Source organism: Hahella sp. HN01 (assembly GCF_018986435.1).
GTDB lineage: Bacteria > Pseudomonadota > Gammaproteobacteria > Pseudomonadales > Oleiphilaceae > Hahella.
Window position 1 is genome coordinate 345763 of record NZ_JAHMIN010000001.1, and the last position, 115343, is coordinate 461105.

Genomic DNA, 115343 nt, shown 5'->3' on the forward strand with positions numbered 1-115343 from the left:
TCAACTGCACCCATGTTGGCCGGCCGTGGTTACATTGCCCGCTACGCTCAGTATCTTCCATGTCCCGCAACAGCGCATTCATTTCTGCAATGGTCAGCTGTCGGTTGGCCCGAACCGCACCATGGCAAGCCATAGTCCCCAACAGCTCATTCATGGTTTCCTCCACTTTGCGTGTGGAGCCATGCTCCGCCAATTCCGCAATAACATCCCGCACCAGGGCTTCAACGTTTGCGTTCCGCAATAACGCCGGGACTTGCCGAACAATTATAGACTCTACGCCGGCGACTGTGATTTCCAAACCCAACTGACGCAATGTCTCTGCGTTTTCTTCTACCGCCAGAGACTCCCGGCGACTGACAGCCAGATTCATCGGCACCAGCATAGGCTGTGTGGTCACTCCGCTATTGTGCAGTGAGCGCTTCATACGCTCGTAGACAATACGCTCATGCGCCGCATGCATATCGACCAGAACCATACCTTGCGCATTTTGAGCCAATACAAACACCCCGTGTAATTGCGCAATCGCATACCCCAGGGGGGCCTCTGCGGCATTATCCATCGTAGGAGCAGTTCCAGCCTGGGCGGAACCAAACATATCGCCAAGTCCTGAATTATCATGCAATTGCCCGTAGGCGGAGATTTGCTCCCTCACAGCGCCTGCAGAGGGCGCTCCCGCCATCGAAAAACCAGACGCCGCCGGCTGCTGCCTTAGAGGCAATACATCCTGCGTTGGCCATTGCATTACGGGACGTTCCTGCTCCACTTCCGCGACCGGCATGGCCTCCGCCGCGGCAATCTGCGGCTTCACTTCGGCCAGCGCCCGATGCAAACTGCGAAACAGGAAATCATGGACCATGCGGCCTTCACGGAAACGCACTTCGTGTTTGGTGGGATGCACATTCACGTCAACCGTGGCGGGGTCCAACTCCAGATAGAGCACAAAGGCGGGGTGACGCCCATGATAAAGCACATCCTGATAAGCCTGCCTGACAGCATGCGCCACCAGCTTATCGCGAATCACCCGACCGTTGACGAAAAAGTACTGCAAATCGGCCTGACTGCGAGAAAACGTGGGCTTGGCCACCCATCCGCTCAATGACAGTCCCGATGCTGAAACATTGATAGGAATCGCGCTCTCAATAAAGTTTGCGCCGCAAAGCTGTCCGATGCGACGAACGTGATCCTCTTCCGAGCCAGCCGGACGCAACTGGTGCACGACCTTCTGATTATGCCGCAAGGTAAACGCGACGCTTAGCCGGCCCAATGCCTGCCGCTTGATAATTTCTTCAATATGCCCGAACTCTGTTTTTTCCGTGCGCATAAACTTACGGCGCGCCGGGGTATTGTAAAACAGGTCACGGACTTCCACTGTGGTGCCGGGAGTATGGGCCGCCGGTGAAATTTCCGGCTTCATGTCACGCCCTTCTACTTCCACCTTCCATGCCTCGCCCTGATTGTGCGGACGCGACGTCAGGGAGAGACGGGACACGGAGCAGATACTGGCGAGCGCTTCGCCTCGGAAGCCCAATGTCGCGACAGCTTCAAGGTCTTCCAGCGTTTCAATTTTGCTGGTGGCGTGACGAGACAGAGCCAGTGGCAGGTCTTCCCGCTGTATACCGCCACCATCATCGCGAATTCGAATCAATTTGACGCCGCCACTCTCAATATCGATTTCTATTTTGCGCGCGCCAGCGTCCAGCGCATTCTCCACCAACTCTTTCACCACTGAGGAGGGCCTCTCGACAACCTCACCCGCAGCAATCTGGTTAGCCAATCGAGGGGAAAGTAAATGAATCTTCGACATCGGGTATTTCGGCAAATTATCAGGAAGTGAGTCGCCTCTGCGCCAAATAAACTATATCGCGGCGTAGGCGAGCAATTGCCGCAGATGGTAACAGATGTGCAAGAACAACAGAACCGGCGCTCCAGGCGCCGGCTCATATGCGTGAGGCGTTATCAGGTAGCGGGTATCATCAGGACCTGACCAATCCGCAGGGACTCCGTGGTCAGCCCATTATGATTCATCAGATCGTTAAGACTGATGTTGTTTCTCTGGGCGATACTGCTAAGCGTATCGCCCTTCTCGATGACATAGGTCTGCCCCACCTTGCCTTGCCCGGACTGCTTTTGCCAAGCCAGCAGCGTGCCCGGAGGCGGCGCGTCAACGAAATACTTTTGCAGCCCACCATATATGGCTGTGGCGATTTTCTTCTGATACTTGCTGGTTTTCAGCCGCTGCGCTTCAGAGGGGTTAGAGATAAAGCCCGTCTCAACCAGAATGGAAGGGATATCCGGCGACTTCAATACCACGAAGCCTGCTTGCTCCACTCTTTTCTTATGCAGACGAGAAACGCCGCTGACGGACCTCAACACGCTGTCGCCCACGGTAAGACTGGCTTTCAGGCTGGCGGTCATGGACAAATCCAACAGCACGCCGGCCAACACCTGATCCTTATCTTCCAGGCTCACGCCGCCAACACCGCCAATCAAGTCAGACGTATTCTCCTTCTCCGCCAGCCAACGCGCCGTTTCACTGGTGGCGCCGCGTTTAGAAAGCGCATAGACGGAGGCGCCGCTGGCGTCCGGGCTCTTGAATGCGTCAGCATGCACTGAAACCAGCAAGTCGGCATTGTACTCACGAGCCAGGGCAGTACGATTGCGCAAAGGTATAAAGTAGTCGCCTTTACGGGTCAGCCGGCTGGAGAAGCCGCGCTCCTGATCCAGCAAAGCCTGCAGTTCACGGGAGATCGCCAACACCACATCCTTTTCGCGAATGCCTTTGGGTCCAAGGGCGCCAGGGTCTTCGCCGCCATGGCCGGCGTCGATTACAACCACGATATCGCGCTTCTGCGCATGATCGTCAGCCTGCTTTTTGACTTGCTGCGCTCCACCTGATCCGTACAGATCAATCACCAAACGATGCCCATACTGATCGTTCGGCTGCAACGCAAAGCTTTTCGGGTTTACACCTTCCCGAAGGTCCAGCACAACGCGCAGGTCCTTGGAACCGCGGCGGGCGCTACGAATGCGTTGAATCGGCGTACCTTCGTAACTGACGGCGGAAAAGTCAGTCTCCAAAGAAGCCTGTGAAATATCAATCACCAGTCGATCCGGCTTCGACAGAGCGAACACCTTGTGATCCACCGGTCCACTCATATCAAAAACCAAACGAGTATGGTCAGGGGCCGGCCATACACGGACATTACTGACCGTGGCCGCTCCCGCAACGGAAGAAATCAGTATCACACTGAGTAATATCAGTCTGAGCGCTACTGTCATCTTGTAAACCTCATTGCCCAGTATAATCGTTACTCCCGGGACTGCTTTGCGTCATACGCCTCCAGCCATTGACAGCCTCGCGTGGTGTGCGCCAGCAGTTTAATTCTGCGGCCTTTCATCAGCACTTGAATATCGACCGTCAAGTCAGGCTCCGGCAACAATGGAGCGCCTTTATCCGGCCACTCCACCAAACAAATCGAATTTTCATGGAAATAATCGCGGATACCGAGAAACTCCAGCTCCTCCGGGTCCGCCAATCGATACAGATCAAAATGAAAAACCAGCCTGTCTTCCAGCTGATAGGGTTCGACCAGAGTATAGGTGGGACTCTTAACCAAACCTGAATATCCCATGCCGCGCATCATGGCGCGCGTCAGCGTGGTTTTGCCAGCGCCTAACTGTCCCTGCAGATAAACTACTCCGGGCGCAGCGAAGCATTGCGATAACTCATCGCCCAATACCGCCATCGCCTCTTCATCAGGAGCTATTACCTGCCTGGATGAAAGCATCTGCGTCATACCGTCGCCTCACGCATTACCGACCCTAACTGCTTTAATAAGTCGCCGGCCATCAAAGAGGCCTGCGCTACACTTTCCGTCGCTGAGTCCGCCGCCGCGCCATGCCAGGCCGCCGCCAGTTCAGCCGCCGCCAACGGCGTCATGCCCTGCGCCAGTAATCCCGCCGCAAGACCGGTTAATACATCGCCCATACCACCGCACGCCATTCCCGGGTTGCCCGCCTGTACGACGACCTGCCCTTCCTGGTCTGGAGCCGCCAACACGGTACCGAGGCCCTTCAACAAGACATGACAATTATAGGTCTTCGCCAATTCTCGCGCCGCCGCGAAACGATCCCGCATTACATCCGCCACCGAAGACTCCAACAAACGCGCCGCCTCTCCTGGATGCGGCGTCATTAAGGAGTGAGGACTGAGCTGATGCTTGCGGACGGCAATCATGTTCAGGGCGTCAGCGTCGAGGACCATGGGTTTACCAGCATCAAGGCATGTTTGCAGACACATTTGCCCCCAGGGCTCCTTACCCAGCCCAGGGCCCAAAGCGATCACATCCGCCGACTCCAGCATGGCCAACAGCTCACCACGACTGTTGATTCCCCTAAACATGACCTCGGGCAGTCGAGATAGCCCAGCGCCGACATGTGCGGCGCGGGTGGCGCAGGACACCAGTCCACAACCAGCGCGATAAGCGGCTTCCGCCGCCATGATAGCAGCCCCGCCAAAACCATTATCGCCGCCAACCACCAGAACGCGGCCGAACATGCCTTTGTGCGACGATGGCTTTCTGAGTGGAGCCAATTTAACAGCCAGTGAAAAGTCAGAACGCCGGCAGGCCGCGGGGATTTTACTATAAATGTCAGCGGGAACGTCCAGTTCGTCAAATACAAGCTCGCCGGTATAGTCAGGCGCTTCGCCTGTCAGCAACCCTCGCTTCATACCAATAAAGGTCACCGTCATCGCCGCATTCACGGTCGCCCCCAGAGGCATACCCGTATCCGCGCACAAGCCGGAGGGAATATCCAGGGCGATGATCGGCTTAACAGCCGCATTGATAGCGGTAATCGCCGCAGCATAGTCATCACGCACCGCGCCGGACAGCCCCGTCCCCAGCATGGCGTCGACAATGATGTCGCCGCTTATAGAGGAATCAGGAGACCACATACTCACATCAACGCCGGCCGCGCGGCAACTCGCGAAGGCCTGAGCCGCCTCACCTTGCAATTTTTGGGGATCGCTCAACGCGAATACTTCGACCTGCAAATTATGACGGCGCGCGAGTTCAGCCACCACATAGCCGTCGCCGCCGTTATTGCCGCCACCGCATAGCACGGTCAACCTCGCCGTTTCAGGCCAACGACGCATCAGCGCGCGAAACGCTGAGCGCCCTGCCCGTTGCATAAGTTCATAGCCATTTTCAGCCGTCATGGACTGTATGGCCAACGCGTCGAGCTGACGCACTTGCGCCGCTGTGAATAGGTCCTTCGGCATAGGATGGGAGACCCGCACAGGTGACATTTCAAGAATCCACTTCAATTAATAGCGCTATACGTATGTAAATTTTAGCAAAATACGCGAAAAAGACCATTTCGTAAACAACCATGCGCCGATGTGTCACAATAGCCCCCTGGATTAAAGCGGTAACTTATGACGAACGAAACTTACAGCCAATCTCAACTTAACCAGTTGGCGGGCGACATCAAACAGTGGGCGCAAGAGCTGGGATTTCAGCAGTGCGGCGTCACCGATGTCGATCTCGGCCGCCACGAAGAGGCGCTCAAAGACTGGCTGAGTAAGGGCTATCATGGCGCCATGGGGTACATGGCCGACCATGGCGACAAACGCAGCCGCCCAGCTGAGTTGTTACCCGGGACACTGCGCGTCATCAGTGTACGCATGGATTATTGGCCGGAAAAAAAGGGAGAAGCGCAAGCGCGTCTGGAGCAAGATCAGAACGCCTATGTCTCCCGCTACGCCGTAGGCAGAGACTATCACAAGCTCATGCGCAAACGTCTCGCTCAGCTGGGCAAGCGCATACAGGAAGAAATTACGGAGTCCGCCTATCGTGTCTTCGTTGACAGCGCGCCGGTTCTGGAGCGGGCATTAGCGCAGAAGGCCGGCTTGGGGTGGATCGGCAAAAACACCATGCTGATCAACCCCAAAGCGGGATCTTACTTCTTCCTTGGCGAGCTGTTCACCGACCTGCCCCTGCCCATCGACCCGCCCTATCCCAAAAACCATTGTGGGAGTTGCAGCGCCTGCCTGGATTTATGCCCCACCAAAGCATTTGTAGCACCCAATGTTCTGGACGCCCGCCGCTGCATATCCTATTTAACGATAGAGCTAAAAGGCAAAATCCCCGAAGACCTTCGCCCGATGATGGGAAACCGCATCTTCGGCTGCGATGATTGTCAGATGGTTTGTCCCTGGAACAAGTTTTCCCGGCTGACCGATGAAAAGGACTTCTCGCCCCGCCATCGTCTCGACAGTGCGGAATTGCTGGAGTTATTTGCATGGACGGAGGAAGAGTTCCTCAGCAACACGGAAGGATCAGCGATACGCCGTACAGGGCATGAAAGCTGGCTGCGCAATATCGCCGTAGCGCTCGGCAATGCGCCAACATCGCCAGCAATCATTGCTGCATTGAAGGAGAAGCTATCGCACCCATCCGCCATTGTTCAGGAGCATGTCAGCTGGGCGCTGACGCAACATGGCGAGCCGCCCGCGGATATGGCCGAGCGGCAAGAAGCGGAAAAAACGTCAGTCCGTTAAACGCAGGAAGTGTTCGCGATAGTAGCGCAGCTCTTCGACTGATTCCCTGATGTCCTCCAACGCCTGGTGAGAGCCTTTTTTCTTGATTCCTGCGGCCACTTCCGGCCGCCAGCGACGGGCCAGCTCCTTAAGGGTGCTGACATCCAGGTTGCGGTAATGGAAGAACTTTTCCAGATCCTTCATATAGCGGGCGAGAAAGCGGCGATCCTGACCAATGGAATTGCCACACATAGGGGAGCAGCCTGCGTCTACATGCTGCGACAGAAAATCCAGCATCTGTTTTTCCGCCTCAGCTTCTCCGATTGTGCTGGCCTTGACCCGGTCCGTCAGTCCGCTGGTCCCATGTGTATTGCGATTCCAGTCATCCATGAGCGCCAATACGCTGTCTGGCTGATGCACTGCGATAACCGGCCCTTCGGCGACCAATTCCAGGTTGCTGGTGGTGACGACCACCGCCATTTCAATAATTCGGTCCGAGTCCGGATCGAGTCCGGTCATCTCCAAGTCGATCCAAATCAGGTTATCGCGACGTGACATAACTTCTCCATCGTTTTACAGTAGCACCGGCGTCAAACGGCGACATCAGAAAAATCAGGCAGTGTAGCGGCATCCATAACCGTTTGTTAAGCCTTACGTCGCCAGCCGCATGCATACTCAAGGCCATCAGGCTGTATATTAAACTAGTGTAGTTCATAGGATAGTTAAGCCCCCCGATTATGGCGAAGCGAAAACTCAGCAAACAGCAAAAATGGCGCATCCAGAAGATTCAGGACGAGCGCACCAAACGCGCCACCCGCAAGGAAACGCAGCTGGAAAGCCAACTGAGCGGAGGAGAACTGTCTGCAGAGCAAGAAGGGCTTATCATCGCCCATTACGGCCAGCAACTCGCAGTCGAAGCGCTGGAGCCGCCACACGCAGGCCAGATATTTCGCTGTTACGTCCGCGCCAATATTGACTCCCTGGTCACAGGCGACCAAGTAATCTGGCGCGCCGGCCCGGACAATTCCGGCGTCATTGTCGCCCGCCAACCCCGTGAGTCGGCTTTAAAGCGCCCAGACAAGTTCGGTCAGCTGAAGCCTATCGCCGCCAATATCGATCAGATTCTGATTGTCATAGCCGCGGAGCCTGAGCCTCACCACAATCTGGTTGATCGCTACCTGGTGGCGTCGGAAGCCGTTGGCATTCCCCCGCTGATCATCCTCAACAAGCAAGACCTGATCAACGACGCCAACCGCGACACGCTGCAACAGTTCAAAGATCAGTACCAGCAATTGGGCTACGAATGGATCGACGCATCCACCAACACTCAATCCGGCCTGGATGACCTCAAGCGGCACCTGGCGCATAAGACCAGCATCTTTGTGGGTCAATCAGGGGTTGGAAAGTCCTCATTGATCAAAATGCTGCTACCGGACGAGGACGTCAAAGTGGGCGATCTGTCGGAAAATGTTCGCAAAGGCACGCACACCACCACGACAGCCAAACTGTTTCACCTCCCCTCCGGCGGCGACTTGATCGACTCCCCCGGCATCCGGGAGTTCGGCTTGTGGCATATTGATGAGCGCACCCTGGAGGACGGCTTCGTCGAGTTTCGCCCTCATCTCGGCCATTGCCGTTTCCGTAACTGCCGGCATCTTCAGGAACCCGGTTGCGCCCTGCAGTCAGCGCAGGAAAGCGGTGAAATTCTTTCCAGCCGCATGGAGAGCTTTCTGCGCATCAGGGAATCGCTGCAGGAACAGGACATCCACGAGGAGAACCTTTAGGGCTGATTACCAGGTCAGCCCATCTGTGTTCGGCGCAGGCTTATCGTCTACAGGCAGATCTTTATCTGGATCGAATTCAGGTTTGCGGCCCTGACGGTCCAGAGTGCGATCCAGCTCTTCCAGTAAATCCGAAGTGGAGATGGCGCTGTCCGCTTGTTCCGCGCCCTCGATATCCTCTTGCGTCTTTTTGTTCAACACCAGGATAGAAATGCGACGGTTAACTGGGTTGTAGGGGTCTTTCTCGTCGTATAGCACGGAAGACGCCAGTCCAACTACTCGCGCCATACGCCCCTCCGGCAGCCCTCCTTCCACCAGCGCGCGACGCGCGGCGTTGGCGCGGTCCGCCGAAAGCTCCCAGTTGCTGTAGTTGTCCCGGCCCAGAAAGGGTTGGGCGTCGGTGTGGCCGGAAACGCTGATTTTATTCCTGACTTTGGCGATGCTTTTCGCCAGTTCAAATAAGATTTCTTCGAAATAAGGTCTGAGTTCCGAGCGGCCGCTGTCAAACATAGGGCGCTGCCGTTTATCGACAATCTGAATGCGCAAGCCTTCATCCGTGATATCCAGCAACAGCTGATCCTTAAATGCATTCAGCTTGGGGTTTTTCTCGATCTGCGTCATGATTTCCTGCATCAGCCGGGTCAGCTTCTGCTGCTCAAGTTGCGCTGCGAGGTCCTGAATGGTGTCCTCGCGCATGCGCACTTCCGGCTGATCCTGCGGCTTACCGGCAGTGTCCTGGGTCACCGTCACCGTAACGCTACCTTCCAGGTCTATGACGTACGGGCTGCCACCCTGCTCAAAACCAATCGGATCGGTGAAATAGCCAGAGATCGCCTCTTTCTGATCTTCAGTAGCGGCCTCACTCAGCCATAACACCAGAAAGAAAGCCATCATGGCGGTGGCGAAGTCCGCGAACGCCACCTTCCAGGCGCCGCCATGAGCGTGATGCCCCTTGCGGACGCGGCGAACGATAATCGGCGGGCGTTCCTCCATCATATCCCGCCTCCGTTGTATTCAAGCCAGCGCGTTTCAGACATGATCGCCGCCACCTATTTGGAGCGGACGTAATCATTAAGCTCCTGAAAACTGGGACGTACGTCCGAGTTCAGGGCCTTGCGCCCAAATTCGATGGCCAATTGCGGCGCCAGGCCGGTCATGGTTGCCAGTATGCTGACCTTGACGCACTCATAGGCTTTGATTTCTTGCGCCGCCAAATGGTGCATGGCGTGAGAGGTTGGACCAACAAAGCCATAGGCCGCCAGTATCCCCAGAAACGTCCCCACCAAAGCGGCGGCGACATGCACGCCCAGCTGGTCAGGCGGCCCTCCGAGTGATTTCATCGTGATAACAATCCCCAGTACCGCAGCGACGATCCCAAACCCCGGCAGAGCGTCCGCCACGCGATTCACCGCATCGGCGGGCTTTTCCAGCTCCTGCATTCGGGTTTCCAGCTCCAGATCCATCAAACCTTCCAGCTCATGAGGAGCCATGTTGCCGGTACTGACAATGCGTAGATAATCGGTAATGAAGTCTCGCAATTTATCCATCCGCACAATGGCGGGATAACGATTGAAGATCTCGCTGTTAAGGGGGTCGTCCACATCCGCTTCTATCGCCATGACGCCCGAGCGCCGCGCTTTATCGAACAAATCGTAGAGCAAGCTGAGCAGATCCATGTAGACCACCCGGTTAAAAGGCGACCCCATGATCATTTTCGGAACGGCTTGGAATATCTGCTTGATGACTTTGAACGGATTGGAGATCAGGAAGGCGCCCAGCGCCGCACCGCAGATGATGATTAGTTCGAAAGGCTGCCACAGGGCGGCCAGCTCCCCGTGCGACAACACATATCCGCCCAACACGCTGGCCAGAACGACGATCACTCCAAGAATTAAAAGCATACCAGGAACATTCTCTGCTTAAGTGACAAGGCAGCCACTATTAACTACTTTTATATTGTTAGTTAAGATCAAAACCGGCGATTTCACAAATACTTATGCAGGATACCGCACCGCCCCAACAATCCATGGCGTGGGTGGATCAGTTGGTTAAAAAACCGCTGCCTCCCGTTACCGCCACCAATAAAATTCTGTTGGGACTGCTCAGCAAATCGTCCTTGTCCTATCAGGGGATGAGCGACTTCATCAAAAATGACCCCGTGCTGGCGCTTACCGTGCTCGGAAAAGCCAATGTGGCGATTCGCAGCGACGAAAGCCTGGTAAAGACGCTGGCCCACGCCATCAGCCTGCTGGGAGTGGAATTTCTGGAAAAACTGCTACAGGAAACCCCTCCGCCGGAATCAGATAAAGAAGAGCCGGTGCGACGCTACCATCAGGCCATCGCCACCAGCTTTTTCGCCGGCCATCTCGCCTCATACATCGCCGCCCACAAACATAAAGGCAAAGAAGAGGAATATTTCTGGGGCGGTCTGTTCTGGGGCGCGCCAACCTGGTATTTATGGCGCTTCACGCCCAAGAAAATGCAGGCCTGGACACAGAGGCTCGAGCACTCTTCGACACATCGCCGCTCTGTTGAAGAAAAAGTATTTGGAGCCCCTTTTATTGAGGTCTGGAGCAAAATCCAGGAGGCGTTCGCCTTGCCGCAAACGGCCGTCGACGAACACTATCTGCATGACCTGCCGTTGATGAAACAGCTCGTGCGCATCTCCCGACGCTATAAAAGCACCGGTTCCGGCGATTTGTCAGAAGACCGCGACCTGCGCCTGTTTGTGAACAGGCCGGAATTCATTGTCGGCTTGAGTAATCTCATTGCCTTTCATGCCCAACTCGACTGGCGCAGCAGCATATTCAACCGCCTCAGCAAAGTGTTGGCGGTATATCTGAACAGCTCTCTCAGCGAAGTCATTCGGCAAACGCACCTGATCGCCGTTGAATCGGCGCGCCTGCACCCCTTAGCCTCAGGCAACCGACTGGCGGAGTCGCTCCTGTGGGATCCCAAGATTCTCGTTCGTCAGGAGGAGGAAGCCCCGGTTGTCATCCCCTCGCCCGCTCAGGAACCCAAGCCTGCCCTACGAAAAGAGCCGGTAATCGCCGCGCCGCCTCCGCCACTTGCCGAAGAGGAGGAGACAGAAGAACCCTTTGTCCGCGCGCAAGCCAAACCCAGAGAAAAAACCGTTCCGCCTCCTCGCCAGACCTCCCAGGCCGACGTCAGAAAGCTACGTCACGGCAATCGGGATCTTTACGCTGAGCTGACGAACATGATGCTGCAGTCGCCGCATCAGTTTAAGGACATCGCCTTTCTCATGAATAACGCCGCCCGTTGCGTGAAATACGGTGTGGGCCTGCATACCTGCGTCATCGCCCTGATCAACACCAAACGCACGCGTCTCAAGGGGTATTACGCCGTGGGCGCGGAAGACCGTCCCGACCTGCCCCGCATCGACCTGGACCTGACGGAAGTCAACCTGTTCAGCAAGCTGATGGAGAAGCCATCCAGCCTTTGGGTCAAACCCGGCAGTTCTCCCAAAGTAAAAGCCATGATTCCCGACAGCTTCAAGGCGCTCAACAAGATGGACGACTTCTTCCTCATGTCCTTGTTCGTGAAAACTCGTCCCGTCGCGCTGTTTTATGCAGACGCCGGCCTGGATAGCCTGCCGCTCAGCGAGTATGAGTACGAAAGCTTTAAGCACGTCTGTAGCTCGGCCTCTCATGTTCTGCACCATTTCGCCGTACGCAATCAACAGAATAAGAATCAGGAGAGCTAGCCTCTGAAAGCGCTATGCGCTCTTAGCCGCTTTTGCTAACATCCGAGGCTTTCAACGACCGCGCGACCTGCTACGCAACGGCGCTTCTTAATATCCAAACGCCCGACCAAGAGAGAGCATCCCGATGGCGAATACCCTGGACTCCCTGCCGCTAATTCTTGAACCCGAACAGCTGGAGCCGCTGCTTGGCTCGCCCGGCCTGACTCTCGTCGACCTATGCCGCACTGAGAACTATCAGGCTGCGCACCTGCCGGGAGCGATTCATATTCCACCGGGGGCGACGCAATATGGCCGCCCGCCCGCGCCAGGCCTGTTACCGGACAAGTCTCAGCTGCAAGCCATTGTTCAACACATCGGGTTACGCCATGACAGCCACGTAGTGGTGTATGACGATGAAGGCGGCGGCTGGGCCGGCCGGATGATCTGGCTGCTCGATAGCATCGGATTTCAGCGTTACAGCTATTTGAACGGCGGTCTGGTCGCCTGGCATGACGAAGGTCGCCCGCTCACTCGTGAGGAGCCCAGCGTCACTCCCAGCGACTACGATATTCAGTTGCGCTCAGAACCCACAGCGACTCTGGACCAGTTACAGGCTGAGCTGGGCGACTCCGCACTGGCGATATGGGACGCCCGATCGCCTCAGGAATACCAGGGAGTACGTCAAACCGCCATGCGCAATGGCCATATTCCCGGCGCCGTTAATTACGAGTGGACCAGGGCGATGGACCCGTCCGCAGGCTTGCGTCTGCGCGACCTGACGGTAATTAAAGAAGAACTGGAAGCGCTCGGCCTTAACGCCGACAAACACATCGTCACACACTGCCAATCCCATCACCGCTCTGGACTGACTTATTTGCTCGGGAAGGCGTTGGGCTTTAATATGCGCGCCTACGCTGGGTCTTGGGGCGAGTGGGGCAACCACCCCGATACGCCGATCGACCAGCCCTGACAGACCGCGTTTGCGGTGGTTTTACGCACGGAACACAACATGTCCTTATCTGACCGTCTTTTTATTCTGAGCCAGCATCTGACTCCACAGCACGCGCTATCGCGCGCCATTGGCAAGCTGGCGGATTCCAGGACGCCGTTTATAAAGAACACCTTCATCAAGTGGTTCATCAAGCGTTATAACGTGAACATGCAGGAAGCGTTACTTCCGTCTGCGGAAGATTATGCCTGCTTCAACGACTTTTTTACCCGGGCGTTAAAGGATGGCGCACGCCCCATCCATCCTGACGCCTCACGACTGGTGATGCCGGTGGATGGCGCTGTATCGCAGGCAGGCTCCATCGACTATGGCAAAATCTTCCAGGCCAAAGGCCATAGCTTCAGTCTCGTCGAGTTGTTGGGAGGCGACCTGCAAAGGGCGCAACCGTTTATTGGCGGCGAATTCGCGACCATCTATCTGTCCCCCAAAGACTATCACCGCATCCATATGCCGATAGACGGCGAACTGCGGGAGATGATCTATGTTCCCGGCAAACTCTACTCGGTCAACCCGCTGACCACCGAGAACGTGCCTGCGCTGTTCGCGCGTAATGAACGCGTCGTGTGCATTTTTGACACGCCACTGGGACCGATGTCCATGACGCTGGTCGGCGCCATGATCGTCGCCAGCGTAGAAACGGTGTGGGCCGGCCGCGTGGCGCCAATGGGCAAAACAGTGCGCAGCTATACCTACAAGCCAGGCGAAGTCACCATCAAGCGCGGCGAAGAAATGGGACGCTTCTGCCTGGGCTCAACTGTTGTGATGACCTTCCCTAAAGGCTCCATGCGCTGGCGCGAAGGCTTCAAAACAGAGACGCCAGTGCGCCTGGGCGAAGACCTGGGTGAGATTTTGCAGACCGTTACGGCCGTTGACGAACAAATAACGGACTAATATGACGACGGGCGACAGGCCGCTCCGGTCTGTCGCCGCGACGCTTCAGCTAGATTCTGTCCGCCGGAAATCCCAGCACATCCTCTAACCGGCATTTCCCTTCGAGCACCATAAACAGCCGATCCACGCCCAACGCAATGCCAGAGGACTCCGGCATATCAGGCAGCGCCGCCAGTAAACGCTCGTCCACCGGAATAACCGGTTTCTTCGCCGCTGACCTGGCGAGATTGTCTTCTTCAAAGCGCCGTCTTTGCTCAACCGGGTCTATCAACTCGTCATAGGCGTTGGCGATTTCGACTCCATTGATGTACAGCTCAAAGCGGAAAGCCACCGCGTCGCCTTCGGCGTCTTCACCGACTCTAGCCAGGGCCGCCTGACTCGGCGGATAGTCACGGATAAACACCGCACCCAAGGGTTTCAACGCAGGCTCAACGCGGTGAGTCATCAGCACATCCAACGCCTCCTCCCGGCTCAGTTCTGACGCCGCCATGCCGCTGGCTTGCGCCGCTACCTCCTGCAGCGCCGAGGTTTCCGCCCGATACGGGTCCAGATCGACAAAGCGCTGGAACGCCTGCCGATAACTCATGCATTCCGCTTTTTCTTCGTAGCCCAGACTGGCCAGAAGCTCCTCCACCTCACGCTGCAGATCCTGGAGCGAAAACCCGGGACGGTACCACTCCAACATGGCGAATTCCGGATTATGACGAGTCCCGAACTCGCCGCGCCGAAACGCCCGGGTAATCTGGTAGATGGGCCCTGAACCCGCGGCGAGCAGGCGCTTCATCGCATGCTCCGGTGAGGTGAGCAGATAGCGAGGTTCAGGGTCCGCACTGATGACGTCAAAACTGTCCAGATTGAGGTCGGTCGCAGTAACGCTGCTCAGCAAAGGCGTATCTACTTCCAAGACTTTCCGGCTATCGAAAAAAGCGCGTATGCGCTTAATAAAATCAGCTCTTTTGCGAAGGGTGTCGATTGTGGCGCTTGGACGCCAGACGGGCTGTTGCATAGTCGAATAAGAAAAAATCAGTCTGAAACAATAAAAAAGGCGGATTCCAACGAATCCGCCTTTCCATGACTCAACGCGCAGCCTTACAAAGGCCTATGCGGCGTTATCAGCTCTTAACGCGGCTCACGTATTCGCCGGAGCGAGTGTCGACTTTGATCATTTCGCCCTGGTTAATGAACAGAGGTACAGCCACCACCGCGCCTGTGGTCAACTTGGCGGGCTTGCTGCCGCCCTGAGCGGTGTCGCCACGTACGCCGGGATCAGTTTCAACAATTTCCAGCTCAACAAAGTTGGGCGGAGATACAGACAGCGGCGCGCCGTTGTATAAAGTCACAGTGTAGACGTCCTGCTCTTTCAGCCACTTAGTGGTGTCGCCAACAGCGGAAACGTCCGCCGCGTGTTGTTCGAAAGAGCCGTCAGTCAGCATGAAATGGTAGAATTCGCCGTCGGTGTACAGGTATTCCATATCCAGATCCACAACGTCCGCGCCTTCTACAGAATCACCGGACTTGAACGTACGCTCACCGACGCGGCCAGACTTCAGGTTACGGAACTTGACCCGGTTGAACGCCTGCCCTTTTCCGGGTTTGACAAACTCGTTCTCAATAATGGAACAAGGGTCTCCGTCCAGCATAATCTTGAGACCTGATTTGAATTCGTTGGTAGAATAGTTGGCCATACTTCCTCTTGAAACAGAATGATCGCCAGACGGCGACGCATGTTAAAATTCGGTCAGAACCTGACTTGTGGTGCAAATTTGTAAATGATAGCCCGAAATCCGGTTGCAGTAGAAGTCTGCGACGCGAAACTTGACGCCCAATCCGCCCCCTCACTCTCCTGGAGCCAGCAAATCGTCGACATGATCAAGTCGCCGCAGGAACTGCTGTCGCTTTTGGAGTTGCCGCACGCGCTATTGCAGGACGCGCTTCCCGGGCATGCGCAGTTTCCGGTGCGGGCGACTCGCGATTACGTGCGCCGCATGAAGAAAGGCGACCCGAACGACCCTCTATTACTTCAGGTGCTGCCACTGCATCTGGAGCAGCAGGAAATGGCCGGCTATAGCGCCGACCCGCTGAGCGAAGCGGATTACACCGCCTCCAAAGGCATCTTGCAGAAGTATCACGGCCGCGCCCTGCTCATTACCACCAGCGCCTGCGCCATCCACTGCCGTTACTGCTTCCGACGCCATTTCCCCTACAGCGAACATCGCCAAAGCCGCGCGCAATGGAAGGAAGCCCTGGCGACCTTGCCGGGCGACGACAGCGTCAGTGAAATCATTCTCAGCGGCGGTGATCCGCTCATGCTGAATAACTCAGTTCTTGATGAGTTACTCACTCTCATCGCAGAGCTGCCGCAGATCAGCAAGGTAAGGCTCCATACGCGTCTGCCAATCATGCTGCCTGATCGCATTGATCAAGGACTACTGGACCTGTTTTCGGACCGTCCATTCAAAACCATCATGGTTATCCACGCTAACCACAGCGCAGAGCTGGATGGCTCCGTGGAACAAGCTTTGGCGCGACTGCGCCCGGCAGTCCATATGTTGCTGAACCAAACCGTTCTGCTTAAGGGCGTTAATGACGACGCCCCCACCCTGGCCGCTCTTAGCGAGAGATTATTTGAATGCGGCGTTACGCCCTATTACCTGCATCAGCTCGATAAAGTTCAGGGCGCCGCTCATTTTGACTGTGGCGACGAACGTCTTTCTTCTTTAATGCAAGCGTTAAGAGCCAAACTACCCGGTTACCTGGTTCCGCGCCTGGTCAGAGAAATCCCCGGAGCCCCCTCCAAAACGCCCATCTTCGCCTGATTAAGGACAAAGGCGCGGCGCAAAAAAGTTTTGACAGGGATGACTGGTTATGTAACTTTTTGTCGCTTTGTGTTACACCCATGTTAATCGTAAAAGTTTGCAAAAGAAGGGATTTTGGAGGCCCCTCCACTCCCTTTGAAGAATCTTTGCTATTCTAAAAGCAAGAATTTTCATTTATTTTGAAAAAACGCGCGTATCCCGCTGGATTCATTGAGTTATCGGCAGGCATGCGTTCAGGTCACCACGAAAACTATAATGGTTGTCATGCATGGACGGTCAAAGTACTGCGCCGAAAATAACTGTTCCTGAGCTCAAGCTCACCTCGCTGTCCTTCTGCGAACCTAACGTTAAGCAGTTGGAGCATTGGGTGAGCCAGCTGCCCATCGCCAACATTGGTGAAACCGCCAAACGGCTATACCATGCGATTATTGAACTCAACCAACTGATTACCGCACCCGCTAACCGCTACCAGTTAATGGAAGTCATCCGTGGACCTATCTATTACGTCTGCACGGAATTATCAAAACACTTTCTTAACCACTCAATAGTTCTGCCCGAAAAACAGCGCAAAATCGCCAACCTCGCCCAGGCCCTGCAACTACATCTAGCTAATGGCTATAAGCTGGTGATTCACGATCAGCTCAGCGCCTCCATGTCGGACCGCGCCAAAAAGTCTCTGGCGACTGCCTGCCATCGCGCCATCAGTGACCTTTCCCGTTGCGTATTACGCGCCTGCCAGCTGTATTGCCAAAGCCCAACCAATGTCTGGCTGGAAATTCATCAGCTTTATAAGTTTGCGCACACCTTTAAGTTCGCCAACGCCAAAGTGCGTGACGAGCAGTCAAAGTTATTTGAAGAAACCACGCTGGAGCATATCTACAAGCGTGTGCTGCTGCTTGGCTGCTGCAAGCCCAATCAGATGCGCCAAAATGATATCGCCGCCGCTTTCGAGGCCTTCGAATCCTGGGCGCAATTTACGGATGTTCTGGACGACGCGGAGACAACCGCACTGTTTATCGTCAATCCCGGCGCAGATGCGGCGCCTCACTATCGCAGCTTGCAAAGCGCAGCGCCCAGCCTGGACTCTTTCGGTTTCGACACCGCCCGTCTGGTGGACAGACTGACGGACTACATCGCCTATGTGAACACGCACAAGAAGGCGCCGGAAGGCGTATTGGACATGCCGGTGCGGATGACCGACAACGTATTGTCATCGCTAAGTCAGGCGTTGGGCATTCTGACAAAACGCACCTTTAAACGTATGTCCAGCACCGGCCGCGTATTCCTGAGCGTCGGACTCTCCGCCACGCACTTTTTCTGCGCCAACGGCGTCGAGTTCAATACCCTGCTGATGTCGAAAAATGACGATGACAATGACGTCAACTATTTCATGCAGCGCGCGCGTAAAACCGATGTCTGGAATTCCTCTTTCGACGCGGGTCCCACTCGTGACGATCGCGGCCGCGCCGCTGAAATGTCGCCGATAAATTATCCCGGCATCAATCGCATTAAACAGACGGAAACCAAATCCAACTACATGCAGCATATCGTACCCCTGGTGAACACCAGTCCAGGCGGCTACTGCATTCAATGGGTGGGCGACGTGCCCGGCAATGTCCAGGCTGGAGAGTTGCTTGGCGTGCGGGAAGATGAGTCTCACCCCTGGAGCATTTCCGTCATCCGCTGGATTCGCCAGATTAAACAACATGGCACCCAGTTCGGCGTCGAGTTGCTGGCGCCCAGCGCCAAGCCTTGCGGCGTACAGCTCACGCAGAAAACCGGCGAAGGCAGCGAGTTTTTGCGCGGGCTGCTGTTGCCGGAACTTCCCTCCATCGGACAACCTGCGACGCTCATCACTCCTCGCCTGCCGTTCCAGGTGGGTCACAAAGTCATCATCAACAAACAGGGACGCGAAACCAAAGTGCAGCTTTGTCGTCGGGTGTCCGCTACCGGCAGTTTCAGTCAGTTTGAGATTAAGTTTTTAAATCAATCGCTTAATCAAGCCCAGGAAGAAGTGAAAACTACGGGCGCAAGCGAAGATGATTTTGATTCACTATGGCCGTCCTTATAGGAACGAACGTCAAATTACTTAACATATTTCCTTGTCGCATAATAAAGAGCGACCTAGAATAACTTACATATATAAAACTTTGTAAAATCTGGGCTGTAGAGCGCTCTTGAGGTGCGTTCGGCGCCAAGGTTTACGCCAATTGACTGGAGTTTGATCAATTCACGTTCATGCAAAAAAAAAATCCAACGGTACATTTGCTGATCCTGGACGCCTCGCAAAATGATGCCGAAAAAGTAGTCAGCCTACTTCGGAATGCAGGGAGAGCCACGCGCGCTCACCGAGTCACCAGTCTGGAGGATTTGGAAGAGTCGCTAAACTCTCAGGTGTGGGATCTGTTCATCGCCAAAGAAGTCGACGGGGAAGTCACCTATAAGCACTGCCTCGAACAAATCAAAAGACTGGAAAAAGACCTTCCTTTTATCCTTCTGACACAGACCTTCGATGAGGACTCAGCCCTGGAAGGACTGAAGCTGGGCGCACGCGAAGTGCTGCCGGTGGATGCACTTCCGCGAATGGTGTTTTCCGTCAAGCGCGAGCTGAGCGACCTGGAAGAACGTCGTCGTCGCCGCAACATCGAAGTGCATCTGCGGGAAGCGGAAAAACGCTGCAACCTGTTGCTCGAAAGCTCCATGGACGCCATCGCCTACATCAACGAAGGCATGCACGTTTTCGCTAACAAAGCTTACCTGGAGCTGTTCGGTTACGAAGACATCGACGAATTGATGTGTATTCCCGTCATGGACGTTCTGTCCAGCGGCAGCCAGGAACCTTTCAAAGATTTCCTCAAAGCGTTCAATGACGCCCAGCAAAATCAGCAACATAAAGAGCTGACCTGCACCATTCGCAAGAGCGACGACTCCGAAGTAGAGGTCGTCCTCAGCTGCTCTCAGGCGACGTATGACGGCGAAGCCTGTACTCAGATTATCGTGCGCCCGGAAGTCGATCCTGAACTGGAAGAGAAGCTGCGTAAGTTCAGCAGCGAAGACTTGCTGACCGGTCTCTACAATAAGGTGCACTTCATGGAGCACCTGGAAGGAGCGATCGACAAAGCGCTCAACAATGATCTGCAAGGCAGCCTGCTGTATCTGGAGCTGGACGACTTCTCCGTCGCCCGTAACGAATACGGCATCCCAGGCTCAGACAGCATCCTTGGCGATTTCGCCAACATGTTGAAGTCCATTTGCCCTGACAACTACTCCCTGGCCCGTCTTGGCGATGACACCTTCGCTATATTGGCGTCCCAGGTCGACGATAAGGGCTCTGAGCAACTGGCGGAAAATATTCGCAAGCAGACGGAAGAACATTTATTCGAAGTTGGCGACCGCACCGCGCAGGTCACTGTCAGCATAGGCATCGCCCGCATCAACGAAAATGCGCCGAAAGCAGAAGAGCTGATGAGCCGCGCTCACAAAGCCTGTTCACATGTTCACAATCTGGAAGGCAAGAAGAAAGGCAATGGCGTTTACTTATATAACGCCGTGGACTTCGACGCAGCGCAGCCTCTGGATGAAGACATGGTCGCCGTGCTGCAGCGCAGCCTGGACAACGGCCGCTTCCGCCTGTTGTTCCAACCGATCATTGGTTTACGCGGCGAAGGCGAAGAGCATTACGAAGCCTTCCTGCGCATGTTGAACGACAAGGACGAGGAAATCAGCCCATCTGAGTTTTTGCCCATCGACAGCAACGCCGAACTTGCGATCAAACTGGATCGCTGGGTGATCCTGCAGAACATCAAGAGCCTCAGCGCGCATCGCGCCAAAGGACACGACACCAAGCTGTTCTTGAACATCACTCCCTACACGGTGCTGGATAAAACCTTCGTACAGTGGCTGGGCCTGGCGTTGAAGGCAGCCAAACTGCCCGGCGGCGCCTTGATATTCCAGATCGCCGAAGAGAACGCTATCGAGTATCTGAAACAGGCCAAAGAGTTCGCTGCGGGCATTAAACGCTTAGGCGGCAAGATTTCCATTGGACGTTTCGGTTGCGCCTTGAACCCATTCAACACCATCAAACACGTTGAATGCGATTACATCAAGATGGATGGCTCATTCACCGAAGAGATTCAGAAAGACGAGCGCTCCAGAGAGAAGCTAAAGGAAATGATCACTCAGCTACAGGAGTTGAAGAAACTAACGGTAGTGCCTTTCGTGGAAAACGCTTCCGTACTGTCCACACTGTGGCAGGCGGGCGTCAACTACATTCAGGGCTACTATCTGCAGGAGCCCTCACCGGAAATGAATTACGACTTCAGCGAGGGCGAGTAGCCTCGCAGACGTCGACATTCGTTCCTTTTGCTGTGTTCACGGCGGGCCTGAGGCCCGCCTTTTTTGTTTTGGATGACCCATCCTGAATAGAGTTGGCGCCTATTCAGGACTAGACAGGAGAGCAGCTTACTCGCCGCCCACCAACAAAGCAGTGTCGCTTTCCCGCAGCCCCAGCAAGTAGAGAATGCTGTCGAGCCCCAGATTGGAAATCGCGTGCTTGGCGGATTCTTTCACCAGAGGTTTAGCGCGGAAGGCGATACCCAGTCCAGCCACGCTCAGCATCGGCAGATCGTTGGCGCCGTCGCCCACTGCAATCACCTGCTCCAGACGCAAGCCTTCTTTTTCCGCAATCTCCCGCAACAGCTCCGCTTTGCGCGCACCGTCAACAATCCTGCCGGTCACTTCACCCGTGACTGCGCCGTCTTTAATATCCAGCTCGTTGGCGTACACATAGTCTATGCCCAACTTGGCCTGGAGTCCCTTCGCAAAATAAGTGAAGCCGCCCGAGAGAATCGCAGTCTTGTAACCCAGCATACGCAGATGGGAAATCAGCTTTTCCGCGCCTTCCGTCATCACCAGTCGCGCCTGCACTCTTTCCAGAACGCTCTCAGAGAGACCTTTCAATAGCCCCACTCGCTTGCGGAAGCTTTGCGAGAAATCCAGTTCGCCGCGCATGGCCATTTCAGTGATTTCAGAGACCTGCTCGCCAACACCCGCTTCTTTGGCCAGCTCATCGATGACTTCCGCTTCGATCAGCGTGGAGTCCATATCAAATACCACCAGACGACGATTGCGGCGATAGATATCGTCTTTCTGAAACGCGATATCCAGGTTCAGGTCATTCGACACATGCAGGAATTCCGCTTTTAACGCATCCAGATTCTGCGGCGTCCCGCGCACGGCGAACTCGATACAGGCCTGGGCGTTTGTGCGGTCTTCGTAGAGTGACAGACGGCTCGACAAGCGGCTGATGTTGTCGATATTCAGATGATGGTCAGCCGTAATGCCGGACACCCGTGCAATCTGCTCTGCGGTGATCTCGCGCGCCAACAGCGTAACAATATAGCGCTCTTTGCCCTTGCCTTTCGCCCACTCGGAGTATTCCTGCTCTGATACCGGCTTGAACTGCACCTGCAAGTTCAAGGCGTGAATGCAAAACAGCAGCTCCTTCAAAACATTCGCGGATTCCTCGCTGTCAGGAATCTGCACCAATATGCCCCAGGTTAGATAATCGTGTATAACAGCCTGACCGATATCCAAAATAATCAGCCCGTGCTCAGCCATGATCCGGGTGATCGAGGAAGTCAGTCCTGGTTTGTCATATCCAGAGACATTAATCAGTAGTATTTCGCTCACGGCGTCTTCCACCTCAATCTAACTGCTTAGCTATGAATAATTGCGGACATCGCGCGCCCGGACGAACGCGCACAGATGTGATTTACTCGCCTTCCGGGGATACCGGTTCGGCGCTTTCATCAACGATGATTTCCACTCGGTCGACGCGTTGCAGGCCACGGGGCAGCTTGTGCCCACGGCGACCGCGCTCACCCAGATAATGGCTCAAGTCATCGAAAGTCAGTTTGAGGAAACGTTTACCCGCGTGCAGCACCAAGGTGTCTTTCTCACCCACCACCGCCAGATTGCTCATGACTTCTTCACGAGCTTGCGCACGAGCGCTGGGGATGCCGATGATCTTGTTGCCCTTGCCTTTGGCCAGCTCTGGAAGTTCGCTCACGGGAAACACCAGCATTCGCCCTTCATTACTGATCGCCACCAAGTGAGGGTTGTTTTGCCGCTCCAACAGAATCGGCGGCGATACGCACGCGCCTTTCGGCAAGGAAATCAAGGCTTTGCCAGCACGGTTTTTCGATTGCAAATCTTCCAGTTTGGCCACAAAGCCATAACCCGCGTCTGACGCCAGCACCACCTTCATGGAGTCCGGCCCCATCAGCACATGGGTAAAGCCCGCGCCGGAAGGCGGATTGACTCGCCCGGTAAGCGGCTCGCCCTGGCCCCTGGCGGAAGGCAATGAATGCGCCGCCACGCAATAGGAACGTCCAGTATCGTCAAGGAAGATGGCATTCTGGTGACTGCGCCCCTTGGCCGCGGCGAGGAACTTGTCGCCCGCTTTGTAACTGAGGCCTTCGGCGTCGATATCATGACCTTTGGCGGCCCGCACCCAGCCCTTCTCTGACAACACCACAGTCACTGGCTCAGAGGCGATCAAGTCAGTTTCACTGAACGCCTGCGCTTCTTTACGCTCAACAATGGGAGAGCGGCGCTCGTCGCCAAACGTCTCCATATCCTGCTTCAGTTCGGTCTTAACCAGCTTACGCAGTTTTGCTTCAGAACCCAGGATGTCTTCGAGTTTCTTACGCTCTTTTTCCAGCTCATCCTGCTCCGCCCTGATTTTCATTTCTTCCAGGCGGGCCAGTTGCCGTAATTTGGTGTCCAGAACGTACTCGGCCTGCACATCGCTCAAGCCAAAACGCTCCATCAGGACGGGTTTGGGCTTGTCTTCACTGCGGATAATCGCGATGACTTCATCAATATTCAGGAACGCAACCAACAAGCCTTCCAAAATATGCAGGCGCGCCATTACCTTCTGTAAGCGATGCTCCAGTCTGCGTCTGACCGTCTGCGTCCGGAACGTCAGCCATTCCTGCAGCAGCACGCGCAGGTCTTTCACCGCAGGACGTCCATCCAGGCCCACTACGTTGAGGTTGACCCGATAGTTCTTTTCCAGATCTGTGGTGGCGAACAAGTGCGCCATCAGAGGCTCTGCGTCAATGCGATTGGAGCGAGGAATAATGACCAGTCGAGTCGGATTCTCATGATCGGACTCATCCCGCAGATCCGCCACCATGGGCAGTTTTTTGGCCTGCATTTGCTGGGCGATCTGCTCCATGATGCGGGCGCCGGACACTTGGTGCGGAAGCTCAGTGACAACGATGTCCTGACCTTCTTTGGTGTATTTCGCACGCATTTTGACGGAACCGCGTCCCGTCTCGTAAATCTGACGCAGATCGCTGCGAGAGGTGACAATTTCACCGCCGGACGGGAAGTCCGGTCCTTCTATATATTCACACAGGTCTTCCACCGTGGCTTTCGGGTGATCCAGCATGTGAATACAGGCTTGCGTCACTTCCCTCAGATTATGGGGAGGAATGTCCGTCGCCATGCCGACAGCGATGCCTGTGGTGCCGTTTAGCAGAAGATTGGGCAAACGCGCAGGCAGTAAAGCCGGCTCATCCAGGCTGCCGTCAAAGTTGGGAACCCAGTCCACCGTGCCCAGACCGATTTCGCTTAACAACACTTCCGCGTACTTCGCCAGACGAGCTTCGGTGTAACGCATGGCGGCGAATGATTTGGGGTCATCCGCAGAACCCCAGTTGCCCTGTCCATCAATCAATGGATAACGATAGGAAAAAGGCTGCGCCATCAACACCATGGCTTCATAACAGGCGGAGTCGCCATGAGGATGGAATTTACCCAACACATCCCCGACGGTACGGGCGGATTTTTTGTGCTTGGAGGCGGCGCTCAGGCCAAGTTCGGACATGGCGTAAACAATGCGCCGTTGCACCGGCTTCAGGCCATCGCCGATATGGGGAAGCGCCCGATCCAGAATGACGTACATGGAATAATCAAGGTAGGCTTTTTCCGTATATTCCTTTAGCGGACGACGCTCAATCCCCTCTTCAAACATCATGCTCATAGATTCTTAAATGCTCGCTCAGCTCGTCATTCGAATTTGTCAAAACCCGTACTCTACGCAAGGTCTGGCCCAAGATAAAGTCAAATTCGCATTGCTACGTAGCGGCTTGTACGCATTTTGAGCAAGGTCTGCAATCACTAAGATCGCCTCACTCCATTTAACAAAGGAGGCTAACTTGTTATTCAAAATTTTCGTTCAGCAGAAAGAGCAGTTGGCCGCAGCCAAGCCTTCCGCTCCGCAGCTTCCAGCAAAATTTCCAGTGCTCGGAGCCAAACTGGCCCCGTTCCTGTTTCCATTTTGCATGAGCGCGTTCCTGGTGATGATGGCGATGGATTATCTCATTTCAGGACATTGGCAGGCGGCGCCTTACTACTTAAGCGCCAGTATTGTTTTGGCGAGCATTATCGCCGCAGTAAGAACCATCAAGAAAAAGCAGTAGCCGGATTTATCCGCCCTCTCATTCATAATAAGAGCTTATTCGCTCATCCCTAACGCTACTTTCCACAGGCTGGAAACCCGAGTCACCGCAGGCGACTAAAAACAATAAGCCTACGCGGGCCGACCGGAAAGCTTGGCGAACTCATCCATATAACGCATCACTTTTCTGACGTACTGGTATGTCTCCGTGGGCGCGTCCTGCTGCAGCGCTTTTAACACTTGCTCACGAGTTTGTACTGGGAATTTTCCGACGATTTTCCGTCGTACATTGCTTGGCCCCCAGTTGTAGGCCGCCAGCACCAGCATGGTCTGCACCGTCCGATCTTCGACCTGACCAAAGTAGCGGTGTCTCAGAATTTTCAGATAAGCGCCGCCCAGCTTGAGATTGGTATAAGGGTCAGCCAGTTCCTTTTCCGTAGGGTTTCGCGACTTTTTGTACAGACGCTTGTAGGCTTCACGGCCACCCGCTCCCGCCACCACCTGCATCAGGCCCATAGCGCCCCTGTCGCTACGCACGTCTGACCGCAAACTGGATTCCGTTCTGGCGACGGCGTATAGCAGACGCTCTTCCATATCCAGCTCTACCGCCACCTTGCGCACTTCTTTGGCGTAAGCGTATTGAGGCACATGACCCGGAAAACGATCCGCATCGTGAATCGGATCAGCATTGGAGTAGTAAGCGGCGTGTAAGGCATCAGCGTCTGGCAGTAACTGCCCGTGACTAGTTTGAGCATTAAACAGGCTCTGCATCCCTCCGAAACGCCAGGCGCTGACGGCCAGGCCAAGCATGCAGGCGGCGATAAATGCGATAAACAGTGGCGTGATATATTGTTCAATTAAAGGATGAGCGGCGACCACTTTCTGCTTCATTCCCACTTTCTCCATCACATCTGTATGGAGCCATTCTAATTTTCGAGGGAATTTAAGCTGTTTAAGCCGCGTTGGTATTTTGTTATTGAAAATTAAGCAAAAGCAAAATAATTAAAAAACCTCGCCGGCGCGATGGCGTCGGGCCGGCGGACTCGTCAGACATTTAGTTTAATACCAGTCTGTGAGCAACACCCCAAAGCCAATCCTTTGCGTGCGGTGGTTATAGTCGATCAGACTCTCGCCATAGCCATCGTAATACTCAATATATCCCTTCAAACGCCCCTGCAAGGGGAAGCTGTAGGACAGTTGCACCGTGGTGTGGTTGTCATTGCGGCGGAAGTTGTTGAACAGGCGCATACTGGCCACGTTCTCATTATGCTTATAGGTCGCTCCAAACTCTGCGTACCCCATATAGTTGTGAATATCGGGGTTGTCGTCGTCATCCCCGCTTTCCGGCAGACGCCACCAGGGTTTAACGCTGAAAGTCATACTTCCCTGATTGAACAGGAACGCCGTATAGATGCGGTTCCAGCTTCGCGACGTCGGCTCGGTGCGCCCATTCGACTGATGACTCAATCCCAGCACATAGTGCTCAGAGGTGTAGCCAAACAGGCTCAGGTTATTACGGAACAAAAAAATCAGCTCGGGCTCGTAATTGGTTTCCCGAAAGGGCGCGGACAGTGACTGGTTATACAACTGCCAGAAAGAGACCTGAGTATAAGCAAACCAGAGGCTCATGGGCTCGGGGATAAAGTTACGCGCCAATTGCACTTTGAAACTAATCTGGAACTTGGTCTCCGAGTGCTTTTGACTCTCCAGGTCCATACTAGGCTCTCTGGTCGGGCTGTATGGCATCTCGTTGGGGTCGTCCACATAGGAATACAACAGCAGATAGTTGGGCTTGTGAGGGATAATGAGGAATCGGTTGTCGGAGAAAGTCGTTTCAAACTCCAGGCGCTTATCGATATCGCTGGGTTGCCGGATATCGCCTAGGGGGTCATCATTCTGCTCCTCTACCGCGCCCGTTTGGGGATCGTCTTCCTTACCCAGGGATTTGGCTACGCTGTCATAACAAATCAGGCGTTGCTGTACATCCTCCAGCTCATAGCACGCCAATATAGGCGTCTCGTTTTCTTCGGCGAAAACCGTCGTCGCCCCGAGTAACAAAAGACACAATCCCCAACGCATTAAATCACCATTTATTCCTAACCTACTGAAGCAAAAGCGTATTTAACATCATACGCGAAAGCTTACAATCATTTATGTTTGAGCCCGAAATTACGATCCGAACATACCGCAGAAAATTCCTGTTGCCGTCTCCAAACAAAACACTGTATATTTAAACAGTATTTTGGAGGCAGGTTATGCAATACGGCGAAGCAAGCAAAGGGCGTGGAACCGGGACCAATCCACACAATCGTTTTCACCCGCAACGCAGCGAGAGCGATCCCGCTGAAATCGCCGCGTGGAGCGAAGTCCACGACGAAGCTTATCAGAAGCACCCGCAAACGGAATATATCCAGCAAAGCTGTCAGTCCATTGTCAGCAAGAATAATTCCCCCGATATTCCCTTCACTTACTCCATCAATCCCTATCAGGGATGTGAACATGGATGCGTCTACTGCTACGCCCGCCCCAGTCATGAGTACCTGGACCTGTCGCTGGGCCTCGACTTTGAAACCAAGATCTACTGCAAAACCAATGCAGCGGAAAAGCTGCGCGTCTTTCTGGATCAGCGCAATTACCGCTGCGAAACCATTGCTATCGGCGGCAACACCGACCCATATCAGCCCTCCGAACGGCAACTGAAAATCACCCGCAGCCTGCTCAATGTCATGGTGGATACCAAGCACCCGGTTACACTGATCACCAAGAGCAACCTCATACTGCGCGATATAGACCTGTTGCGGGAGCTGGCGTTTCAGAATCTGGTCAAAGTCATGATCAGCGTCACCACCATGGACGTGAAACTGAAAAATATCCTGGAACCCCGCGCGGCGAGTCCCAAAGCGCGTCTCAAAGCGATAGAGACCTTGCGCCGGGAAGGCATCCCCGTTGGCGTCATGGTGGCTCCGGTGATCCCCGGCATCAACGATCCGGAAATTGAAGATATCGTTACCCAATGCGCCAACGCCGGCGCACTCAATGCCGGCTATATCCTGTTGCGATTGCCTCATCAGTTAAAGGAGCTTTACGAAAACTGGCTGCAGCAGCACTATCCGCTGCGCAAGGAGAAGGCGCTCAACTTGCTGAGAGAGTGCAGAAATGGCGAGCTGTATCAGTCTGATTTCCGCACTCGCCAAAGCGGCGTGGGACACTTCGCCCGTCTGATCGAGCAACGCTTTAGTATCGCCGCCAAGCGCAATGGACTTAATCTACGACGGGACTCTCCACTGCGCACAGACCTGTTCACCCCGCCAGGGGCATCCGGGCAGATTGATCTGTTTTCCTTGTAGAGCGAGCCCTATGGCTCGCTCTGTATGGCTTAGCCGAATACCGTTACGGTCTGCTGGCTGAGCGCCACCAACTCGCCTTTGGCGTTCCACAACTTGGAGCGGGTATAAGCATACCCTTCCGAAGCGTGCTCAACGTATGCCTTATACAGACACAGCTCATCCGGCTGAATTGATGGCGTTGGCTGCGGGAACTGAATAGACCAGGTCAGCGTGCTGGCGGGAGCCGGCGCTTTCACCCAAGGTAAGGTCGCTGGCGGCCAGGCGTCCACCAATCCAAGAATGTGCCCCAGCGTAATCGCTGGTTCCGGCTGGCGGAAGCGCACCCAGCCACCCATTTCTCTCGACTGCACGCCGGAGAACGGCAGGTTGCCATAAGCGTAGTAGTAGTTGAAATGCTGGGTAAACTCGGGCGTGACGCCTTTAATGTAGGGCATTTCAATACACTGATCAGGGGCCTTCGCTTCTGGCGTCGCTTCCCCGGATGCATTGATGATGGTGTCCCGCGCCTTGCCGAAACTGGCGAAAGCCGTGGCTTTCACTTCCCCTTGTTGAATAGCGCGGCCCAACACCTGGCTGACTGAACCGCCTTCGCGCAATAACTCGCTGGCGACGGTCAATTTAGTAGGGGCGACGGGGGAGACGAACGAGATATTAAATTCACGCAGTGGGCGATCCTCGGAGAGCGACTGGCGCATGGCTTCGTAGATAAACGCCGCTACCAGCCCTCCAAAGGTCGAGCGACCTTGGGACCAGTCCTCGGCGATTTCTACATCGCATACTGAGTCGCTAACTTCTCCCAGGAGCTTGGAAAAAAGCATTGGAATTCACCTTTATTGCTTACATTGCTTCATGACGAAAAATGTCCTGGCCTCCTGACGTCATACTGCTACACGCCATCAGGCGCACACAGGATCGAGCGTTATTCGCCGGTCGCCGTCACTTGCGACCGAACGATGTTTACAGCATTAACTTTAAATTGCAAGGCTCCACCATCCCCCTTCCAGCCGGTTTCAATTCCACCGACTCAAAGCTGCAAACTGAAGCCTGCACGGGCGGGATATCGCCTTTCCCGCCCGCTAGGACAAAAAGCCTGTTACAGGGAACCCTGTGCGGCCATGTCCATATATTTACTGGTAAAGCGCAGCTTGACGTTCTTCTCGTCACCCAGCACTTTGCCGTTATCGAACTGAATGCCGACAAAGTCAGCCGACTGCGCGGTAGCGCCAAACAAACCTTTGTCGAAGCTGAACTGACGCACGTACTCCATGGTCTTCTCAATCGCGTCGGACTTGGTGTAGTCGCGGGCTTCGGCGGGCGTGTAGAACATCGCGGTGGTGCGCAGCTGAGCTTTAAACTCAGGCACCGTGGCGCCAGTGGCTTCCGCCATATACTCGATCGCTTCTTTGCTGCCCGCGCCGCCGCTTATGGTCGCCATGGTTTCATACCATGCGCCGGTAAGGGCTTTTTTGAAACGCTCATCCGCGTCTGTCTTCACAAATGTGATATCCAGAATTTCACCTGGAATCATGGACGAGTCAAAAATCATCTGCGCGCCCTTGGCGTTACGCGCCTGCTGCAAAGGCGGATTCCAGGTCACCACCGCGCCTTTGGAGCTGGATATAAAGGCGCTGGCGATGTCCGCATCAGAGGTATTCACTACCGTGACGTCTCTTTCAGACATGCCGTTTTTATCCAGTGCACGCGCCAACATGTAATGGGATACGGAAAACTCCACCAAGTTGATTTCCCGTCCTTTCAACTCCGCCACGCTGTGCGCGCCTTTCACGACAATACCGTCATTGCCGTTGGAGTAGTCGCCGACGATAATCGCCTGCGTGTCCACGCCGCTGACGGAAGGAATCGTCAACGCGTCCATATTAGTCGCGGTGACCGCGTCAAAGTCGCTGGCGGTGTATAGGTTGATAGACTCAACGTAGTCATTGATCAACTGCACTTCAATTTCAATGCCGTATTTGTCCGCCCACTTCTTGACGATGCCCTGATCCGCTGCGTAGCCCCAGGGCTCCCAGCCAGTGTAATGGGACCAGGCTAGTTTGAACTTATCCGCCGCTGAAGCGGAGGCGGAAACCGCCAGGCACATCATGATGGAGGTTATGCTTCGTACCATAAATCTTTTTCCTTGTTGCAAAGTATTGCGTCCGTCGTCAGTAACGGACAGCCGGTTATTCTTTATTGATATCAATAATTTCAATGGCGTCTTCCAGAGAAACGCGAGCTTCTTCCGCCCCTTCCATTTTCTGGATGGATTTCTCCATTTTGCCGCTCAGGTCATCCATATCCACAATAGACTGCGCCATCTTGGGCAGGGCGTTGCGACGGAAGCTGCTGAGTTCTTCCAAAGCGGCCTGCACATCGGTAAAGGCTTTCTTCAACGTATTGATGTCCAGCTGCGCCTGGGAAGCCTGCTTTTGAATCTCCACGCCCTGAGTGCGCAATGTGCTGGCGGTTTCGGCAATCAAATCGTTGGTGGTTTGAGTCACTGCCTGCACGCCTTTCAGCACTTTCTTCTGCGCCTGTAACGCCAGCGCCAATGTGGAAGCCGTGGACAACGCAGTCACAGTCACGTTGCAGGCGCGATCAACGCCGCGCACCAATTCCTGGTTATTGCGGATGATCACTTCTGTAGACAACACGCCTTGCTGGTTCACCGCCAGCATCTGCTGCAGGTCGATAATGCGCTGGCGTAACGGGAACAGCACTTCCTCTTCCAGAAACTTACGCTTCTCCTCATCTTCCTGGCGCTCCACCTGAGAAGTCAGCTGTCTGTCCAGCAACTGTCCCAGCTTGATGTAGTCCTGCAGCAGGAAGGTCAGTTCACGCATACGCTTCTGATCGTTGCGCAAGGTGACGTTATCCCGCTCCAGTTGCGACTTGCCGTCTTTCAGCGTCGCCACGATGTCCTGAATCACACCTTCAACGCTTTGATAACGCGCGAACCAGCGCGCCAGAGGCGTGCCCACACCTGGGATCATCGACAGCAGTCGACGAAAGCCGCCCATGTTGAAATCAACCCGGTTCGGATTGATGTCGGTCACCTGCTCCTGTAACGTCAGCAGGCCTTGCGCCACCGGGCCGCCGTCCTGAGCGTCACGCAGCAGATTGGCCATGGGCTGTTTCAGCATTGCGCTTTGCTGCGCCATATTACGCGTCACAGTTTCACCCAGATTGGCCACGGCGCGGGCCTGAGCGTCGCGCTGGTCCAGATTGCGAAGATCGATGCCGACCAATTTATCCACCAGCTCGTCAGCCTGCGCTTGCAGCTTGGGATCAACCTCTTCAGATTTGGAGGTTTCCGCAATGACCTGCTTCTCTATTTTCTCTTTCTCGGTCAGGATTAAATTGCTCACTGGTTATTCCTCATCACTTTTTTTGCGCATATTGCTGCGAGTTTTCAATTAGTGTGGTCAGTTCCTTGATCGCTTGCTCCATATCCATGGCGGCGCGACCGCTACTGAAATCCGTATTGGCGAGACGGGCGCTGACCTGATCCAGTTTGGTCAACGCTTCCTCGTTTTCTGCATAAAGGGAGCGCACACGCTGCATTTGCTCATCGAACAAATGCAAACGACCGCGGAGCTGCTCGCGGGTTCTTTCCGCTTCCGCTGAGTCAACGTCATCCATGCGCTGCAGCTTGCTCTCGATAGCGACCCGGTCAATCGCGCTGACTGACTGCAGGGACAGAGAGACGCCTTCCAGGTTATCCAGGCCATTCAGATACACCTGCTCCGCCATCGCCAGATAGCGGTTATAGGTCAGTTCCGTGGACTGCAGTTTGCGATTGAGCACCTGATTGAAGATCTCAAACTTCTTCTGAAATAACTGCAGCTGCTGGATGGCGTCATCCGCATTCAGTTTAGACAACTCCGTATTAAGGTGAGCGATGGCCTGTTTGCGCTGCGCTTCCAGCGCTTTGCGGTACCGCTCAATGTAGCGATTGGCGTGAGCTCCGCCTTTGGCGAAATACTCCCAGGACCAGCCGCCCAGCGCCAATACGGCGCCGCCTACCAAGGCGCCCAGCGTTGCGCCGCCCACACCAAAAAGCATGGTCGCGGCGCCGCCCAGAAAGCCGACCAAAGCGGGATATAGCGTCACCGGCTGAGTCAGCGAGGTTTTCAGCGTCTCCGCTTTGATTTTGGCGGGTTTGATCGCTTTGGTGTCAAAGGTCATACCTAGATTTCCCCACTCACCAAAACGATTTCCACCCGCGGCAGGCGGTAGTTGTAGGCGCGCAACGATTCGTTCGGCAGTTGCGGCAGTGGTTTTTCACCGCCAAAACCAACAAAGCGGAACCGGTTCGGATCGATTTCATAGGTGACTTCGATATAGCGATACACCGCTTCGGCGCGGTCCAGGGAAAGCCGTTTGTTCGCTTCCGCGTCGCCCCTGACGCCAGTATGTCCGCGAATTTCCACACGGAAGTTCGGGTAGTGCTGCAGGTTTTCCATCAACAGATCCACTTCGCGCTTGCCTTCCAGCGTCAGCTCCGACGTTCCGCTGGCGAAGATAATCGGACGCACTTTCAGCGCGCCGAACTCACGCAGGCGTTCCCACTCGGACGCGGCCAGCGCGCGAAAACGCGCTTTCTCCGCAGAGCTGCTTTCGCCGGCGAACTCACCCGTGGCCAGGGTGTCGTAAAGCTCTTTGATGGGGGCGCTGGTGAGCAGTCGATAAGGATCGTTGTTCGGTATGGGATTACGGCTGAACACTTTGTCGTCGAGCAAAATGCCCACCGCGGACTCAATGGTGTCCACCAGATACTCACGACCGGCGTTGCGGCGTCCAACGCCAAACCAGTCTTCCGCATTTTCAGTGAGACTCTTCCACTCTACGCCGCTCAGCAGTTCTTTGGACTGTTTGACGTCGAGGTCGTATTCGTCACGCAGCGCTTTCACCAGCTCATCCTGGTTGCGACGATAGTGCTGCAGCGTCTGGTAATACGCTTTCAGGAACACTGACACCATTTCCGGGTCCTTGCGCAGCACCGTGGCGTTGGCCACCAGCACATCCACAATCAGCTTCTGGGTGTCCTCGGTGCCCAGCAGACGCACAATGCCGTCGTTGGACAAGGCCCGGGTCACTTCCGGCTCCCACACCACCGCCACGTCCGCCTGTCCTTTAAGCAGCGCGTCCAGCGCCTCGCCGGAGCCGTTGGTCGGCATTTTCCATGAGGTCGACTGATTTAGCGCGGTCAGATCAAAATGGCTGCGGATCGCCCTTAACAGATGCTCGCTGGGCGAGTTGGGCGTAAACGCCACTTTGACGCCGTTTGCGGCTCGTAAATCCTCAATGCCCGCTACTTTGGACTGACGCGCCACAATGGCGTCGCCGCCCTTGCTTTCGTCGATCACCGAGATGATGGGACCGGGATAATTCACGGCCGCTCCGTTCTGGACATAACTGTCCACCGTGGCGACGATAAAGGTGTACTCGCCTTTGCTCAGACGCTTGAAGCGGTCCTGATAGTCGGCCTGATCATCCACGCATTCGAGCAGATAGCCCTGGCGGCGCAGGCGCGCATTCATTTCCGGCGAACACAAGGGGAAGTAGCCCACCCAGCTGTCCCTGGCCAGGCGAATGGCTCCCTTGGTGTTCTTGGCGTCTGTGGTCTGCAGTTGGCGGTCCTCCTGGGATTGCAGCAGGAATATTTTGACTCCCGCCATCACCAGCAGCCCGCCCAACAGCAGGATGATTACGATCTTAACGTGCGCTTTCATGCATCCAGTCTCTACTGCCTGAGGTCGCCTTGCGTTCTATTGTTGAAATTCCAGGAGCGTGAAGTCCGGCGCTTCGGCCAATACTTCATTCAGCCCCGCCATCAGACTGTCCGGGTCGCTCGCAGAACGGTAAAAGGTCAACCCAGGCTGATGTAAGGAGTGATCGTCGCCGATACAGAAGCCAATGGTATGAATGTTGATCGGCGTGTTCTGCAGAATGGACTGCACCGCCCCATCGGTTTCATAACCACGGCTGGCCAATCCGTCCGTGATGATCACCAGGTGATATTCGCCATAGCCCAGTTGCTTGCCCGCCTGTGTAGTCAACGCGGCTTGGCCGTCCTCCAGGCCCGCGGACAGCGGCGTACCGCCGCCGGCGACCAACTGGTCGATCATCTGTTTTACGACCGGACGATTCTGCGTGGCGAGATGGGTGCGCTCGCCAACACCCTGGCCGTCAAAGGCGTAAACCCCAACATTCGCGTCAGCCGGCAACTGCTCAACGAACTTTTTCACCGCGGTTTTAGCCACATCCAGCTTGCGCTTGCCGTCGCCGCAATCGGTATTGTCCATGCTGCCGGAGCCGTCGAACACAATGTAGTAGTTCTTCGCCAGCAGATTGTCGCTCAATTCGCTTTGCTCACGCGTCGCCGGCCAAAGATTATCCGCCGGGCGCATGGCGTAAAGCGCAGTAGGTTTAGCCGCCTGCGCAGACTTCGTCTCTGCGGTCGCCGCCGGGGCGGAGGACGAGGCTGGCGAGGAGGAGCTATCGCACCCCGCCAGCGCCGTCAGGGCGATACAGACTGAAAGTTTCTTCAACATCGCATATCCCCTTACAACGGCATGAATACGTCGGATTCAGCTTCAACCTGAATAATGCGGAATTCCACCCGCATGTTCGAACGCCATTCCTGCTGGTTTTTCGGCGCACAGGGCTCCGAACCGCAAATACCGGTTTTCGGGTTGGCGATACCGTTGCCCACCACCGCGAACTGGGATGGGTCCAGACTGATGTTCTTGCCCGCCGCATATTGAATGATGTTGTCGCGGACTTCCTGCGCACGGGCCAGGCTCAGGTTGCGGGCGGACTGTTTGATGCGTCCCAGCACAACCGCCTGCTCGCCTTTCTTCTTGGCGCGCAGGTATTCCATCGGGTCGGAGTTGCCTTCTACGGTGATAATAGCGCCGCCGTAAGTGCTGGCCAGCTCGACCACTTTGTCGAAAGAGTCCTGATACAGGTCGATAGAGAAAGACTTCTGATTAGGCTGGAAGAACACTTCGAAAGAGAACAGCTCACCTTCAGCCAGACTCTGTTGCTGCTGACGCTGATTCACCAGCTGCGCCACCTTCTCTTCGTCGAAGCGGGGCTTGGCCGCTTCCGCTTTAACATTGACCGCCGCGCCCAGGAAACCATAGTCGAACGCCGCTTTCCCCAGCGTCGCTGGCTTGCTCAGAATGCCCGCCTGTTGCAGACCGGTTTGTACTTCGCTGCTCAGGGCGTCGAAGCGACGGGGATAGTTGCTGTCGGTAAAGAATTGCTTGTTGCCTTGCAGACCGACGAAGGTCGCGTCCGCGAACAGGCCTTCCACGTCAGCGGTAGCTTCTTCGCTGTCCAGCAGCAGTTTGCCCGCCGCCGCCAGCATAGTCCGGTAAGGTTTGACGTCCTTGGTTTTATTCTGGAACAGCTTGCCCAACGCCTCTTCGCCCTCAAGGAGCCCAGCGACAAAGGCTTCCACTTCGCTGCGATGGGCGTCGAAATAGTCCTTTCTTACCGCGTAGACGTCGGCGATAACTTTGTCCGCAGTACGGGTGGACAACAGAATGCGCGCGCCTTTTACCGAATCTTCAGAGCCAGAGCCTACATTGCCGCCAGAGGTCAGCGCCAATGCGTCAGGGATGATGACGAACGCTGCGTCCACGTCCTGCTCGTAAAATGCCGCCATGGGCGCATTATTGGTGCCAGTAAGATCCGGCAACCAGCGAACCGTGACGTCTTTGAAGCTCAAGCCTGCGTCTTTCAGAATCCGGGCGGCGTAATCAACATGCGGGCCGTATGCCTGAATTGCGATAGTTTTGCCTTTCAGGTCCTTGGCGTTACGAATATTGGACTTCACCACCAATGCATCGCCGCCGGAAGACCAGGTCAGTTGATAAATGACCACTGGCTGCGTGCGCGGGTCTTTATTCAACAGTTCCGCCGCCGCGCTGATCATGCCTACCGTGCCGCGCAAAAACGGTGTTTCGCCGGCCACATAGCTTTTGACCTGATTGACGAAGGCGTCTTCCCGGTACAGTTTCAGTTGCAGGCCTTTCTTGTCGAAGATGGAGCCTTTCGCGGTTTGCGTCTGATTGCCATTAGCCAGCAGCGTGGCGATATCGCCACCCCAGGTTATGACCGGCGCACTGAGGCTGCGGGTGTTCACTTCGCCGACATTGAGCTTGACCACTTCGCTGATCGGCTTGTAGTCAACATAGGCGGGCTTGGCGTGGGAAAGCACGCTGAAGGCGGTGGCCAGCAGCGCCAGTACCGAAATAAGAGAGCGTTTAACCATAATGGATTCCTTATAACTTACCGTCGATATTCCGCATCCAGCAAGGTTTGGAATGAGTCCGGATGTTTGAGGTTGAAATCTTTGACGTGTTGCAGATATTCAGGGTCAAACCCTTCCTGCTTCACTTGTTCTATTAATTCTTTGAAGGCGTCCGTGTGCATGACCTCACGGCTGGTGGCCACCTTCGGCAGCGGGTGATCCGCGACAATTTTGCCGCCCCGGCCGGCGAAGTGACGGTCGCCCCGGTCATCGGAATAATACTGGGACAACACCAGCAGTCGCGTCCCCAGCAAACAGGCCTCATGCATGTCGTGGGTCACGAAGAACACCGTCAGTTGTTCCTTTTCCCACAGTTCCAACAGGTGCACCTGCAGGTCCGCGCGGGTGTCCGGGTCCAGAGCGCCGAAGGGTTCGTCCATCAGCAGAATGGGTGGCTTCATGATCAGCGCCTGGGCGATAGCCACCCGCTGCTGCATGCCGCCGGACAGTTCATGAGGATACTTGCGCGCAGCATCCGTCAGTCGCACCTGGGCCAGCATCGCCATGGCCTCTTCTTCGTGGGCCTTGTTGCGATACCAGGGATTCCACCATTGCCCCTGCGTCAACGTCTTGCCCAGCATGACGTTTTCCAGCACGGTGCGATTGGGAAACAGGGAGTAACGTTGATACACAATGCCGCGACTGAGGTCCGGCAACAGCGCCGGCTCCCCGGCGATCTCCACTTTGCCGGCAGTCGGCTGCTCCTGTCCGAGGATGAGTCGCAACAGTGTGGACTTGCCACAACCGCTGGGGCCGACCACGGTACAGAACTCGCCTTTGCGCACCGACAAATCAATATTGTCGAGCACCTGTTTGTCACCGTACTGCTTGTATACGTCTTCTATATGAAGCAATGGCTGCATCGTTTCCAATCCTAAGATTCAAGCGTCGCCGGTCTGCGCCGGTCCGTTCCGCTATGTCCGCATTCAATCAGGGTAGTCCGCAAACGCGGGTCCCGCTCGATTCCCGCTATTGTTCGTACCACTTGTAACGCCACTTCAATATCAAGCGCAGCGCCCAGTCCATCAAAAAGCCCAGCAAAGTGATCCAAATAACATAGGGAATGATCACATCCATGCTCAGGTAGCGCCGCACCAGGAAGATGCGGTATCCCAGCCCTTCCGTCGCCGCAATGGCTTCAGAGGCGATGAGAAACAGCCATGCGGAGCCGATGCTCAGACGTAACGCCGTGATCAGGCGCGGCATCATTTGTGGCAGCAGTATTTTATAAACCACCGCCAGATCGGAAGCGCCCAGAGTTTTGGCTTTCACCACCTGTTCGCGAGGAAAGCTGCGCACGGACAGCGCCATGTCCCGGGTCATAATGGGAAAGACCCCGATAAAAATAAGCGCGACCTTACCCAGCTCGCCAATGCCCAGGGATATGAACAATATCGGCAACAGCGCCAATGGAGGAATCATCGCAATAAAGGTAAGAATGGGGTTACCCAGGGAATAGAGGCCATTGAACGCCCCCATATTGAGGCCAATGATCAACGCCACCAGGGTGGAGAGCGCCAGCCCTATCGCCAGACGTTGCAGACTGGCCAGCGTATCGGCCCAGAACACGTAATCGCCACTGCGCCGGTCCGGCTCAAAAGCGAGTCGGTGAATAGCGTCCCCCATCTGTTGCAGGCTGGGCAGCAGTTTGTCGCTGGGGTTATCAGCCAGGCGGATATCGGAAGCAATGAGATAGGTCGCGATCAATATCACAAATGGCGCCAGCGCCAGAACCACGTTCAACAGTCGCGGCGGCTGGGCGAACAGGCCCAGCATGGCGGGTCTTTTCATCTAAATCCCYTATTAATATTTATTGAATGGTGGCTGTCGGCGTCCGCCGTTTACAAGTTCCGCTGCGACTCCCGGCTGTCGGGATAACGCTTTTTCTCGATGGCGTAGTACGCCTTCAGCAGGTCGACCTCCAGGCCAATCGCCTCGCGGGCTTCTTTCAAGGTGTAACTTGAATATTGTTCGAAATCCACTGTGTCCAGAGGCGTACAGTCAGAGACGTAGCCCAGTCGCACGGCGTCTTTGTATACCTGCAGGTCTTCGTCATTCATCTGATAGACCTTGGGGTACAGATACTTGGCGAAGAAGCTGTATAAACGTTCTTCCGTCGTCGTCACCCGGTTGGTGCTGCCCATGGTGAAGCCAAGCACAAAGGCTTCATCTTTTGGCGCCACGCCCCGTCCCAGCAGTACGTGGATATAATCATGCGCTTTCAGGCCGGTGGCGCCGTTGAACAGATTGACGCCGGGGATGTCAAATTTGGGGTTCTCCACCAACTGAATAATCAGCGGAATGTCTTCCTGTTTCAGAGCAATGCTCTGAATGCTGGCGAATGCTTCCGCCACAGTCATTTGGTCATCGTCCAGCTTGATGTGCCATTTTGCCACACGTTCGGGTAATGCCATGGTTGTCTCCATGAGTTTGAGCGAGCTAGCGAATGTTTATACGTCAGTTACACAGTATAGGCCGGGCGTCTGGAGAAGAGACGACGAACGGGTATAAAGCGCCGTTTCTCATGACTTTCCGTCATTTAATTATAAATTTCAATCGCATATGCGCTTATAACGCATCTGCACCAGCCCGCTGGAGAAGGTTTCCGCCAACTGAAAGTCCAGGCGCGCGCAGGCGTCTACGGGGGGAAACAGCGGAATACCCTGGCCCAGTAAAACGGGCACATAGGAAATAATGTACTCGTCCACCAGGTCTTCTTCCTGGAAGGAAGCCAGCAGCTCGCCGCCGCCCACCAGCCAGATTCGTTTGTAATCCAGCGCCCGAAAATGCGCCACTAAGGTGGAGGGATCGCCGGCGCAACGCTCCACTCCCGGGGCGAGCTTTAAATCCTCCTGCCGGGAGAACACCCATACCGGTTTCCCCTGGTAGGGCCAGGCGCCCAGCTCCAGCACTTTGAGATAGGTCTTGCTCCCCATGACCAACGCATCGACGCCGTTGTAAAACGTCTCGTAGCCATAGTCTTCATTTTCATCCGCCACAGACGCCAGCCAGTCCACCTTTCCTTGTAGATCGGCGATGTAGCCGTCAAGACTGGCGGCCACGTAATACACTATTTCCATACACGAAAGACCTTAACAGTTTTCAATGGTTATCGGTTGTCGCCAAATAAAACCGCGCTGATTACACGCTCTCCGGGAATACAGCTAGAATTAAATGCAAGACAACGTCACATGCTTAAGTCCGGAAATAATAAGCTCCCAAGAGCGCTCTGTTTTTCTGGGCAAGTAATGCCTGTTTTTTAGCGCATGACGAAGGGGCGATGATAGAACAATGAACTTTATTAATCATCCGTGGCGCCGCGCCGTATTGCTGGCCGTCATCGCGCTATGGTTTATTATACCCCCGACCGTTCATGCCCAGGACGCCCAGACTAGCGCACCGGAAAGCAGGCTGATCAGATTCAATATGAGCGATGGCGGCGGCTTTCCGCCGTTCACCTACTACGACGAACATAACCAGCCGCAAGGCATCATGTATGAAGTGCTGGCTACCGTGGCGAACCGGCGCAATTACCAACTCAAATTAATGGCCCTGCCCCGCAAGCGACTCGACAGCATGCTCGCAACCGGCGATGTGGATGTGGTGACCCTGGCGCGGGAATGGACGGATGCGCCAACGCAGTTTCTATGGTCGAAACCGGTGATTCCCCATCGCGATGTGATTTTTTCCCTGCGCGATCGCAATCTGCAATTTAAGAAAGTCGAAGAATTGGTAGGCATGACCCTGGTGGTGCGTTTCGGCTACCACTATCCGTTGCTGGACCCTTATTTTGAGGATGGCCTGATCAAGCGTCAGGAAGATTACAGTGAAAGCATCATGCTGTCGCATCTGCTAAAAACGCCGGACCGGGTCGACGGCGCCGTTATCAATGAGATGGTTGGTCTGTGGTTGATCAAGGAGAAACGTCTGGGCAATCAATTCGTCCTCTCCGACCAGGATGTCAGCACCGTGTGGTTTCGCTTCGCCGTGACGCCGCAGCGCAAACAATTACTGGCCGATATCGACGCCGTGCTGCAGGATCTGAAAGATTCCGGCGATCTACAGGAAATTATCGCCCGCTATCAACCCTGACAGCGCTGCGGACTACGCCGCGAATTCCGACACCCGATACTCCGCTTTGATGACGACCTCCAGATAATCCAAGTGATTCATCGCCAGTTCAAAGCCTTCACTGTCATCGCATCCGCCGGGTCCTCGCGCTTTCATCAGACTGCGGCTGCGGGTCAGCCCCGCCATCGCCTGACGGTTAGGCTCGTCCCATTTTGGATAGAGACTGTGTACGGCGATCAGGCGCACACCCAGGGCGTCCGCCAGCTCCAAGGCCTGCTTTTTGTTTTCCCTGGCGGCGGACTTCATGATCTCCAGCTTCCTGGTCTCCAGATAGGAATACTCCCACTGGATATCTTCCAGAGAGATGTTTTTCGTGGTCGCCGCCAGGGCCAGAGTTTGCGGCACATCGGCAATCGCCAGCGATTGCAGCTTGAGCGTGAACGTCACCGAGGAAGCGCCGGCGAACATGCCGGATTTAGAGGTCACGCGGATATTCTCAAGGGATAGCTTGCTTTCATCCACCCCCAGCCGCTTCAAGCCATCGATAAGGCTTTTGACATCCTTCAACTTCTTCAACGCTTCGGTGGTGAACACCGAAGACTCCCCCGATACCTTGAGCGCCAGCGTCGCCGCGTCGGGAGACACTTTCACCTTCTCCACGGTTTCCATGGTGATTCTATCGGGATATTTTTCGCTCATGCTCAAGCTCTCCTGTTATTGCAGCATGTCCCGCAATGGAATCAGGCTGCGCTCGCCCTCGGACGATACAATCGCCACAGATTGGGCCGGTATGGCTGACTGACCCGCTTTACGCTCCTGAGAGGAAAAGTTCGCGGTAATCGTCGTGCCGTCCGCGAAGCGGGTGGATTGCAGCAGACGATCCTGCGACAGGAACTCAAACCCCGTCATGCGCGTACTGTAAAGTTTTTCATGCCAGGGACGGAACACTTTATCGTAGGTGGCGATAACAGGCAGGTCGCGCTTCTGATTCGCCGCGTTCAGATGGTACATCGGCGGAATCATGTACAACAACTGCAGCAGCCCCACGTCCACGCGGGTTTCTTTGAACTTCAGCGAGGGGTATTCCCAGTGCAGGGTCGCCACAACGCTATCGTGCAACGCCAGCTGATACAGCGGCAAGCGATAGGCGGGGTTGTAGTAAATATTGCGCAGCGCCGGCTTGATCGGTTTGGTGGCGAAGAACAGCGAGGGAGCCTCAGGCGGCCAGTAGTTGCCGCGATAATAGGTGGATTGGCGGTTCTTGCCAGTGTCAGGGTCCGTCCAGCTGAACGGCGTGATGGTCATGCCATGAGCAAATTCAATGGCGTTCGCAAACAACGCGGAGCCGCCTTCGCTCCCCGTGACCAGCGCCAGTTCTTCCCGTGGGAAATTCAATCGTTGCGTACGCGCCGCCACATCCTGCGCTTCACTGGTTTTGCGCCCTTCCGTGTAGTCCTCATAGATCATGCCAGTGGCGTCCACATCCAGGAACAAACTGTTGAGTTTGGCCTCACGCGTCACCGCCGTCATGCGCTGCTCCGCATAGTCTTCAATCGCCACTGGGTTAGCGTAGGCGCCCACACTGGAGAAACCGGAGACGACACTACCGTCTTCCCGTCGGTAGGGCGCCTTTTCCCAGTTTTCGCGGCCGACCTGGGCGGTCAGCCAAGTGCGCGGCTCATCCGGCGCGTGAATGCTGCCGTAGCTGTCATAGACTCCCACCAGATAGCCCGCCGCCTTCGCAGCTTTCACCGATTGCGGATGCCATAAGGTATCCAGCCAGTCGTTGGCTCCCAGCCAGGCGCTGGTCAGCCCGGCCTTGCGCAGCGCGGCGATGGTGTCCGTGGAGAAACCGCCGCCCCAGGACTCCGGCTCGGCCATCATGGAGCCGAACGCCTGCTGCATGGCCGTGCGCATCGCGTCTCCCCGCAGCACTTCCATCGCGGGATCATGTCCGCCCGGTAAGGGATGCTGCGCCGGCGCATCGATGGCTTTGATCAACGCCCCATTCACCGCCCTGACGATAGCCTCGCGAGAGTATTTCGAGACAAATCCCGCATCCCCCTGCGCCTCCTTGAAGGCCTGGGTAAACATCTTGCGCGCCTCTTTATCACACTGCGCCCAAAGTTTTTGCGCGAGATGACCCGGCGTCTGGTACTTGGCGGCGAATTCACGCACGAAGGGACGCCAGCTCTTAATATCCTCCGGCTTGATCAGACCGCTGCTCCACAGGTAAATATGCGGCGCGCCAGCCAGCTTGGCTACATTGGGGTTTTGCGCGAGTTTATCGTCCAGCGTCAGCAACCCCTGACGCTCCAACAGCTCGCGATAAGCCAAGGCGCCGGCGACAGGCGTAGCCGCGCCCTTCTGTAAACGCACCAGATAAGGCCGATCCGGCATCAGCGGCGAGAATTCATGACTCACGCCCAGACGCAATGCGCCCTCATCCCGATTGAAAGTCATGGCGGTATTGAAGGGGTTTTCCAATGTCCAGGTCAGAGAGTAGCCGGCTTGTCCGTCGCCGCCAGCGCGCACTTCCGTCCAAAACGGCATGGACAGCAGTTCCGTCACCGCGGACTCGTCGTACTTTTCCTGTAACCAATCCGCCCACGCCGCATCATCGGCCGGGATATAAAAACCCTCGCCCAATGGCAGGCCGTAAGCGGACACCTGGCGCGCCGCCGACGTCGGCCAGTCAATATGCGTCTTGGGCTTATCGGCGCTGATGGCGAAAGTCAGAGCGCCATGATCAACAGCGACTTTCACGTCAAACGCGTTTTCCTGCAGGGCAATACGCCAATGGCGCTGGTCTCCCTCCACAAACACCACATTTTTGACGTCTTCGACAGCAAACGCCGCCGCTGAGGCGGGAGATTGAGTCTGATTCATCTGTACAGTCACCGCCAACGTGGCGGGATCGATCAGATACAGGTCGTCGCCAACGGCGACTTGCAACGGTTGAGCATTCCCGGACGCCGCCCAGGTTGGTTGCAACGCCATGGATAATAGCGCCGCCAATACGGAGATTCGTTTCATAATTACGTATAACTTGAATAGAAGTTGGATCGAGGTATCGCTTTAACTCACTCAGGTTCCCGAATGAAAGCAACAGGAGCATTTGGGCGCGGACTTATGGATAAGTGATTGGTCTTATAGGTAAGTCATTGATAATAGAAGCCGCCATGCTCCGGGAACTTAAACGTGTAAGCCCAATGCACTATAAAATAAAAGTATCCCGGTTTCTGCATGGCGAAGGAGCCCTCTTTCCGTCGAATGACTTGAAAGCCTTGGCGGCGTAGGACTGGCAAAGTTATGAAATTTTATTCATGAGAGTGGGATGGCTAAAGCCCATATCTCAACGCTACGTAGAGATTGCTGTTGTCCTTGAGCTGGCCAAAAAAGGTTTCCACTTTCTCTCCGTAGAAAACATTAGCGCCACTCTCCACGCGCCAGTGATCGTCTACCTTGTAGTTAGCCTTTAAACGCAAGTAGCCGTCGTCTTCGCTGGGGCTCCAGAAATTGAACAATGACAGCGTCAGATTCTGGTTCATCAAAAGCTGGGTCAAACGCAGCGTCACCACCTCCCGGCGCTTGTCCTTCAGATATGCGCCAGAGGGCTGCGAGGCCTTGAAGGCGTCATAATCCTGCATGGACTCAACATAGAACTGCACCGCGCCAGTCAGCTCCGGCAGCAGCTCGCGTTCATAGCCAACCAAAGCGCGCCACTCACTGTTGCGCACCCAGGGGTCGTCACCGCGCTCATCCTCCAGGCTGTCATAGTAGCCCAGCTCCGCATTGGCTACGCCGCCGGCGACAGGACCACGCACGCTCGCGCCCCACACCTGCAGCTCAGGAAACCTATACAGGCCGCTGTCAGGATTAACGCCCGCCGGGCTTTTCCAGAAGCCGCGATAATAATAGGCGGCCAGTTCATAAGGACCCAATAGACGATAAGCCCGCAACGCCAGTTCATCATCCTGCAACGCGTTTTGACGCCCTTCCACCCGCACGGGCTGATTACGCCCCACCACTTCACCGTCGCCAGCGCTGTAGTATGAAATCCGCTCGCCATCAATGTAACGGTCCGCGTCGAATTGCGGCGTGTACACCCAGTCCAGATTCACTACATCACTGAAGAAGGATATCTTGGCGGCGTCCGAAGGCGCTTTCAGGTACTCCTCGTCACGGCCAATCATCAGCGCGTTCCAGTCCTTGGGAAAGAGGTCGTTGATGAACAACAGATCGCCGGTTCCCCAAGTGAGAATCTGACGTCCCAGCTTGATATCCATCGCATCCGCCGGACGCACCAAAAAGTTGGCTTCGCGCAAGTCCAGCCAGCCTTCTCCGCGCTCAAGATCGATACGATGATGATCCAATACCGGGTCGTACAGGACATCCGCCACGCCCTTAAACGTGACCGACTCCAGAAACGCCTCCGCCTGCCATTGGGCGCGCGCTTCGCCTATGGACGCCCGTTTTTGCGTCGGATCATCCTGCAATCGGGCGCCGAGTCGGGTTTCCGCAAAGCCGGACATTTGCCACGGAACCGCAGTCAGCCCTGCCTCTGTTCCTTGGTCCCTACCATTCGACTCGGGCTCCGCCAGATCCAGGCCGACAGGCAGGTCCGGCTCATTGGCGGATGGTTTAGCAGGCTCTTCCAACCCTGTCGGCAGTTGTGGTTCTTCCGCTCCCAGCCCCATAGGCAACGCGGGCTCTTCACCCCAGGCGCGAGCGCTTATAAGCAGGATCGCGGCGATTCGAAGCGGTGTTTTCATCAGTGCTCCCGCCCTCTCTCAGCGTAGATACTGACGCGGCGCGCTACGCAAATAACGTTCGCTGAAAATATCTTCTGGAATATCCACATCGTAATCGACTTTGCTGTAGCGCATCTGAGTGTAGCCGCCGATTCGCGAGTCGCTCATTTTGGATTCCGTCACTGTCTGATAGCCGTCCACCATTTCCACCCGCGTCGCCTGATAGGTGCGATAAGCCCGATCCGATGCATCGTAAAACTCTGTTTTCACTGGAATAAAGGTGGTCTTGTGAATCCAGTTTTTGTAGTAGGCGAACTCCACATTGCCGGTGTTTTTTGGCGTGCTTTTCAGCACGTAGTAGTTGTCCGTCTCTTCGAGCAACACATGATTGTCTTCATCCGGGGTGCGCCCGGACACATCTTCATAGAAAAAATGTGAGCCCATGAAGCTGGTGCGTTCATCACTGGCGGAAATGCGTTTCACCAGATCCAGCGCCGGCAGATAGAGCCAACGGTCGTCATCTCCCTTCACATGCTTCCATACCAGGAAGGCGCTTTTGCTCACATCCGCCGGGCTGTGAAAGTACACATAAAACTTCTGATCGCCGTCGCCTGCGTCGTCAATGTCTTTCCGCAGAATGGTGAATTCCCGCGAGCGCTCCCGGTTCTGCGCGTCGAAGATGCGCATATCCACCCTCGCCTTGCCGTCCACGCCCTGATAATAAGCCGCGTGGCTGGCCTTGCGTACGATGTCATCCACCTGCGCCTGATCCACAGCGCCCGCCGGCGTCGCCGAAATTCCCGTCATGACGAATACCCAGGTCGTCGCCCATCGTTTTAATGAAAGACTCATGCCTCAGCCTCCCTTGTTGGTTGCAGATTTTTAAACAGAAAGAGATCAAACGCCGTCAGCAGCGCAGGCAGGATCAGCAAGGTCGCCACGCCGGCGAACAGCAAAATGGAAGAGATAAACACCCCGACAGTCTGATAGGGAATCAACGGCGCCGCCAACAACGGCAGGAACCCCACGCCGATAACAATCACATTGCGGGTAATCGCCCGCGCCGGCTCGCCAAACACCGCGTCCACCGTCTCACGCCAGGAGCCGGTCTGCCGATACAGAAAGCGGCTGCGAGCCAGAAAGTGGATGGCGTAATCCACCGCCAGCCCTAAACTCAACGCTGACAGCACCGCCACCGGCATATCGTAATCTTTGCCAATCCAACCGATGACGCCGTAGATCGCGCCAATTGTGACCGTCAACGGCAGCATACTGAGCAGCCCCCACCACAGGGACCGGAATAAAAACGCCATCATCGCCAGCACAATCAGGAAGCTGCCGAGAAACGCCTCCAACATCCCGCTCACCATTTTTTCCTGCCACACCACATTGATATAGGTCAGCCCAAACCATTCATGCTTGAGGGCCGTCGGGGCCGGATGCTGCGCGAAAAAGCGATCCACCGCGGCGACCACCGCCGCCATGTCCTTGTTGTCTCCGCTTTTCAGCTGTATCCACAAATTGGTGTTGCGATAGTCCGGCGTTACGAAGCGCCACAAGTCCTGAGGACGATGACTGCTCTGGTAGGTAATCAGCGTCTGCCCCACCGCCGGAGCGCTGGCGGGGATGCGAAACGCCTCCGCTTCTCCCTGCATCAGTTCTCTGTGCACGGTTTTGACAATGTCCGGCAGCGCATTGCTCTTACCCACCAGACCGGTTTCCTGCAGGTACTTTTGCAGGGTTTCGATATAAACCAGGGACTCAGGCTGTTTAAAGGTTTCAGCGCTTTGTCTCACCGCGTCCAGCCCCTGCCCCAACGCATCCCACGCGTCCCATAGCGCATCTGTGTCCGTCTGTTCGCGGGCGCCCGCCACGGAGTCCTGCACCTCACGCAACCATTCATCTCGGGTTTGCGCAGTCGCTACGCTGATAAGGGCGCGAGCGGGCTCTTGAATGGCCGCATCCGTCTCGTTCAATAACGCGGCGACCCGGTTGCGGGCATCCTCCAATGTAGCCGGCGCCGCTGGCTGCAGCGCCAGATAGGCCATATAGGTTCCCGCAAAACGCGCATTCAGCGCTTGATCCGCAACCCGAATCGGATGACTTTCCGCAAACCATTTCACCGGGTTGTCATTAATCTGGATTTTGCTAATGCCATAGCCTGCGCCAACCGCCACCAACAAAGTCGCCACCAGCACCAGTTTGGCGTGGCGATAGGTGAAACGCCCCAGCGCATGAAGAAACCGCGCCAGCGCCGTATGCTCCTCTCCATCTTTGTCCGTGTTCATACCAAATCCCTGCAAGGAGTTTTCCGGCATCAACATGATGTAGGCGGGGACCAGCGTCACCGTCAACAACCAGGCCAGCCCCACGCCAATGGAAACGAATACGCCAAATACCTGCACAGGAGGAATCGGGGTGAACGCCAATGAGGCGAAGCCCGCACAGGTAGTGATCGAGGTGTACAGCATCGGCGCCGACAGCTCTTCCATCACTTCGCAAATCGTTTTGTTGCGGTCGCGTATCCGGGGATAGCGATCAAAGAAGTCCGACAGGATATGCACCGCGTCCAGCACCGCGATAGGCATGACAAAAATGGGGATCATCGAACTCATGATATGCACGGTATTGCCGGTGACCACCAGCAACCCCATGGTCAGGATCACGGAAATCATGGCCACTGCCAGCGGCGCCAGCACCAAACGCAGATGGCGGAAAAACCACCACATCAGCAGGAAAATCAGCAGCATCGCCAGCGGCGCGGAAATCGCCATCTGCTTGAACATCTCCACGCCAAACTGATCCTGCGCCACCGGCAGCCCGGTAATGTGGTACTCATCATTTGAGTCGAACTCAGCGACCTTGGCGCGCAACTTCTCCGCGATCTGGTAACTGATGTCTTTTGACGTTATAGGAACGTAAAGCGCCAGCGCTTTCTGGTCCGATGACACCAGAGTGTCGCGCAGCATGGGAATACGCATGGCTTTTTCCGCGACCTGCAAAGCCGCGGCGTCGTTAACGGGAGGCGACGGCATCAGCCATTCAAAACGCACCGTTCCCAGTCCGGCCTGCTCAATATTATCCACTGTGGACGGAGCCATCAGATCCACGCCCACCACGCCCTGCTCACGGCCGTTCTCCTCCCAGCGCAAACCTTGTGCGAAAGCGGCCAGGTCATACACGTTCTTAAGTGAGCGCGCATTGAATACGCCCTGAGGATGATCGCGGTTGATCACCCCAACCACGACAACATCGTACAGGCTGAATTCCTGTTTCAGATGGTTGTGAGTCACCCTGACAGGTTCATCCTCCCGCAGCATGTTTTCCGGGTCGGTATCAATGTGTAGAGGGTTCAGGAAGGAAAACGTCGCGGGGCTCAGTGTTGGAGCCGCCGCCAGAAGAATCAGCAGCAGGCAAAGAGCCCCGCTCAGGCGGAACCAAAACTTGGGGTGTCGGGAGGCATGTTCTGATAAAGTCAGCATAGCAGGGCCTCAGTGAAAGGCGCTTCCGGGATGGAACCCCAGTTTTTTCAACACCATGGCTAACGGACAAAAGCCGGTGAACGCCGCCTGAAACATATTCAGGCCGACAAAGGCGGAAAGCAGGAACCAATAGGGACTCACCCAGTAACCCAGAATCAAACCGAGAGAAACCATGAAACCTGCGAATGCGAAGACCAGTCGATCAATGTTCATAGCGACCTACTCCTGTTCGGATGGCTGAAAGCTTAGCTGCCGATTGTTTGTTTAGAATAATCTAAATGATTTTTTTCTAATTTAGATTATTCTAAAATATTAGTCAATTCATTAGATGTGTGACTTCAAATTATGCTGGATAACGAATTTGACCCCGAAGGTTTTGAAAAGGCTTTGTCGTTAATCAAGTCCATGGACAATCGCAATCGATTGTTCATTCTCTGCCTGCTGTGCGACGGTGAGCGTACGGTGACGGAAATGGCGGAAGCGACGGAACTGAGTCTGTCCGCCATGTCCCAGCATCTAAGCGTGCTGCGTCAGGCGGATTTGGTAGAGACGGAGAAGTATCAGCAGAGCGTGACGTATCGTCTTAAAGGCAATGAAGTCAAACAAATGATTGCGCTGCTGAAAAAGCTGTACTGCGATAGCGCCGCCAAATAGCGGCGCCTTCACTGACAACAATGGCAACGCGTTAGTGAGCGCCTTGAGGCGCGCCGACGCCGCTGCGGGGTAATGGCTTCAGCTTCCACACCAGAGGAATCAGCAGCGCAAACAGGATCGCCAGCATCTTGAAGCTGTCCATGAATGCGATAAACCGGGCCTGCTCGGCCACCTGCTGATTAGCCATCATCAATGCGCGAGTGGCGTCGCCAGTGATCTGCTGCAACTGCATATAATGCTGGCTCCAGACCTCGCTGACCGGGCTGGTGTTAGCCACCAGATGACCGCGATTCACGGTCGCGACGCGATCCAGGAATGTCATCAATAAGGCGATGCCGACGCCGCCCCCCAGATTACGCATGAACGACAGCATGGCCGCCGCCTGATTGTTCGCCGACGTAGGCAACCCGACATAAGCGCTGGATGTCGTGGGAATGAACAGGAACGCCAGACCCAGCGTCTGCCACACTCGGGCCAACGCCAGTTGATCCCGACTCACCGACAACGTCAGGTCCCCCAGATTCCAGAGCGCCAGACTGCTCACGCTCAGCCCCAGCATCAACAGAATACGGGAATCCACGGCGCCAACCAGACGCCCCACGATAGGCATCATAAACATGATCGCGAACCCGCCCGGCGACAACACCAGACCGGCATCGAAAGCCGAATACCCCATCAGCGTCTGCATCAGCAGCGGTAACAACGCCGTGGAGCCGAACAGCACAAAGCCCATCATAAACATGATGACATTCGCCATCGCGAAGTTGGGATAACGGTACAACGTCAGGTCGACGATGGGATTCTTCTGATCGAAAGAACGCACGATATAGGTCAACAGCGCCACCACCACAATCACCGCCAAGGCGACTATCTGCGGCGACTCAAACCAGTCTTCGCGCTGTCCGGTGTCGAGCATCCATTGCAGACAGCCCAGGCCGATGGCGATCAGAGCAAAGCCAAAATAATCCACCTTGGAGCCATCATGGTTGGCGGGCTCGTCCGGCAGAAAGCGTTTAACCAGCATGATCAAGACAATGCCAACGGGCACGTTGATCAGAAAGATCCAGCGCCAGCTGAACTCATCCGTAATCCAGCCGCCCAGGGTAGGACCAATCGCCGGCGCCGCCACCACGGCGATGCCGTACATGGCGAACGCCATGCCGCGCTTTTCCAAGGGAAAACTATCCGCCAGTATCGCTTGAGATACTGGCTGCAACGCGCCGCCAGCCAGACCTTGCACGGCGCGAAAGATAATCAGCATTTCCAGTCCTGGCGCCATGCCGCAGGCCAGAGACGCCAGCGTAAAACCGATAATGCTGCCGATAAAAAAGCGCGTACGCCCAAAATAGTCGGACAGCCAGCCGGCGATGGGCAGCGCGATAGCGTTGGTGACAAGGTAGGACGTCAGTATCCAGGTAGTCTCTTCCGGTCCCGCCCCCAGGCTGCCGGCAATATGCTGCAGCGAGACGTTGGCGATGGAGATGTCCAGCACCTCCATAAAAGCGGCGAGCGCCACCAATGGCGCAATCAGCCAGGGATTAACGGTTTTCTGCATGGATACCCCAGACGCTTGGCGATTCCGATTGGCGGCGCATGGCGCTTACTCCTGTCTTTGTCGGCATCAGGAGCCGCTGACGTAGACGGTGGGAATGACCGACATGCCCGGCCACAACTGCACCCCGTCGGGGACTTCATCAAAAATGATTTTTACCGGCACGCGCTGCACTACTTTCACGTAGTTGCCGGAGGCGTTTTCCGGCGGCAACAGACTGAAACGGGAACCCGTGCCAGGCTGGAAAGACTCCACCTTGGCGCTGAAAGTCACACCAGGATATGCGTCGACTTCAACGCTGACTTTATCGCCAATACGTACGTCGCCGATCTGAGTCTCTTTAAAGTTGGCTTTCACCCAGGCGGCGCCAGTGACTTCAATGGCGAAGTTGGTCTGCGGGCTGACGAAGCTGCCAGGGTGCTTATCCACTCGGCTGATCCAGCCATTGGAGGAGGCGCGGATTTCCGTCCATTGCAAAGCCAGACTGGCGCGTTCTTCATCCGCCTGCGCCTGTTTGAGCGCCGCTTCACTCTGCCCGATCGCCGCTTTCAGCACTTCGATATTGCGCTCATCGGAGGCGACGGTTTTCTGTTGAGAATGGGCCGCCGCCACCTTGCTGGAGGCGACGTCGATGGAGGCTTTTACAGTCTCCCGCTCCGCACGCAAAGTAGCCAGATTGGTTTTCGCATCTTCCAGCGCTTGCTCGGAGACCTGCTTGCGCCCGGCCAGGCGCTCATAGCGATCCACATCCCTCTGCGCCTGCGCAATCTGCGCATCCAGACGCGCCAAGTTGCTTTCATGGTGCTGTTTCTCCGCTTTGGCGACGTCCACCTGAGCCAAAGCATCCTGTTTACGCGCATCCAAACGCGCTGTAAAAGCGTCCAGATCCGCCTGCGCCTTCACCATCGCCGCCTGCTGCATGGCGACTCGGGCGGATGCGCTTTGCAATTCAGCTTCGTAGGGTTTGGGATCAATGCGGGCGAGCAGGTCTCCCGCCGCCACCTTCTGGTTATCGCTCACCAACACCTCCACCAACGTGCCGGAAACCCGGGGCGTCAGGAAGATAACGTCGCGCTCGACAAACGCATCGTCGGTTGAGACCTTGCCGGCATGCCACAGGTAATAGCCGCAACCGGCAATGCCAGCGAGGCTGAAAAACAACATCAAACGGATCATTTTCTTTGACATGGCGCAGTCCCACGTTCGCTATACAGGTTCAGGATAAAGACGGGCCCCGGGCGGGATTTCTGAGCAAAGAGTCGGACTTTGGCCCCAACTTCTGATTTTCAGCCGCCGCCGGGTTAAAATTATGTCGATTGCAATTCACAAAACTGAACCGTACAGTTCAGTTTTTGCATTCTACTCTGATTTGACGGATAAGCACAAAGGCAATTTAACGACCACCATGGCACTAAACCCACAACGCACCGAACAGATACTTGAAGCCGCCAAGAACGTTTTTCATCAAAGCGGATACGCCCGCGCCTCCATGGACCGGGTGGCGAAAGAAGCCGGCGTGTCCAAGGCGACGCTGTACAATCACTTCAAGAGCAAAACGGTGTTATTTCAGGCCGTGGTGTCCAGCGCCAGCGCCAGATTCATTCAGCAGTTGAGCGACCTGCAGATGGATGGGCGCCGCCTGGAGCCCGCTCTGCGCATCGTTGCGGAGCGTTTTCTCACCTTCCTGCTCTGCCCGCATAATCTGGCGGCCATCCGCATGATCCTTGCGGAGATTCAAGCGGACCCGGAACTGGGTGAGGCCTTCTACAGGTCCGGTCCCGCCGTTGGGGAAAGCGCTGTCGCCCGTTTTCTCGAAAAGCGCATGCAGAAAGGGGAAATCCCTCAGACGGACCCCGTTCGCGCCGGCCGTCACTTCATGGCGTTACTGCGGGGAGATTTGTTCTGGCGCGCGCTGCTCGGCGTCGCATTGCCCCAGGAAGAGATCAACGCGCACCTGGACAGCGTCGTCAAACAGTTCATGCAAGGGGTCGCCGGGATGTCCGCCAGTCACGGCGGTGCTGATACTCGTAACAGTCCAGCGTCCGGTTCTTGAGAGTCGCCGCTTCCGGAATCAGGCCAGCCTGCCGGAAGCCGCACTTTTCCAATACCCGGCTCGACGAGGGGTTGGCGGTAGAAACAGCGGCGTGCAGACGACGCAGCCCCAGCCGCTCATAGGCTTCGCCCATCAGATGCCTTACCGCATCAGTGGCCAGTCCACGTCCGCAATAGTCCTCCGCCACACGATAACCGATCCAGGCGTCGCCGCTGTCATGGCAAATTCCCCGCAGATTGGCGCGCCCCACCACAATTTGATTTGCAGAGCCGGACGCCTCGTCTCCCCACAGCAAAAATGGAAGCTGACGCCCTTGCGCCCATGCCTGGAGATAGTGTTCGATATGTCCTTCTACGCCCTGGCGAGTGTAGAAGCCGTCGGGACGCGGCTCAATATGGGCTTCAAACCAGGTCCGGTTAGTCAGTTCAAATGCAAACAAGGCGTCCAGGTCATCCCGAGTCAGTAATCTGCAATCCATGAAATATCCTTACTATTAATCAGGCCCTGTCTCCCACGGTCAGCCGCGGCGCTATGCGCGGAGAAGGCGCAGCCGGTTCTCTCCCGGCCTGTTTCTCTCATATACTGTGCGCGCTCAAGCATACACAGGACCCGATACGCCATGAAAGTCATCCGTAGCAAAGAGTTCACAGCGGACCGCGCCTGGGGCGCGCTCGACATCGCCAACATGAGCGGCGTCACCTGCCGCCTGCACTGGACGGATCAGCCGTACAAGTGGCATGTTAATGATGGCGAAGAAGTTTTCGCCGTAATGGACGGCAAAGTGGACATGCATTACAAAGACCAGGGAGAGGTTAAAATCGCCACGCTACAATGCGGCGACATATTCTACGCCGCCGTCGGAACGGAACATGTCGCACATCCCATCGGAGCCGCCAGAATTCTGGTCATAGAAAAAGAGGGCTCCGTGTAAGCGCCCTCCCTTCCCACGGATAAAACCATACAGAGCTAGAGGAATACATGACGGACATAACCATCAGGACCGCCACCGCGGACGACGCCGCACTCATTCTGCAATTCATCACAGAGCTGGCGATCTATGAAAAAGCGGAGCACGAAGTAAAGACCAATGTGGAGGAGATTCAACGCTCTCTGTTCGGTCCCGACACCACCACCCACGCCCTGATTTGCTCAGTAGACGGCAAGCCCGTGGGCTATGCGGTTTACTTCTTTAACTATTCCACCTGGCTGGGTAAACACGGCATCTATCTGGAAGACCTGTACATATCGCCTGAATGTCGGGGTGGCGGCGCAGGCAAAGCGCTGCTCCGTCATATCGCCAAAATCGCCGTCGCCAAAGGATGCGGCCGCTTCGAATGGAGCGTACTGGACTGGAATGAGCCCGCCATCAATTTCTACAAATCCATCGGCGCCAAGCCCATGGACGAGTGGGTGATCTACCGTCTGACAGGCGACGCGTTGACAGACTTCGCCAAAGGTTAACCTGAGACGACGCCCATGCAACTCGACGCCGCCGCAATCCGCGCCCGCCTGCAACGTCTCGGCAATGAAACAATTGCCGCGCACTCCCTGCGCTTTTTCAAAACCGGGCCGGGAGAATATGGCGCTGGCGACCAGTTTCTGGGCATCAGAATGCCGACCTTACGCAAGCTGGCGTCCGAATTGCGCGGCGTCAGTTTGACGGAAACATTGCATACACTGCAGTCCCCTTATCATGAAGAGCGTATGCTCGCCCTACTGCTACTGGTAGCGCAGTTTCAGAAAGGCGGGCCTGAACAGAAGCAGGCGGTGTACGAGGCTTATTTGGCCCAAACCCGATTCATCAACAACTGGGATCTGGTAGATTGCTCCGCCCGCTTTATCGTCGGGCCTTACCTTGAAGATAAAGATCGCCGCCAGCTCTATACGCTGGCTGCGTCATCCGATTTGTGGGAACGACGCATCGCCGTGCTGGCCACTTACCACTACATCACCCGCCATGATTTCACGGACATTCTGCAACTCGCGGAAATCCTGCTACAGGACAGCGAAGACCTGATCCAGAAAGCCGTCGGCTGGATGCTGCGGGAAGTGGGCAACCGGGATAAAGCATCGGAGGAAACCTTCCTGCTCAAACACTATCGCAATATGCCTCGCACCATGTTGCGCTACGCCATTGAGAAATTTTCAACGGAGGAGAGAAAGCAATATCTCCAGGGGTTGCGCTAACCCTCGGACGTTAAGCCCACTGGGTGAACCAGGCAACTCCGCGAAGCCCGGCGCGATATGCCCGTAAGCCGCAAGTTGCGACCAGCAGTAACTACTAAGGAACAGTATGTACACACGATATTCCAAAATCGCCCTAGTGTGGGCCGCCGCCTTATTCGCCACTCTGGTGGCCTTCAACAACCTGACGGATTACGGCTCTAACTTCGCCTTCGTCTCCCACGTATTAAGCATGGACACCACCTTCCCAGACAATCAGGGCATGTGGCGCGCGCTGACGTCTCCCGTGATTCACCACGGCGCATACGCCCTGATCATCGCGACGGAATCGTTGGTTGCGATTCTGTGCTGGATAGGTGGCTATCGTCTGCTGCGAAACGTCAGGGACGTCGAGCAGTTCACTCAGGCAAAAGGGCTGGCCATTATGGGGCTGACCCTGGGCGTGATCCTCTGGTTCACGGGTTTTATCGCCGTTGGCGGGGAATGGTTTTTGATGTGGCAGTCCAAGATCTGGAATGGACAACAAGGCGCGTTCCGCTTCACGGTCATTCTTGGCGTCACTATGATCTACCTCAATATGCCGGACACAAACGCACAGTCTTGAGTCTGCGGATTTTGCAGCGCTCCCCTTTCTTTGCTATACCTTGAGCAGGGTTTCGGCGAGCGCTGACTACACACTTTTTTTTGGGACCCAAGCATGTCACCACCCAAGCAACGCCCGCGTTTTCTGACGCTGCTCCTGCTTTTGCTACTGAGTTTTTCCGCAATGGCGGATCACGATGTCGTCTTCTATCTGGAGGATGAGCCCATCTATACCAGCAAATCAGTGCAATCTCCCGGCTTTCTAATGGAAGTAGTGGGAGAAATGAACAAGACGATGAAATTGAAGGTGAGCGCTAACTTCCTGCCATGGAACCGGGCTCAGTATATGGCGATTAAAACCCCCAACGCCGTTATTTTTCCACTCAGCCGCACCCAGGAAAGAGAGCCCAAGTACACCTGGATCTGCAAAGTGTTCGATGTCCCCGTCATGTTCATCACCAAGGAAGGACGTCCGCCCATCAACGACTTCCATACCGCCCGCGAAATGCGGGGAATCGGCGTCATCATCGGCACGCCACAGGAAGAGATGCTCAAACAAGAGGATGTGCCTTACATCGCGCTTACCGGCAAGCAGTTGTATGAGGCTTTGGCCGAAGATCAGGTCAAAGCCATCTACACCGCCAAACCTGAGGCCATTCTGGGCTGGAAACAGGGAGAGTATTCGCAGAGCCTGCAATATGGGCGACCGCTGCAGACGCTGCCCCTATGGATAGCCGCCAGCAAGTCGTCGCCGAATGTTAAAGTACAGGAATGGAACGATGCGCTTGAGCAGCTTAAAACCTCGGGCATATTCGACAAGCTGCGAAAGAAGTACTTCGGCGACGACCCGAAACTGTTCAATGCGGCTCAGGGCGCGGGGGCGTCATCGCCACCCAGCAACTGAGGATACTTGCGCAACGCGGCGCGCAGTTGATGATAAGTCAGCCCCAGCGCGTCCGCGGCCCGCTTCTGGTGAAACTGATTGGCGGCGAGCGCTTCGGCGATCAGGCGCTGCTCGAACTGCGCCATACGACTGCGCAAATCCAGGTCCTCAGCCTCTTCTGTTGTTTCCCGCTCAGTCTGCACGGCGGCTATTGGCTCAGCCGCTTGCGGGACGTCTTCGATAGACGCAGTGGCTGACGGTCGCCAAGGACTCCCAAAGGGATCGATAACCACTTCCGTTAACATTTGTTCCTGGGCGCCATGTCGATAGACACTGCGCTCGACAACGTTTTTCAGCTCACGCACATTGCCCGGCCAGTGGTAATTCATCAATTGAGTCATGGCTTGGGGAGCGAAACCCGCGAACCAGTCATACCCCAGCTCAATACTCATTTTCAGCGCGAAGTGCTCAGCCAGCTCACGAATATCGTCTTTGCGAAAACGGAGCGGCGGCAGGCTGATGACATCGAAGGCGAGCCGGTCCAATAAGTCGCCACGGAAGCGACCGTCCTGCGCCATAGTGGGCAAGTCCGCATTGGTCGCGGCGATGACTCTGACATCCACCTGCAGCGTCTTGTTACCGCCAAGGCGCTCAAAGCGGCCATATTCAATCACCCGCAACAGCTTTTCCTGCACCTGCATGGAGGCGGTCGCCAGCTCGTCCAAAAACAGCGTGCCGCCATCCGCCCTTTCGAACAGCCCCGCCCTGCCCCGCGTAGCTCCTGTAAAGGCGCCCGCTTCATGACCAAACAGTTCAGACTCCAACAGCGACTCGCTCATCGCGGCGCAATTCACTTGCAGATAAGGCTGCTCCCAACGGGAAGAGAGGTAATGCAGACGCTCCGCAATCAATTCCTTCCCCGTTCCTCGTTCACCGATCACCAACACAGGCCGGTTCAGCGGCGCCACCTGAGACACCTGCTGCAGCACGCGATGCAACTCTTCCGAGCCGCCAATCAATGTTTGTCGCCGACCATCCATAAAAAACCATTTATTAGCTAATTAAGCTAAAAATAAGTCACTCAAGCCATTAAAGACAACTCACAAATACGAAAATATCGCCACGAAACCAAATAAAACAAGTATTTTCAGCGACTTACAGAAATTGGCACAAGACTCGCTATGGCTTAAGCAACGTTACAACCGGCCTCAAAAGCCAAGACGCGCTTATAGAGAGTGCGCAGGCGACACAGCAAAGGAGATTGATTTATGGGTATTTTCTCTCGTTTCGGCGACATCATTAATGCAAACCTGACCGCTCTGCTCGATCGCGCGGAAGATCCCGCCAAGATGATTCGCATGATGATTCAGGAAATGGAGGAAACGCTGATCGAAGTCCGCACTACCTCCGCCCGGGTCATTGCCGACCGTAAAGAACTGGAGCGGCGCATGGACTACCTGCGTCAGGAATCCGAAAACTGGGAAGGCAAAGCCCGCCTGGCCCTGAGTAAAAACCGCGAAGATCTTGCCCGCGCCGCCCTGGCGGAAAAAAGCGCCATTGAAGAAAACCTGCAGATCGCCGGCAAAGAATTGAAAGCGATCGAGGAACAACTCGAAGTGCTGCACGAAGAAATCGCCCAACTGCAGCAGAAACTGGACGACGCTAAAGCCAAGCAGAAATCTCTGGTGGTGCGCGAACAAACCGCCCGCTCCCGCATGGATATCCGTCGCTCCAGCAATCGGGATAAACTAGAAGAGGCCTTCAACAAATTTGAGGCCTACGAGCGCAAAATGGATGACCTGGAAGCCCAGGTGGAATCCTATGATCTCGGCCGCACCGGCTCTCTGATGGATGAGTTTTCCGAGCTGGAGCGCAACGATAAGGTTGAGCAGGCGCTTGCCGAATTGAAGGCGCGCATGGATGCCGATAACGGGAGTAAAAACTAATGTCGTCCATCATGGTTTTCTTTTTCGTGCCGACGGTGATCTTCCTCAGTCTGGTCGCCCCGATCTGGCTGATCCTGCATTACCGCACCAAGAGCAAGATTCGCCGCAGCCTGTCCGAGGATGAGCGCGACTTGCTGGAAAGCGCGTTAAAAACGGCGGAGCGCCTGGAGCAGCGCATCAACGCGCTGGAAACGATTTTAGATGCGGATCATGGCGGCTGGCGCACCTACGACAACCGTCATGATCGTCCGCAGCACCATTAAGGAGTCCACCATGAGCGAAGCCAACAAGCAAAACGGCTATAACCGCAATCTGTATCGCGACCCTGACGCAGGCTGGATCGCCGGCGTCTGCGCCGGTCTGGCGGAGAGCTACGGACAGCCGGTATGGCTGGCGCGCATCGTGATGCTGTCGGTGTTTATTTTCAGCGGCAGCCTCGGCGTGCTGCTCTACATCGCCGGCGTCATCCTGCTGGCCAAACGCCCGCGCGACAGCTACACGCCAAGCCAGGGACGTCCGTTATTTGATTATGGCGAAAGCGCCTCAGATCGCGCCCGGCAGCTCAAAGAGCGTATGCGCGCACTGGAAATGCGTTTGCAGTCCATGGAGCGTTATGTCACGTCCAACCGCTTTAACGTTAACAAGGAGTTCAAAAACCTTTAGCGCGGCGGCGATAGTACGGAAGGTTAAGAAGGACTCATGAGGTCCGGAGAGAATCAACGGGGCGCAGCGGACGCCCCGTTTTCATAGGCGTCGGCTTATTTGGATTTCTTGACGTATTTGGTAAGAATCACGATCTGCTGGCCGTTGACCCGGCCTTCGATATGCTCAGGATTGTCCGCCACCAGTGAGATGCCGCGTACGGCAGTACCGCGCTTGGCGGTGAAGTTGGCGCCTTTCACGTCCAGATCTTTGATCAATGTGACCGTATCTCCCGCTTCCAGCACAGCGCCATTGCTGTCCAAGTGACGCACAGCCTCTTCCTTTGCTTCGCCCTCACCCGTCGCCTTCGCCCACGTCAGCGTGTCGTCATCCAGATACAGCATGTCGCTCAAATCCTGAGCCCAAGGCTCCGCGCTCAAACGCTTTAGCATGCGCCAGGCCATTACCTGCACAGCGGGGATCTGGCTCCACATGCTGTCGTTCAGGCAACGCCAGTAATTAACTTCCAGCGTGTCCGGGTCATCCATCTGCCCCTGACAAACCGCACAAGCCAGAATGCATTGGTCGGCGGAACCGTCAGAAGTCGGCGGCACCGCATAGACTCCGAGATTATCCGCCGCGCCGCAAAGTTCGCATTTTGATTCGCTGCGCGCATGCAATGTCTGTTCTGTACTCATACCTTATCACTCACATCTGAATTTAAATCCGGGACCAGCGCCAAGCGCCGACAAGGGGCGCAAAGATAGCAGATTGAAAGCGCATTTTGACACCGATTTAATAAGGATAAACGCAATCCAGATCAATAAACGCAGCCAAAATCGGTCAAAAAGCTTTCCTGCATCCGAAGCCTCCCTATAATGCCCACTCAAACAAGGCCGACCAAGGATCTGGCCCGCGATCAGAGGATATTACATGCGCCCACAATACAAAGCCGCCGCCACATTTCTCACCACTTTGCTACTGACGGGCTGCGACAGCCTGATCGGTTTGGCTGGAGAAAAGCTGCAGAAAACACACCTTATAGATACCTGCGGCGAAGACGACCCCGCCTGCATCTCCGCCGTGGAAGCTCAGTTCGACGCCTGTCATACCAAACATAAAGAACACTGGAACGCTTTCATGAAAGCAACAAACGAAAAAGAAGAAGACCTCCACCTGGAGCGCTACTCGCAAGGCTTATACGATTGCATCGTTGACGAAAACGGCGATCCTTATTTTTATTATGATCCTGATGCTTGATAGATCCGCGTCACTCTTCATCACGGTAGTTATTTCTAACTTCATCGAAATGAATTTTGTCTAGACTTTCAAGCAAGCTTAGCCATAGATTCTTATCGCTATCACGATTCCACCAGCCTGTTTGTGTATCTGCGCTCTTTCTCTTTTTGTATAGGGCGTACATCCCTAAAAGCTCGATTGGAGTATTTCCTTCAAGTCTGAATTCAGAATTACTTCCTTTCCAGGCAAGAGAATCATAGAACCCTCCATTATTAGGCCGCCCCTCCAAGCTTAAATCCCAGCCTTCTTCCTCCAGAATATTAAGAGCTGCATTATATAAATTCCTGTAGCTGAACAAGCGCCCTTTTCTTCGTTCATAACTGACTTCATCCCTCGCATTGACGCCAACTAATTCCACTTTTTTACAGTCGCCTTTCATATGACGGCCATCAGATATAAACAGGAAGTCTGTACGCTCCTCATTTCTCGAAAAGCTGAAGTTTCCCTTCCCTTTCCCGTATAAATTATCAAACTCCAGTTTACCTATACCCCATAAACATAGCGTAATTGTGGTTTCGCTACAGGCTACGCCATATTTCTTATTGTAAGCATCAGGAGGAACTCCCAGAGTCCCGGTTATTTCCAGATAAGGCGCAGATTGAACGAAATCAATACGGGAAACATCAAAAGGAGATAACAAACTCAAGTTAGAGTAATAGTTTTTCAAAGACCCTGCTTTATCAATTACTATGCCGTCAAAACTCATAACATAATCCCTAAAAATCCAATACCCCCAAACATTAAAGCACTGGTCGGTTTATTCCCGCCTTTTATCTCCCATCTCAACCACCTCCCGATAGGCATTCATAAAAGTAAAACAGACAAACATAAAAATCCCTACATAGACTTCAACACTTCCATCTATATATGCGCGATAAAGCATAGCGCCGACAAATACGTACATCACAACCAGCATAAGACGCCCAAACGCCAAGTAGGCGGCGTAGGCCTTAAATGGTAAGCGTTGTTTCAGGAACTGATCCGCTTTGTTGAGGCATACTCCTACTAGATACAGTGCGGCAAGCGCGCCAACAATGATTAAGATGACTTTCCAAAAACTCCAGGAGACTAGCCAGGAGAATGACGAAAGCTTCAGTTCGAGTAAAAGCGGAATGATGAAGCCAAAGAACAGGATCAGGGAAAACACGCTGATGAATACCATCACGGGTATTTTCAGCGCGGAGACTACTTGTCTTCTTGTATATTTGTCGCTCATAAAATCCTATTAAAGGCGGACCGAATTCAAACCAGGTAATGTATAGCGACTTCGTGATTTAGAGGCGCATTCCCATCCAGATTACGGCTTCCGTGCATTGGCTGATCATGTTGTAGTAGGGTCGATAGAAGATGCATTCCTGCCTGGCTTCCATTCCAGCCTGTTGGTGTTCTTCTTCATCTTTTACGATCTTGGCTACGGCGTCATAGGCGGCCTGGTCGCCCAGTTTTTCCAGCGCCTGAAGTTGCTCGCGTAAGTGTTTCAGTACAACGGTTTCCACTGCGGCGGTGCAGGCCAGCACTGAATTTTTGCCCAACAGGCCGGAGATCAGTCCCAGCACAAAACCGCCTACGCCACATAGCCAAAGGCTGGGACAGCGACGAATGCCCCTGCGTTTGAGCTCTGCCCCAAAGATGCGGTGATGTTCTTTTTCGTGGACTAAAAATTCTTCCAGAAGCCCCAAATGCTTGGCGCCGGTGAGGCGTGCGACGGCAATCTGCGCACGATAGATGTTGATGGCTCCGAATTCGCCGGCATGATTAACCTGAAGAATTTTACCCGGCGTATTTCTAGACCCGTCTGCGACGGAGGTGAGCTCCATGATTGACTGCTACTTCTGATTACGACCATTGACCCGCACACAATATCCGCAGCCTGGATATTAAACAAGCAAAGGCGCCGTTTAGGCGCCTTCTGAGTCACACTGATCTATTCAGACTGACGGTTACAGTCCAAACTGCTCGAAGTACGCCTTATGGCTCTTGGAGAATTCGTAGTCGTTGAACTTGTCCCAGTTAATAGACCAGGTCATCAGCCCTCGCATATTGGGGTAAACGCCTTTGGGTTGGTATGTTCCGCAGTTCTCTTTCTTCATCAAGCAGTCCAACGCGGTTTGCACGTCTTGCACGGAAGTGAAGCCGCCGCCAGCGTTAACGCTGGATGGGAGGCCAATCGCGATTTGGCTCTGCTTGAGCGCTGGGAACATCATGTTGGAGTCTTTCTGCACCGGGAAGCCCGCCAACAACATATCCGTCATCGCCACGTGGAAGTCCGCCGTGCCCATGGTGTGGTACTGATCGTCCAGTCCAACGATAGGTCCTGAGTTGTAATCCTGCACATGCAGCAACGTCAGATCGTTACGCATCGCGTAGATCACCGGCAGATACGCGCCACACCGAGGATCTGCGCCGCCCCACTTACCGCTGCCGTAAAAGCTATAGCCGTTCTGCACGAAGAAGGTCTCCGGCGCCATGGTCAGCACGAAGCCTGCACCATACTTGGCCTTAAGCTCTTTCAGCGCGGCGATCAAGTTGACGATAACCGGCGTGGTCGGATTACGGAAATCATTGTCGCCGGAGTCCAAATACAACGAGTGTCCTTCGAAGTCGATGTCCAGACCGTCCAGACCGTATTTATCGATAATCGCCGACACGGAACGCACGAAGGCATCTTTCGCTTCTGAGCTGGTCAATTGCACCTGCCCGTTGGCGCCGCCGATGGAAATCAGCACTTTTTTGCCCTTGGCCTGCTTGGCGCGAATCGCGGCTTTAAACTCCGCTTCGGATTCCACATTGGCGCACTCGGATACCGGGCATAAATGGAACTCCACCTCACCAGAGGTTGGGGACGTCGGTTCTGCGAATGACAGGTTAATCACATCCCAGTCATTGGAAACGTCGGCCATGCGCACATAGCCTGAGCCATTGGCGAAGCTCGCATGCAGATAACCGATCAGGGCGTGTTTGGGCAACCCGCTGACAGGACCAGGGCCGCCATCGTCTGGATTGTCTCCATCTCCATCGCCTGGGTTATCACCATCGCCATCGCCTGGGTTATCGCCATCTCCGTCCCCGGGAGTATCGCCATCTCCGTCGCCGGGATTATCCCCGTCGCCGTCTCCAGGATCGTTTCCCCCATCATCGCACTCGCCTTTTTGCTCCCATAAGGTTGGCGTAGAGGCAGGGTTCCAATTGGCGCCCACATGCGCCGTGTGCGTCACCAGCGCGGTGTATACGGACCCACTGTACGACACCACATCGCCAGCCTGATACGTCACGCCCTCCCGCCATACTGCGCAGCTGGATGGGTCTGTTGGATCAGTCGGGTCGGTCGGACCGCCCGGGTCGGTGGGGTCCGTTGGATCAGTTGGGTCTGTAGGACCGCCAGGGTCCGTCGGGTCGGTGGGATCGGTCGGCGCGCCGCCGTCATCATCGCAGGCGCCCACTTCTTTCCAGACGCCCCATTGGCCGGACTGAGAAGGCGTCTCGCCCTGAGTCCACCATTTCGCCTCGTAAATCTTGCCCTCATAACTCACTTTCATGCCCTGGGTGTAAACCGCAGAAGCGCTCCAGACGACCACATCGCAGGCGCCCGGGTCAGTCGGGTCAGTCGGGTCAGTCGGGTCAGTCGGGTCAGTCGGATCGGTTGGATCGGTTGGATCGGTAGAACCGCTTACCACATCCCATATGGTTTTCATCAAGGACGTGTCGTCATGAGTATCCTGGGAAATTTCCCAGAACATGACGCCCCCGGCCTCCGCCAGAGCCAGCTCCGCTTTGGCGCGAATGGTAGGCTGGCCGTTGTAATCCAGGCCGCCGGCGTCATCGCGTTGTGCTGCGGAAGCGCCGTAGCGGGCGATCACGTCCTTGTAGGCAACCCAGTCTTTATGGGAATAGAAAGGCACGCCCAGGACGGCTTTCTCCTGGGGCAGACCTTCATTGAATTTCCAGTGACTTAACGCACTCTGAGCATGCTCATAAGTGGAGTGAGGATAGCCCAGGTCGTACACCATCAAATTCAGAAAATCGACGCTGCTGATTACGTCAGCGTCTACGCTGCCGGGAAAGTCTGTGGCGGTGACGGCGGCGGTCAGAATTTTGCCTTTCGCGTGCAGGGCCTCGCCAAGCTCTCGCATCAGCACCTTGAAATTATTCGCTTCCGCGCCCGCTTCGGGGTATTCCCAGTCCAGATCCACACCGTCCAGACTGTATTGATCCACCATGCTCATGAGATTCTGAATAAAGGTCGCGCGGGCGCTGCTGTTCGCTGACAGCGCGGCGAAGGCGGAGTCGTCGCCGTCGTTCCAGCCGCCCACAGCGATCTGCACTTTGACCCCAGCGGCGTGCGCCTGCTGCACCAGGGCGCTCAAACGTTGCGTACCGCCTTCAAGCGGTTGTAATCCGCCGCTGGCGGTAGGAAGCGCAAAGGAATAATTGATATGAGTGACTTTATCGTAAGGAATGCTGTTCACATCCCCTTGCCAGGTGGGAAAGTACCCCACCACCTTAAACTCCGCCAACGCCTGACCGGCCATCAACCCGGTCGTCAGCGCCAGCGAGAGCATACCTGTTCTCTTAAGTGGATTCATCGCATCACCCTTCCATTGTCTATTTTCGCCTTATTGGTACTTCAATGGTTATACAATAGCCAGCCAATTGGTATCATCCGGAGATATGATTTTTTCTATGCTATTTGGGTGATGGCTTATATGCGTCTTTCAAGCCGCGAGGCGCGCCGCAGAGCCATTGGGTATGAACTACACTTGTTTGATATTTTTCGCGTATATATTAATTAGGCAGACAGTCATAACGTAAAGGAATTCCGGCGACGCCTGCATGCGCAAAACTTCCAACCGAATACTCTCCGCGCTGTTGCTGATCACAATCGTCGCGCTGGCGGCCACGCTGTTCCAGCACTGGCAGTTGCATTTCGTCAGCGATATGTCGAGAAAAATCATCGATCAGGACCGCCTTCTGTTCAAGCATCTCGATCAGGTGGGACTGGGTTTTGCGCGCATTTACGCCATGCTGGAGCGCATTCCCATGGAGGCGGATCAGGACGCCCGCGATGCGGCGCAACAACAGTTTCTGGAAAGCTATCGCGCTCTGTCCGAACTGATAAACCGCTCCCCTTCCCAGACCATTATGGAAAACACGTCTGCAATTGAAGATGAGCTGAAGGGTCATTTACAAGAAATCTCTCTGCTTGGCGAACAAATGTTTCAGGCTATGGAAACATCGACGCCGGGAGCCGCCATGGCCATCCTGCACGAAAAAATATCCCCTCTGCGCGATGAAGCGGTTAATTTGCTGTACCGGCAACAAGAGATTTCCGATCAGTACGTGCACCGCTCCTCTCTCAATATTGAGGAAAGACTGCATTTTATCGAAGGCATCACCTTCATTAGCGTCGCCATCTTGCTCGTCACCTGTCTGGGCGCTGGTTTCCGCCTGACTCACACCATTATTCGTCCTTTCAGACGGGTCACCCGTCATCTGCGCGCCATGCAGGATCAGCCGCAATTCATAAACCTGCCGGAAAAGGATCGCGATGACGACCTTGGCCTGTTCATACGCACGCTGCATAACCTGCTGCAGCGCCTGCAGCAGGCCAACCAATTGTTGGCTGGCGCAAAGAATGTGGCGGAAAGCGAAGCGGAGAATCGACGCGAGGCGGAGCGACAGACGCGAGTACAGAAAGACATGCTGGCCAGCATTATCGACCACATCCCTGTCGCCGTATTCGCCAAGGACGTAAAAAACAACTACCGCTTTTTGATATGGAACAGTCAGGCGGAAAAGCTGTTCGAAGCGAACCGCGCCGATATTATCGGCAAGACTGACTACGACATTTTCCCCAACAAGGAAGAGGTGGATTTTTTCCGCAGCATCGACGAACAGGTCATGCAGTCCGGCGAAGTAGCGAATGTGGAGGTGGAACCGATTACAACCTCTCGCGGCACCTGGCTGGCGCATACCACCAAGGTGCCCATCTTCGATGACAAGGGCGAGCCGGAAACGCTCCTTGGCATACTGGAAGACATCACTGAAAAGAAGCGCGCAGACGAACAGTTGCGAGAATATGCGCAACAGCTGGAGCGACAAACCCGTGAGCTGACCACCGCGAAGGAAAAAGCGGAGCGCGCCAACCGGGTGAAGTCACAGTTTCTGGCCAACATGTCCCACGAGCTGCGCACCCCGGTCCACGCCATTCTGGGCTTCACCAGCCTGTGCCTGAAGCGGGTGAAAAATTCGGATGAGCTGGTTTACGAACATCTCAGCGAAGTCAAAACCAGCGCCGAGGGTCTGCTGGAATTGCTGAATAACCTGCTGGATCTCGCCAAGCTGGAATCCGGTCGCATGACTTACACGTTCAACCTGGTGGATATCCTCGCTATACGGGACAAACTTCTGAAGGAGCTGCGGCCGCTATGGGGCAAAAAGGAACTGCAGATTCATACTGAAGACTTAATGGACTCCCCCTTTGTCGTGTGCGACGGCCCCAAAATGACTCAGGTCTTGCGCAACCTGCTCAGCAATGCGATCAAGTTCTCTCCGCAACAAGGCCACATCAGGCTGCGCATCGCCCATCGCACGCCAGACATGTATGAGTTGCTCGCTCTGCACGGATTGACGCTGGAGCGATTGAACGAGAAGACCGCGCTGCTTTTACAGCAACCAGACAAGCTTATAGAGCTCTTCACCTCCCCCGCCCCCTGCCCGAGCGAGTCCAACGCCTCCGCGGAGTTCCCCTACTGGCCCTTTCAGGAAGAGAACTGCCTGACCGAAACCCTGAGAAGGTTGAACAGAGAATTGCCCTGGGATGAAAGCCACTCCGCTATCTATCTGATTCAGGAAGGCGACGTCATCGCTCCCACTCATCTGGAAGGAGCCCGCCCGCCTCCCGACGCCGCCCAAACCATCGCTTACGCCAGCAACTGGCGCCGCGTCGGCGGACTCAGCGAACGCAAGGCGGAGAAGCTGGCGAAGCTGGCGCAAGAGGCCGGGGACCTGAAGCATCCATGCTGGAGACTGGCGGATGTGGGCGAACTGCAGAGGAAAATTGTGGGATTGGCGCCGCTTCCTCATGGATCGCAAAACAACATATTGCTGCTAGAGTTATCCTTAATGGATACGGATGAGCCCGTGTTCGCCTTCAGCGTTTCCGACCAAGGCGACGGCATTCCAGACGCGGAGCTGGAAAGCATCTTCGACAAATTCGTCCAGAGCAGCAGTACAGACACCGGCGCAGGCGGAACCGGGCTCGGTCTGGCGATATGCCGCGAAATCATCAAAGCTCATCGCGGGGTCATATACGCCCGCAACCATGAACAGGGCGGCGCCGACTTCATTGCGCTGATTCCGGAAGCGGAGCCCTCGCCCACCTGACAGCAAGGACAAGAGCGCTCAGCATGCATGAACAAATACTTGCGATAGACGACGATGAACGCAACTTACGCCTGATCCGCGCCTATCTGGCCGATACCGGCTACGAGCTTATCACCGCCGCGGACGGCGCCGAAGGCTGGTCGACCCTGGAGCGGCATCTTTTCAAAGTGGACCTGATCCTGCTTGACCGCATGATGCCGAAAATGGACGGCATCGCCTTTCTGCAGCAACTCAAAGAACACCCCAGAGCAAAAGAGATCCCGGTAATCATGCAGACCGCAGCGGCGGAGTCGGGACAAATCCGCGAGGGCATCGACGCCGGCGCCTACTACTACCTCACCAAGCCTTATGAAGAAGAAGTGCTGATTTCCATCATCAAGGCCGCGCTGGAATTCGGCAAAGAGTCCCACAAGCTCATGACCGAGCTAGGGAAAAATGAGTCTCTGCGACATATGGCGCGCCAACTGACATTGAGTTTCGCCACCGTGGAGGAAGCCGAGCAGGCGTCGATTCTGCTGGCGGACCTGTTTCCCTTTCCTCCCAAGGTCGTCACCGGTCTGGCGGAGCTGCTGGTGAACGCGGTGGAGCATGGCAACCTGGGCATCACCTATGACGAAAAAACCGACCTCAACCTGCGCGGAGAATGGATGAACGAGGTGCAACGGCGCCAGAAACTTCCAGAAAACCAAAACAAACGCGTGCAGGTGGAGTTCACTAGAACCGACGACGCCATCACCGTCGCCATCACCGATCAAGGGCCGGGGTTCAACTGGCGCGAGTACCTGCAGATCAGCGTGGAGCGGGCCACGGATAACCATGGCAGAGGCATCGCTATGGCCAATCTGCTCAGCTTTGACGACCTGACCTATGAGGGAGACGGCAATCGGGTTATTTGCAAAGTGCTCGTTTAAAAACCGCCTATATAGGCCCAAAAACCTTAAGGTGATCATTAGAGAGAAAAAACATCCGCGTCTCCGTGAATAATACCATTCACATAAACGCAAATAAGAATCATTATTGACAGAGATTCATTTTTATTAAATGATAATCATTATCATTTAACTGTCGATAGTGGTTGTTCGTGTCGCATACATCTCACCCTTTTCTACTTGTCACACTCACCGTTCCTCTCACTCTCGCGCTGCCGCAGCAGGCGCTGGGGGATTCGACTGCGCCGGAAACAGTGCTCAATACCGTCGTCGTCACCGGCACCCGCAGCGAAAAACTGCTGATGGAGACGCCGGTGCGCACCGAGGTGGTGACGCGGGAGGAAATCGAGCGCAAACACGCGCGGGACGTCAAGGAAGCGCTTGAAGACGTTCCGGGTCTGCTGCTGAAAAGAATCCACGGCAAGAGCGGCTATGAAGTCTGGCTGCAGGGATTGGACAGCAACCGCGTCAAAGTGCTGATTGACGGCGAACCGGTCGCCGCCAGCACCGGCTCCAGCGTCGACGTCACCCAGATCGGCAGTCTCAATATCGAACGCATAGAGGTCGTCAAAGGCGCTACGTCCGCGCTCTATGGCAGCGCCGCCATGGGCGGAGTCATCAACATCATCACCCGGGATATCGAGCCGGGCCTGCACTACGAAGCGCTGGCGGAAGCCGCCAGTTTCGGCAAAGACAACATCGGCGGCAAGACGGCGGATATCGGCGCGCGCCGCGCCTCCGCGAGATTAACCGGCCGCGACGGCGCCTGGTATGGCGCGCTCAGCATGGACTATCGCGACAGCGACGGCTTCGACGCCACGCCGGAAAACTGGACCACGCAAGGCGCAGAAGGCGAACGCGGCGACTGGTCGGCCCGCCTGGGATGGAAACCCGATCAGAACCAGTCCTATGAGCTGCTGGGCGGTTACTATCGTGAAGACCTCAATAACCGCATCTCCGCTGACGCCGCCGGTAAGGAAATCCGTAAGGTCAAAGAGGAGGAAGCGGAGCGCACCCGACTGGGCGCGTCCGCCGCCTGGCGCACCGCGGTGGGAGATTTCCAGGCCCGACTGCTGCAGGAGCAATTCGACGACGTCACTTATCAGGACGCCATCGCCACCGCCGTTAAGGAAGACCGTCGCAGCGCCAGCATGGAGACTCGCAGGGCGACCCTGGACTGGACTTACGCCTTGACTGACGACCATCTGCTTTCCGCTGGCCTGGAAGGGTTCGAAGAGACGCTTGAACAGCGTCACGACGACGCCATCGAGGTACCCGCCGGCACGGACCGCCACAGCATCGAGGTCTATCTTCAGGACGACTATTTCGTTAATGATCGCCTGGAAATCACCCCCGGCATACGCTTGCAGCGGGACAGCGATTTCGGCTCTTACGCCGCGCCCAAAATCAATGCGCGCTATGAGCTCATGCACGAAGACAGCCTGACCCTGTTTCTGCGCGGCGGCGTGGGCCGTGGATATCGCGTGCCCAACCTGAAAGAACGTTATTACGTGTTCGATCACAGCCACCTGGGTTACATGGTGCTGGGCAATCCGGACCTGCAGCCGGAAAAATCCATCAGTTACCAGTTAGGCGTCGGCGCTTACGGCGACCAGGGCGCCTACGTGGACCTTAATCTGTTCTACAACGACATCACCGATCTGATCGAAACCGCTTTCGATCCAGGAGCCACAGCGGATCGCGGCGACGGCGTCGCCATTCACCGCTACACCAACATCGCCGAAGCCAGCACCCGGGGCGCGGAAATCAGCGCCGCCTACCCGCTGTCATCACAATGGAACATTCACGGCGGCTATACCTGGATGGACAGCGAAGACAAACGCACCGGCCTGGAGCTGCCGAAACGCCCGCGCCATCAGGTAAAACTGGGCGCGGATTACACCCTGTCTTCCTGGGGAACGCAGCTGTCTCTGGACGGCGTATTTCAATCCAGTGAGTTCATCGACATCGCCGGCTCCATGGAGTCGCCGTCCTGGAGCACGTTCGATTTCAAAGTAAATCAACCTCTGCCCTGGGGCGTCACTCTGTTCGGCGGCATCGACAATCTGACGGATACGCAGCGGGATTTCAGTGACGCCAGCGATTTCCGCCCGGACGAAGGACGATTTTTCTACCTGGGCGTGCGCATCAAAGGCTGACGCCAGCGCCCGGACATCACTCAGCACTATCACGCAGCACTATGGCAATAACCCACTCACACACCCAAAAAACACATAAAGGCAACGCTATGAAACCAGTCTCCCCCACCCTTGCAGTCAAATCCGGCGCCATCGCCGCCGCTCTGATATTACTCAGCGCCTGCTCCGGCGGAGGAGGCTCCGGCGATCCCGATAACAATGCGAACAATACGCCAACCAATGGCGGCGACAGCAGCACCACTCCTGATAACGGCTCGGGCGCGGCTTACACTTCTCTGATCGTCGACGCCAGCAGTCGCGACGCTTACACCTACGTCAACCTCGCCACCGGTCAAACCCTGTCGCTGACGGCAGCGGAAGCGGCTTCTTCTACGGACTGGCATATCGGTTTCCGCCGCACTGGCGTCGTACTCAACGGCGGCGCCTCCGGCCCCGGTCAGGTGCGCGGCGCGCTCGCGGTGGCGCAGCAGGATTTCTACACAGATAGCGGCGATCCCAACGCCAACGTATTTCTCAACGCCACGCCAGACTCGGAAGAAGAGCATCTGCTCGCAGCAGTGAACACAACAGGTCTGACCTTCACCAGCGACAGCGTGCTGAGCGCCATCACCGCTTCCGGGGACAGAACCGGCAACGTCATGGACCTGGGCTGGTACAACTACGATATCTCCACTCACACGGTATCGCTGAACGACGCCAACGGCTGGTTGCTGCGCTCTAATTCCGGCGCCAGCTACGCCCGCTTCCACGCTACCTCGTTGACCTATAACCCCAGCGCCAATATTGACGTCACCTTCAGCTTCGACGTGCAACCCTCCGATGCAGCAGGCTTCACCGGCAACGCCACCTTCGCCGCCTCCGTTCCCTTCAGCGGCGGCAGCCAGTGCTTTGATTTCGATGCTGACGCCACCGTCGACTGCGCCAACGCGGCCTGGGATCTAAAACTGGAGATCAAGGGCTTCAACTGGACGCTCTGGACCAACAGCGGCCCTTCCGGCAGCGGCGCTGGCGGCGCTTTCGGCCCGCTACCTGTGGCGGACCTGAACAACTATGTCTCCGGCACACAGTCCGACACTGGCGCGGACATCAGCATGCACTATGTGGCCGACGCCACCGCGGGCATTTTCGAAGGCTCGCCTTGGTACGCCTATAACCTGCAAGGTCAGCACAAAATTTGGTCCAACTACCGCGTCTACGTGATCGAAACCCAAAGCGGCGGCGATGACGCCACTAAGTACAAGCTACAGATCACCAACTATTACTCCGACGCAGGCGCAAGCGGACATCCCAATATCCGTTTCATGCCGGTCGCCAACTGATCAGCGCTCTCCACAGGAACCATTGCACATATATCGCATATATAACGAGGTGAACACATGACGGCTCAAGCGGTTCTCAACAGAGACGAGGCGATCAAACAACCTGCTGACGGGTTAAAAGAATCCTGGACGCAAATGCGACGGGAGCAACCCCGTCTGCGTATCCGCACTGCGGCGGAACAATTGGGAGTGAGCGAGCTGGCGCTGTTGCTGACGCAAATGGAACAGCGCGTCCAGCCCCTTGGCGGCGACTTCGCGGAGATGTTGACGTCCATCGAGTCCGTAGGACGGGTGATGGCGCTGACCCGCAACGATCAGGCCGTGCACGAACGTCACGGCGTCTACCATGACTTCAAAGCCAACGCGGCTGGCGTCATGGGCTTATGTCTGGGCGAGATCGATCTGCGCGTCTTCTTCAAGCACTGGCGTCACGCTTACGCCGTCACCGAAGGCGCCGACGAACAGCCTCGTCGCAGCATTCAGTTTTTCGACGCCTCCGGGACGGCGACGCACAAAATCTACGCCACCGAACATACGGATATGGCGGCTTGGGACCAGTGGATTAACGCTCACCTCGCTGTCGACGCCGAGCTGTTTTTCATGCCCGAAGCGAAGACGCCGCCGCTTTATCCCAATACGGGCAACGTGACGGAAGACGATGTGCGTCAGCCCTGGTCGGAGTTGAAAGACGTCCACCACTTTAACGCCATGCTGAGCAAACTGGGCATTGATCGTCTGGAAGCACTGCAGCTGGCGGGTCAGGAATACGCCCATCGTCTGCCGACGGACGCCATGGAACAGGCGTTGCGATTCGCCGCCAATTGCCAATTGGAGATCATGGCGTTTGTGGGCAACGACGGCGTCGTGCAGATCCACACCGGGACCGTCAACAAACTGTTGCGCACCGGCCCCTGGTTCAATGTGCTGGACCCGAACTTCAACCTGCACCTGAATACAGAGCAAATGGCGAGCTGCTGGGCGGTGCGTCGTCCCACCAGCGATGGTGTGGTGACCTCCCTGGAATGCTTCAACCATGAACGCAAGCTAGTGCTCACCCTGTTCGGCGCCCGCAAGCCCGGCAAGCTGGAACTGACCGAGTGGCGTGAACTGGTGGCGTCGGTGGAGAATCTGTCATGAGCTTAGCCGGCTTCTCAGTGCGTGACTGGAGCGCGCGCCTGGCCGGCGTTGCATTGCTATGGGTCGCCAGCATGGCGGCCCAGGCTGCAACGCCGACGCCGCCTCCCGAACGCATGCAACGCATCCTCTCCATTGGCGGCGCCGTGACGGAAATTGTCTATGCGCTGGAACAGGAACAGCGTCTGATCGGCTCCGACATCACCAGTTATTACCCGCCCGATGCGGAGAATATGCCGAAAATCGGGTACGAACGCTCCCTTTCCGCCGAGGGTATTCTCGCGTTGCGTCCGGATGCGGTGCTGGCCAGTGAGGATGCAGGCCCCCCCGCTGTGCTGCGACAACTGAAAAGCGCCGGCGCCACCTGGTTGACCGTCCCTACCGCACAGGATCTGGACGGGGTTTACGCCAATATTCGTCAAATCGGCTACCTGCTTGGCGCAGAGATTCAAGCGGATAAGCTGGTGACGGACATGCAGGCGCAACAACAGCAACTGGAGCAGGAGAAGGCTCAAAATCAACGCAGCGCACGGGTGATTTTCATCCTTCAGCACGGCGGCGGCGCGCCCATGGTGGCAGGCTCCAACACAGCGGCGGACCGCATTATCCGTCTGTCTGGAGCCGTGAACGCGCTGGAAGGTGTGGAAGGCTACAAACCCATGACGCCGGAGTCCCTGGCGCAGGCGCAACCGGATCTGATCCTGACCACTACCCTAGGGATGGAACAGGCCGGAGGCATCGACGCTATGCGCAGCATTCCCGGGGTCAGGCTCACGCCAGCGGGACGCAATGACAAAATCGCCGCCATGGATGGATTGTTGCTGCTCGGTTTCGGCCCCCGCACGGTGGTCGCCGCCAGACAGCTCCGTCAAACCTGGATGGAGTAAACGCCTGTGCAGACCCTCTCCGCCATGCCGCATAAATCCACCCGCATCTGGCTATTGCTGGGCGCCAGCCTGACCGCCGCCACTCTCGGCGCGGTGATGCTGGGCGCTTACTCTCTGACCTGGCGCTCCGTGATTAACTTTGACTTGAGCAGTCAGGACTGGATGATTCTCTGGCATATCCGCCTGCCCCGAGTGCTTCTGGCCGGTGTGGTGGGCGCCGCGTTGGCGGTCAGCGGCGCAGCATTGCAGGGATTGTTCCGCAACCCGCTGGCGGACCCGGGACTGATCGGCATCTCCGGCGGCTCAGCGCTGGCGGCGGCGTTAGTCATCGTATTGTTCCCTTTCAGCACCGGCTGGATGGGGCTGTATGGACTCAGCGTCGCCGCCTTTCTTGGCGGCGCGGCCACCTGCTGGCTGATCTTCAAGGTCGGTCAGCTTGGCGCCGCCTCCAGCGTGGCGCACCTGATTCTGGCCGGCATCGCCGTCAACGCTATGTGCGCCGCGGCGGTGGGCTTTCTGACTTATCTCAGTACATATGAGCAATTGCGCACACTGACGTTCTGGACAATGGGCAGCTTTGGCGGAGCGCTGTGGCCGTCAGTGGGCGTGTCGTTCACCATCACGCTGCCAGTGATAGTCATGCTGATGCGTCAATCCGGCGATTTGAACCGGCTGCTGCTGGGCGAGCAGGAAGCCCGCTATCTGGGCACGGACACAGAGAAGCTGAAAACTCGCGTCATCGCGCTTTCCGCTGTCGCCGTGGGCGCCGCCGTGGCGGTGTCCGGCATCGTCGGCTTCGTCGGTCTGGTGGCGCCGCATTTAGTGCGCCTGCTATGGAAAGCGGATCATCGCGTGTTGATTCCCGCTTCCGCCGTCCTGGGCGCCGCGCTGACGATCTCCGCCGACACTCTGGCGCGCACCCTGTTTGCGCCGGCGGAAATGCCCGTGGGCATACTGACCAGTCTGATCGGCGGTCCCTTCTTCTTGTGGTTGTTGCTTAGCCGAAAGTCCGGGGTGCGCTCATGATGCATTGCATGTTCCTGGATAACCGAAAAAGCCCTCAAGATAACCGTAAAGAACAGAGAGTCCCGCAATGATTCACGCCTTCGCCGTGTCCGTGATACGTCATGACAAAACCTTGCTGGAGCAGATCAATTTCAGCCTCAGCCCTGGGGAACTGGTAGTGACGCTGGGTCCCAACGGAGCAGGCAAGTCCACCCTGCTAAAGACCCTGGCGGGGGAACTGTCGCCCTCCCGCGGACACGTATTGCTGGACGATGAGCCCATCAGCCAATTCAGCCTGCCTCAGCTAAGCCGTCGACGCGCAGTCTTGTCCCAGTCCGTGCATCTCGATTTTCCCTTCAGCGCCATGGAAGTCGTGCTGATGGGCGTGCAACGCACAGTATCTGGAGGCGATCCATTTCGTCTGAGCCAGGAAGCGCTGAAAGAAGTGGACGCGGGCCATCTGGCGCAGCGAAATTACCAGGACCTCTCCGGCGGCGAACGTCAGCGCGTACAGATCGCCCGCGCCCTCACGCAGCTCTGGACGGGAGTCGGCGCCGGTCCTCAGTACCTGATGCTGGATGAGCCCACTTCAGCGCTGGACCTGAAACACCAGTGCGCATTATTGAAACTCGCGCGCAGGCTGGCGGCCAAAGGCGTAGGCGTATTCTGCGTGCTGCACGATCTGCATCTGGCGGCCCAATACGCCGACCGTCTGGTGTTGATGAATCACGGACGCATCGTGGCGGAAGGCGCGCCGGAGACGTTGATTACGTCGCAGAACGTCAGGGAGGTTTATCAGGTGGAGAGTCGCATCATGCCGCATCCCATTACGCAGCGGCCTATGGCGATGATTGACTGAGGCCGCCGCGCAAAGCGCGGCGGTTGAAGGAGATACGACTTACTTTTTGTATTCGCCGCGGCGGGAAGCTTCAATCATTTTGTCGTACTCGCCGCTGTCTTTCAGCTTCTGCAAACCGCGGTTAAAGGCTTCCATCAGCTTTTTGTTTTCCGGTTGCGTCTTATTCAAAATCAAGTGGTAAGACTTCTCCTTGATCGGCTTGGGATGCACTTCAACTTGATCCATCACGCCCATGCTGTTCATCAGCTCGCTGCCTACATCAAGGTCTTCCATATAGGCGTCCAAACGTCCCGCCAGCAGCTTTTTCACGTTGGCGTCCGCGCTGGACACCCGCTCAATGCTGACCATCCCTGATTTTTCCTCTTCATCGAAACCGTAGCTATAGCCGGTGACACCGCCCAGTTTTTTGCCTTTCATAGACGCTGCGTCACTCCAGTCGAAGCCGCTGCCCTTTTTGAAAAACGCAACGGTCTTCAGGTCGATAACTGTGTCGCTGTAGTCGAAATCCTTCTCCCGGTCTTCAGTGCGACTCCAGATCAACGAGCCGTTCAGCTTGCCGCTCTTGGCGTCTTCATAGCCCCGCTTCCAGGGCAGGAAGACATATTCAACTTCAATATTTTCATTGGCGAAGGCTTTCTTCACCACATCGGAAATCACGCCATATTCTTTCAGGTTTTCAGATAGATACGGCGCCCATTCACCATTGGCCAGGGTCACTTTTTCTGCAGCGCAGGTCCCGGAAAAGACCACGGCGGCGGATAAAACAAGCATATTCATCAGGCGGTTAAATAACGTCTTTTTCATTTGTTTACCTTTCATTTTTAACTGCGGAGAAGCTCCGCAACCTATTATTGGCTATCGCAGGTAAGGCTAGCAGAAGACGTTAAAGCCGCCAGTGAGGACGGACGCGTCAATGGGCGAGTTCACAATCTGTGAAATTCGGGCGAGAATCTGAATAAGCGCTATAATATCGCGTATCTGTATGAGTTCGGGCGCAAAACGCCCTTAACCGAGATTGGAAAAATAGGAAATTGTAGTGCAAGGGTTTGACAATTTTTTACAAAAACACGGCTTAAAGGAGTCCCACATCTACCTGCTTGAGCTGATTCCCCTGATTGAAATGATCTGGGCGGATGGCCGTTGTCAGGACGCCGAAGTGAAAATTCTCTACCGCTACACCATCGAACATCTAAGCCGGGTCAGTCGCGAATCTCCGGATATCGAATTCATTTCCGACGATGACATCAACGAGTTTCTCGACCGCTTCACACAAACCCGTCCTGATCGGGAAATGCTGCGCGAACTTAGAGAACTGTGCCTGGATCGAATCGAGAGCAAATCCAACTACCAGGACCAGATGGAAAGCAAACAGGCCATGATGAATTATTGCCTGGATATCGCCGCCGCCAGCGTTAATAGCTATCCCTACAAGTTCAACGAACGCATCATTGCTGAAGAGAAGGACCTGCTGAAGGAATTGTTTCACGCCCTGTCCTCACGCTGATTTTTCATCATGAGTCGTAGTAAGCCGTCGCTGGCGAAAAGCATACATCCGTCGTGGTTCAACGCGTTGTCGCGCCGGGTCAGGTTTTGCAACAAGGTGAAAGCCGCAGCAGCCTGCCTCTGGTTCGCTGCGGCATTGTCCGCATACGGCGGCTCCTATGAAGCCATGGATCAATCCCCCTCTCTATGGCCGGTCGGCCTTTTCGGAGCGGCGTTGCTATTGCAAATAGTCGGTCTGTTTTTTTTCAATGCTAAACATAGTGTGTCGGAATAATGCAGGACGCCGTGGAAACCTATCAGGTCGTCACGCGCGGCAAGCTCGCCAGCTGCCAGGAGCTTGTTCAGGTTCAGCGTAATTTGAAAGCGCAGTTGCGTCTGAACGACGCCATGACCGCCAAGGTATTCGCCGGCGCGCCGGTGAAACTGAAAAGTAATCTGACCTGGAAACAGGCTCAGGGCTGGCAGAAAAAACTGCATCAGCTTGGTTTGCTGACGGAACTGGCGCTGCAATTAAACCCCGCCTGCCTGCAAGCAGGCCTACTGGCCGCCCCGCAGGAGCCTGACCAAGAAGAGCCGGATGATCAAATACTGTTGTTCGAAGCGGGCAAGCTGACGCCTCATCTGGTTCATTTCTCTGAGTCTCTTACGGTGTCCACTGAGTCCGACGCGCCCGTCGCCCGAATCGTCAATCACAACGCGTATTGGAGCCCGCTGGCGTTAGTGCTGGCTTCAACCGGACTGGCTCTGACGTTGCAGAATCACCTGCTGCGGGTGATGACGCACTATCTGCAATGGGGCGCTCTCGCCAGCGTCCTTAGCATTATTTTTCTGCTGCTGGCTATCATCTGCCTTCCTCGGCTCCTGCAACCGCGCATGCTGCAGTCCATTGCCGACGCCCGTGGCGCACACCGCATTTACCAACAGGAACTTCCCATCTTTTGGGTCGGCGCGAAAAAGCATCGACTGATCGATGCAGAGCAACAAGACCTCGGCGTCATTGAGCGCAAACAACAAAGCGCGACCTTGAAGGATGCGCAAGGCGCCCTCGTCTATGAATGGCGGCAGGCCGTACGCGTTCACGAAAGCAGCAAAGACGCTCTGGGCAAAATTCAGGAGAAGCTGGTGGAAGACACCGCTTTGGGCCCCGTCGCCGAGTATCTTGGGCATGCGAAGAAAGTTCTGGATTTCCTCAAGCGTAAACGCGCCAAGTCTGCGGCCTCCCCTTCCTGGGACCCGCAGAACGCCATGGCGGTGCTGGACCAGGAAGGTAATTTAGCGGCGTTGGTGTACGCCACGCCGGAGCCAGCAGCGCAAATTCGCAAAGCCGATCTCTCGCCACAGGAGAAACTGCGGCTGCTGGCCTTCTGCGCCTGTTTGCTCAGGAGTCCCCTGGTATGAAACAGTTATGAAGTAGTTATGAAGCAGTTATGAAGCAGTATTCCTTCGAATTCAGAGGCCAACTTTCCCCTGGCGCGGACCAGGGTAAGACCCAAGCCGGACTGGCCAAGCTGTTCCAGACCGACGCCGCCGAGCTGGCGCCCCTGTTCAGCGGCGAAGCCATATTTCGTCGCGAAGGATTAAACGAATTCACCGCTAAGTCCTATCAGCAGCAGTTCGCCCGCGTCGGCGCCGTCGGAGCGGTGAAAGAGCAGACGAAGAACACCGCCACTTCCTCCGTCGCAACGAATACAACACCGCATCAAAACAAAACATCAGGCTCACCGACAGCGTCACCACAGACTGCGGAAGTACCGCCAAAGACAGATGACCGCTCCCGTTGCCCGAAGTGTCAGTCACAGAATATCGACGCCACTCAGTGTCTCGATTGCGGCGTCATTCTGGAAAAGTATCGCCAGATGCAGGAACGGCTGCAAAACCCGCCGCCGCAGCCAGCCCCTGTGCAGGCGGAGCCGTTTCGACTGGAAGAGGCGAACTCTGAGCAAAAGCGGGCGGCGAAATGGCTGTCCTGGGCCGGCCTGATCCTGACCATTGTGTTTGTCTCCGACAGCTACCTGCTGAAGATCAACTTTCTCTACTCCGCCGGCATTGACCTGGGCTATATCCCCTTCTTCGTGGGTCATCTGGTCTTGCTGCGCGGCTGCATTCTTTATGCGGAAAGCAAAGGCTACAGCATGCTGGTGGGGCTGTTGGGCTTATTCAGCCTGGCGGGGCTTTCCATTCTGATGCTGCTGCCGGATCATCGGCGGGATAAGTCCGGCGTCACCGGCAAACACCTGGCCACCGCCGGCGTCTGCATTCTGGTCTGCGTGGTGTGGGCGGTTGGGTTCTTCAACAAGCTGCACGATATGAGTGAAATCGCCAACGAGGGCCGTCAACTCATCGCAGGCCGCCATGAATACCCCGCCCCGGAACTGGACGGCGCAGCGGAAATCTACGAACGCGAGCAGAAGGAAATGCAGGCCTATCTGGAAAAGTCGCTGAAAACCATCAAGGACGGCTCATTCCGCCCCAGCGAAATCACCACGCTGGCGGATGTTATGTTCGGCGCGCTGGCGCGTTATGAGGCGTGGCGCAACTATCAGCGCTACCGCCATGTGGTCGAACAACAGCCTTTGCCGACGCCCCTGGAGTCGGACTGGACCAAACAAAACCAGAAGCTGTTCGCGACCTTGCTGTATAAAAGTATTGATCGCGAAAAGCAGAGACGTCTGTATACCGAAAAGCAAAACTGGCTGGTGGGCGTTCACCCGGATCAGGTCGGCCCGTTTTGGGATAAATTCAGCCGCTATCTGTTCGATGTCCTGAGCGCCTATATGACTGCTTACCAGAATGAGCTGTATCGCCAGCCATTCAACAAAGACAAAAACGCGCCGCCTCCCGTTACCACCCTCGACCTGCGCGAGATTAACCTCCCCGACTACGCCAAACTGCGCAAAGACGTCACCGTGGACACCGTCACCTACAGCGCCACACTGGGCCAACTGTCCCACACGCCGCTGACCGTCGCCTTCTACCTGGAGCCCTACACCAAACGTTTCGGCAAGCAGGGCATACTCGCCAAAGGCGTCGTCATCTCCCCTGACTTTCCCAATAAATATCTATATGGACACTTTAATCTGTTTAGCCGCTATCCGGCGGAACAGGAATTGAGGGAGCAGTAAGGCAGTGATTCAATCAGCGCCGACCACGCACTACGAAAATGCGACCAATCACGACGGCGACGCCCTCGCTGAGATCAGGGCCCAAGCGATGCAGCCCAGTCTGGAAGCTGTGGGGCGGTTTGATGCAAACAGAGTGAGAAGCCGTTTCCTGGACACATTCGTCCCGGAGGATACTTTCAAGATCATGGAGAACGGAGAGCTGGCCGGTTTCTTCGTCCTGCGCAACAAGCACGACCACCTGTACCTCGACCACCTCTATCTTCATCCCGATTATCAAAACCGATCGATCGGCGGAAAAGTGCTTGCGAAAGTGAAGTCGGAAGCCGCCAATAAAGGCCTACCAATAAGACTCGGCGCGCTCCGCAACAGCAAAGCCAACGACTTCTACCAGAAACACGGCTTCGTCAAAACGCACGAGGGCGAGTTTGATATTTATTATGAATACAGCCAGCGCTGAAGCCTGCTCATACTGCTATACGCGCTGACTCAACAGCACCCCGCCGCCCATGGTGATAAACAATCCGCCCGAGACTTTTGATATCTTCCGTTCAATATCCTGTGCGAGAAACCGTTGCCCAACTCGACTGATTAACATGGCGTAGCCCAGGTGAATACCGGTGACAATGACGCATATAGAAACATACATAACGCCAAACTGCTCCAGGTGCGACTGCTCCGCATTGATGAATTGAGGCAGAAAGGCGGATAAGAATATCAATGTCTTAGGATTGCTTGCGGAAACAAGAAAAGCTTCAGTGTAGAGCTTGCGTGAGCTGAATTGCGACGCCCGTTGCGTATTATCCGGTAAAGACAGGTTTGACTTGCCGCCAGCCCTCAAGCTTTTGCAACCGAGATAGATAAGATACGCCCCACCCAATACTTTCATCAGAGTGAACCATATCGGAAGCTGCTCAAGAAGCTCCCCCACGCCAATGGCGACAAGGCATACGATCACAAACTGGCAGGACAGATTTCCCAGCACCGTCACAAACGCAGACTTCCATCCATACTGGAAACTGTTCTTAACCACCAACAGAACATTCGGCCCTGGTGATAAAGTAGTGACCAAATAGGCCAGCGAAAACATAAACCAGACATCCCACCCCATCACCCACTCCTTTACCACGCAAACATAGACGCACAGCCTCAAAACAGCGCGAGCCCTCGCCGCTGAACGATCAAGATAGTAGTTAATTCAATTAGTTGAATCCAATTGAGTTTTTAGGCTGTTTAATTGAAAAAGGTGGGGCTCAAACTATGAATTTGAGAAAACAAGACGCACCAGCCCTTCAAAGGAAACGTTAACGTGCTTGATCCGTATTTGGTGAAGTATGAGTTAGCTGAATAGCGCCTTCTAGATAATTTTCTTTCAGGCTGCATCTCTGAATATTCGCTTGCGTTGGGAGCGCCTCTGCTTAGTATAAAGGCCGATTTATACAGGGCGAGTAATTAGCTAGGTAAGTATCAGCAGGCTGAAGAGCGTGTACACAGCGGAGAACTGACTGTCTCAAACATAAAAAGCCGGCTTAATGAATATCTCGATCACGATATCTATCGCTTACACATCAATGATAGTTAGAGGCGTCAACGCTCTTATACTGATTATCGATGCAATATCTGCTGGTATGCGCACCTATAAGCCCGCATATTTGCATACGTCCACTGTCTGACTTTCCACAGACAGGAATGGTTATCTCAACAGGAGCACAGGAAACAAGATGTACAAAGGAAGCTGCCTTTGCGGTCAGGTCAAAATTGAAATCCAAGGGCCGATTGAGTCGATTATTCATTGCCATTGCTCCAAGTGCAGGAAGAGCAGCGGCACGGCTTACGCCACCAATGGGTTTGTAAATACGGCGGACTTGATAGTTCAGGAGGGCGCGGAGCACTTGGCCTTTTTCGAAATGGCGCCCGGACGCAAACGCCACTTTTGCCGGACCTGCGCTTCCCCGGTCTTCAGTTCAAACGATGCAGCGCCTGACCGGGTGAGACTGCGTCTCGGAATTCTGGATTCAGACATTGCCGAACGCCCCCTCTCCCACAATTTCGTCACCTCAAAAGCAAACTGGGACGACCTGGACGCCCAGCTTCCCCGGTATGAAGCGCATGAGCCCGGGCGGGGCGGCTAGCTCAAGTACAGCGTATGGCAAATGATAGTAATGTGGACAATCTAAAAACCGGCTTCATTGTGAGAGAAAGGCCTGAGTTAATAGAATGGCTAAAAAGTCATTCTATTTCTGAATCAGACTATCAATTTATTCCAATAGTTTTGACTTCGGATATTCTATGTCAGCCATTAAAACCAGGATCAGTAATATTTATCCACCAAGACCTAAAGGCCTTTTTCATTCAGCACGAACTCCCTATCTTAGTATTTGGACGTGAGAACATAGAAAAGATATTTGGCTCATTCGAATGCGAGTCTGAACTGTTTGACCGCTTTTGGAAGTTAGATGAAGTATTGTGTGTTGACGTACCGATAAAACATGAAGTGGAAAACTAAGTCATAAAAAAACAGAAAGGGAGCAAAAGGCTCTCCCTTTCCGTTAAACTTTATTACTTAGTTCGGCAAAGCTCTTAAGTTACGGAACTTGTATATTTCCGCCAGGAACAATCCCCAGTTATCCGCATTATTAAGTGACGCCCGCTTGTCCGATCCTATCGCCAGTCTGCCACACTCATGCGCTCCATATGCGATATCGATGGTATCAAGAATTCGGTGGCTAAGTTCGTGGGCGACGCAACGGAATTTGAACCACTGTTCGTCATTGCGATCATTTTCGTCAAAGTTACCGCTCAGGTAGCCTGGCGTCAGGTAGATTCTCAGCCCGCTTTGCACGTTAACGTACCCGCAGTTGGCTCTGAAAGTGCCTGTCGTTTCCTTGACCGTATACTTCTTGCTTTGAGGCGCATTGTTATTCAGGCGATGGAAGAAGTTATCATTGTTTCTATGGGAAGATTGTCCCAGTTGATTGTCAAAGTCGGAATCGTAAGGGTTCAATCCTACTTTAACCATCGGCCTGACCCAGCCAATATAATCTTTGGGGTGCCTGGGCGCAGAGACAAAGGTCAGGCTAGTGCATTTCCTTGTTAAATACTTATGCATATTATTCAAGCCTTCGAGGACCGCCTTGATATTCCCCCCGCCAAACCATCTATTTATCGAGCTGCATTTTGGAAGAGTAATAGACTCAGCCAATATTGTTTCCAGCATGTTTAATGCATTGCTTATTTTTACCTGTTCGCCGTTATTAAAAGGGGCTGCATCCCCCATGCTTTCAAATCTTAATGTGTAAGCCATGATTTAACTCTCCGAGTAGTTCTATGTTTTTATATATTCCTCACCCGGGAAAGCGACCTAGGACATTTTTCCCCTTATAAGCAATAGTGCTTAGTCCAAATAAATTTCTCTCCCACTGCATCCAAACCACTCTTCTCGGTCGTCATACGACTGACGATAAAAAAATCACGCCGGGGTGGTTTTGTCCGCCGCCGGCTGTATTCCATGAAACAGGGAGAACCTCTTGATGAATCTTTTTGAACTGACGCGTCCTTCCCGAGCAGTGCTCTGTGTGGGCGCAATATGCACATTGGCGGCCTGCAGCAGCGATGACAATGGCCGCCCCAGTACCGACAACACCTCCAAGGTGACGCTGACAGCCCCCATCCAGAACGTCTTACCCGCAGCGCAGCTTCCTTCCAGACTGCTGCCGTCAGCAGCGCTGCAATCTGATTTGCTGCCCTCCAGCGAACGCGCGAGCGAATCCGCCAGTCTGCGCATTTTCGATGTAACCTTGAGCGTGGAGCAGGAGGTGAACGCAGACGGTGTTGATAAACTGGTCAATAAAAACGCCACGGCAACTGCGGAATTCAAACTGGATTCGTCTATGGGCGAAGGTAACGAAACCTTGTCCGCCAGCGTCAAAATCACAGGTTTGGACGAGGACGACGCCGTCACCGCCGTTCACCTTCACAAAGGCTTCGCCGGCGCTAATGGCGACATGCTGATCGCCCTGTCCCGCGACGAGCTGGACCCCAATCTGTTCTATCTGCCCAGCGGTACGAAATTAAGCGACCTGCCCGGCGCATCGTTGAATCTGCTGCTGAGCGGCGGCTGGTACTTCAATGTCCATACAGACAAAAATCCCAAGGGGCAATTACGCGGCCAGATTATTCCCGGGGACATCCAGGCGGTAAGAATAGCGCTGGAAGGCGCACAGGAAGTACCTCCAGTAACCACACCCGCTGCCGCCGACATCGAAAGCATTGGTTATTTTACCGTGGATACCGATGACGGCAGAATCTGGGCGAATATCCAGAACATCGGCTTCCAAGGAACCGCCGCCCACGTTCACTCCAACTTCGCCGGAGCCAACGGAGATGTGGTGATTGCGTTGAATGACGTCAGCGCGGATCAAGGTCTGGAGCCCGGCGTATTTTTCAGCAGCGCCCCCGGCGCGGTAGCCGCAAACCTGCCCAAGCTGCTTAACGGCGGTTATTACTTGAATGTTCATTCCGAAGCGAATCCCAGCGGCGAAGTGCGTGGACAGATTCTGCCTAAAAATGTACAAACCTCTCGCCTGCTGTTGCAGGGCGAGCAGGAAGTTCCTCCCGTGGCTGCGCCAGCAGCTGAGAGCGCCTATGGCATTGGTTACGTGACGGTCAGAAGCGATCTTCCCAAAGTCTGGGTCAACCTGCAGAACCATGGCTTTAACGCCACCGCGGCGCACATGCACAGCGAATTCGCCGGGGCTAACGGCGACATCGTCTTTGCTCTCAACGATATCAGCGCCGATCTGGAGCAAGCGGAGGGAACCTCCTTCAGTAAGGTTGTGGAGATGGATCAGAGTCAGCTCGCCAAGTTTCTCAATGGCGGTCTGTATCTGAACACTCACTCGGCAGCGAACCCTTCTGGCGAAGCCCGTGGTCAGATTCTTCCCCAGCATGTGCAGACCGTTCGAGCCTCTCTAGAGGGGGAGCAGGAAGCGCCTCCGGTTCTCGCGCCAGCCAGTGGGCAGGTGAACAGCCTGGGATATCTGACGATCAGAACCGATACCCGCGTGGTGTGGGCCAACATTCTGAATGCTGGATTCACCGCGACTGCAGCCCATGTGCACAACAATTTCGCCGGGGCTAACGGCGATATCGTCTTCGCCCTCAATGATGTGAGCGACGCCGACGGCGCCGCCCCGGGCTCGCACTTCAATAAAGTGACCAAGCTGGAGGAAAACCAGCTCGCCAAGCTGCTTATCGGCGGCTATTACTTCAATGTTCACTCCGACGCCAATTCCAACGGCGAAGTACGTGGTCAGATCACTCCGGAGCATATCATTGCCATGCGGACTGAGTTACAGGGGGAACAGGAAAATCCACCGGTGACCCAACCCATCGCTGAAGATATCGCCTCGACAGGCTACGTCACCGTGCATGATGAAACTGGCGCTATCTGGATCAATATTCTCAACCAGGGCTTCAACGCCACCGCCGCTCATCTGCATACTGGTTTCGCCGGCGTCAATGGCGATGTCGCTCTATCTCTGGAAGACGTGAATGGCGACGGAGAGCTGTTCAGCGCAACCCGAGGCGCCAAGCTGGCGGACGTCGCCGGCCTGTTGCGCGGCGGCTTCTATCTGAATGTCCACAGCGACGCCAACCCCAGCGGAGAACTGCGCGGTCAGGTTGTTTCCAATAACAGTTTTGCGCTAAAGGATAACTCCAGCGCCGAGAATGGCTTCTCCGGCTATGTGACGGTGACGGATATCGACGCCCATGACTTTACGGCGGCGCTCAATATCAAAGGTCTCGCTCCCGACAGCGTTGCGGCGACCATTCAAAACGCCAACGGCGCGTTGATAGCAGAGCTTGAACAAAACAGCGACTTGCCGACGTTGTTTCAGGCGGAGGGACGTTTACCGGACTATGACGACCTGTTAAACGGCGCCCTAACCTTCAAAGTGGAAGGGAATAGGGAGTAACTGTCAGCGCCGCCTTTCAAGGCGGCGCTCTTCATTAAGCCATCTAGGCTTTGTACTCCGGGTTCTTATCCATAAAGCGCCGCAGGTTGGTATCCGCTGTGGCCTGCACTTTATCTCGCAGCATTTGCGACCAGCCCAGCGCCCAGCCAGTCAAGCCTAACGCGTGACGGGACCAGCGCCAGAAGTCGAAGCGGTCGCGGTGGCGATATATTTTGCCGTCCTTGAACTCAAATTCGGCGCGTAGTTTGTTCAGCACGTAACGCCCGGTTGTGGAAAAGGTATAACCCGCTCGCCAGCGAGCGGAGCCTCGCCGTTCGTCGGCTTCAACGTGATGAAAGTGCAACGACAGGTCCGCCCCGCGTTCGCACAGCATATGCCACATGGCCCCGATTTCCTTGCCCTTGAGGGTGAACACTTCATCCTGAAACTCCGCCTCTTCGTGATAGCAGGCTTGCATGGTTCGATAATCTTTATCCTTAAAGGCTTCATAAAAACGGGTCACCAGTTCGGCGTTAGGGTGCATACCTTTTGTCCTTTTATTCTTGTGTAAGCGGCGGCGGATTCTGCGCCGGCGCAAACTCCTCCTCGGGTTCGCCGACGACCGCCCTGGTCAGACCGAAGTCTTCAAGGATCGTATACACACAAGGGATGACAAACAATACCAAAAGCGTGGATGCGCCTACGCCGAACACAATACTGGTGGCCAAAGGAATCAGAATCTGCGCCTGCAGACTGGTTTCAAACAGCAGCGGCGTCATCCCCGCCATGGTGGTCAGGGAAGTCAGCAGTACCGCGCGGAAGCGGTCATGGCTCGCCTTCGCGGCGGCGTCATGCACATTCATGCCCTGCCCCACCCGCATCTTGACGAACTCCACCAGCAGGATGGAATCATTGACGACAATGCCCGCCAGCGACACAAATCCCAACAGCGACGGCATGGTGATATCCATTCCCATCACCACATGCCCCACAATCACGCCGATAAACGCCATGGGGATGTTGAGCATAACGATGACCGGCTCAACATAAGATTTGAACTGGAAGCTCAACAGAATAAAGATGCCCGCCAGCCCCATCAGAAAGCCAAGTTTCATCGAGCCCTGAGTGGCCGCGCCCTCTTTGATTTCGCCCTGAATACTCAGCTGAATGTCTGGATAGCGTTGCTGCAGTTGCGGCAAAAAGTGCTTCTGCATGTCGCCGATCACCGCCTTGGTGTTGTTCAGGCTGATGTCGACATCGCCATACACCGTAACGGTGCGTTGGTTATCCACCCTATTAATGCGCGAGTAGCTGCGACTGGGGATGATCTCCGCCACGTTGGATAGCGGAATCAGCGCCTTGCTGACCGGATGCACAATGGGGAAGTTGTCGAAGTCCGCCAACTCGTCGCGGGACTCATCATCCAGGCGCACCACCACCTCGTAGGTTTCCAGGCCGACGCTCGACTCCAGCACCGTCACGCCCTGAAACGCGGCGCGCAATTGCGCGGCGATGGTTTGCGCGTCCAGGCCCAGATCGTAAGCGCCGGACTTCAAGTGTAAGGTGAACTCCGGCTTACCCGGACGCAGATCATCCAGCAGGTTGATCACGCCAGGATAGCCCGCCAGCCAGTTCTGCAACTCATGAGACGCCAGCGATAATGACTCCAGATCGTCGCCACGCAGGCGTATTTCAATCGCGCGTCCGCCCGGCCCGATCGTCGGCTCCTTGAACAGCACCGACCATACGTCCGGAGTTTCCCCAGCCAGTTCACGCCAGCGTGACGTAAAGGCCTGCAAACTGAAATTGCGGCGCTCGGCGGTGAGCAGGTCGACGCTGATGGTGGCCAAATGAGGACCGGTTTCGAAGGCGTCCGCATTCTGGCCATAGTTCACCGTCACGGAACCTATCGCAGGCTCCTCCTGCTCCTTGTTGAATTCGGAAGCAGTTTGCTCCAGCGCCTGAGAGTAATGCGCCACCATGGCCTCCGTACGCGCCTGCGAGGTCCCGGTAGGCATGATGAGGCGCGCCTGCACGATATCCCCTTCCAGGTCCGGAAACGCAGAGAATTTGATAACCCCCGAGGCCAGCAGACTGACGCACAGAATGAACGTGGCGATAACGGCGCCGACAAAGCCGTAGCGATGTTTGATCAACACTGACACGCGCCGATCAAGCCCTTGTCGGATCTTCTCAAAACGCTGTTCAAACCCTATGCGAAATCGGGAGTCTTGCTGTTTCTCCGCATGGGCGAGAGAGTGCTGCAAGTGATGGGGCAGAATGAAAAACGCTTCAATCAACGAAATAGTGATCACCGAGATCAGCACGATCGGTACGACCACCAGCACCTGACCAATATCGCCTTCCAGGAACAACAGCCCGGTGAACATGCACAGGGTCGTGAGAAACGACGAAAACACCCCTTTCGCCACCATCAGCGTTCCATCCACCGCCGCCTGCAGGGGCCGCTTGCCCTTGCGCATCTCCGTGCCGATGCTCTCACTGATGACAATGGCGTCATCCATGAGAATCCCCAGCGCCAACAGCAACGCCACCATGGAAAGCATGTTGATGCTCACGCCCATATGCCCCAGCACAAAGGCGCTGGCCAGGAATGAAACCGGCAACCCCATCACCACCCAAAACGCATAACGGGCGCAGAAAAACAGCCACATCACCGCAAACACCAGCACCAGCCCCTGCCAGGCGTTGCTGCTCAACATGCTGATGCGGTCTTTGACGACGCTGGTGTAATCCTGAGTCAGACTCAGCGTTACTTCCGACGGCAAACGCTGGCTCTCTTCCGCAATAAACGTCTCCACTTCCTGCAGAATACGCAGACTGTCGTCACGGGTGTTTTTGGATATTTTCAAAAAGGCGGCGGGCTTGCCGTCGAAGGTGGACTTGTTCTCCTCCAGCTCAAATTCGTCGACAATTTTGGCGATGTCCCCCAGGCGCACTTCCGCCCCATTGCCGCCCCGCAACACCACCAGATTCTCCAAGTCCGTGACGGTGCGTTTTTCATCGCTGAAGCGAATCTGATAGTCGCGGTAGTCTGTTTTCACATCCCCCGCCGGCAGGTCCACATCCTGCTTCGCCACCAGATTGGCGATGTCCTGCAAACTCAGGCCGTATTGACGCAAATTGCTTTCCGGCGCCTGAATCTGAAATTGCCGATCAGAGAACCCCTGTATGTCCACCAATGGGATATCCGGGTTACGCAGGATGCGCTGTTTCACCTCTTCCGCCAGGGTTTTCAGCTCGCTGCGGGGCAGGTCCGCGGTCAAGGCGATGGTCACCACGTTTTGCGTGCGCCCCAGCTCCTTGACGACAGGCTCTTCCGACTGCTCCGGCAGAGAGCTGATCTCATCCACGGCGCTTTTTACGTCATCGATAAAGTCGTCAAAGTCGCCATCCTCCAGCATTTTCAGGGTCATCAGGCCCATGGAGTTACGAGCTTCACAGCGCACTTCCTCCATGAAGCTGACGCCTTCCACCGCTTCCTCCAGCGGCTTGCAGACGGACAGCTCGATATCCGTCGGCGTGGCGCCGGGATAGGCGACTTTCACCTCAACCTCATAGCTCTTTATTTCCGGGAAGGTCTCCCGCTTGATCTGCGGCAGCGTCATCACGCCGATGAACATAAAGAAGCCCATCAGCAGATTCGCCGCCGTAGGATGCGTGGCGAAAAAGCGGATCATAGGGTTTGCCTTCCTTGCGCCCACTGCTCGATCAGCGCTTCGGCTTCATTATCTTCCTGCGGAGTCACCAACATGCCCGCCACAGCGGGAAACAGGTCGGTAGTGACGACGCGTTCGCCCTCGTGAATAGCGTTATCGCCCTCGTTGTCATCCTGCCGGATTAACAACATCGCGCCCTGGGTTTTGTAGTGGGGTTTGATTCGACGCAGGCGATTATCTTTATCCACCACATACAGCTCATGCTCCCGCAAAGCGTCTCGTGGCAGCACTAAAAACGGCTGCGGCGCGCCTTGCAGCTCCACCTTGGCGTACATCCCTTCTATCAGCGGCGGCCGCACGCCGGGGCGGGCGGTGCGATAGGGATTATCAACCCCGACGATCACGCCGAGCGTGCGCGAGGCCGCTTCCAGATTATTGCTGATGCGCTCCACTTTGGCGTCCCAGTGCGTGTCCCCGTCTTCCGCCAGAGCGACGCTGGCGGCGAGGTCCAGCTCAGTGAAAATATTGCTGGCGGCGTCCTGCTCCAGAAACTTCTGAAACAGATCCTCCAGATTGGCGAACCCTTCCGCTAAAAGACGGAACTGGCTAAGGGGAAACTGCGCATTAACCAGCACTTTATCGATGGTCTGAGCGCCGTATAGTGAAGCGCCTACAGCGACGAACTGGTTCTCCTCCACCGACAGGCGGGTAATGCGGGCGTTGAACGGCAGGCTGATGTGAGTGCGCTCCAGATTGCGCTTCTGCGTCTCCACCGCCGCTTCGGCGATATCCTGCTTGGCTTGCAGCACCTGTAATTGATACGGCAGGGTTTGCAGCTGATTACTCAGCTTCTGGGTTTCCTGCCTCAACTGCAGCACAACGGACTGCTGCGCATCGTAGTTGGATTGCGAGGCGGAGCCTTTCTGCAACAGCCGCCCGATGCGCTCCTGCTCCTTCCTGGCGATCGCCAGTTTTTCCTGAGCCAGTTTCAGGTCCTGCTCCGTGTCCTCTATGTTCAGCCGCATTTCCTCCAGATTGGCGCGGCTCACCGCCAGATCCGCTTCCGCCTGTTTCAACGCCAGTTGATAGTCGCGGTCGTCAATGCTGACCACCAGCGTTCCCGCCGGCAGTATGGAGCCCTTCTTCAACAGCGGGTGCACATAAGTCACTTTGCCTGACACCTCCGCCTTACTGTCCAGCACCACATCCGGCGCCACTTCGCCAAATCCGGTGATACGCGGCCTGACCTCGTAACGCTTGGCGGACACCACCTTCACCGCCGCGGGAAGCTGCGCTTTATCCGCATGCTCCATCGCCGGGCGACTCTTGATAATCGCCACCGCCACCGCGACGCCGGTCGCGACCACCAAAGGCAACGCCCATCGGCGTTTCATCCAGGCCAGGCTCATAGTCAGTCCTCTTTCGTATTGTCAGGTTGTGAATGGAGGTGTGAATGGGAGTGTGGGTGAGCTTGTGAATGGGATTGAGGCGCTGCGCCACAGCCGGAGATAAACATGCGGTAGACATGCTCGATCCATTCATCGCTGCTCACCAGTTCATCGGACATATCCCAGGCCCGCCTGCGCACGGGCCCGCCGATGAAAGGCGTAATAATCAGATTCACCAATGAAAACGCCGCCCACTTGGGGTCCACGTCCGCGCGCAAATTGCCCTTTTTCTGTTCTGCTTCAATTAGCTTAGGAAGAAACATCGCCATGCGACGGGGCATCAGGTCTATAAAACGGTCCTGTAACCTGCCCCGCTCCGACAACACTTCATCGATGATGAACGTAATCAAAGGCGGACAATCGACTATTCTGGTAATAGCGGCGCGGATAAACCCGCGAATGGGATCAGGCTGGGCGATCACTTCGATAATACGACCAAACTGTTGTTCGCCCAGGCGCTCAATCAAGGCGATGAAGAGATCTTCTTTGCTGCCGAAGTAGTAGCTGATCATCGCGGACTTCATGCCCGCTTTCTCAGCGATATCGCGAATGGTGATGCTGCGATAGCTCTTCTCCCGCAGCAATTCAAAGGCGGCGTCCAACAGATCGTCCTTACGCTGCTGCTGCAGCGCAGGGTCCAGAGGGCGGCCGCGCTTGTTTTCCGGCTCTTTGGCCTCAGTTTTCTTACGCATGTAAAGCCAATTAATTTATCATTCGATTAATTTAATCGGATGATAAATTAATTAACCAAAATCAGAAAGCGAAATTTTTGAGAAAGACATTCCCGCTAACAACAACGCTCAACGACAGAAATTCAGACGCCGCCTTACAGCGGAGAGTCGCAACATTGCAGAATAAGAATCAGAGGACTTCTATTGCGGCGCCCAGACAGAATAGCGAAGAGCCAGAATGGCGCTCACGGAAGAAAGGTTGCTGTAGCTCAGGCTAAAATGAGCCCGCTACATCGCAGTAGTGAATGAGCGAGAATGCGTTTGGGCATTATAGGAAAAGCGACATTAAGACGTAGAACGCGCTGCTTCTGACAGACACGTCACAGACAACAGCAGAACCGCTAAAAGCTGGAATCTCCGCCGCTATCGCCACCGTCAAACCCGCCATCGGAGGCGCTGTGGCTTGAGTCACCACTCCAAAAGATGGAGCCTAACGCCAGCGTCATTCCGAAGTTTCGCGCCGATTCATAACTCACGGCTTGGTCGACTGAGGTCTGGTGGTTATTAGAATATTTGACGAAGTCCGCTTCTTTACAATAAAGCGCGATAGCGTAGCCGAGGTATTTTTCAGATAAGCCGAGCTCCTTCACCAAAGCCCTGACTTTTTTCACCGAGTACACTCTCCTGCGCCCACTCCTCTTGGCTAACGCCGGCCCCAACACTCTGATATAGCTCTTTACCGCCGCCCGGCGTCGCCACCAATTTCTAGTAAACATCTAAACTCCCCTACCCACTTCTTATAACTCATCGCCACTGCTTAAAGTCAGGCGCCTTTTGTCCATATTGGAGTCAATGACGTGACTTGCGGCAGCCCTGACAGCAACAATGATGATGACTGCAAAAGACGTCATACCATTGCCTCTGTGGTGAAGTTATTCGAATCCACTTAATACAACACAGAAAGGCGTACTATGAAGGTCCCAGGCTCTAACGTCTACAAATCAGGGCTCAGATTACTGCTCCAACTCCAAGCGCCTGACTTGTTCATCTTCCATTCTGCGCATGGGCCAACAAAGAACAAGTGCGATCAGAATCGCCAACGAGACTATCAGACTGACTACTAGGTAAGGCCATGTAAACTGTAAGCCCGCAATAACCAGCCAGGTTAAGGATAGAGTTACAAAAAGCTGAGTCACGCCATAGTAACCAGGAAAGAGATAAGAATACTTTCCACATTGAGCGCAACGAACGGGACTCTCTTTAGACGCCCCCGCTCCTTTAATGGATATCTTGTTTTTACAATGAGGACACACTCTCATTTGTTCACCAATCAAATTCGCTCACTGGTATCGCTGGCGCTTCCAAAGACTTTGATGTTTCTGTGATAAGTCAGTGAGTATATTTTTAATCTTTGGCGGCAGGTATGGGAGGCATCAAAACACAACCAAAGGCAAGTTTTCAACATCAAAGCAAAGACAAAATCACAACAATAATTGTCTGAAGGCCCATTAAGGACCCTTCATAGCCCTGTTCTCCACTAAGCGGTACTGACTCGATAGACCCGCAGCGTCGGGCCATACAACAACGGTTCAACCTTCTCCAAATAAGCAGGGCGCCGCCCGCTATCATTCCGCCTGCTTGACCACTTTTATGTAAATATCCGACACCCAAAAGCCTTCCTCGATGCTGGGGACGAATTTTTCGTAGCTGATATCGCCAAGCGCGCACTTGCGGTCTTTTAACTCCTCACCGACTTCTCTGAGGAGGGTGGTGGAAGCCAAAGCCTCTGGTACAAGCGCCGCCAGCGGCGCAATTGCTGAACCTAACTTGTCCCTCGGCGAATTCAGGTACGCATTTAATTGTTCGGGATAGTTCAGTCGGTAAAACTCGCGAAGTTCATTCATTGTGTCCTTCGACATACCTCCAACCAAACGCATATTGAACGGGCACTTGGGAATTTCCATCGCCTTAAACGCCGCCTTCACTGGAACGCCATCTTTCTCCATCATGTAGAACTCCAGATAATGCATAGCGCCATAGTTTCTTAGCTCATGTATTCTCAACTCCGTTGAGTGGGAGAAAAGCGAGAGTAACAAAAGCCATAGGGCAAGCGTAAATTTCATATTCGTCCCAATAGAGTTAGCAATATATGAGCGGCGTGTTTATCCCTGGCGGGCTTATAATCGCTCCATCACTCAACGTGATAAGTATCCACCCAAAGCCCTGTAGTGATGTACTTAGGCTCATGCCCAAGCTGGGATTTAACATATTCATCAAGCTTTTCTGAATAATATAAATCACCAAACTTCTTCTTAAACTCAGGCTTACTTTTTTCGTATAAAACCGTGTCTGAAATTTCCTGCTCCGTCACTTTTTTGCCTGTGGTCGATATGTTCCACGTCCAGGAGCCACGTCCAACCCCCTTCCATCCAGAGCCGTCAGGACTGTAATAGGATGCGCCAATCAATCGGCCTTCCTGACATAGAGCACGGTCTGGAGCTAAGTGCAGCGCAATTTTGATATCCGGCGAGGCGCTTTGGATATCCATTATCGCCTTCACCATCGTGTGCGCCCGCTCTTCTTTTCCTATCGCTTTAGACGCGACGCAGGAGAATATGTAATCGTTATCGCCTTCACTGATTTTTTCTTGGCTAACAACGTCATAAGCAGCAGCCTTCGAGAAACCAATGGATGGCGGCGCGGCATAGGTAACGGTCGTAAGAAAGGCGGTTAACGCAATGGCGATTGCTCTATTCATTGTTGTTCCCCGGGCAAAAGATCAATGACTGGCCGCCAGCTTATATCATGTATCAGAACGAATGCATTCATCTTGCCCACTGAAAGATAAATAGAGCCGCCAAGGTCGCTTATTTTGCCCGCTATAAATCCTAATTAGCGTCAGATCACTCCAGCGTCAAAACATAGATACATCCGGGTTCCTGTAAGCCCCCTAAAAACCGACAAGTCTGACCTTCTAAAAAGCTGGGCTATACTTACTCGATAGACCCGCTGCGGCGGGTTCAGGCCAACGGAGTGTCACAGGCCTCCGCCGGAATCGGCGGCGCCAGACGGATTCAGGTTATCGTCCAGCGTCAGAGAATTTCCGGAGGCTTTGCATGCTCCGTTTGTGTGCTTTATTGATACTGCTCTTCCCTCACGCCGTTTGGGCTGAAACGGTGCTCGCGTTTACGCGTCTGGTCCCCTATCACTACAACGAAAATAACGCTCCCCGAGGCATCAGCGTGGCGCTGGTGGAAGAGGCCTTCAGGCGTATGGATGAACCGGTGAAGTTGATCGAGCTGCCCTGGAGCCGGGCGCTGCGTTATCTGGAGAACGGCGAAGTGGACGGCGTGTTTGAGTTGTTGAAAACGCCGGTGCGGGAGACCTATGCAGATTACTCATCGCTGGTGTTGATGATGGAGAATGTCTCACTGTTCGTGCCGGAGAACAGTCCTATTCAGTTCGATGGCGACCTGCAGCAACTGGCCCAGTTTCGCTTTGGCGGCCTGCAGGATTTCAGCTACGGCGAAAAATTCGACGCCTTTCGCAGCATGGAGCTGAACACAGACTTCGTCACCGCCGTGAGTCTGAACGATCTGTTTTTACGCCTGATCAATGACAACCTGGATATCATCGTCGGCGATCAACGCGGCGTTCTGTTGGAGTACCGGCGTCTGCAGGGCCAAAAAGTGCGTTCTTTACCACAGATCAAACGCCTGCAGCCGAATGTGGAGGAAACGCCAAGTTACATCGCTTTCTCCAAGAAGTCCCAACGCGCCAATCTACGCAAGCGCTTCGATCAGGCGCTGGCGAATATGATTGCGGAAGGTGTGTATTCGAAAATCGTCGAGAATTGGGCGGACTACTGAGCGTAGTCCGCGCGAAGTCAGGCAAACCTTAAGCTACTTCCAACGACCCAGGCGCGAATTGCGTACTGATGCGGGTGCCCGCCTCCCCTGCAATCATGGCTTCAATATCCCGCAACGAACCAATCACTGCGGGCTTACCGGTAGTACGGGCGAACTCGCAGGCGGACTGCACCTTCGGCCCCATGGAGCCGGCAGGAAACGCGTCCGACTGCAACGCGTCCGGGTGCGCTTTCGTAACCAGACGGGAGTCCGGCGTTCCCCAGTCTTGATACACCGCGTCCACGTCAGTGGCGATAATCAAAAGATCCGCATCCAGTTGCTGCGCCAGCAAAGAGGAGCACAGGTCTTTGTCGATCACGGCTTCGACGCCCTGCAACTTGCCGTCGCGGTTATACAGTGTAGGAATGCCGCCGCCACCTGCGCAGATGACTACCGTGTTTTTCTCCAGCAGCCACTGAATGGGCCGGATCTCAAAGATACGGCGCGGCCGCGGACTGGGGACGACGCGGCGGAATTTGTCGCCGTCGCGGGCGATGCGCCATCCTTTCTCAGAAGCCAACGCCTCGGCTTCCGCCTCTTCGTAGACAGGCCCGATAGGCTTGGTTGGATGCTGGAAAGCTGGGTCATTCGGGTCCACTTCCACTTGGGTGAGCACGGTAGCCAGCGGCGCATCCGCAGGCAGCAGATTGCCTAGCTCCTGTTCAATCATGTACCCGATCATGCCTTCGGTTTCCGCCCCCAACACATCAAGGGGATACGGCGACACCGACGCATAGGCCGCCGCCTGCAACGCCAGCAATCCGACCTGCGGACCGTTGCCGTGAGCAATCACCATTTCATTACCCGGCGCTACGGCGGCCAGACGCTCTGCGGCCAGGCGCACATTGATGCGCTGATTGTCCGCCGTCAGGGGCTCCCCCCGTCGCAGCAGGGCGTTGCCGCCCAGAGCCACTACTATCCTCATCGCCGCGCCTCCCGATCAGATATCCGCCAAGGTAGAGACCAGCACCGCCTTGATGGTGTGCATCCGGTTTTCCGCCTGATCAAACACGATAGATGCTTCCGATTCGAACACATCGTCTGTCACTTCCACGCCATTGTGCAGGCCATACTGTTCGAATATCTGCGCGCCGATCTTGGTTTCCGAGTTATGGATGGCGGGCAGGCAGTGCATGAACTTCACCCGGGGATTATTGGCCGACGCCAACAGCGCGGCATTCACCTGGAACGGCAACAGCATATTGATACGCTCGCCCCACCTTTCCGGCGCTTCGCCCATGGACACCCATACGTCAGTGTGAATGAAATCCACGCCGCGAACGGCTTCCCTTGGCTTATCGGTCAACGTCATACGGGCGCCGGTGCGGGCGGCGATCTCCCGGCATTGTTCGATCAATTCATCCTTGGGCCATAACTCGCGGGGAGCGCCCAGGCGCACGTCCATACCGAGCTGACAGCCGATGATCAACAGGGAGTTGCCCATGTTGTTGCGGGCGTCGCCGACATAGGCGTAGGAAATGTCATGCAGCGGCTTGTCGCTGAACTCACGCATGGTCATGACGTCCGCCAACATCTGCGTGGGATGGTATTCATCGGTCAAACCGTTATAGACCGGCACGCCGGCGTACTGCGACAGCTCCTCCACAATATGCTGATGGAAGCCGCGGTATTCGATGGCGTCATACATACGCCCCAACACCCGCGCCGTATCTTTCATGGTTTCCTTGTGCCCGATCTGCGATCCGGTCGGGTCGATATAGGTCACATGCGCGCCTTGATCATAGGCCGCCACTTCAAAAGCGCAGCGGGTGCGCGTGGAGGTCTTCTCAAAAATCAGCGCAATATTTTTGCCTTTGAGATGCTGACGCTCGGTGCCTGTATATTTGGCCCGCTTCAGGTCTCTGGCCAGATCCAGCAGAAATCGCAGTTGCTGGGGAGTGAAGTCCAGCATACTGAGAAGGCTGCGGTTGTGAAGGTTGCGCGACATAAGAAATCTCCTTGTTACCTAAATAATTAACGCCTAAACCGGATCGCGAATAATGGGGCAAGTCATGCAATGCCCGCCGCCTCTGCCACGTCCCAGTTCGCCGGCGGTAATAGTGATGACCTCCACGCCGGCTTTACGCAGCAGGGTATTGGTGTATGTGTTGCAGTCATAGGCGATGACCACGCCGGGCTCCAGCGCCACGACGTTATTGCCGTCATCCCATTGCTCCCGCTCTTGTTCATAGCTGTCGCCGCCGGTCTGTACCGTGCGCAGCCTGGGCAAGCCAAGCGCTTCTCCGACCACCTCTACAAAAGGGGCTTTTTCCGGACGAATATCCAGACGTCCATCCGCGCCGTTATCGCCGGGACGAATAGAGAAAGTTTCGATTCGGTTGACCACCTCTGGAAACACCGTCACCAGATCGCGGTCGCAGAAAGTGAAAACCGTGTCCAGGTGCATCGCGGAGCGCAGTTTCGGCAGGCCGGCGACAATGACTCTCTCCGCAGCGCCATGGCGAAACAGTGACTGCGCCACCAACGCAATCGCTTGTCGGGAGGTGCGCTCGCCCATGCCGATCAACACGACGCCATTGCCTACAGGCATGACGTCGCCCCCTTCCAGCGTAGCTGCGCCGTGATCTTTTTCAGGATCGCCCCACCAGACTTTAAAATCCGCTCCCGCGAAATCCGGGTGGAACTGGTAAATGGACGCCGCCAGCAGCGTTTCCTGTCTGCGCGCGGGCCAATACATGGGATTCAGCGTCACGCCGCCATAGATCCAGCAACTGGTGTCGCGGGTGAATATCGAGTTGGGCAACGGTGGAATGACAAACCCGGAACGTCCCATGAACTCACGGAACAAAGCCATTTCCCTGCTATCGAAGTCTTCCGGCAGATCGCCGCCGACCACGCCGCCCAGCAACAGCTCCGCCAGATTCGCGTCCGGCAGTTCGCCCATCCAGGCGCGCACGTCGTCCGCTAACCCAACGCCCACGTGTTCGTCGGTGATTTTGCGATCCAAAAGCCACTGACGGGCTTCCGGCAACGCCATGGTCTGCGCCAGCAAGTCATGCATGTCCACGACATCCACGCCACGATCCTGCATCTTGCTGACGAAGTCGTAGTGATCCCGCTTCGCCTGCTGCACCCAGATCACATCATCGAATAGCAGCTCTTCGCAATTCCCCGGCGTAAGACGCAGATGCGCCAGCCCCGGACGACATACCATCACTTTGCGTAGCTTGCCCACTTCCGAAAATACGCCCAGGCGCGTTGCAGCAGTCATAGCCTATCCTTCCTTTGCTTACCTATTGATTTGAAAAGGCGAACTCTATTGATCACGCCGCTACAGCGACAGATATCCCATATACAGCCCAGCTATTCCCGCCAGAGCCGCCATAATTAAGACAACCAGCACTCCGGTTTCAAGCGGAGTAAATACGCGTTCGCCCTGTTCTCTCCTCGCAATGGCGAAAACCACCGCGCCCGGCGCATAAAGAATCGAGCTAAGCAGCAGGTATTTCACGCCGCCTGCGTACACCAGCCACAGGCTGTACAGCACGGCGACCAGTGCGATGGCGAAATCTTTTCCGCGCACGCGGTCATTGTCGCCGTAGGTTTCCCCCCGCAGACACAGCATCAAGGCATAAAACGCCGTCCAGAAATAAGGCAGCAGAATCATGGAGGAACCCAGGTACAGCAGATCCAGATAGGTGCCTGACGAAAACAGGGTGATGATGAGAAACACCTGGATCAAAGTGTTGCTAAGCCACAGCGCGCCCCGCGGCGAACCGCGAGAATTGGTGCGCGCCAACGCCTTCGGCATAGCGCCGTCTTTCGCCGCGACGCACAGAATCTCCGCGCTCAGCATCGTCCAGCTCAGCAGAGCGCCGCACAGTGAAATGATCAGCCCCACATTGATCAGCTTGGAACCCCAGGCGCCGACCACCACTTCCAGCACGCCCGCCATGGAGGGGTTCTTCAGCCCCGCCAATTCAGCGCGGCTGAGCACGCCCATGGACAGCACGTTGACCATCACCAGCAGAGCGAGCACGCCAATAAAGCCAAGCACCGTCGCCTTGCCAACATCGGAGCGATTCTGCGCGCGGGACGAGTAAACGCTGGCCCCTTCAATACCGATGAACACCCACACCGTCACCAGCATCATGTTGCGCACCTGATCCAGTACAGACCCTAATGCCTGCTCCTCGACGCCCCAGATATCAATGCTGAACAAATCCGCCTTGAACCCAACAAACGCCAAAACGACGAACATAATCAAAGGCACAATTTTGGCGACAGTAGTGATAATGTTGATAAAAGCGGCTTGGCGCACGCCGGAGAGCACCATGGCGTGCACCATCCAGAGCAGTACGGACGCGCAGATCACTGCCGCGGGCGTATTGCCCTCGCCGAAAACAGGAAAGAAAAAGCCTAAAGAGCTGAACAGCAACACAAAATAACTGACGTTGCCAATCCAGGCGCAAATCCAGTATCCCCAGGCGGAGTTGAATCCCATATAAGCGCCGAAGCCCGCCTTCGCGTAGGCGTAAACTCCAGCGTCCAGTTCCGGTTTACGTCGCGACAGCGTCTGAAACACAAACGCCAACGCCAGCATACCGACGCCGGTCACCAACCAACCCAACAGCACAGCTCCGGCTCCGGCGCTCGTTGCGATGTTCTGCGGCAGCGAGAAAATCCCTCCGCCGATCATCGAACCCACCACCAACGCGATCAACGCGCCAAGCCTCAGCCGTTGCGGCTGCTTATCCGACACAGTCATTAACCCCTCCCCCTCACGGGCATTAACTTCGCCAAGTGTGGCGACACCAATAGACACAAACCAGCATGACCCGCCGGCAAATTGAGGCAGATCATACGGATTTCGGAAACCCGATACAAAAACTCTATAAAATCAGATAAATGGGGTATTTTTTATACAAAAAAGCCCGTCACGGAAGGTGACGGGCAAACATGTCTGAGGGAGCCGCGCAGGTGCGCGGCCACAACCGGGGGGCTGGGGGACGCCGGTTATAACTTCTTGGCGAAGTCGTCAACTTCACGTTCGGCCTGGTCTTTCGCCATGCCGTAACGCTCTTGAATGCGGCCGGAAAGCTCGGTGCGACGGCCACGAATTACGTCGAGATCGTCATCCGTCAACTTGCCCCACTTCTGCTGGGCTTTACCTTTAAACTGATCCCATTTGCCTTCAATTTGGTCCCAATTCATAGTCTTTCTCCTTAGCTGGTTCTCGAAAAGTCGCTTTGCGAATATCGCTGCAAAGCTCTCATTCCTACTACAGCAGAAAGCGGGCCAACTCAATTTAAGCCATTGATTTAAATGAAAACAAACCAAAATAAGAATAAAAAATAAGCGCAAATATTCAGTGCAGAAAAGGCGCTTTCTACAAAGCTGTTGTAAAAAATACGCCGGAAGTTCAGAGAGGCGAAATCAGGAAACCTCGTTGCTCTCCTGTTCGATCATTTTGGCGCAATGTTTCATCACTAGCCAGCCGCCCAGTCCACCAAGCGGCGCAATCAATGGAAGCAGTTTTACAACAATGAGCGACCCGCCAACCATACCCAGGAGAGCGATTCCCAAGCCTGATTCAACACTTTTCAAAGCGATCACTCCCGCCACCCCAGCCAACAGACTGAAACTGGCCGCCGTCAAAAAAGAAACGACGCAGGAAGTGAGTAGTTTCACGAATGTAGACCGTTTTTTTTCCAACGGTAGATACCAATGTCCCAACAATTTCCCATGAACATAGGCAAGCGCCATACTCCCCAGAATAATTGGCCCCCAATCAACCAGGAGCATCTTGGACGCCGGTAAAATATCTTTGCTAGATGTAAAAAGGCCATATGCAAAAAACGGTATAAGAAACAAACCGCATAAAAAGGCATGAAACCAAGCGCTAAGCTGACGCGCTCTGGCAATAATTTGGGGAGACACGCATACTCCTTAAGCAGAGATTTAAGCGGGCTTAACCGCCTGATTTAAGTCCGCCGCCAATTTGTTAAGGCGCCGGGTCAGCGCCAAGCCTCCCAGTCCACCCATAATCAATATCAGCGGCAGCGCGCAAAGGTATCCGGCCAATCCAGCGAATAACCCGACAGAAAGTCCATCCATCCCTTCCCATACGGATGAGATCAGACCAATACATGCTCCTGTGCTGATAGCCGCCAAAAAAGACACCACGCAGGAAGCACAAACAATCTCAAATGTTGGTTTTTCACCATCGACAGGTAAATACCAGTCCCCAAACTTTTTCCCATACAGGTAAGCGAACGCCATCGCTGTCAGACCATAGGGCGCGGCTTCCAGAGTGACAGTCCACAGCCGCTGATCTCCCACGCCCATAGCTATCGCCAGCGCGAACCAGGGAGGAGACAGGCACAAACCGCACAAAAGGACATGAAACCAGGCGCTTAGTTGGCGCGCTCTGGCGACTAGGGTGGAAGACAAACTTAACTCCGGTGACGGCTATAATTCCATGCTTTGCATCGCGTGCGAAGCATACATCGGAGGAGGTGGCGGGGTAAATTCCGACGCTGATTCCATATAGGCGGCGAAGGTTCTATAAGGCGCTTCGAATACGCCGCTCAGGCAGCATTCGCTGGTTGCCTGCATGCCAAATTGATCGTGAAAGCGCTTATCCGCGCCGACATATATACGACCTGGCCCATCAATAAACTGGTCCCCGGTGATATCGACGATCAACGCCCCCATTTCCAACCAGGCGTGCGGCTCCTCGCCGCGCAGACCGCTGACGAAGTGCACATTGTCATAACCATGCGCCGTCAACCAGGTGCCGAGCATGTCGCTCGCCGCGCGACAGGCGCAGTAGGGAAAGCGTCCCAGATAAATGTCGCTGATTTCCCGACCATGGGCTTCAAATACGATTCTGGCTTTACAAACTTGTTCTTCTAATTTTTGTAAGTTCATAGGAACCTCAACAAGCGTTTGCAATAAAATCATTCTGCTTGCCACGGCTTTTCCTTTTCTTCCTTGAGCTGACGCCGACACTCTCACACTCCGCCGCCAAACTCCGGGAAAGCCACTTCCTGTGGCCGCCTCCGTCCTGATCTGGACTCAGGACAGACGCAACACTCTATCAACATAACCCGACTTTCCCTGTCGTTCATCCCGTTTTCATGGGATTTTGCGAAAATGCGCTCTTCGTCATATTTATTCAGGTTGCGTCGAAAAGCCGAGGGAGACAGGGCTCCCCACGGGCTGGTTCCGACGTTCACAGACAAAGAGGAGGGACTCTATTGATCTGTCGAATGAACAGCCTTGATCTCGGACAATAAAGCCTGCGTTAGGCCGGCGCCGAAAACATAACTTTTACTCTCAATTGTTTTCCCAGGCCATATTCGTAAGAATAGTCCCTTTTCCGTTCGCATCGTCCGGACAGGCACGTCTTTTCCATTGCGCAGATGTTTCAGCCATGAGTAAACAGTTCAGTTTCCCCTTCTATAACACCATCCTCACCCACGAAAGCGGCGTCACACTCACCCTTCCAGGCAATATGACCGAAATTGCCTGGCTGAACGCCCCCAGCGCTCATGTGGCCCGCCAGTTTCAAACGCGCGCACAGAACAAACTGCTGAAACAGGGCGAGTATGTCGAGCTGCTGCACTATCTGCCGGAAGGCGAGACCGAAGTGCGCGAGGTGAAAGTAAAGGTTCCGGCCTCCAGAGAGGGCGGCTATACAGGACATGAGATTACGTTCGAAGCTGTTATCTGGCGCTTGCGCCAGGGGGAAATCCTCGGCGTAGTGCCTGCTCAGGCCGTCGCCTGCCTCTGCTGGGACGAAGAGCAGATCATGCAGCGAGTCAGCGAATGCATCCAGCTGGAAATGCTGCGTAATAAACGGTTCGACAGCGCGCGTTCGCTGATCGCCTGTCAGTGGTATGCGCCCCCTAAAGTCGTGCGTGAAGAAGTGACGCTGGAGTTCTACACGCCAGCAGAACTGACGGACATGCGTCGCCAGCAGGACGAACCGATGATTGCAAAGACGGCGCGCCGGATGCATCGCAGTCGCGCCAGCGTGTTTGGTCTAGACGCTTATGTGGACACGTTAAATCGCAACCTGCTTGGCGAATTCCGCCAAAGCGTGCTGGTGGTTGGCCCCAGCGGCTGTGGCAAGACCGCACTCATCAACGAGTTTGTGAAGCGCCACTTCACCGGCGTCAACGCCAACAAGATTCCCTGGCGCACTACCGCTGCGCAAATGCTGCAAGCCCTGACGCAACAGGGCGGCTGGCGCCACGCACTGGGTCTGTGGGTGCGCGAAGCCCGCGCCAACGGCGAGCTTATCTACCTGGGCAACCTTAGCGAGCTGTTCGAAGTCGGCCAGTATCAGGGCAACAGCGTCAGCATCGCCGAAGCCCTGCGCGATCCGCTGACCCGCAATGAAATCACGCTCATCGCGGAAGTGACGGAAGAGCAGCTGGCCGCCATTGATTTACGCGCTCCTGGCTATAGTCAGCTCTTCCATATCGTGCGTTTCACCGAACGCAGCGAGGAGGAGGAAAACCAGATCGCGCGGCAGGCGATTCAATCCCAGGCTGAGCTTTTCAATATTCGCATCGCCCCCAACGCCATTGAACGCATTATCCTGCTGCAGCGCCGCTATGCGCCCTATTCCGGCTATCCCGGCAAGATCATCCGCTTTTTTGAAAACATGATCCTGGCGGCCCATAAAGACAGCGGCGCCATCACCGAAAATGAAGCCATCGCCGCCTTTTGCGAAGAGAGCGGCATGCCGCGTTTTCTGGTGGATCATCAGGCCCGTCTGGACGCGGACAAAGCCCGCGAACATTTCCGTCGCCGCATCGTCGGTCAGACTCAGGCGGTGGAAGCCCTGGTGCGCGCCATTATCACCGTCAAAGCCGGTCTCGCGCCTCGCGGCAAACCCATCGCCTCGCTGTTGTTTGTAGGCCCTACCGGCGTCGGTAAAACGGAAATGGCGAAAACCCTGGCGCAATTTATGTTTGGGGATGAGAAACGCCTGTTGCGTTTCGATATGAGCGAATACAGCGATCCTTATTCCGTCACCCGACTGACCGCCACCGGCGAAGCCAGTCTGGTGACCAAAGTGCGTCAACAGCCGTTCTCCGTGTTGCTGTTCGACGAAATCGAGAAGGCCGATCCGGCGTTTTACGACCTGTTGCTGCAGGTGCTGGGAGAAGGACGGCTTACCGACGACCACGGCGAGTCCGCCAACTTTTGCAGCGCGCTGATCATCATGACCTCCAACCTGGGGGCTCAGCAGTTCATGCAAAACAGCGTCGGCTTCAGCACGGAAGATAAAACTGACGCCGCCGCCCAACGCCATTTCGAGCAGACGGCTGCGAAATATTTCCGCCCGGAGCTGTTCAACCGCATCGATCAGGTCGCGCCCTTCTTCGCTCTCACACAGGAAGAGCAAATGGTCGTGCTGCAAAAAGAAATGCGCCGCTTACAAGGCGCCGCCGGGCTAAGCAATCGTCAGGTCAGTTTGAACTTCGAGGCCCCCGTCTGGAGCCATCTGAACAACCTGCCCTCGGACCCGCGTTACGGCGCGCGCTCCGTGCAGCGGCTGTTGCGCAAGCACGTCACCGCTCATCTGGCGCCGGCGCTCAGCGCCCGCCCCCAAGAAGATCCCCTGGAGATCACCGCCACGGTCAGCGCGGACGCACTGAACTTCGACGCCCGCGTCACTCATCAGGAGAAACGCGCCAGAGGCTACTTTATGGAGCTGACCGAGAAGGTCGCCGCCCACCGCCGCGATCTGCAGGCGCTGCAGGAGAGCCCCACCTGGATCTCCTGCCTCAGCGAGCTTGACCAGATGGACGCGCGCAAACGCCGCAAGCGTAACTCGTTTTGGGAAGACCCGGAGCAAACCCGGCGCTATGGCGAGTTGTTCAACCTGCGCGAGGCGCTTGCTCAAAGAATAGAAGAAGCCTACGCACTGGAAAATGAGTGCCTCAGCCAATTATTGGATCAACAAAGCGCCATGCGCGCGGAAGACTATGAAGAGACATTGCGAGAACTGAGAGCGCGCTTTGACGACTTCCTGATCGAAATCGAGAGCACGCTCAACCCTCACTACAACCGGCACCTGCTGTTCGTATACGGCGGCCAGCCCCAACTCGACCGTCTGTCCCTGTGGTACGAGCGCTGGTTCGAAAAATTAGACCATGACTACACCCGGGTGTGGATCTACTTAGACCCCGACTTGGAGGCCAATCCGAGAACGGAGGGCGTCTGTCGGGGCGACGATATTTTCGAGATGGTGACGCTGCCGCCCTATAAAGTCAGCAAAGAAATGCTCACTCAGGAAGAACTGCCTCTGATTGGCATGGGCTGGGCCTTATCCGGCGCCTGCGCGCAACATTTCTGGCGTCATGACCACGGCAAAGTGGACTGGGCCACGGAAGAAGACAAAAACGCGCCGATGTACATCGATTTCAATGACGCCAGGCTGGACGAATACAAGGTTCCCACCGGCATTCACCGCATGAAGTTTTACAAAGACATGAAAGCCCATCGCAAAGTCCGCGAAGAAGAATATCAGGACGAACGCTTCGGTGATCCGCAGACCTATCAGGATCTTGCCGGGCACTCAGAGCGGGTCAAACACAAAGCCGCCCGCTCCCTGCAGGACAAGCTGCTGGCCCGCCTCGTCATCCGCCAGGAAAAGAAACCGGAAGATAAAAAACGCGGCGCTAAATCCGCCTATGACGACGCCGCAGGAGGGCTGCAGGAATGACCTTACTGCGACTCGAATTTCCCACACTGGTGGAGAGCCGCAACGGCGAGTTCACCCTGACGCCGCTGCTGACGGATGGCTTTATCGTCAGTCGACGCCGCTATGGCGACGCCCTGCGCAGCTATCAATCCTCGCTCAAAAAGACCTTCGACGATCGACGCCTGGACCGGGACAGCGTAGAACATTTGCTCTGGTTGTGCTTCCAGCCGGACTATCGGTTCGAGTTGATCCACCTGACTTTCAAGTCCGGCATGCACTTGGTGGACGGGCTGTTTGCGGTGGCGCAATATCAGGTGCGCGAGCATCGCTACCTCTGTCTTCCCAAGCTGAATTACCAGACGCTGCTCATCCCTGACGACGTGGAGACGCGCCCGCAACTGATTGAATTTCTGGCGGGAAGAATTGGCGCCTATATCCGCAGTCAGCGTAAAGCGGATGAGTCGTTCGACATCAAACGTCTGTACTCTCAGGCCGGTGATTCCGCCACCACTATCGGCGTTTCTGTGAACGTCGGACAGAGCGATTTCCCCTTCGAACAAGACGCGGCGTCGCTATTTTCCTTTTTCTCCGCCAGTCGTGAATTCAACGGCGCCTACGAACTGAAAAAGACAGCGGAAGATCTCGCCCAGTTTTATCCAGATGACCTGGAAGGCTCGCTGCATCGCGATAACGAAGCCGTCTGGCTGGAACGCGCGCTGTTCTCCGGCAAACCGCAACCGGTTGTCATCGTCGGCGCGCCCGGCGTCGGCAAAAGCAACCTGATTCAGCACACGCTGGCCCAGTACATGGCGAACAGCGACGTCAAAGCGCCGGAGCGACTGCAAAAGCTCTGGCTGCTTGATCCATTACGGGTGATCGCCGGGATGAGCGTGGTTGGCGAATGGGAGCGGCGCTTTGAAGCCATTCTCAGCTGGGTGAAGAAACGTCTGCAGGAAACCTACGGCATCCGCACCCCGGACGTGCTCTACATCGACAATCCTGTGGCGCTATTCCGCATTGGCAAGAGCGCGCAAACCAGCCTCACCCTCAGTCATGTGCTGAAGCCGTATCTGGAGCGCCGGGAAATCGGCCTGGTGCTGGAGGCGACGCCCTATGAATGGCAACGCATTCAGCAACTGGACCGCGGCTTCGCCGATCTGTTTCAGGTATTGCGACTGGAGCCGCTGCCGGCGGAGAAACTGTCGCAAGTTTATATACGCCGACGCGCGCAGTGGGAGCGCGAATACAACTGTGAAATCGCCTCCCAGGCGCTACTTACTCTGCTTGGCCTGGAGCCGGGCTTTCGCGGCGAGAGCGCCTTGCCCGGCTCAGTATTGTCCGTCATGCGCGACATCGCCGTGAAGCATCAAGGCCGACGCGCCGACGAGCAAGCGGTGTATCAGGCGTTCCAGACCAACTTCCATTTCCGTAGAGCGTTGATCGACAAAAACGCCACGCTACAGGAAAACGAAGTGCGCCGTTTCTTCGAACAGCGTCTGGTGGGTCAACCGCAGGCGCAGGACGTGCTGACGGACACCGTGATGACCATCAAGGCGCAACTGACGCCCTTGGGCAAACCGCTCAACACCCTTCTGTTCATCGGCCCTACCGGCGTGGGTAAAACCGAAGCGGCGAAGCTGCTCACACAACGATTATTCAGCAACAGCGACTGTCTGGTGCGCATCGATCTGAACGAGTTCGTCGACGCAGGCGCCGTACACCGCCTGATTGGCGATGGCATGGGGCAAGGCGGTTTACTGACGGAGCGGGTGCGCTACCAAAAAGCCTGCGTCCTGTTGCTGGATGAAATCGAAAAAGCGCATCCCAAGGTCCATGATTTGCTGCTGCAATTACTGGACGACGGCCGTCTGACTGACGCTATGGGCAAGACCACCGATTTCACCCAGACCGTCGTGATCATGACCTCCAATATCGGCGCCAAAGAGGCGGCGTCGCGGTTTGGCTTCAGCCATCACAACGACGACAACGCGGCGACCTATCGCAAGAGCGTGGAGCAATTCTTCCGCCCGGAAATGATCAACCGCATCAACGACATCGTCGTCTTCAACCCGCTACAACACAGCGATATGCAACGGCTGGCGCAACTGCACATGCAACGCCTGCTGGAGCGGGATGGCTTTATCCGTCGCAGCACAATATTGAACATAGACCCGGCCTGTCTTAACCGGCTGGCGGACGCAAGCTTCGATCCCTTGTTGGGCGCACGTGCGCTGAAACGCAACCTGGAGCGAGTCATCACCCATCTGACGGCGCAACGACTGGCGGAACTGGACAGCCTGGACCCGATCATGCTGACTCTGTTTGACGGCCCTCATGGCGTTGACAGCCGCATCACCCGCTTCCGTCACCAGTCCATCATAGCGGGCGCTTTGCCGCGTCCAGAGCAGGATTACGCCTTGCCGGACTATCAAAGAATGGTCGCCGCGCTGCAGGCGCTGGACGAACGTTTACACCAACCGCAAAGCCTGCTGCATCCCGCTGAGAATTACGAAGATTACTGGCGCTGGCATCTTAGCGACGCCCTGCGCGAATTGCTGGAGCCGCTGCAAACCTATACCTGGGAAAGCGAGGAGCGCAGCAGCACCCAGCGTCTGCAGGCCAACATGCCTTTCCGCACCTCGGCGCGACCGCGGGAAGGCTGGCGCTCCATACGCCTGGATTTTTCGGCGCTGGCGGCTCAGAACGACCTGCGCGACTACCTCAACGGCCTCTATCAGAAAGCGGAGGACTTCGTCGATTACAACATGAGCGACAACCTCCAGCTCGGCGTTGATTTCAGCTACGTGCTGTTTATCGCCCATGCTTATCTGAACCAGGGACTGGACCAGGGCTGCCTGGTGATTCGCTCTCTGGTGGCGGAAAAAGGTCAAATGGGCGTGCGCTTCCTGACCAACGCCTATGAGCAGACGCTGGGACGCCTGGGTGAAGTACAGGACAGCCGCATCAGCGACGATTGCGTCGCGCTGGCGCTGCGCGGCCCCGGGCTGCAACGTTATTTCAGCTATGAACAGGGAGTGCATCTCTTTATCGAAGAGTCCAACCTGCAAGTGCCCGTGACCGTGGCGTTTTACCCGGACTTATCTGCGGAGGAAGGCAGTCAGCGACGTCTGGAGCAGGACCATCAGGGCGACCTGGATATCCAGCGCCTTTACACGACGCCCACCGCCACGCAGCGGGAATTCGGGGTCACCGATCTGCGCACCGGCCTGATGTTGAACGGCTCCCCCATGCTCGCCGACTGGCGTTTGTTGATAAGCCCTGCCTGCAAAGGAGAATTACGCCATGGCGATTGAAGAATTTCCCGTAGCCTGCTGGACTCTGGAAAGCGGCGATGTGATCGGCGTCATTCTGGGGACGGAACTGGTGGTGATGGAGTCGCATCCCTCCAAGATTCGCAGCGCCGCATCGGAATGTCTGGCCAAGGCGATCAAACAGGGAGAGTGCCTGTACAGTCCGGAGATCAGCAGCCCGCAAATCAGCTTCCATACGATTAATGCGTTGTTGTCCTATCGTTCCGATCAGGGCGTGTATCCGCTGTCGGCGCCCAGCGCTTTCCGCATTGCGGCAGTGCATAGCCGCGACCCCAACAGGGGCTTCGGTGAATGTTTTCTGCCGTTTCTACAACGCTCGTTTTATTACTATGACGAAGTGCAGTTAAAAACGCTGATCGAGCATTTTTCCCTGCAAGTGTTGAATAACGTCACGCCGGAAGAAGCCTACCGCTACATCATGCCTTCCGAACCCTGGCTGGAAGTGGTCAGTTTCGACCGCGGCAAAGTGCGTCCTTCTCAACAACAGCACAACAGCGATGCAATGGAGTACATGCTGACGGTGTCGGATCAGGCGCCATTGCCGAAGCGCGTCAAACGCCAGGTCAGCCGTCTCCCGGAAGTGGCCTGGGAGCGAGGCGAAATGATCCAGCGCCTGGCGGAGGAACTGCTGGAAGGACGCAGCAGTTGCCTGCTGATCGGCGAGCAGGGCGTCGGCAAAAGCGTGCTCTGGCAGGAAGCAGTGCGGGTGGCCGCACGCCTCAGCAAATCCAGCGATGCGCCCCTCACCTTCTGGCGCTCCACGCCGCAGCGCATCATCGCCAAGGCCAAGTACCTTGGAGAGTGGCAGGAAGTGTGCGATGAAGTGGTGGAGTCTCTGGCGCAAATCAACGGCGTACTCTGGCTCAATGATTTCATCAGCCTGCTGTCTATTGGCGGCGAAGGCCAGGAAGACTCCATGGCGGCCTACCTGCGCTCCTACCTCGCCAAAGGCCAGATCCGCATTATCGGCGAGCTGCGCCCGCAAGAACTGGAAGCGGCGCGTAATAAGCTGCCGGGGTTCCTGCATCTGTTTGAACAGATCAACGTCACGGAATTGTCCGGCCGCTCCGCGCAGCGAGTGGTGCAGGCTTACGCCAATTACGCCGCCTCCAACTTCGCCATCGACACTCGCGACGATGCGCTGGAGACGGTATCGCAATTGGTCAGGCGTTACATCAAATACGAGCGTGCGCCGGGTAATCTGGTGCGCTTTTATCATCACTGCGTCAAAAACGCCTTTGAGAAAAAGCAGACGACCATCACTCGCGATCAGGTCATCGCCGATTTCGTCGCCTACACCGGGTTACCGGAGCTGTTCCTGCGGGATGAGCAGGCGCTGTCACAGCAAGCGCTGCTGGATTATTTCATAACCCGCATCATCGGTCAGGACAGCATCCTCGAACAGTTATGCCGAGTGATCCAGATTTTCAAGGCGGGCCTCAACGACCCGCAAAAGCCGATAGCGACGCTGCTGTTCGCCGGCCCCACCGGCGTTGGCAAGACCGCCGCCACCAAAGCGCTGGCGGATTATTTCTTCAGCGCGGGCCAAAGCAAGAATCCTCTTTTCCGGCTCGATATGAGCGAGTTTCAACATCCCGGACACATTGAGCGTCTGATAGGCGGCGAAGGCAAACCCAGTCCACTGGTGCAGCACGTGCGCGCCAATCCGTTTTCTGTGGTGCTGCTCGATGAGATTGAAAAAGCCGACGACAGCGTCTTTGACGCCCTGCTCTCTACGCTGGACGAAGGCCTGTTGACCGATCGCTTCGGCCGCACCACCGACTTCCGCAACACCATCATCATTATGACCACCAACCTGGGCGTAAACGCTGGCGGCGGCATGGGCTTCTCTGCGGCGGAAAAACGCGGACAGGTTTCGATGAGCGGCATTCGCGACTTTTTTCGTCCCGAATTCATCAATCGTATCGACGCCATTCTCTGCTTCAACCCGCTTGATCGCGACAGCATCCTGAGCATCGCCCGACGCGAGCTGGAGTTGCTGAATCAACGCGAGCGCATCAGAGAGCAAAAGCTTAATCTGAGCTTCAGCGACGACCTGGTAGCGCATGTCGCAGAGGCGGGATTCAGCGAGCTTTACGGCGCGCGACCAATCCAGCGCGCCATCGAGCAACGGGTCGTGGCGGAACTGGCGTCCTTTCTGGTGACGCGGGAGCATACGCCGTCGCGCATCCATCTGGACGCCATCGACGGCGCAGTGGTCATTAGCGCCGAGTAGCCGCGTTACGCTCTAATTAATATCCAGCCTGATACGCTGCTCCGATTGGGTATGGGCTGCGATATCCTGCTCGCGGAAACGCAGTGGCCGCAAACGCGGCTGCTGCGAATACAGTTCCGTCTGATCCAGGTAGTACGGCGACTCCGGGTTGGCGGACTGGGAGTAGGTCAAAAACCCTTCGGCGACCGGCCCGTTAACCGTGAAGCTCACCGCCATCATCCAGCTCGATCCATGCGTCAGGTGATAACCTATGGCCTCTGCGCTGATTTTTGATCCGGGCAGGAAAGAATAAATATGCCGGGGTAGCAGGGTTCCATCCGGCTTAATCCAGGGATTAAACACATTGAAGCCGCCCTCGATATGGGCGGCGCCGCTCCACGGGAAACGTACGCCGCTTGGAGAACCATCGAGCGCGCTCATTTCGACAAACTGCGCTTCGCCAAGGGTCGTCTCCAGAGACAGCCCCGCCGCTTGCACATACCATATCGCCGTGGCCAATTGCTCCAGCACCTTGTCGTTCGGGTCCAGCTTGTTAGGCGTATTGAGAGGGTCCTGGGGAGAAAATGGCATACGCCATTGCGGGTCTTGATCAAACTGCCAGGCGAACTCCCTAAACAACACCCCGCCCCGGCTATCCGCATTCATAACGCCGTCCCACAAACTTAATGCGTAGCAGCCCTCAGTGAGATCCACGGGTTCGCCTTTGACGATTACCGGCTCATCGCCGCGAGCCCTGCAGGCGGCCAACAGATCTTCCAAAATCTCCTCCCCTAAATAGGAGCGGCTATTCAGCAGCGCCTCTTTCAATTCGGGCAAAGTGAAGCGTCCATCCCATCCTGCGGCGTCCGTCAAAAGTCGTTGCCCCATGCGCGAACGCCATGACTGCTCGTTATCCACCGGCCCATACAAGATGGAAACGCCCCGAATCGGACTGGCGGGATTAGTCAGCCAATAGCTGTCGTTGGAGTTTTGCACAAAGTCGAAGCGCATGAGTTTCGGCGCTTTGGAGAAAGGAGACGGCCCCTTGAAGTCATATACGGAAGCGTCGCCCGGCAAGATGGTGAACTCAAGCTGCTCCCGCAACTTCCGCCACTTGGTATCGGTGGTCAGCGCCGTTTCGGCTTCAGGACTCAATTCAGGAACGGTGGAGTCATCGATATAAAATGCGTCGCCTACGTCATCCACCACCATCGTATTATTGAAGATGACGCCGTCGAATTGTTTAAAGACCTTGCGCACATCCGCCATGTCGCGGGACAGGTTCAAGCCCAGCCAGGTATCTATCAGATCAAAGTTTCCAAGATTCGCGTCCTTGAGGCTGTAGGCCACAAAGCCCCCATCCGCCGCCTCTCCCCAAGGCAGTATTTCAGGATGAGTGACTATAGGGCCATAATCGCTGACATAAAGATCCTTGCTCAACGCAAACACAGTATCCGGAGCCACCTTTACATCAATGACATAACTCCGCTTTTGAATACGGCGTCGCTCTCCATCCACAAAATAGGTCATCCCCGTCGGATCTTCCGGGTCCAGCTTCAACTCGTACACAACAAAGTGTTCTGCAGTGGAATAGGTGTGGGTCCAGGCGACGTGCTCATTAAAGCCGATATTCACCACACCCGGCATGCCCGCCACCGATGCGCCCATCACATTCATGGAGCCGGGGATGGTCAGATGCTGTTGCCAGAATCGCAAATTGCCTGTGAATGGAAAGTGCGGATTGGCCAGTAACATACCCTTGCCATTGGCGGTTTTGCGTTTACCCAAAGCCCACCCGTTAGACCCCAATCCCAATCTGGACTTGTTAGGCAGAGCAGCCAACTCAACAGGGGCTCCATGGTTGACAGTCCAAGGCGGCGGCAGGCCGCTGTCCGCCATCTGCGGTAAATAGCTTTCTCCCGGCGGCGCAGCGACATAGATCTGCGTCAGGAAGCCGGACGCGCCAGGTATCAATCCCAGACCAAGAGAGTATGTAAGCAGATCCACGTCCGAGATGGGACGCACCCAGGGCTGACCGGCGCAAGTAGGATCGATATGGTCAACACCCACGTCCTTTAGGTATTTGTTATAGCCGCTGGCGTAGCCGGATAACAACGCCCGGCTGGCGTCGCTCATAGCGTCCAACCCCTCCTCCGCCA

The 115343-nt window shown here is 55.5% G+C and carries 100 protein-coding genes (2 of these 100 only partly in view); 42 read left to right on the top strand and 58 right to left on the bottom strand.

The window, feature by feature from the left end:
- The 4 genes from mutL to KP814_RS01650 all read right to left on the bottom strand — a co-directional run.
- On the bottom strand, positions 1–1804 hold the 5' portion of the coding sequence (gene mutL / locus KP814_RS01635; RefSeq protein ID WP_216735107.1) for a DNA mismatch repair endonuclease MutL. The gene continues 41 nt to the left of window position 1, outside the view; only the first 1804 of its 1845 coding nucleotides appear in the window; it begins with the start codon at positions 1802–1804; its stop codon lies off the left edge, out of view.
- Between the two features lie 152 nt (positions 1805–1956).
- Positions 1957–3279, bottom strand: a complete 1323-nt coding sequence (locus KP814_RS01640) for an N-acetylmuramoyl-L-alanine amidase (protein ID WP_216735108.1) — start codon at positions 3277–3279, stop codon at positions 1957–1959.
- 29 nt (positions 3280–3308) lie between these two features.
- On the bottom strand, positions 3309–3788 hold the full coding sequence (gene tsaE / locus KP814_RS01645; protein WP_216735236.1) for a tRNA (adenosine(37)-N6)-threonylcarbamoyltransferase complex ATPase subunit type 1 TsaE: 480 nt from the start codon (positions 3786–3788) through the stop codon (positions 3309–3311).
- A 5-nt stretch (positions 3789–3793) separates the two neighbouring features.
- Positions 3794–5284: an NAD(P)H-hydrate dehydratase gene (locus KP814_RS01650; protein ID WP_216735109.1), complete on the bottom strand. Its 1491-nt coding sequence runs from the start codon at positions 5282–5284 to the stop codon at positions 3794–3796.
- A gap of 156 nt (positions 5285–5440) precedes the next feature.
- Here KP814_RS01650 and queG point away from each other — a divergent pair, with 156 nt between their 5' ends.
- On the top strand, positions 5441–6565 hold the full coding sequence (gene queG, locus KP814_RS01655) for a tRNA epoxyqueuosine(34) reductase QueG (RefSeq protein WP_216735110.1): 1125 nt from the start codon (positions 5441–5443) through the stop codon (positions 6563–6565).
- On the opposite strand, the gene orn is transcribed toward queG, so the two are convergent.
- On the bottom strand, positions 6554–7102 hold the full coding sequence (gene orn, locus KP814_RS01660) for an oligoribonuclease (protein ID WP_216735111.1): 549 nt from the start codon (positions 7100–7102) through the stop codon (positions 6554–6556). The two genes, queG and orn, sit on opposite strands and share 12 nt — an antisense overlap.
- 179 nt (positions 7103–7281) lie before the next feature.
- On the opposite strand from orn, the gene rsgA reads away from it, so the two are divergent.
- On the top strand, positions 7282–8328 hold the full coding sequence (gene rsgA, locus KP814_RS01665) for a small ribosomal subunit biogenesis GTPase RsgA (RefSeq protein WP_216735112.1): 1047 nt from the start codon (positions 7282–7284) through the stop codon (positions 8326–8328).
- A gap of 6 nt (positions 8329–8334) precedes the next feature.
- Here the strand turns inward: rsgA and motB are convergent, their stop codons facing one another.
- Positions 8335–9321 (bottom strand): flagellar motor protein MotB, encoded by a 987-nt coding sequence (motB, locus tag KP814_RS01670; protein ID WP_216735113.1) that lies wholly within the window; start codon positions 9319–9321, stop codon positions 8335–8337.
- 53 nt (positions 9322–9374) lie between these two features.
- Positions 9375–10226, bottom strand: a complete 852-nt coding sequence (gene motA / locus KP814_RS01675; RefSeq protein ID WP_127968928.1) for a flagellar motor stator protein MotA — start codon at positions 10224–10226, stop codon at positions 9375–9377.
- 95 nt (positions 10227–10321) lie between these two features.
- On the opposite strand from motA, the gene KP814_RS01680 reads away from it, so the two are divergent.
- From KP814_RS01680 to asd, 3 genes are all read left to right on the top strand, one after another.
- On the top strand, positions 10322–12049 hold the full coding sequence (locus KP814_RS01680; protein ID WP_216735114.1) for an HDOD domain-containing protein: 1728 nt from the start codon (positions 10322–10324) through the stop codon (positions 12047–12049).
- Positions 12050–12173: 124 nt separating this feature from the next.
- A complete protein-coding gene (locus tag KP814_RS01685) occupies positions 12174–12998 on the top strand; it encodes a sulfurtransferase (RefSeq protein WP_216735115.1) in 825 nt (274 codons plus the stop codon).
- A gap of 39 nt (positions 12999–13037) precedes the next feature.
- Positions 13038–13928 carry an archaetidylserine decarboxylase gene (asd, locus tag KP814_RS01690; protein WP_216735116.1) on the top strand — a complete coding sequence of 297 codons (891 nt, stop codon included), beginning with the start codon at positions 13038–13040 and terminating at the stop codon, positions 13926–13928.
- A 49-nt stretch (positions 13929–13977) separates the two neighbouring features.
- Here asd and epmA read toward each other — a convergent pair whose 3' ends face one another.
- Both epmA and efp read right to left on the bottom strand, forming a co-directional pair.
- Positions 13978–14934, bottom strand: coding sequence for an EF-P lysine aminoacylase EpmA (epmA, locus tag KP814_RS01695; RefSeq protein WP_216735117.1), 957 nt, complete (start codon positions 14932–14934; stop codon positions 13978–13980).
- A gap of 106 nt (positions 14935–15040) precedes the next feature.
- Positions 15041–15613, bottom strand: a complete 573-nt coding sequence (gene efp / locus KP814_RS01700) for an elongation factor P (protein WP_011399132.1) — start codon at positions 15611–15613, stop codon at positions 15041–15043.
- An 84-nt stretch (positions 15614–15697) separates the two neighbouring features.
- Between efp and epmB the strand changes: the two genes are divergently transcribed.
- The 3 genes from epmB to KP814_RS01715 all read left to right on the top strand — a co-directional run bounded on the left by epmB (position 15698) and on the right by KP814_RS01715 (position 21079).
- Complete coding sequence (epmB, locus tag KP814_RS01705; RefSeq protein WP_216735118.1) at positions 15698–16744, top strand: EF-P beta-lysylation protein EpmB; 1047 nt, start codon at positions 15698–15700, stop codon at positions 16742–16744.
- Positions 16745–17012: 268 nt separating this feature from the next.
- Positions 17013–18815, top strand: coding sequence for a GTPase (locus KP814_RS01710; RefSeq protein WP_216735119.1), 1803 nt, complete (start codon positions 17013–17015; stop codon positions 18813–18815).
- A gap of 167 nt (positions 18816–18982) precedes the next feature.
- Positions 18983–21079, top strand: a complete 2097-nt coding sequence (locus KP814_RS01715; protein ID WP_216735120.1) for an EAL domain-containing protein — start codon at positions 18983–18985, stop codon at positions 21077–21079.
- 126 nt (positions 21080–21205) lie between these two features.
- Here the strand turns inward: KP814_RS01715 and serB are convergent, their stop codons facing one another.
- Positions 21206–22435, bottom strand: a complete 1230-nt coding sequence (gene serB / locus KP814_RS01720; RefSeq protein WP_216735121.1) for a phosphoserine phosphatase SerB — start codon at positions 22433–22435, stop codon at positions 21206–21208.
- 82 nt (positions 22436–22517) lie between these two features.
- Positions 22518–24797 (bottom strand): DNA topoisomerase IV subunit A, encoded by a 2280-nt coding sequence (gene parC, locus KP814_RS01725; RefSeq protein ID WP_253938087.1) that lies wholly within the window; start codon positions 24795–24797, stop codon positions 22518–22520.
- Positions 24798–24972: 175 nt separating this feature from the next.
- Between parC and KP814_RS01730 the strand changes: the two genes are divergently transcribed.
- Complete coding sequence (locus KP814_RS01730) at positions 24973–25236, top strand: hypothetical protein (RefSeq protein WP_041598903.1); 264 nt, start codon at positions 24973–24975, stop codon at positions 25234–25236.
- Between the two features lie 110 nt (positions 25237–25346).
- On the opposite strand, the gene KP814_RS01735 is transcribed toward KP814_RS01730, so the two are convergent.
- The gene (locus KP814_RS01735; RefSeq protein ID WP_216735122.1) at positions 25347–26105 is read right to left on the bottom strand and encodes a transglycosylase SLT domain-containing protein; all 759 of its coding nucleotides are present in this window, start codon (positions 26103–26105) and stop codon (positions 25347–25349) included.
- Positions 26106–26273: 168 nt separating this feature from the next.
- Positions 26274–27293, bottom strand: coding sequence for a phospholipase A (locus tag KP814_RS01740; RefSeq protein WP_216735123.1), 1020 nt, complete (start codon positions 27291–27293; stop codon positions 26274–26276).
- 176 nt (positions 27294–27469) lie between these two features.
- Here KP814_RS01740 and KP814_RS01745 point away from each other — a divergent pair, with 176 nt between their 5' ends.
- Complete coding sequence (locus KP814_RS01745) at positions 27470–28561, top strand: PA0069 family radical SAM protein (RefSeq protein WP_216735124.1); 1092 nt, start codon at positions 27470–27472, stop codon at positions 28559–28561.
- A gap of 29 nt (positions 28562–28590) precedes the next feature.
- Here KP814_RS01745 and KP814_RS01750 read toward each other — a convergent pair whose 3' ends face one another.
- The 11 genes from KP814_RS01750 to KP814_RS01800 form a co-directional block, all read right to left on the bottom strand.
- On the bottom strand, positions 28591–29379 hold the full coding sequence (locus KP814_RS01750) for an acyl-CoA thioesterase II (RefSeq protein WP_216735125.1): 789 nt from the start codon (positions 29377–29379) through the stop codon (positions 28591–28593).
- A 275-nt stretch (positions 29380–29654) separates the two neighbouring features.
- Complete coding sequence (locus KP814_RS01755; RefSeq protein ID WP_216735126.1) at positions 29655–30689, bottom strand: putative urea ABC transporter substrate-binding protein; 1035 nt, start codon at positions 30687–30689, stop codon at positions 29655–29657.
- A 55-nt stretch (positions 30690–30744) separates the two neighbouring features.
- On the bottom strand, positions 30745–31929 hold the full coding sequence (locus KP814_RS01760; protein ID WP_216735127.1) for a toxic anion resistance protein: 1185 nt from the start codon (positions 31927–31929) through the stop codon (positions 30745–30747).
- 13 nt (positions 31930–31942) lie between these two features.
- Positions 31943–32749 carry a hypothetical protein gene (locus KP814_RS01765; protein ID WP_216735128.1) on the bottom strand — a complete coding sequence of 269 codons (807 nt, stop codon included), beginning with the start codon at positions 32747–32749 and terminating at the stop codon, positions 31943–31945.
- 2 nt (positions 32750–32751) lie between these two features.
- Positions 32752–34296 carry a phosphate ABC transporter substrate-binding/OmpA family protein gene (locus tag KP814_RS01770; RefSeq protein ID WP_216735129.1) on the bottom strand — a complete coding sequence of 515 codons (1545 nt, stop codon included), beginning with the start codon at positions 34294–34296 and terminating at the stop codon, positions 32752–32754.
- Positions 34297–34332: 36 nt separating this feature from the next.
- On the bottom strand, positions 34333–35118 hold the full coding sequence (locus KP814_RS01775) for a VWA domain-containing protein (protein ID WP_216735130.1): 786 nt from the start codon (positions 35116–35118) through the stop codon (positions 34333–34335).
- An 11-nt stretch (positions 35119–35129) separates the two neighbouring features.
- Complete coding sequence (locus KP814_RS01780; protein WP_216735131.1) at positions 35130–36848, bottom strand: ABC transporter substrate-binding protein; 1719 nt, start codon at positions 36846–36848, stop codon at positions 35130–35132.
- A gap of 17 nt (positions 36849–36865) precedes the next feature.
- A complete protein-coding gene (locus KP814_RS01785; protein ID WP_216735132.1) occupies positions 36866–37750 on the bottom strand; it encodes an ABC transporter ATP-binding protein in 885 nt (294 codons plus the stop codon).
- Between the two features lie 106 nt (positions 37751–37856).
- Positions 37857–38678: an ABC transporter permease gene (locus KP814_RS01790; protein WP_011399150.1), complete on the bottom strand. Its 822-nt coding sequence runs from the start codon at positions 38676–38678 to the stop codon at positions 37857–37859.
- Between the two features lie 50 nt (positions 38679–38728).
- Entirely contained in the window at positions 38729–39301 is a 573-nt protein-coding gene (locus tag KP814_RS01795; RefSeq protein WP_216735133.1) for a hypothetical protein, read from the bottom strand.
- A 138-nt stretch (positions 39302–39439) separates the two neighbouring features.
- Entirely contained in the window at positions 39440–39967 is a 528-nt protein-coding gene (locus KP814_RS01800; protein ID WP_216735134.1) for a dihydrofolate reductase family protein, read from the bottom strand.
- A gap of 211 nt (positions 39968–40178) precedes the next feature.
- On the opposite strand from KP814_RS01800, the gene KP814_RS01805 reads away from it, so the two are divergent.
- On the top strand, positions 40179–40979 hold the full coding sequence (locus KP814_RS01805; RefSeq protein WP_216735135.1) for an ABC transporter substrate-binding protein: 801 nt from the start codon (positions 40179–40181) through the stop codon (positions 40977–40979).
- Between the two features lie 12 nt (positions 40980–40991).
- On the opposite strand, the gene KP814_RS01810 is transcribed toward KP814_RS01805, so the two are convergent.
- From KP814_RS01810 to KP814_RS01835, 6 genes are all read right to left on the bottom strand, one after another.
- Positions 40992–41657 (bottom strand): SIMPL domain-containing protein, encoded by a 666-nt coding sequence (locus tag KP814_RS01810; RefSeq protein ID WP_216735136.1) that lies wholly within the window; start codon positions 41655–41657, stop codon positions 40992–40994.
- Positions 41658–41672: 15 nt separating this feature from the next.
- Complete coding sequence (locus tag KP814_RS01815; RefSeq protein WP_216735137.1) at positions 41673–43994, bottom strand: glycoside hydrolase; 2322 nt, start codon at positions 43992–43994, stop codon at positions 41673–41675.
- Positions 43995–44299: 305 nt separating this feature from the next.
- On the bottom strand, positions 44300–45733 hold the full coding sequence (locus tag KP814_RS01820) for a DUF1302 family protein (RefSeq protein ID WP_216735138.1): 1434 nt from the start codon (positions 45731–45733) through the stop codon (positions 44300–44302).
- 18 nt (positions 45734–45751) lie between these two features.
- Positions 45752–46564, bottom strand: coding sequence for an outer membrane lipoprotein-sorting protein (locus tag KP814_RS01825; RefSeq protein ID WP_216735139.1), 813 nt, complete (start codon positions 46562–46564; stop codon positions 45752–45754).
- The gene (locus tag KP814_RS01830; RefSeq protein WP_216735140.1) at positions 46561–49194 is read right to left on the bottom strand and encodes an RND family transporter; all 2634 of its coding nucleotides are present in this window, start codon (positions 49192–49194) and stop codon (positions 46561–46563) included. Before KP814_RS01830 ends, KP814_RS01825 begins: the two co-directional genes overlap by 4 nt.
- Before the next feature lie 9 nt (positions 49195–49203).
- The gene (locus KP814_RS01835; RefSeq protein WP_216735141.1) at positions 49204–49407 is read right to left on the bottom strand and encodes a DUF2892 domain-containing protein; all 204 of its coding nucleotides are present in this window, start codon (positions 49405–49407) and stop codon (positions 49204–49206) included.
- 132 nt (positions 49408–49539) lie between these two features.
- Here KP814_RS01835 and KP814_RS01840 point away from each other — a divergent pair, with 132 nt between their 5' ends.
- The gene (locus KP814_RS01840; RefSeq protein ID WP_216735142.1) at positions 49540–49848 is read left to right on the top strand and encodes a helix-turn-helix transcriptional regulator; all 309 of its coding nucleotides are present in this window, start codon (positions 49540–49542) and stop codon (positions 49846–49848) included.
- Between the two features lie 31 nt (positions 49849–49879).
- Here KP814_RS01840 and KP814_RS01845 read toward each other — a convergent pair whose 3' ends face one another.
- Together KP814_RS01845 and KP814_RS01850 are read right to left on the bottom strand one after the other, a co-directional pair.
- A complete protein-coding gene (locus KP814_RS01845; RefSeq protein WP_216735143.1) occupies positions 49880–51403 on the bottom strand; it encodes a DHA2 family efflux MFS transporter permease subunit in 1524 nt (507 codons plus the stop codon).
- 66 nt (positions 51404–51469) lie between these two features.
- Positions 51470–52588: an HlyD family secretion protein gene (locus KP814_RS01850; protein WP_216735144.1), complete on the bottom strand. Its 1119-nt coding sequence runs from the start codon at positions 52586–52588 to the stop codon at positions 51470–51472.
- A gap of 217 nt (positions 52589–52805) precedes the next feature.
- Between KP814_RS01850 and KP814_RS01855 the strand changes: the two genes are divergently transcribed.
- Positions 52806–53453 (top strand): TetR/AcrR family transcriptional regulator, encoded by a 648-nt coding sequence (locus KP814_RS01855; RefSeq protein WP_216735145.1) that lies wholly within the window; start codon positions 52806–52808, stop codon positions 53451–53453.
- On the opposite strand, the gene KP814_RS01860 is transcribed toward KP814_RS01855, so the two are convergent.
- The gene (locus KP814_RS01860; RefSeq protein WP_216735146.1) at positions 53377–53931 is read right to left on the bottom strand and encodes a GNAT family N-acetyltransferase; all 555 of its coding nucleotides are present in this window, start codon (positions 53929–53931) and stop codon (positions 53377–53379) included. The two genes, KP814_RS01855 and KP814_RS01860, sit on opposite strands and share 77 nt — an antisense overlap.
- A gap of 141 nt (positions 53932–54072) precedes the next feature.
- Here KP814_RS01860 and KP814_RS01865 point away from each other — a divergent pair, with 141 nt between their 5' ends.
- The 5 genes from KP814_RS01865 to KP814_RS01885 all read left to right on the top strand — a co-directional run bounded on the left by KP814_RS01865 (position 54073) and on the right by KP814_RS01885 (position 57123).
- Positions 54073–54384: a cupin gene (locus tag KP814_RS01865; protein WP_216735147.1), complete on the top strand. Its 312-nt coding sequence runs from the start codon at positions 54073–54075 to the stop codon at positions 54382–54384.
- A gap of 47 nt (positions 54385–54431) precedes the next feature.
- A complete protein-coding gene (locus KP814_RS01870; protein WP_216735148.1) occupies positions 54432–54914 on the top strand; it encodes a GNAT family N-acetyltransferase in 483 nt (160 codons plus the stop codon).
- Between the two features lie 15 nt (positions 54915–54929).
- The gene (locus tag KP814_RS01875) at positions 54930–55640 is read left to right on the top strand and encodes a DNA alkylation repair protein (RefSeq protein ID WP_216735149.1); all 711 of its coding nucleotides are present in this window, start codon (positions 54930–54932) and stop codon (positions 55638–55640) included.
- A gap of 106 nt (positions 55641–55746) precedes the next feature.
- Positions 55747–56241, top strand: a complete 495-nt coding sequence (locus KP814_RS01880) for a DUF2165 family protein (RefSeq protein WP_216735150.1) — start codon at positions 55747–55749, stop codon at positions 56239–56241.
- A 93-nt stretch (positions 56242–56334) separates the two neighbouring features.
- A complete protein-coding gene (locus KP814_RS01885; protein WP_216735151.1) occupies positions 56335–57123 on the top strand; it encodes an ABC transporter substrate-binding protein in 789 nt (262 codons plus the stop codon).
- Here the strand turns inward: KP814_RS01885 and pspF are convergent.
- The gene (gene pspF / locus KP814_RS01890; protein WP_216735152.1) at positions 57087–58142 is read right to left on the bottom strand and encodes a phage shock protein operon transcriptional activator; all 1056 of its coding nucleotides are present in this window, start codon (positions 58140–58142) and stop codon (positions 57087–57089) included. The two genes, KP814_RS01885 and pspF, sit on opposite strands and share 37 nt — an antisense overlap.
- A 228-nt stretch (positions 58143–58370) precedes the next feature.
- Here pspF and pspA point away from each other — a divergent pair, with 228 nt between their 5' ends.
- From pspA to pspC, 3 genes are read left to right on the top strand one after another with little or no spacing between them, the layout of a single operon-like run.
- The gene (gene pspA / locus KP814_RS01895; protein WP_216735153.1) at positions 58371–59048 is read left to right on the top strand and encodes a phage shock protein PspA; all 678 of its coding nucleotides are present in this window, start codon (positions 58371–58373) and stop codon (positions 59046–59048) included.
- Positions 59048–59311, top strand: a complete 264-nt coding sequence (gene pspB / locus KP814_RS01900; protein ID WP_216735154.1) for an envelope stress response membrane protein PspB — start codon at positions 59048–59050, stop codon at positions 59309–59311. Before pspA ends, pspB begins: the two co-directional genes overlap by 1 nt.
- A gap of 10 nt (positions 59312–59321) precedes the next feature.
- Positions 59322–59711: an envelope stress response membrane protein PspC gene (gene pspC / locus KP814_RS01905; RefSeq protein ID WP_216735155.1), complete on the top strand. Its 390-nt coding sequence runs from the start codon at positions 59322–59324 to the stop codon at positions 59709–59711.
- Between the two features lie 95 nt (positions 59712–59806).
- Here the strand turns inward: pspC and KP814_RS01910 are convergent, their stop codons facing one another.
- Positions 59807–60388 (bottom strand): alkylphosphonate utilization protein, encoded by a 582-nt coding sequence (locus KP814_RS01910; protein ID WP_216735156.1) that lies wholly within the window; start codon positions 60386–60388, stop codon positions 59807–59809.
- A gap of 235 nt (positions 60389–60623) precedes the next feature.
- On the opposite strand from KP814_RS01910, the gene KP814_RS01915 reads away from it, so the two are divergent.
- On the top strand, positions 60624–60950 hold the full coding sequence (locus KP814_RS01915; protein WP_216735157.1) for a hypothetical protein: 327 nt from the start codon (positions 60624–60626) through the stop codon (positions 60948–60950).
- Between the two features lie 10 nt (positions 60951–60960).
- Here KP814_RS01915 and KP814_RS01920 read toward each other — a convergent pair whose 3' ends face one another.
- The 4 genes from KP814_RS01920 to KP814_RS33220 form a co-directional block, all read right to left on the bottom strand.
- On the bottom strand, positions 60961–61695 hold the full coding sequence (locus KP814_RS01920; RefSeq protein WP_216735158.1) for a hypothetical protein: 735 nt from the start codon (positions 61693–61695) through the stop codon (positions 60961–60963).
- A gap of 51 nt (positions 61696–61746) precedes the next feature.
- Entirely contained in the window at positions 61747–62205 is a 459-nt protein-coding gene (locus KP814_RS01925) for a hypothetical protein (RefSeq protein WP_216735159.1), read from the bottom strand.
- 58 nt (positions 62206–62263) lie between these two features.
- A complete protein-coding gene (locus tag KP814_RS01930; RefSeq protein WP_216735160.1) occupies positions 62264–62806 on the bottom strand; it encodes a demethoxyubiquinone hydroxylase family protein in 543 nt (180 codons plus the stop codon).
- A gap of 123 nt (positions 62807–62929) precedes the next feature.
- Positions 62930–65548, bottom strand: coding sequence for a glycosyl hydrolase family 18 protein (locus KP814_RS33220; protein ID WP_216735161.1), 2619 nt, complete (start codon positions 65546–65548; stop codon positions 62930–62932).
- A gap of 271 nt (positions 65549–65819) precedes the next feature.
- Between KP814_RS33220 and KP814_RS01940 the strand changes: the two genes are divergently transcribed.
- The 8 genes from KP814_RS01940 (at position 65820) to KP814_RS01975 (ending at position 76664) form a co-directional block, all read left to right on the top strand.
- Positions 65820–68372 carry an ATP-binding protein gene (locus KP814_RS01940; RefSeq protein ID WP_216735162.1) on the top strand — a complete coding sequence of 851 codons (2553 nt, stop codon included), beginning with the start codon at positions 65820–65822 and terminating at the stop codon, positions 68370–68372.
- A gap of 23 nt (positions 68373–68395) precedes the next feature.
- A complete protein-coding gene (locus tag KP814_RS01945) occupies positions 68396–69283 on the top strand; it encodes a response regulator (protein WP_216735163.1) in 888 nt (295 codons plus the stop codon).
- A gap of 170 nt (positions 69284–69453) precedes the next feature.
- Complete coding sequence (locus tag KP814_RS01950; protein WP_216735164.1) at positions 69454–71460, top strand: TonB-dependent receptor; 2007 nt, start codon at positions 69454–69456, stop codon at positions 71458–71460.
- Positions 71461–71549: 89 nt separating this feature from the next.
- Complete coding sequence (locus KP814_RS01955; RefSeq protein ID WP_216735165.1) at positions 71550–72779, top strand: HmuY family protein; 1230 nt, start codon at positions 71550–71552, stop codon at positions 72777–72779.
- A 57-nt stretch (positions 72780–72836) separates the two neighbouring features.
- Entirely contained in the window at positions 72837–73916 is a 1080-nt protein-coding gene (locus KP814_RS01960; RefSeq protein ID WP_216735166.1) for a hemin-degrading factor, read from the top strand.
- The gene (locus KP814_RS01965; protein ID WP_216735167.1) at positions 73913–74800 is read left to right on the top strand and encodes a hemin ABC transporter substrate-binding protein; all 888 of its coding nucleotides are present in this window, start codon (positions 73913–73915) and stop codon (positions 74798–74800) included. The genes KP814_RS01960 and KP814_RS01965 overlap by 4 nt, the downstream gene beginning before the upstream one ends.
- Before the next feature lie 6 nt (positions 74801–74806).
- A complete protein-coding gene (locus tag KP814_RS01970; protein ID WP_216735168.1) occupies positions 74807–75826 on the top strand; it encodes an iron ABC transporter permease in 1020 nt (339 codons plus the stop codon).
- 67 nt (positions 75827–75893) lie between these two features.
- The gene (locus KP814_RS01975) at positions 75894–76664 is read left to right on the top strand and encodes a heme ABC transporter ATP-binding protein (RefSeq protein WP_216735169.1); all 771 of its coding nucleotides are present in this window, start codon (positions 75894–75896) and stop codon (positions 76662–76664) included.
- A 39-nt stretch (positions 76665–76703) separates the two neighbouring features.
- Here KP814_RS01975 and KP814_RS01980 read toward each other — a convergent pair whose 3' ends face one another.
- Entirely contained in the window at positions 76704–77468 is a 765-nt protein-coding gene (locus tag KP814_RS01980) for an ABC transporter substrate-binding protein (RefSeq protein ID WP_216735170.1), read from the bottom strand.
- Between the two features lie 232 nt (positions 77469–77700).
- Between KP814_RS01980 and KP814_RS01985 the strand changes: the two genes are divergently transcribed.
- Genes KP814_RS01985 through KP814_RS02005 form a run of 5 tightly spaced genes read left to right on the top strand, consistent with a single transcriptional unit; the run spans position 77701 to position 81746 of the window.
- Positions 77701–78168, top strand: coding sequence for a hypothetical protein (locus tag KP814_RS01985; protein ID WP_216735171.1), 468 nt, complete (start codon positions 77701–77703; stop codon positions 78166–78168).
- A gap of 9 nt (positions 78169–78177) precedes the next feature.
- Positions 78178–78441, top strand: a complete 264-nt coding sequence (locus tag KP814_RS01990; protein WP_216735172.1) for a hypothetical protein — start codon at positions 78178–78180, stop codon at positions 78439–78441.
- Entirely contained in the window at positions 78441–79565 is a 1125-nt protein-coding gene (locus KP814_RS01995; protein WP_216735173.1) for a hypothetical protein, read from the top strand. Before KP814_RS01990 ends, KP814_RS01995 begins: the two co-directional genes overlap by 1 nt.
- Positions 79566–79594: 29 nt before the next feature.
- Complete coding sequence (locus KP814_RS02000) at positions 79595–81289, top strand: hypothetical protein (RefSeq protein WP_216735174.1); 1695 nt, start codon at positions 79595–79597, stop codon at positions 81287–81289.
- A gap of 4 nt (positions 81290–81293) precedes the next feature.
- On the top strand, positions 81294–81746 hold the full coding sequence (locus KP814_RS02005) for a GNAT family N-acetyltransferase (RefSeq protein WP_371824020.1): 453 nt from the start codon (positions 81294–81296) through the stop codon (positions 81744–81746).
- A 15-nt stretch (positions 81747–81761) separates the two neighbouring features.
- Here the strand turns inward: KP814_RS02005 and KP814_RS02010 are convergent, their stop codons facing one another.
- Positions 81762–82397: a LysE family translocator gene (locus KP814_RS02010; RefSeq protein WP_216735175.1), complete on the bottom strand. Its 636-nt coding sequence runs from the start codon at positions 82395–82397 to the stop codon at positions 81762–81764.
- Positions 82398–83007: 610 nt separating this feature from the next.
- Here KP814_RS02010 and KP814_RS02015 point away from each other — a divergent pair.
- Together KP814_RS02015 and KP814_RS02020 are read left to right on the top strand one after the other, a co-directional pair.
- The gene (locus KP814_RS02015) at positions 83008–83418 is read left to right on the top strand and encodes a GFA family protein (protein ID WP_216735176.1); all 411 of its coding nucleotides are present in this window, start codon (positions 83008–83010) and stop codon (positions 83416–83418) included.
- A 14-nt stretch (positions 83419–83432) separates the two neighbouring features.
- Positions 83433–83792 carry a hypothetical protein gene (locus KP814_RS02020; protein ID WP_216735177.1) on the top strand — a complete coding sequence of 120 codons (360 nt, stop codon included), beginning with the start codon at positions 83433–83435 and terminating at the stop codon, positions 83790–83792.
- Between the two features lie 57 nt (positions 83793–83849).
- Here KP814_RS02020 and KP814_RS02025 read toward each other — a convergent pair whose 3' ends face one another.
- Positions 83850–84590, bottom strand: a complete 741-nt coding sequence (locus KP814_RS02025; RefSeq protein WP_216735178.1) for a M35 family metallo-endopeptidase — start codon at positions 84588–84590, stop codon at positions 83850–83852.
- A gap of 226 nt (positions 84591–84816) precedes the next feature.
- Between KP814_RS02025 and KP814_RS02030 the strand changes: the two genes are divergently transcribed.
- Positions 84817–87264: a CHRD domain-containing protein gene (locus KP814_RS02030; protein ID WP_216735179.1), complete on the top strand. Its 2448-nt coding sequence runs from the start codon at positions 84817–84819 to the stop codon at positions 87262–87264.
- A gap of 43 nt (positions 87265–87307) precedes the next feature.
- Here the strand turns inward: KP814_RS02030 and KP814_RS02035 are convergent, their stop codons facing one another.
- The 7 genes from KP814_RS02035 to KP814_RS02065 form a co-directional block, all read right to left on the bottom strand.
- Positions 87308–87787 (bottom strand): nuclear transport factor 2 family protein, encoded by a 480-nt coding sequence (locus KP814_RS02035; RefSeq protein WP_216735180.1) that lies wholly within the window; start codon positions 87785–87787, stop codon positions 87308–87310.
- A 13-nt stretch (positions 87788–87800) separates the two neighbouring features.
- Entirely contained in the window at positions 87801–90944 is a 3144-nt protein-coding gene (locus tag KP814_RS02040) for an efflux RND transporter permease subunit (RefSeq protein ID WP_216735181.1), read from the bottom strand.
- A complete protein-coding gene (locus KP814_RS02045; RefSeq protein ID WP_216735182.1) occupies positions 90941–92332 on the bottom strand; it encodes an efflux RND transporter periplasmic adaptor subunit in 1392 nt (463 codons plus the stop codon). The genes KP814_RS02040 and KP814_RS02045 overlap by 4 nt, the downstream gene beginning before the upstream one ends.
- Before the next feature lie 2 nt (positions 92333–92334).
- The gene (locus tag KP814_RS02050) at positions 92335–93063 is read right to left on the bottom strand and encodes a TetR/AcrR family transcriptional regulator (protein WP_253938089.1); all 729 of its coding nucleotides are present in this window, start codon (positions 93061–93063) and stop codon (positions 92335–92337) included.
- A gap of 380 nt (positions 93064–93443) precedes the next feature.
- Positions 93444–93818, bottom strand: coding sequence for a DUF6559 family protein (locus tag KP814_RS02055; RefSeq protein WP_216735183.1), 375 nt, complete (start codon positions 93816–93818; stop codon positions 93444–93446).
- 849 nt (positions 93819–94667) lie between these two features.
- Positions 94668–95051 (bottom strand): hypothetical protein, encoded by a 384-nt coding sequence (locus tag KP814_RS02060; RefSeq protein ID WP_216735184.1) that lies wholly within the window; start codon positions 95049–95051, stop codon positions 94668–94670.
- 182 nt (positions 95052–95233) lie between these two features.
- Positions 95234–95800 carry a DUF4875 domain-containing protein gene (locus KP814_RS02065; protein ID WP_216735185.1) on the bottom strand — a complete coding sequence of 189 codons (567 nt, stop codon included), beginning with the start codon at positions 95798–95800 and terminating at the stop codon, positions 95234–95236.
- A gap of 358 nt (positions 95801–96158) precedes the next feature.
- On the opposite strand from KP814_RS02065, the gene KP814_RS02070 reads away from it, so the two are divergent.
- Positions 96159–96911, top strand: coding sequence for an ABC transporter substrate-binding protein (locus tag KP814_RS02070; RefSeq protein ID WP_216735186.1), 753 nt, complete (start codon positions 96159–96161; stop codon positions 96909–96911).
- Between the two features lie 28 nt (positions 96912–96939).
- On the opposite strand, the gene arcC is transcribed toward KP814_RS02070, so the two are convergent.
- The 8 genes from arcC to KP814_RS02110 all read right to left on the bottom strand — a co-directional run bounded on the left by arcC (position 96940) and on the right by KP814_RS02110 (position 103844).
- Positions 96940–97875: a carbamate kinase gene (gene arcC / locus KP814_RS02075; RefSeq protein WP_216735187.1), complete on the bottom strand. Its 936-nt coding sequence runs from the start codon at positions 97873–97875 to the stop codon at positions 96940–96942.
- Positions 97876–97890: 15 nt separating this feature from the next.
- The gene (locus KP814_RS02080; protein ID WP_216735188.1) at positions 97891–98898 is read right to left on the bottom strand and encodes an ornithine carbamoyltransferase; all 1008 of its coding nucleotides are present in this window, start codon (positions 98896–98898) and stop codon (positions 97891–97893) included.
- Positions 98899–98931: 33 nt separating this feature from the next.
- Positions 98932–100182, bottom strand: a complete 1251-nt coding sequence (arcA, locus tag KP814_RS02085; protein ID WP_216735189.1) for an arginine deiminase — start codon at positions 100180–100182, stop codon at positions 98932–98934.
- A 60-nt stretch (positions 100183–100242) separates the two neighbouring features.
- A complete protein-coding gene (arcD, locus tag KP814_RS02090) occupies positions 100243–101679 on the bottom strand; it encodes an arginine-ornithine antiporter (RefSeq protein ID WP_216735190.1) in 1437 nt (478 codons plus the stop codon).
- 248 nt (positions 101680–101927) lie between these two features.
- Positions 101928–102125 (bottom strand): CsbD family protein, encoded by a 198-nt coding sequence (locus KP814_RS02095; RefSeq protein WP_127968849.1) that lies wholly within the window; start codon positions 102123–102125, stop codon positions 101928–101930.
- A gap of 222 nt (positions 102126–102347) precedes the next feature.
- Complete coding sequence (locus KP814_RS02100; protein ID WP_216735191.1) at positions 102348–102851, bottom strand: hypothetical protein; 504 nt, start codon at positions 102849–102851, stop codon at positions 102348–102350.
- 21 nt (positions 102852–102872) lie between these two features.
- The gene (locus KP814_RS02105) at positions 102873–103364 is read right to left on the bottom strand and encodes a hypothetical protein (RefSeq protein WP_216735192.1); all 492 of its coding nucleotides are present in this window, start codon (positions 103362–103364) and stop codon (positions 102873–102875) included.
- A gap of 18 nt (positions 103365–103382) precedes the next feature.
- Positions 103383–103844: a hypothetical protein gene (locus tag KP814_RS02110; protein ID WP_216735193.1), complete on the bottom strand. Its 462-nt coding sequence runs from the start codon at positions 103842–103844 to the stop codon at positions 103383–103385.
- 505 nt (positions 103845–104349) lie between these two features.
- On the opposite strand from KP814_RS02110, the gene KP814_RS02115 reads away from it, so the two are divergent.
- The 3 genes from KP814_RS02115 to KP814_RS02125 are packed head-to-tail and all read left to right on the top strand — an operon-like array spanning position 104350 to position 113205.
- Positions 104350–107658, top strand: coding sequence for an AAA family ATPase (locus KP814_RS02115; RefSeq protein ID WP_216735194.1), 3309 nt, complete (start codon positions 104350–104352; stop codon positions 107656–107658).
- The gene (locus KP814_RS02120; protein WP_216735195.1) at positions 107655–110951 is read left to right on the top strand and encodes an AAA family ATPase; all 3297 of its coding nucleotides are present in this window, start codon (positions 107655–107657) and stop codon (positions 110949–110951) included. The genes KP814_RS02115 and KP814_RS02120 overlap by 4 nt, the downstream gene beginning before the upstream one ends.
- Complete coding sequence (locus KP814_RS02125) at positions 110941–113205, top strand: AAA family ATPase (RefSeq protein ID WP_216735196.1); 2265 nt, start codon at positions 110941–110943, stop codon at positions 113203–113205. The genes KP814_RS02120 and KP814_RS02125 overlap by 11 nt, the downstream gene beginning before the upstream one ends.
- A gap of 12 nt (positions 113206–113217) precedes the next feature.
- Here the strand turns inward: KP814_RS02125 and KP814_RS02130 are convergent, their stop codons facing one another.
- Positions 113218–115343: the 3' portion of an acylase gene (locus tag KP814_RS02130; RefSeq protein WP_216735197.1), read on the bottom strand. The gene runs 355 nt beyond the window's last position; the window shows 2126 of its 2481 coding nt (coding positions 356–2481); the start codon falls outside the window, past its right edge — the gene reads right to left on this strand; its stop codon occupies positions 113218–113220.

What these genes read in the sequence shown, in the direction of transcription:
- KP814_RS01640 (WP_216735108.1), bottom strand. Translation starts at nt 3,279, where the DNA reads ATGACAGTAGCGCTCAGACTGATATTACTCAGTGTGATACTGATTTCT.
- tsaE (WP_216735236.1), bottom strand. Translation starts at nt 3,788, where the DNA reads ATGCTTTCATCCAGGCAGGTAATAGCTCCTGATGAAGAGGCGATGGCG.
- KP814_RS01650 (WP_216735109.1), bottom strand. Translation starts at nt 5,284, where the DNA reads ATGCCGAAGGACCTATTCACAGCGGCGCAAGTGCGTCAGCTCGACGCG.
- queG (WP_216735110.1), top strand. Translation starts at nt 5,441, where the DNA reads ATGACGAACGAAACTTACAGCCAATCTCAACTTAACCAGTTGGCGGGC.
- orn (WP_216735111.1), bottom strand. Translation starts at nt 7,102, where the DNA reads ATGTCACGTCGCGATAACCTGATTTGGATCGACTTGGAGATGACCGGA.
- rsgA (WP_216735112.1), top strand. Translation starts at nt 7,282, where the DNA reads ATGGCGAAGCGAAAACTCAGCAAACAGCAAAAATGGCGCATCCAGAAG.
- motB (WP_216735113.1), bottom strand. Translation starts at nt 9,321, where the DNA reads ATGATGGAGGAACGCCCGCCGATTATCGTTCGCCGCGTCCGCAAGGGG.
- motA (WP_127968928.1), bottom strand. Translation starts at nt 10,226, where the DNA reads ATGCTTTTAATTCTTGGAGTGATCGTCGTTCTGGCCAGCGTGTTGGGC.
- KP814_RS01680 (WP_216735114.1), top strand. Translation starts at nt 10,322, where the DNA reads ATGCAGGATACCGCACCGCCCCAACAATCCATGGCGTGGGTGGATCAG.
- KP814_RS01685 (WP_216735115.1), top strand. Translation starts at nt 12,174, where the DNA reads ATGGCGAATACCCTGGACTCCCTGCCGCTAATTCTTGAACCCGAACAG.
- asd (WP_216735116.1), top strand. Translation starts at nt 13,038, where the DNA reads ATGTCCTTATCTGACCGTCTTTTTATTCTGAGCCAGCATCTGACTCCA.
- epmA (WP_216735117.1), bottom strand. Translation starts at nt 14,934, where the DNA reads ATGCAACAGCCCGTCTGGCGTCCAAGCGCCACAATCGACACCCTTCGC.
- efp (WP_011399132.1), bottom strand. Translation starts at nt 15,613, where the DNA reads ATGGCCAACTATTCTACCAACGAATTCAAATCAGGTCTCAAGATTATG.
- epmB (WP_216735118.1), top strand. Translation starts at nt 15,698, where the DNA reads ATGATAGCCCGAAATCCGGTTGCAGTAGAAGTCTGCGACGCGAAACTT.
- KP814_RS01710 (WP_216735119.1), top strand. Translation starts at nt 17,013, where the DNA reads ATGGACGGTCAAAGTACTGCGCCGAAAATAACTGTTCCTGAGCTCAAG.
- KP814_RS01715 (WP_216735120.1), top strand. Translation starts at nt 18,983, where the DNA reads ATGCAAAAAAAAAATCCAACGGTACATTTGCTGATCCTGGACGCCTCG.
- parC (WP_253938087.1), bottom strand. Translation starts at nt 24,797, where the DNA reads ATGAGCATGATGTTTGAAGAGGGGATTGAGCGTCGTCCGCTAAAGGAA.
- KP814_RS01735 (WP_216735122.1), bottom strand. Translation starts at nt 26,105, where the DNA reads ATGAAGCAGAAAGTGGTCGCCGCTCATCCTTTAATTGAACAATATATC.
- KP814_RS01740 (WP_216735123.1), bottom strand. Translation starts at nt 27,293, where the DNA reads ATGCGTTGGGGATTGTGTCTTTTGTTACTCGGGGCGACGACGGTTTTC.
- KP814_RS01745 (WP_216735124.1), top strand. Translation starts at nt 27,470, where the DNA reads ATGCAATACGGCGAAGCAAGCAAAGGGCGTGGAACCGGGACCAATCCA.
- KP814_RS01750 (WP_216735125.1), bottom strand. Translation starts at nt 29,379, where the DNA reads ATGCTTTTTTCCAAGCTCCTGGGAGAAGTTAGCGACTCAGTATGCGAT.
- KP814_RS01755 (WP_216735126.1), bottom strand. Translation starts at nt 30,689, where the DNA reads ATGGTACGAAGCATAACCTCCATCATGATGTGCCTGGCGGTTTCCGCC.
- KP814_RS01765 (WP_216735128.1), bottom strand. Translation starts at nt 32,749, where the DNA reads ATGACCTTTGACACCAAAGCGATCAAACCCGCCAAAATCAAAGCGGAG.
- KP814_RS01770 (WP_216735129.1), bottom strand. Translation starts at nt 34,296, where the DNA reads ATGAAAGCGCACGTTAAGATCGTAATCATCCTGCTGTTGGGCGGGCTG.
- KP814_RS01775 (WP_216735130.1), bottom strand. Translation starts at nt 35,118, where the DNA reads ATGTTGAAGAAACTTTCAGTCTGTATCGCCCTGACGGCGCTGGCGGGG.
- KP814_RS01780 (WP_216735131.1), bottom strand. Translation starts at nt 36,848, where the DNA reads ATGGTTAAACGCTCTCTTATTTCGGTACTGGCGCTGCTGGCCACCGCC.
- KP814_RS01785 (WP_216735132.1), bottom strand. Translation starts at nt 37,750, where the DNA reads ATGCAGCCATTGCTTCATATAGAAGACGTATACAAGCAGTACGGTGAC.
- KP814_RS01790 (WP_011399150.1), bottom strand. Translation starts at nt 38,678, where the DNA reads ATGAAAAGACCCGCCATGCTGGGCCTGTTCGCCCAGCCGCCGCGACTG.
- KP814_RS01795 (WP_216735133.1), bottom strand. Translation starts at nt 39,301, where the DNA reads ATGGCATTACCCGAACGTGTGGCAAAATGGCACATCAAGCTGGACGAT.
- KP814_RS01800 (WP_216735134.1), bottom strand. Translation starts at nt 39,967, where the DNA reads ATGGAAATAGTGTATTACGTGGCCGCCAGTCTTGACGGCTACATCGCC.
- KP814_RS01805 (WP_216735135.1), top strand. Translation starts at nt 40,179, where the DNA reads ATGAACTTTATTAATCATCCGTGGCGCCGCGCCGTATTGCTGGCCGTC.
- KP814_RS01810 (WP_216735136.1), bottom strand. Translation starts at nt 41,657, where the DNA reads ATGAGCGAAAAATATCCCGATAGAATCACCATGGAAACCGTGGAGAAG.
- KP814_RS01815 (WP_216735137.1), bottom strand. Translation starts at nt 43,994, where the DNA reads ATGAAACGAATCTCCGTATTGGCGGCGCTATTATCCATGGCGTTGCAA.
- KP814_RS01820 (WP_216735138.1), bottom strand. Translation starts at nt 45,733, where the DNA reads ATGAAAACACCGCTTCGAATCGCCGCGATCCTGCTTATAAGCGCTCGC.
- KP814_RS01825 (WP_216735139.1), bottom strand. Translation starts at nt 46,564, where the DNA reads ATGAGTCTTTCATTAAAACGATGGGCGACGACCTGGGTATTCGTCATG.
- KP814_RS01830 (WP_216735140.1), bottom strand. Translation starts at nt 49,194, where the DNA reads ATGCTGACTTTATCAGAACATGCCTCCCGACACCCCAAGTTTTGGTTC.
- KP814_RS01835 (WP_216735141.1), bottom strand. Translation starts at nt 49,407, where the DNA reads ATGAACATTGATCGACTGGTCTTCGCATTCGCAGGTTTCATGGTTTCT.
- KP814_RS01840 (WP_216735142.1), top strand. Translation starts at nt 49,540, where the DNA reads ATGCTGGATAACGAATTTGACCCCGAAGGTTTTGAAAAGGCTTTGTCG.
- KP814_RS01845 (WP_216735143.1), bottom strand. Translation starts at nt 51,403, where the DNA reads ATGCAGAAAACCGTTAATCCCTGGCTGATTGCGCCATTGGTGGCGCTC.
- KP814_RS01850 (WP_216735144.1), bottom strand. Translation starts at nt 52,588, where the DNA reads ATGTCAAAGAAAATGATCCGTTTGATGTTGTTTTTCAGCCTCGCTGGC.
- KP814_RS01855 (WP_216735145.1), top strand. Translation starts at nt 52,806, where the DNA reads ATGGCACTAAACCCACAACGCACCGAACAGATACTTGAAGCCGCCAAG.
- KP814_RS01860 (WP_216735146.1), bottom strand. Translation starts at nt 53,931, where the DNA reads ATGGATTGCAGATTACTGACTCGGGATGACCTGGACGCCTTGTTTGCA.
- KP814_RS01865 (WP_216735147.1), top strand. Translation starts at nt 54,073, where the DNA reads ATGAAAGTCATCCGTAGCAAAGAGTTCACAGCGGACCGCGCCTGGGGC.
- KP814_RS01870 (WP_216735148.1), top strand. Translation starts at nt 54,432, where the DNA reads ATGACGGACATAACCATCAGGACCGCCACCGCGGACGACGCCGCACTC.
- KP814_RS01875 (WP_216735149.1), top strand. Translation starts at nt 54,930, where the DNA reads ATGCAACTCGACGCCGCCGCAATCCGCGCCCGCCTGCAACGTCTCGGC.
- KP814_RS01880 (WP_216735150.1), top strand. Translation starts at nt 55,747, where the DNA reads ATGTACACACGATATTCCAAAATCGCCCTAGTGTGGGCCGCCGCCTTA.
- KP814_RS01885 (WP_216735151.1), top strand. Translation starts at nt 56,335, where the DNA reads ATGTCACCACCCAAGCAACGCCCGCGTTTTCTGACGCTGCTCCTGCTT.
- pspF (WP_216735152.1), bottom strand. Translation starts at nt 58,142, where the DNA reads ATGGATGGTCGGCGACAAACATTGATTGGCGGCTCGGAAGAGTTGCAT.
- pspA (WP_216735153.1), top strand. Translation starts at nt 58,371, where the DNA reads ATGGGTATTTTCTCTCGTTTCGGCGACATCATTAATGCAAACCTGACC.
- pspB (WP_216735154.1), top strand. Translation starts at nt 59,048, where the DNA reads ATGTCGTCCATCATGGTTTTCTTTTTCGTGCCGACGGTGATCTTCCTC.
- pspC (WP_216735155.1), top strand. Translation starts at nt 59,322, where the DNA reads ATGAGCGAAGCCAACAAGCAAAACGGCTATAACCGCAATCTGTATCGC.
- KP814_RS01910 (WP_216735156.1), bottom strand. Translation starts at nt 60,388, where the DNA reads ATGAGTACAGAACAGACATTGCATGCGCGCAGCGAATCAAAATGCGAA.
- KP814_RS01915 (WP_216735157.1), top strand. Translation starts at nt 60,624, where the DNA reads ATGCGCCCACAATACAAAGCCGCCGCCACATTTCTCACCACTTTGCTA.
- KP814_RS01920 (WP_216735158.1), bottom strand. Translation starts at nt 61,695, where the DNA reads ATGAGTTTTGACGGCATAGTAATTGATAAAGCAGGGTCTTTGAAAAAC.
- KP814_RS01925 (WP_216735159.1), bottom strand. Translation starts at nt 62,205, where the DNA reads ATGAGCGACAAATATACAAGAAGACAAGTAGTCTCCGCGCTGAAAATA.
- KP814_RS01930 (WP_216735160.1), bottom strand. Translation starts at nt 62,806, where the DNA reads ATGGAGCTCACCTCCGTCGCAGACGGGTCTAGAAATACGCCGGGTAAA.
- KP814_RS33220 (WP_216735161.1), bottom strand. Translation starts at nt 65,548, where the DNA reads ATGCTCTCGCTGGCGCTGACGACCGGGTTGATGGCCGGTCAGGCGTTG.
- KP814_RS01940 (WP_216735162.1), top strand. Translation starts at nt 65,820, where the DNA reads ATGCGCAAAACTTCCAACCGAATACTCTCCGCGCTGTTGCTGATCACA.
- KP814_RS01945 (WP_216735163.1), top strand. Translation starts at nt 68,396, where the DNA reads ATGCATGAACAAATACTTGCGATAGACGACGATGAACGCAACTTACGC.
- KP814_RS01955 (WP_216735165.1), top strand. Translation starts at nt 71,550, where the DNA reads ATGAAACCAGTCTCCCCCACCCTTGCAGTCAAATCCGGCGCCATCGCC.
- KP814_RS01960 (WP_216735166.1), top strand. Translation starts at nt 72,837, where the DNA reads ATGACGGCTCAAGCGGTTCTCAACAGAGACGAGGCGATCAAACAACCT.
- KP814_RS01965 (WP_216735167.1), top strand. Translation starts at nt 73,913, where the DNA reads ATGAGCTTAGCCGGCTTCTCAGTGCGTGACTGGAGCGCGCGCCTGGCC.
- KP814_RS01975 (WP_216735169.1), top strand. Translation starts at nt 75,894, where the DNA reads ATGATTCACGCCTTCGCCGTGTCCGTGATACGTCATGACAAAACCTTG.
- KP814_RS01980 (WP_216735170.1), bottom strand. Translation starts at nt 77,468, where the DNA reads ATGAAAAAGACGTTATTTAACCGCCTGATGAATATGCTTGTTTTATCC.
- KP814_RS01990 (WP_216735172.1), top strand. Translation starts at nt 78,178, where the DNA reads ATGAGTCGTAGTAAGCCGTCGCTGGCGAAAAGCATACATCCGTCGTGG.
- KP814_RS01995 (WP_216735173.1), top strand. Translation starts at nt 78,441, where the DNA reads ATGCAGGACGCCGTGGAAACCTATCAGGTCGTCACGCGCGGCAAGCTC.
- KP814_RS02000 (WP_216735174.1), top strand. Translation starts at nt 79,595, where the DNA reads ATGAAGCAGTATTCCTTCGAATTCAGAGGCCAACTTTCCCCTGGCGCG.
- KP814_RS02010 (WP_216735175.1), bottom strand. Translation starts at nt 82,397, where the DNA reads ATGGGGTGGGATGTCTGGTTTATGTTTTCGCTGGCCTATTTGGTCACT.
- KP814_RS02015 (WP_216735176.1), top strand. Translation starts at nt 83,008, where the DNA reads ATGTACAAAGGAAGCTGCCTTTGCGGTCAGGTCAAAATTGAAATCCAA.
- KP814_RS02020 (WP_216735177.1), top strand. Translation starts at nt 83,433, where the DNA reads ATGGCAAATGATAGTAATGTGGACAATCTAAAAACCGGCTTCATTGTG.
- KP814_RS02025 (WP_216735178.1), bottom strand. Translation starts at nt 84,590, where the DNA reads ATGGCTTACACATTAAGATTTGAAAGCATGGGGGATGCAGCCCCTTTT.
- KP814_RS02030 (WP_216735179.1), top strand. Translation starts at nt 84,817, where the DNA reads ATGAATCTTTTTGAACTGACGCGTCCTTCCCGAGCAGTGCTCTGTGTG.
- KP814_RS02035 (WP_216735180.1), bottom strand. Translation starts at nt 87,787, where the DNA reads ATGCACCCTAACGCCGAACTGGTGACCCGTTTTTATGAAGCCTTTAAG.
- KP814_RS02040 (WP_216735181.1), bottom strand. Translation starts at nt 90,944, where the DNA reads ATGATCCGCTTTTTCGCCACGCATCCTACGGCGGCGAATCTGCTGATG.
- KP814_RS02045 (WP_216735182.1), bottom strand. Translation starts at nt 92,332, where the DNA reads ATGAGCCTGGCCTGGATGAAACGCCGATGGGCGTTGCCTTTGGTGGTC.
- KP814_RS02050 (WP_253938089.1), bottom strand. Translation starts at nt 93,063, where the DNA reads ATGCGTAAGAAAACTGAGGCCAAAGAGCCGGAAAACAAGCGCGGCCGC.
- KP814_RS02055 (WP_216735183.1), bottom strand. Translation starts at nt 93,818, where the DNA reads ATGTTTACTAGAAATTGGTGGCGACGCCGGGCGGCGGTAAAGAGCTAT.
- KP814_RS02060 (WP_216735184.1), bottom strand. Translation starts at nt 95,051, where the DNA reads ATGATGGAGAAAGATGGCGTTCCAGTGAAGGCGGCGTTTAAGGCGATG.
- KP814_RS02065 (WP_216735185.1), bottom strand. Translation starts at nt 95,800, where the DNA reads ATGAATAGAGCAATCGCCATTGCGTTAACCGCCTTTCTTACGACCGTT.
- KP814_RS02070 (WP_216735186.1), top strand. Translation starts at nt 96,159, where the DNA reads ATGCTCCGTTTGTGTGCTTTATTGATACTGCTCTTCCCTCACGCCGTT.
- arcC (WP_216735187.1), bottom strand. Translation starts at nt 97,875, where the DNA reads ATGAGGATAGTAGTGGCTCTGGGCGGCAACGCCCTGCTGCGACGGGGG.
- KP814_RS02080 (WP_216735188.1), bottom strand. Translation starts at nt 98,898, where the DNA reads ATGTCGCGCAACCTTCACAACCGCAGCCTTCTCAGTATGCTGGACTTC.
- arcA (WP_216735189.1), bottom strand. Translation starts at nt 100,182, where the DNA reads ATGACTGCTGCAACGCGCCTGGGCGTATTTTCGGAAGTGGGCAAGCTA.
- arcD (WP_216735190.1), bottom strand. Translation starts at nt 101,679, where the DNA reads ATGACTGTGTCGGATAAGCAGCCGCAACGGCTGAGGCTTGGCGCGTTG.
- KP814_RS02095 (WP_127968849.1), bottom strand. Translation starts at nt 102,125, where the DNA reads ATGAATTGGGACCAAATTGAAGGCAAATGGGATCAGTTTAAAGGTAAA.
- KP814_RS02110 (WP_216735193.1), bottom strand. Translation starts at nt 103,844, where the DNA reads ATGAACTTACAAAAATTAGAAGAACAAGTTTGTAAAGCCAGAATCGTA.
- KP814_RS02115 (WP_216735194.1), top strand. Translation starts at nt 104,350, where the DNA reads ATGAGTAAACAGTTCAGTTTCCCCTTCTATAACACCATCCTCACCCAC.
- KP814_RS02120 (WP_216735195.1), top strand. Translation starts at nt 107,655, where the DNA reads ATGACCTTACTGCGACTCGAATTTCCCACACTGGTGGAGAGCCGCAAC.
- KP814_RS02125 (WP_216735196.1), top strand. Translation starts at nt 110,941, where the DNA reads ATGGCGATTGAAGAATTTCCCGTAGCCTGCTGGACTCTGGAAAGCGGC.